69 protein-coding genes, 2 tRNA genes and 3 pseudogenes are annotated in these 81,759 nt (G+C 62.0%); 35 read left to right on the forward strand and 39 right to left on the reverse strand.

All coding sequences use genetic code 11. The features are described from left to right. Positions 1–259 precede the first annotated feature (259 nt). Positions 260–1,345, reverse strand: a complete 1,086-nt coding sequence (gene ychF, locus MHX52_RS06605; RefSeq protein WP_239317238.1) for a redox-regulated ATPase YchF — start codon at positions 1,343–1,345, stop codon at positions 260–262. Between the two features lie 321 nt (positions 1,346–1,666). On the opposite strand from ychF, the gene MHX52_RS06610 reads away from it, so the two are divergent. The 4 genes from MHX52_RS06610 (at position 1,667) to MHX52_RS06625 (ending at position 6,357) form a co-directional block, all read left to right on the forward strand. Continuing rightward, positions 1,667–3,331, forward strand: coding sequence for a sodium-dependent transporter (locus MHX52_RS06610; protein WP_070488222.1), 1,665 nt, complete (start codon positions 1,667–1,669; stop codon positions 3,329–3,331). After that, positions 3,328–3,507, forward strand: a complete 180-nt coding sequence (metS, locus tag MHX52_RS06615; protein WP_035005767.1) for a methionine/alanine import NSS transporter subunit MetS — start codon at positions 3,328–3,330, stop codon at positions 3,505–3,507. The genes MHX52_RS06610 and metS overlap by 4 nt, the downstream gene beginning before the upstream one ends. Positions 3,508–3,579: 72 nt before the next feature. Next, complete coding sequence (locus tag MHX52_RS06620; protein ID WP_239317241.1) at positions 3,580–5,397, forward strand: AI-2E family transporter; 1,818 nt, start codon at positions 3,580–3,582, stop codon at positions 5,395–5,397. Between the two features lie 27 nt (positions 5,398–5,424). Beyond that, on the forward strand, positions 5,425–6,357 hold the full coding sequence (locus MHX52_RS06625; RefSeq protein ID WP_239317244.1) for a DUF6542 domain-containing protein: 933 nt from the start codon (positions 5,425–5,427) through the stop codon (positions 6,355–6,357). 47 nt (positions 6,358–6,404) lie between these two features. On the opposite strand, the gene MHX52_RS06630 is transcribed toward MHX52_RS06625, so the two are convergent. Further along, positions 6,405–7,391, reverse strand: a complete 987-nt coding sequence (locus MHX52_RS06630; protein WP_035005773.1) for a 4-hydroxy-3-methylbut-2-enyl diphosphate reductase — start codon at positions 7,389–7,391, stop codon at positions 6,405–6,407. 120 nt (positions 7,392–7,511) lie between these two features. On the opposite strand from MHX52_RS06630, the gene xseA reads away from it, so the two are divergent. Further along, positions 7,512–8,804 carry an exodeoxyribonuclease VII large subunit gene (gene xseA / locus MHX52_RS06635; RefSeq protein WP_239317246.1) on the forward strand — a complete coding sequence of 431 codons (1,293 nt, stop codon included), beginning with the start codon at positions 7,512–7,514 and terminating at the stop codon, positions 8,802–8,804. A 4-nt stretch (positions 8,805–8,808) separates the two neighbouring features. Further along, on the forward strand, positions 8,809–9,096 hold the full coding sequence (locus MHX52_RS06640; protein ID WP_239317248.1) for an exodeoxyribonuclease VII small subunit: 288 nt from the start codon (positions 8,809–8,811) through the stop codon (positions 9,094–9,096). Here the strand turns inward: MHX52_RS06640 and MHX52_RS06645 are convergent. Next, entirely contained in the window at positions 9,093–9,674 is a 582-nt protein-coding gene (locus MHX52_RS06645) for a DUF4245 domain-containing protein (protein ID WP_035005780.1), read from the reverse strand. The genes MHX52_RS06640 and MHX52_RS06645 overlap by 4 nt on opposite strands. Before the next feature lie 191 nt (positions 9,675–9,865). Here MHX52_RS06645 and glpX point away from each other — a divergent pair, with 191 nt between their 5' ends. Together glpX and MHX52_RS06655 are read left to right on the forward strand one after the other, a co-directional pair. Further along, positions 9,866–10,897 (forward strand): class II fructose-bisphosphatase, encoded by a 1,032-nt coding sequence (gene glpX, locus MHX52_RS06650; protein ID WP_034964419.1) that lies wholly within the window; start codon positions 9,866–9,868, stop codon positions 10,895–10,897. A 176-nt stretch (positions 10,898–11,073) separates the two neighbouring features. Beyond that, the gene (locus tag MHX52_RS06655) at positions 11,074–12,477 is read left to right on the forward strand and encodes a class II fumarate hydratase (protein WP_049049125.1); all 1,404 of its coding nucleotides are present in this window, start codon (positions 11,074–11,076) and stop codon (positions 12,475–12,477) included. 7 nt (positions 12,478–12,484) lie between these two features. On the opposite strand, the gene MHX52_RS06660 is transcribed toward MHX52_RS06655, so the two are convergent. Continuing rightward, on the reverse strand, positions 12,485–12,661 hold the full coding sequence (locus MHX52_RS06660) for a hypothetical protein (RefSeq protein ID WP_239317250.1): 177 nt from the start codon (positions 12,659–12,661) through the stop codon (positions 12,485–12,487). Between the two features lie 989 nt (positions 12,662–13,650). Here MHX52_RS06660 and MHX52_RS06665 point away from each other — a divergent pair. Both MHX52_RS06665 and MHX52_RS06670 read left to right on the forward strand, forming a co-directional pair. Continuing rightward, a complete protein-coding gene (locus MHX52_RS06665; protein ID WP_239317252.1) occupies positions 13,651–14,382 on the forward strand; it encodes a TetR/AcrR family transcriptional regulator in 732 nt (243 codons plus the stop codon). Beyond that, positions 14,379–15,968 carry an MDR family MFS transporter gene (locus MHX52_RS06670; protein WP_239317254.1) on the forward strand — a complete coding sequence of 530 codons (1,590 nt, stop codon included), beginning with the start codon at positions 14,379–14,381 and terminating at the stop codon, positions 15,966–15,968. The genes MHX52_RS06665 and MHX52_RS06670 overlap by 4 nt, the downstream gene beginning before the upstream one ends. Positions 15,969–16,063: 95 nt before the next feature. Here the strand turns inward: MHX52_RS06670 and MHX52_RS06675 are convergent, their stop codons facing one another. The 4 genes from MHX52_RS06675 to MHX52_RS06690 all read right to left on the reverse strand — a co-directional run bounded on the left by MHX52_RS06675 (position 16,064) and on the right by MHX52_RS06690 (position 20,016). Continuing rightward, entirely contained in the window at positions 16,064–16,801 is a 738-nt protein-coding gene (locus tag MHX52_RS06675) for a GNAT family N-acetyltransferase (RefSeq protein ID WP_239317256.1), read from the reverse strand. A 63-nt stretch (positions 16,802–16,864) separates the two neighbouring features. Further along, positions 16,865–18,256, reverse strand: a complete 1,392-nt coding sequence (locus tag MHX52_RS06680; protein ID WP_035005789.1) for a PhoH family protein — start codon at positions 18,254–18,256, stop codon at positions 16,865–16,867. 254 nt (positions 18,257–18,510) lie between these two features. Further along, entirely contained in the window at positions 18,511–19,176 is a 666-nt protein-coding gene (locus tag MHX52_RS06685) for an LGFP repeat-containing protein (RefSeq protein ID WP_239317258.1), read from the reverse strand. Between the two features lie 132 nt (positions 19,177–19,308). Beyond that, the gene (locus tag MHX52_RS06690; protein ID WP_239317260.1) at positions 19,309–20,016 is read right to left on the reverse strand and encodes a LysR substrate-binding domain-containing protein; all 708 of its coding nucleotides are present in this window, start codon (positions 20,014–20,016) and stop codon (positions 19,309–19,311) included. Between the two features lie 37 nt (positions 20,017–20,053). Here MHX52_RS06690 and MHX52_RS06695 point away from each other — a divergent pair, with 37 nt between their 5' ends. Together MHX52_RS06695 and MHX52_RS06700 are read left to right on the forward strand one after the other, a co-directional pair. Next, positions 20,054–20,422: a DUF5997 family protein gene (locus tag MHX52_RS06695; protein WP_035005793.1), complete on the forward strand. Its 369-nt coding sequence runs from the start codon at positions 20,054–20,056 to the stop codon at positions 20,420–20,422. 749 nt (positions 20,423–21,171) lie between these two features. Beyond that, positions 21,172–22,347 (forward strand): acyl-CoA dehydrogenase family protein, encoded by a 1,176-nt coding sequence (locus MHX52_RS06700; protein WP_035004419.1) that lies wholly within the window; start codon positions 21,172–21,174, stop codon positions 22,345–22,347. A gap of 9 nt (positions 22,348–22,356) precedes the next feature. On the opposite strand, the gene MHX52_RS06705 is transcribed toward MHX52_RS06700, so the two are convergent. The 3 genes from MHX52_RS06705 to glyA all read right to left on the reverse strand — a co-directional run bounded on the left by MHX52_RS06705 (position 22,357) and on the right by glyA (position 25,264). Continuing rightward, a complete protein-coding gene (locus tag MHX52_RS06705) occupies positions 22,357–23,157 on the reverse strand; it encodes an enoyl-CoA hydratase/isomerase family protein (RefSeq protein ID WP_239317263.1) in 801 nt (266 codons plus the stop codon). A gap of 121 nt (positions 23,158–23,278) precedes the next feature. Further along, a complete protein-coding gene (locus tag MHX52_RS06710) occupies positions 23,279–23,917 on the reverse strand; it encodes an isochorismatase family protein (RefSeq protein WP_035004420.1) in 639 nt (212 codons plus the stop codon). A 36-nt stretch (positions 23,918–23,953) separates the two neighbouring features. Continuing rightward, entirely contained in the window at positions 23,954–25,264 is a 1,311-nt protein-coding gene (gene glyA / locus MHX52_RS06715; RefSeq protein WP_070487887.1) for a serine hydroxymethyltransferase, read from the reverse strand. 177 nt (positions 25,265–25,441) lie between these two features. Between glyA and coaA the strand changes: the two genes are divergently transcribed. Continuing rightward, a complete protein-coding gene (gene coaA / locus MHX52_RS06720) occupies positions 25,442–26,368 on the forward strand; it encodes a type I pantothenate kinase (RefSeq protein WP_035004421.1) in 927 nt (308 codons plus the stop codon). Positions 26,369–26,425: 57 nt separating this feature from the next. On the opposite strand, the gene MHX52_RS06725 is transcribed toward coaA, so the two are convergent. The 3 genes from MHX52_RS06725 to mca form a co-directional block, all read right to left on the reverse strand. Beyond that, entirely contained in the window at positions 26,426–27,196 is a 771-nt protein-coding gene (locus MHX52_RS06725; protein ID WP_239317265.1) for an isoprenyl transferase, read from the reverse strand. 10 nt (positions 27,197–27,206) lie between these two features. Beyond that, positions 27,207–27,626, reverse strand: a complete 420-nt coding sequence (locus MHX52_RS06730) for a hypothetical protein (protein ID WP_239317267.1) — start codon at positions 27,624–27,626, stop codon at positions 27,207–27,209. Between the two features lie 135 nt (positions 27,627–27,761). Then, complete coding sequence (mca, locus tag MHX52_RS06735; RefSeq protein ID WP_239317269.1) at positions 27,762–28,670, reverse strand: mycothiol conjugate amidase Mca; 909 nt, start codon at positions 28,668–28,670, stop codon at positions 27,762–27,764. A gap of 109 nt (positions 28,671–28,779) precedes the next feature. On the opposite strand from mca, the gene MHX52_RS06740 reads away from it, so the two are divergent. Continuing rightward, positions 28,780–29,214: a DUF4307 domain-containing protein gene (locus MHX52_RS06740; protein WP_035004424.1), complete on the forward strand. Its 435-nt coding sequence runs from the start codon at positions 28,780–28,782 to the stop codon at positions 29,212–29,214. A gap of 147 nt (positions 29,215–29,361) precedes the next feature. Next, complete coding sequence (greA, locus tag MHX52_RS06745) at positions 29,362–29,883, forward strand: transcription elongation factor GreA (RefSeq protein ID WP_035004425.1); 522 nt, start codon at positions 29,362–29,364, stop codon at positions 29,881–29,883. Positions 29,884–30,897: 1,014 nt separating this feature from the next. Here the strand turns inward: greA and MHX52_RS06750 are convergent. Continuing rightward, entirely contained in the window at positions 30,898–31,803 is a 906-nt protein-coding gene (locus MHX52_RS06750; protein WP_034985794.1) for a Bax inhibitor-1/YccA family protein, read from the reverse strand. A 205-nt stretch (positions 31,804–32,008) separates the two neighbouring features. Here MHX52_RS06750 and MHX52_RS06755 point away from each other — a divergent pair, with 205 nt between their 5' ends. Beyond that, the gene (locus MHX52_RS06755) at positions 32,009–33,610 is read left to right on the forward strand and encodes a succinic semialdehyde dehydrogenase (RefSeq protein WP_239317271.1); all 1,602 of its coding nucleotides are present in this window, start codon (positions 32,009–32,011) and stop codon (positions 33,608–33,610) included. Between the two features lie 84 nt (positions 33,611–33,694). Here the strand turns inward: MHX52_RS06755 and MHX52_RS06760 are convergent, their stop codons facing one another. From MHX52_RS06760 to MHX52_RS06770, 3 genes are all read right to left on the reverse strand, one after another. Then, entirely contained in the window at positions 33,695–34,813 is a 1,119-nt protein-coding gene (locus MHX52_RS06760; RefSeq protein ID WP_239317273.1) for an NAD(P)-binding domain-containing protein, read from the reverse strand. 7 nt (positions 34,814–34,820) lie between these two features. Next, positions 34,821–35,519 (reverse strand): SDR family oxidoreductase, encoded by a 699-nt coding sequence (locus tag MHX52_RS06765; protein WP_239317275.1) that lies wholly within the window; start codon positions 35,517–35,519, stop codon positions 34,821–34,823. A 79-nt stretch (positions 35,520–35,598) separates the two neighbouring features. Continuing rightward, positions 35,599–37,245, reverse strand: a complete 1,647-nt coding sequence (locus MHX52_RS06770; RefSeq protein WP_239317277.1) for a bifunctional ADP-dependent NAD(P)H-hydrate dehydratase/NAD(P)H-hydrate epimerase — start codon at positions 37,243–37,245, stop codon at positions 35,599–35,601. Positions 37,246–37,445: 200 nt separating this feature from the next. Between MHX52_RS06770 and MHX52_RS06775 the strand changes: the two genes are divergently transcribed. Both MHX52_RS06775 and MHX52_RS06780 read left to right on the forward strand, forming a co-directional pair. Beyond that, positions 37,446–39,530 carry an acyltransferase family protein gene (locus MHX52_RS06775; RefSeq protein WP_239317279.1) on the forward strand — a complete coding sequence of 695 codons (2,085 nt, stop codon included), beginning with the start codon at positions 37,446–37,448 and terminating at the stop codon, positions 39,528–39,530. Between the two features lie 140 nt (positions 39,531–39,670). Next, positions 39,671–40,846, forward strand: a complete 1,176-nt coding sequence (locus MHX52_RS06780; protein ID WP_239317281.1) for a hypothetical protein — start codon at positions 39,671–39,673, stop codon at positions 40,844–40,846. A gap of 15 nt (positions 40,847–40,861) precedes the next feature. Here MHX52_RS06780 and MHX52_RS06785 read toward each other — a convergent pair whose 3' ends face one another. The 8 genes from MHX52_RS06785 to MHX52_RS06820 all read right to left on the reverse strand — a co-directional run bounded on the left by MHX52_RS06785 (position 40,862) and on the right by MHX52_RS06820 (position 47,875). Then, complete coding sequence (locus MHX52_RS06785; protein ID WP_239317282.1) at positions 40,862–42,025, reverse strand: acyl-CoA dehydrogenase family protein; 1,164 nt, start codon at positions 42,023–42,025, stop codon at positions 40,862–40,864. A 140-nt stretch (positions 42,026–42,165) separates the two neighbouring features. After that, positions 42,166–42,239: transfer RNA gene (locus MHX52_RS06790), tRNA-Leu, on the reverse strand. Beyond that, positions 42,230–43,225, reverse strand: a complete 996-nt coding sequence (locus tag MHX52_RS06795) for a Ppx/GppA phosphatase family protein (protein WP_080719497.1) — start codon at positions 43,223–43,225, stop codon at positions 42,230–42,232. The genes MHX52_RS06790 and MHX52_RS06795 overlap by 10 nt, the downstream gene beginning before the upstream one ends. A gap of 65 nt (positions 43,226–43,290) precedes the next feature. Continuing rightward, entirely contained in the window at positions 43,291–43,857 is a 567-nt protein-coding gene (locus MHX52_RS06800) for a DUF501 domain-containing protein (protein WP_034985809.1), read from the reverse strand. A gap of 47 nt (positions 43,858–43,904) precedes the next feature. Next, positions 43,905–44,642, reverse strand: a complete 738-nt coding sequence (locus tag MHX52_RS06805; protein WP_239317285.1) for a septum formation initiator family protein — start codon at positions 44,640–44,642, stop codon at positions 43,905–43,907. A gap of 117 nt (positions 44,643–44,759) precedes the next feature. Continuing rightward, positions 44,760–46,037 (reverse strand): phosphopyruvate hydratase, encoded by a 1,278-nt coding sequence (eno, locus tag MHX52_RS06810; RefSeq protein ID WP_011273912.1) that lies wholly within the window; start codon positions 46,035–46,037, stop codon positions 44,760–44,762. Between the two features lie 213 nt (positions 46,038–46,250). Next, positions 46,251–47,120, reverse strand: a complete 870-nt coding sequence (locus MHX52_RS06815; RefSeq protein WP_070487911.1) for a lytic transglycosylase domain-containing protein — start codon at positions 47,118–47,120, stop codon at positions 46,251–46,253. A 38-nt stretch (positions 47,121–47,158) separates the two neighbouring features. After that, positions 47,159–47,875: a metal-dependent transcriptional regulator gene (locus tag MHX52_RS06820; RefSeq protein WP_239317288.1), complete on the reverse strand. Its 717-nt coding sequence runs from the start codon at positions 47,873–47,875 to the stop codon at positions 47,159–47,161. A 123-nt stretch (positions 47,876–47,998) separates the two neighbouring features. On the opposite strand from MHX52_RS06820, the gene MHX52_RS06825 reads away from it, so the two are divergent. From MHX52_RS06825 to MHX52_RS06835, 3 genes are read left to right on the forward strand one after another with little or no spacing between them, the layout of a single operon-like run. Beyond that, on the forward strand, positions 47,999–48,913 hold the full coding sequence (locus tag MHX52_RS06825; RefSeq protein ID WP_011273915.1) for a metal ABC transporter solute-binding protein, Zn/Mn family: 915 nt from the start codon (positions 47,999–48,001) through the stop codon (positions 48,911–48,913). Further along, a complete protein-coding gene (locus tag MHX52_RS06830; RefSeq protein WP_005293372.1) occupies positions 48,914–49,723 on the forward strand; it encodes a metal ABC transporter ATP-binding protein in 810 nt (269 codons plus the stop codon). It begins immediately after the preceding gene. Then, on the forward strand, positions 49,720–50,577 hold the full coding sequence (locus MHX52_RS06835; RefSeq protein ID WP_005293374.1) for a metal ABC transporter permease: 858 nt from the start codon (positions 49,720–49,722) through the stop codon (positions 50,575–50,577). The genes MHX52_RS06830 and MHX52_RS06835 overlap by 4 nt, the downstream gene beginning before the upstream one ends. Here MHX52_RS06835 and MHX52_RS06840 read toward each other — a convergent pair. Together MHX52_RS06840 and mfd are read right to left on the reverse strand one after the other, a co-directional pair. Continuing rightward, positions 50,574–51,908: a MazG nucleotide pyrophosphohydrolase domain-containing protein gene (locus tag MHX52_RS06840; RefSeq protein WP_239317291.1), complete on the reverse strand. Its 1,335-nt coding sequence runs from the start codon at positions 51,906–51,908 to the stop codon at positions 50,574–50,576. The two genes, MHX52_RS06835 and MHX52_RS06840, sit on opposite strands and share 4 nt — an antisense overlap. Before the next feature lie 25 nt (positions 51,909–51,933). Next, positions 51,934–55,689 carry a transcription-repair coupling factor gene (gene mfd / locus MHX52_RS06845; protein WP_239317292.1) on the reverse strand — a complete coding sequence of 1,252 codons (3,756 nt, stop codon included), beginning with the start codon at positions 55,687–55,689 and terminating at the stop codon, positions 51,934–51,936. Between the two features lie 90 nt (positions 55,690–55,779). Between mfd and MHX52_RS06850 the strand changes: the two genes are divergently transcribed. From MHX52_RS06850 to MHX52_RS06915, 13 genes and pseudogenes are all read left to right on the forward strand, one after another. Continuing rightward, a tRNA-Gln gene (locus tag MHX52_RS06850) sits at positions 55,780–55,851 on the forward strand. Between the two features lie 29 nt (positions 55,852–55,880). After that, on the forward strand, positions 55,881–57,263 hold the full coding sequence (locus tag MHX52_RS06855; RefSeq protein WP_239317293.1) for an MFS transporter: 1,383 nt from the start codon (positions 55,881–55,883) through the stop codon (positions 57,261–57,263). An 88-nt stretch (positions 57,264–57,351) separates the two neighbouring features. Continuing rightward, positions 57,352–58,881 carry a bifunctional UDP-N-acetylglucosamine diphosphorylase/glucosamine-1-phosphate N-acetyltransferase GlmU gene (gene glmU, locus MHX52_RS06860; RefSeq protein WP_049049157.1) on the forward strand — a complete coding sequence of 510 codons (1,530 nt, stop codon included), beginning with the start codon at positions 57,352–57,354 and terminating at the stop codon, positions 58,879–58,881. A gap of 110 nt (positions 58,882–58,991) precedes the next feature. Further along, on the forward strand, positions 58,992–59,963 hold the full coding sequence (locus MHX52_RS06865) for a ribose-phosphate diphosphokinase (protein ID WP_005293382.1): 972 nt from the start codon (positions 58,992–58,994) through the stop codon (positions 59,961–59,963). 279 nt (positions 59,964–60,242) lie between these two features. Then, positions 60,243–60,887 (forward strand): 50S ribosomal protein L25/general stress protein Ctc, encoded by a 645-nt coding sequence (locus MHX52_RS06870; protein ID WP_049049158.1) that lies wholly within the window; start codon positions 60,243–60,245, stop codon positions 60,885–60,887. A gap of 162 nt (positions 60,888–61,049) precedes the next feature. Further along, positions 61,050–61,631 (forward strand): aminoacyl-tRNA hydrolase, encoded by a 582-nt coding sequence (pth, locus tag MHX52_RS06875; RefSeq protein WP_049049159.1) that lies wholly within the window; start codon positions 61,050–61,052, stop codon positions 61,629–61,631. Continuing rightward, complete coding sequence (gene pth, locus MHX52_RS06880; protein WP_239317294.1) at positions 61,631–62,365, forward strand: aminoacyl-tRNA hydrolase; 735 nt, start codon at positions 61,631–61,633, stop codon at positions 62,363–62,365. Before pth (MHX52_RS06875) ends, pth (MHX52_RS06880) begins: the two co-directional genes overlap by 1 nt. A gap of 228 nt (positions 62,366–62,593) precedes the next feature. Continuing rightward, positions 62,594–65,383, forward strand: coding sequence for an acyltransferase family protein (locus MHX52_RS06890; protein ID WP_370642227.1), 2,790 nt, complete (start codon positions 62,594–62,596; stop codon positions 65,381–65,383). A gap of 27 nt (positions 65,384–65,410) precedes the next feature. Continuing rightward, positions 65,411–67,057 (forward strand): peptide chain release factor 3, encoded by a 1,647-nt coding sequence (locus MHX52_RS06895; protein WP_049049164.1) that lies wholly within the window; start codon positions 65,411–65,413, stop codon positions 67,055–67,057. 83 nt (positions 67,058–67,140) lie between these two features. Further along, positions 67,141–69,568, forward strand: a pseudogene (locus MHX52_RS06900) (MMPL family transporter). Between the two features lie 26 nt (positions 69,569–69,594). Next, the gene (locus MHX52_RS06905; RefSeq protein WP_239317296.1) at positions 69,595–70,257 is read left to right on the forward strand and encodes a TetR/AcrR family transcriptional regulator; all 663 of its coding nucleotides are present in this window, start codon (positions 69,595–69,597) and stop codon (positions 70,255–70,257) included. 126 nt (positions 70,258–70,383) lie between these two features. Next, positions 70,384–71,106 carry a TetR/AcrR family transcriptional regulator gene (locus tag MHX52_RS06910; protein ID WP_239317298.1) on the forward strand — a complete coding sequence of 241 codons (723 nt, stop codon included), beginning with the start codon at positions 70,384–70,386 and terminating at the stop codon, positions 71,104–71,106. A 54-nt stretch (positions 71,107–71,160) separates the two neighbouring features. Beyond that, a complete protein-coding gene (locus MHX52_RS06915) occupies positions 71,161–71,907 on the forward strand; it encodes a nicotinamide riboside transporter PnuC (protein WP_239317300.1) in 747 nt (248 codons plus the stop codon). A gap of 3 nt (positions 71,908–71,910) precedes the next feature. Here the strand turns inward: MHX52_RS06915 and MHX52_RS06920 are convergent, their stop codons facing one another. Then, positions 71,911–72,990 (reverse strand): enoyl-CoA hydratase/isomerase family protein, encoded by a 1,080-nt coding sequence (locus tag MHX52_RS06920; RefSeq protein WP_239317302.1) that lies wholly within the window; start codon positions 72,988–72,990, stop codon positions 71,911–71,913. Positions 72,991–73,149: 159 nt separating this feature from the next. Beyond that, positions 73,150–74,025: pseudogene (ppk2, locus tag MHX52_RS06925) on the reverse strand (polyphosphate kinase 2); the annotation flags it as partial. 110 nt (positions 74,026–74,135) lie between these two features. On the opposite strand from ppk2, the gene MHX52_RS06930 reads away from it, so the two are divergent. Continuing rightward, on the forward strand, positions 74,136–75,419 hold the full coding sequence (locus tag MHX52_RS06930; RefSeq protein ID WP_239317304.1) for a glycosyltransferase 87 family protein: 1,284 nt from the start codon (positions 74,136–74,138) through the stop codon (positions 75,417–75,419). Positions 75,420–75,447: 28 nt separating this feature from the next. Here MHX52_RS06930 and MHX52_RS06935 read toward each other — a convergent pair whose 3' ends face one another. The 9 genes and pseudogenes from MHX52_RS06935 to MHX52_RS06970 all read right to left on the reverse strand — a co-directional run bounded on the left by MHX52_RS06935 (position 75,448) and on the right by MHX52_RS06970 (position 81,417). After that, on the reverse strand, positions 75,448–76,929 hold the full coding sequence (locus MHX52_RS06935; protein ID WP_239317307.1) for an L-serine ammonia-lyase: 1,482 nt from the start codon (positions 76,927–76,929) through the stop codon (positions 75,448–75,450). A gap of 43 nt (positions 76,930–76,972) precedes the next feature. Next, positions 76,973–77,302, reverse strand: a complete 330-nt coding sequence (locus tag MHX52_RS06940; RefSeq protein WP_035004463.1) for a putative quinol monooxygenase — start codon at positions 77,300–77,302, stop codon at positions 76,973–76,975. Positions 77,303–77,557: 255 nt separating this feature from the next. Beyond that, entirely contained in the window at positions 77,558–77,920 is a 363-nt protein-coding gene (locus tag MHX52_RS06945; protein WP_155271089.1) for a hypothetical protein, read from the reverse strand. A 5-nt stretch (positions 77,921–77,925) separates the two neighbouring features. After that, the gene (locus tag MHX52_RS06950; RefSeq protein WP_239317309.1) at positions 77,926–78,333 is read right to left on the reverse strand and encodes a hypothetical protein; all 408 of its coding nucleotides are present in this window, start codon (positions 78,331–78,333) and stop codon (positions 77,926–77,928) included. After that, a complete protein-coding gene (locus MHX52_RS06955) occupies positions 78,330–78,692 on the reverse strand; it encodes a hypothetical protein (RefSeq protein WP_239317311.1) in 363 nt (120 codons plus the stop codon). The genes MHX52_RS06950 and MHX52_RS06955 overlap by 4 nt, the downstream gene beginning before the upstream one ends. Before the next feature lie 4 nt (positions 78,693–78,696). Continuing rightward, a complete protein-coding gene (locus MHX52_RS06960; protein WP_239317319.1) occupies positions 78,697–79,542 on the reverse strand; it encodes a glycoside hydrolase family 25 protein in 846 nt (281 codons plus the stop codon). Positions 79,543–79,701: 159 nt separating this feature from the next. After that, positions 79,702–80,043 (reverse strand): annotated as a pseudogene (locus MHX52_RS06965) (M23 family metallopeptidase); the annotation flags it as partial. 51 nt (positions 80,044–80,094) lie between these two features. Continuing rightward, positions 80,095–80,643, reverse strand: a complete 549-nt coding sequence (locus MHX52_RS10425; RefSeq protein WP_370642228.1) for an NUMOD4 motif-containing HNH endonuclease — start codon at positions 80,641–80,643, stop codon at positions 80,095–80,097. A gap of 159 nt (positions 80,644–80,802) precedes the next feature. Further along, a complete protein-coding gene (locus MHX52_RS06970) occupies positions 80,803–81,417 on the reverse strand; it encodes a hypothetical protein (RefSeq protein ID WP_239317313.1) in 615 nt (204 codons plus the stop codon). Positions 81,418–81,759 lie beyond the last annotated feature (342 nt).

Here is an 81,759-nt window from a genome sequence, read left to right on the forward strand (position 1 = left end):
ATGATCGCGTCGATTTCGCCGCGTTCAAAGGACGCCACCATGGCGTCGTAGTCGGGGCGAGCCACATTCTTCTTTGACGCGGAAATGGACTGATCGACGTAGTTATGTCCTATGTCCAACGCGCAAGCCACGCTGCTTTGCAATGGCTTCACAGTCCTGACGCTGCAGGTCGATGGTGCGGCCATCCACCTCAGCGTCTCGTGAGATACGACGGCAAATAGGAGCGCGTGTTGTCAAACGCTATTAATACGGCCCTTAGCTACACATTGAACTTAAATTCCACCACGTCGCCGTCGACCATCACGTAGTCCTTGCCTTCCTGGCGAACCTTGCCGTGGGCGCGGGCCTCCGCCATGGAACCGAGCTCGTCCAGGTCCTCAAAGGCCACGATCTCGGCCTTAATGAAGCCCTTCTCGAAGTCCGTGTGGATCACGCCGGCCGCCTGCGGAGCAGTGTCACCCTTGTGGATCGTCCACGCACGAGCCTCCTTCGGCCCAGCAGTCAGGTAAGTCTGCAGCCCCAGCGTTGCAAAGCCAGCCTTTGCCAGCGTCTGCAGCCCCGGCTCGGTCTGCCCGACGGATTCCAGCAGTTCAGCCGCCTCCTCGTCGTCCAGCTCCAGCAGGTCCGCCTCCGTCGCGGCGTCCAGGAACACGCAGTCCGCAGGAGCCACCAGCTCGCGCAGCTCCGCCTTCTTATCCTCGTCGGTCAGCACAGACTCATCGGAGTTGAACACGTACAGGAACGGCTTGGCCGTCAGGAAGTGCAGGTCGCGCACAGTTGCCAGGTCGATCTCCCCCTGCGCCGCGGCACTCGACAGCGTGCGGCTATCCTCCAGGATCTCCTGCGCCTTCTTAGCCCCCTCGACCTGCTCGGCCAGATCCTTGTTCTTGCGCGCTTCCTTTTCCAGGCGCGGCAGAGCCTTCTCCACCGTCTGCAGGTCGGCCAGGATCAGCTCCGTCTCAATGACGGAAATGTCGCTGGCGGGGTCCACTCGACCGTCAACGTGGATCACGTTGTCGTCGGAGAATGCACGCACCACCTGGCAGATCGCGTCCGCCTCGCGGATGTTCGCCAGGAAGGCATTACCCATACCCTCGCCGTCGGAAGCACCCTTCACGATGCCGGCGATGTCCACGAAGGAGACTGTCGCGGGCAGGATGCGCTCAGATTCAAAGATCTCCGCCAGGCGCGTCAGGCGCGGGTCCGGCAGCTCCACCAGCCCCACGTTGGGCTCAATGGTTGCGAACGGGTAGTTCGCAGCCAGAACATCGTTGCGGGTCAGGGCGTTAAACAGCGTGGACTTGCCCACGTTGGGCAGGCCAACAATTCCAAGAGTAAGAGTCACGTGCCCCATCCTATCGCCCGGCCGTCGCTGCCTCCAATGCGCCCTTTCTATTGCCTCTATTGCCATACTTATTGTTTCTTTTTGACGCCCACCGCTGCCCACCTATGGACGTCCCAGTTACCCCCAGACACCCCAAAGAAACTACCCCCATCTCTTCATCGGTTAGTCAATCTCGGAAAAGAATTGTGGAAACCCACTATCAGAACCTTTCAACGGTCATATAGTGAATGCACCTTAGAAAACCTTGAGGCTTTACCACCCATTAAGCCTCTTCTGTTAACTCTTCGCCTTGCGAGATGCCTGCTAGAAAGTTGCACCTCAATGACCACTTCATCTTCCTCGCCTGAAGCCAGTCCCCGTCAGAGACGAGAAACATTCAACACCCGCCTCGTGTTTATCATGGCCGCAATCGGCTCCGCGGTCGGCCTGGGTAACATTTGGCGCTTCCCCTACGTCGCCTACGAAAACGGCGGCGGCGCCTTCCTGATTCCCTACCTGGTTGCACTACTCACCGCGGGCATTCCACTACTGTGGTTCGACCTCGCCATGGGCCACCGCTTCCGCGGTTCCACTCCCCTGACATTCCGCCGTACCAGCAAGTACGCCGAGCCGATCGGTTGGCTGAAGGTGGGCGTGAACTTTTTCATTGCGGTCTACTACGCTGCCATCATCGCCTGGGCGGGCCTCTTCACCTGGAAGTCCATTGGCAAGACGTGGGGTGAAGACGCAGAGTCTTACTTCATGAGCGACTTCCTGAAGGTTGACGATTCCTCCGCCTGGACAGGCGACTTCGTCATCCCGATTCTGCTGGTCATGGCCGCAGTATGGGTGGTCTGTATCTTCACCCTTGCCCGCGGGATCAACGAGGGTATCGGCCGCGTCACCATGTTCTTCGTACCGGTGCTGATCGTCCTTTTCGTCGTTATGGTGGTCCGAGCCCTATTCCTCGAAGGTTCCGCCGACGGCCTGAACACGTTCTTCACCCCGGACTGGAGCGTCCTGTCCGATACCTCCGTATGGATCGCCGCTTACGGTCAGATTTTCTTCTCCCTGTCCATCGGCTTCGGCATCATGATTACCTATGCGTCTTACCTCAAGCCGCGCACGAACCTCACCGGCACCGGTATGGTGACGGCCTTCGCCAACTCCTCCTTCGAAGTTCTGGCCGGCATCGGCGTGTTCGCCACCCTGGGCTTCATGGCTGCACAGTCGGGCACCTCCGTCGAGGAATCTGTCTCCGGCGGCATCGGCCTGGCATTCATCGCCTTCCCGACCATCATCAATGAAATGCCAGCCGGGCCCCTGTTCGGCGTGCTGTTCTTCGGCTCCCTGTTCCTGGCTGGTATTACGTCGCTGATCTCCATCATGGAGGTCGTTATCTCCGCCGTGAAGGACAAGCTAAACCTGACCCGTGAGGTCGCCTCCATCACCATCGGTGGCGTCATGGCCGTCGTCTCCTGCCTGCTGTTCTCCACCACGTCTGGTCTGATCACCCTGGACATCATGGACAAGTTCACCAACAACCTGGGCATCGTGATCTGTGCCGTCGCCGCGGTTCTGAGCATTGGCTGGATCCAGGGGCGCCGTAACGAGATGGCGCAGCACCTCAACGCTGTTTCGGAGCTGCGCCTGGGTGTTGTGTGGCAGGCCTGCGTGTTCGCCATCACCCCTGCGGTGCTGCTGTACTTCCTGTTCGAGGAGATCCGTACTCTCCTCTCCGAAGGCTACGAGGGATACGCATCCGGGACGATCTTCGCTTACGGCTGGTTGGTGCTCATCATCATCGGCCTCGGCGCGGTGGTATGGAGCTTCGTGCCTTTCCGCGGCAACCTGTTCCTCGATGGTCTGCCGAGTTCGGACTACGGCGTGCCTCCAAAGGGTCGGCCGAGTGGCACTCCGAACCCGCTCGTCAATGGCGCTGCCACCGCCGCTACTTCTGCCACCGGCTCTAACAATGGCCCTAACAATGGAAAGGAACTGTCATGACCGGCCCCGCAATTCTCCTGATGGCCCTGTTCATTATCGTGATCTGGGGTGGGCTCGTTGCAGCGATTCTTATGCTCGCGAAAACGGATGACGCCACCACCGGCGAGCTGGGATCCGCACCCGGCACGGACAACGAGTCTCTACTCCAGGTGAACACATCCTCCGCGGCGCGTTAAGCCGCTGATAAACACGCCCCGGGGTGCGTCATAAACTCCCGTTTTGGACCTGCGTGAGGCAGAATAGGGAGAATGAACTCCCAGAACCCCCACGACAGGTCCTTTCCTCGTAAGGATGGCCGTGATTTTGCAGACTTTATCGCGGGTTCCCATCGAATGGATACGGAAAACATCCCAATACCGGGCGACGATAGAGACGAAGAGCGCCTCGGCCATGGCCAATTCGCTGACGAACCGCAGGCAGCCAAGCACCCAACCGTAAGCCCCGACTCCCCCGAGGCCGAGCTGGTCGAGGACAAGCGAGCAGAAACTGCCCCCACCGTGGAGGAAAAGGGGGACTCCTACGTCCAGGAGCGCAACACCGCCCGCGCCACGACAGGAACGGAAAAGCCGTTGACCAAAGATCACGAACCGGACGGGGAAACGGAAACCGACGACCGCCCTGGGCTTCGCTCGCACGCGGCAAAGGTTAAGAAGAAGGCTAAGAAGCCTGCTCAGAAGTCTCCCATCGATGAAGAGCTAAACCCTGAACTGCGCGACCGCGCGGAGGTCATCGGCACCACAGGTCGCTGGTTTGCGGGCTGGTGCTTGCGTTTCATCATCATCGCCGCAGCGCTGTATCTGGGATTCCAAGTGTTCGGCAAGCTCTGGGCCGGCATCTTGCCGGTCTGCCTGTCGGTGATCGTATGTACCGTGCTGTGGCCGGTCGTGCGTCTGCTCCGCAAGTTGAAAATCCCCAACAGCTTGGCTGTGCTGATTTCTATCCTGGGCTTCTTCGCCCTCATCATCGGCACCTTCGCCGCCATCGCACCTAGTGCCGTGGAACAGGGCAAAACGATCGTCAACCAGGCCAGCGACGGCATCGGCCGGATCCAGGACTGGCTGCAAGGACCTCCCGTGAACTTGCAGGAAAGCCAGTTCAACGATGGTGTCCAGCAGATCACCGATTGGCTACAGAACAAGTCCGGCGACATCGCAACAAGCATTGCCGCCTTCGGCACGGAGACCGCCTCCCTGCTGGTCACTCTCTTCGTGATGCTGGTGCTGACGTTCTTCTTCCTGAAGGACGGAGAGAACTTCCTGCCGATGCTGCGCCGCGTGACGGGCCGCCGCGTCGGCTGGCACCTGACCGAGGTCCTGACTCGCTGCTGGAACACCCTGGGCGGCTTCATCCGCACCCAGGCCATCGTGTCCGCCATCGACGCTATCTTCATCGGCCTGGGCCTCGTCCTGCTGAACGTGCCGCTGGCCGGCCCGCTGGCTATCCTGACGTTCTTCGGCGGCTTCATCCCCATGGTCGGTGCATTCGTCGCAGGTGCTCTGTCCGTGTTGATCGCGCTGGTGGCAGTCGACTTCAACACCGCCGTTATGGCACTGCTCCTGGTCATTGCCGTCCAGCAGCTAGAGGGCAACATCCTGCAGCCGGTGCTGCAGTCCCGCGCGATGAACGTTCACCCTGTCATCATCCTGCTCTCCGTCACCCTGGGCTCCACCCTCTTCGGCATCATCGGTGCCTTCCTGGCCGTGCCGTGCGCCGCTATGATCGCCGTGATCCTGCGTTACATGGGCGACCTGACGGACCTCGCCACGGGCGAGAAAACCTCCCAGGACATCGAATTTGCTACCACCGCCGGTTCCCTCACAGGCGAACAGTCGGAACGTGCCGCCCAACGCTGGCAGGAGCTGCGTAAGGCCATGATGCTGAACAGCTCCGATAAGACTGATTCCGCCGAGTCCTCCAAAGCCACGACCACCGCGGCGGTCAGCGACGCTCCTACGGAGACGGCAGCAGACGCAGACGAGGGGGCGTCATCCCTCAGCGACAAGAGAGCACAGATCCGCGGTAAGGTGCAGTCAATTTATAAGTCCCTCCGTGGCAATAACGAGTAGAGCAAGCCGAAGAAGTAGCATTACCCCGTGACCGAAAGCAGCCGACACAGAAGCAATAGCCGCACCGCACACCGAGGCGTACGCAGCCGCGGCCTGGCTGAGGTGACGCACGATGATTCACCGGCGCACTGGTTCCCCGTCTGGGCGCCTGCACTGGTGATGCTGGCCATTGTTTTCACCGGCCTTGTGCTCGCCAATGGTGATAGAACGATCCCGACTCTTTTCTTCGGTCTTTTCGCCGTCGGCATGATTGCCTCTACCATCTTCGTCGAGCCACGCGGACTGTTCATTACCGTGGCTTCGTTCCCGCTGTTCTACCTGTTCGGGTCTCTGCTGATTGGCTGGTTCAGTTCCGGTAGGGCGACGATTGCCAGCCGGAAGACGAAGGTCATCACCTCTATTTACCCCGCCATCGAGCACTACCTGTGGCTGCTGATCCCCTTCCTCGTCGCGCTGGGCATCGCGATTTTCCGCTGGTGGAACTTCCGCGAGTCCCTCACCCGCAAGGCCGCGAAGCTGGAGATGCAGCGCCGTCGTCGCAGCGAATCCGACCGCAGCAACATTGAGACCTACGGTCGCGCACAGGAGCGTTCGCATGCTCGGAGCCACGCGCGCAGAAGTACTCGTTCTTCTGATGACGCCCCCAGCTACGAACCGCGGAAGCGTTCAGAGCGGACGACACAGCGTATTACCCGCATCTCGCGGGGCGGGGATTCGGTTCCTGCCCCCTATCAGGAGCGCGCCGCCAGAAGCTTGGATAGGGATTCCGACAGGAGTTTCGATAGGGACGAGGAGTTCCTGCGGTTCGAAGAACGCTCCGGCAGCGATGACGTCCGTTCTAGCGCCAAGCGGGTAACCCGCAGCTCTGAAGAATTGCGCGAGAACGCTCAGCGCCGCCGGGTCCCCTTCCCGGAGCGGCGCATGTCCCCCAAGCGCTACCTCGATGACGAGCGCGACTAAACAGACGGGGGCTAGTTCTACCCCCCTTTGGCGATTTACATCGCGTTTTACTTCTGGGTGCGCGGCGGACGCAGCTCGCGTGGCAGGGAGAAGATCAGATCCTCCGTGGCGGTGGTGACTTCCTCCACTTCGCCATAGCCCTTCTCCGCCAGCAGCTCCAGCACACCGCGAACGAGGATCTCCGGCACCGATGCGCCTGAGGTCACGCCGACGTGCGTCACGCCATCCAGCCAAGCGGGATCGACCTGCTCCGCGTAGTCCACCAGGTGGGCATCCTGCGCGCCGTGCTGCAGGGCTACCTCTACCAGGCGCTTGGAGTTGGAGGAGTTCTGCGAACCGACCACGATCATGAGCTCCACCTTCGGCGCAATGGCCTTAACCGCTACCTGGCGGTTCTGGGTGGCGTAGCAGATGTCATCGGACGGCGGATCCTGGATGTGCGGGAACTTCTCGCGCAGCAGCTTCACGGTGGTCATGGTCTCGTCCACGCTCAGGGTGGTCTGGGAGAGCCACACCAGCTTCGTGCCCTCCGGGAAGTCCAGCGCATTCACGTCGTCCTCGCCGTCGACCAGGTGGACAACATCCGGGGCTTCACCCGCGGTGCCCTCGACCTCTTCGTGGCCGTGGTGGCCGATCAGGATGATCTGGTATCCCTGCTTAGCGAAGCGCGTGACCTCGTGGTGAACCTTGGTGACGAGCGGGCACGTGGCGTCAAAAGTCTTCAGCTCGAGCTGGCGGGCCTCCTCGTGCACCGCGGGCGATACACCGTGCGCCGAGAACACCACGTTGGAGCCGCGAGGGACCTCCGAGGTCTCGTCGACGAAGATCACGCCGCGATCCTCGAAAGTCTTCACAACGTGCTTGTTGTGCACGATCTCCTTGCGCACGTACAGCGGTGCACCGTGCTTTTCCAAAGCCTTCTCGACGGACTCGACGGCACGATCGACTCCGGCGCAGTAACCGCGCGGGGCAGCTAGATAAACCTTTTTAGTATCGGCAGTTGCCTCGGTAGTTGGGGTAGTCATGTGCCCCATCGTAATGGAAGTACCTGACAGTGCCCATCCCCTGCCCATCCCCTGCCCTTGCACTGCTCACCCACTGGTCATCCATTGGTCATCCGTTGGTGTCCGAGCCGTCATTTAGAATGCTTAACCATGAGCGTTCCAAACTCCCCTGAGGCCCCGTGGGCGGTCGGGCAGCTAAACGACCAGGTGAAGAACTGGATCCAAAGGCTGGGGTTCATCTGGGTCGAAGGCCAGGTCACGCAGGTAAACATGAAGAGCACCTGGCGGTTTTCCTACATCACCCTGCGCGATGTGAACCTGGAAGCTTCGGTCTCCCTGACCGTGGAAACGAGCGCGCTGAAGAACCTGGCCACTCCAGTAAAGGACGGCGACCGCATTGTCGTACACGGCAAGCCGTCGTTCTATTCCAAGCGCGGCAGCTTTTCCCTGTGGGTCACGGAAATCCGGCAGGTCGGTATCGGCCAGCTGCTCGCACAGATCGAACAGTTGAAGAAGGCCATGTTTGCCGAAGGCCTTTTCGACCCCCGCCTGAAGGCTCCCCTGCCCTTCCTGCCCACCACCGTGGGATTGATTACCGGCCGTGGTTCGGCGGCGGAGCGGGACGTGATGGAGGTGGCCAAACGCCGCTGGCCCGCAGTGCACTTTCGGGTGATTAACACCGCTGTCCAAGGCCCGAAGACGGTTCCGCAGGTCGTCGACGCTCTGCAAGAACTGGAGCGGGACCCGGCGGTCGACGTAATCATCGTCGCCCGTGGCGGCGGTTCGGTGGAAGACCTGCTGCCGTTCTCCGAAGAAGCGCTGGTGCGCGAGGTATCCCGACTGCGGACCCCGGTGGTTTCGGCCATCGGGCACGAGCCGGACAATCCCCTGCTGGACTACGTGGCCGACGTCCGCGCGGCCACTCCCACAGATGCGGCCAAGACGGTTGTCCCGGATGTGGTTCAGGAGCTGCGAATCATCAGCGAAGCACGCCAGCGCGGCGCCGGTGCCCTGCGCAACTGGGTGGCGCACGAACGCAAGGGGCTGGCTCAGATCCGCACCCGGCCCGTGATGGCGGACCCCAGCCTGCCGGTCACCCGCCAGAAAGACATCATCGCGGAGGCTCTGCAGCGCAAGGATCGCGCGCTCGGCGTGCATGTCCGCTCGCTGCGCTCCTCCATCGAGTCGCTGAAGGCGCAGGTCAATGCCCTGGGGCCGTCCCAGACCCTTGCGCGTGGCTATTCCATCGTGCAGGTCATTCCGCGCGACAAATCTGGAGCCCAGGTGGTCACCACGGTGGATCAAGTTAATCCCGGTTCGCAGCTGCGCATCCGTGTCCCCGACGGATCCATCACGGCCGCGGCGATGGGTGTGCAGGCGGCGCCTGGGGGCGTCATAAATAAGAACAGCAGCAAGACAGACAGCAGCACAGGAGAGGCATAAAACGATGGCGGACAACACCAATAACGGCACCAACAACACCAACAATGGCGAGCAGCAGAAGTTTCGCCCGCTCGACCAGCTGAGCTACGAGCAGGCACGCGATGAACTGGTGGAGGTCGTGAAGATCCTCGAGCTCGGGCAGATGAGCCTCGACGAGTCGCTGAACTACTGGGAACGCGGCGAGGAACTGGCCGCATACTGCGAGGACTACCTCAACGGCGCGTCCAAGCGCATCGAGCAGGCGCTACAGCAGCGCGAGGCACGCAACGCCGAGGCGCAGAACGAGGGCTAGCGTGCGTCGGTGACGTCAATTGGCTGCGTCGCAGCGATCTTCTCCGCGGCAGTGCGAGTCTGCTCGTGGGAGGCCATCGCCTCAATAGCCAAGCGCACATCCCCCAGGTCAGCAACCCACAGCGGGCGAGCATCCTCGCCGGTGAAGACGTGCCACTCGACATCCCCCGTGGTCTCCGTGCCAGTCTCTTCCCGCACGGAATCATCAGGCTTGGAGGCGGCCTTAAAGTCGGCTCCGGTTTGAGTCAAGGAAATGTAGTTCTCCCCGTTAATAACCCAACCGACCAGGCTCGACGGTTCGCCGCCGACCATCACGCGGCGGGCGGAATTGGCCACCCAGCCTTCCGGCATCTCCGGGTTACGGATGGGGAAATCGAAAGTGCGGGCATCCATCTGCAGCACAGTATCCGCATCGACCTCCTGCACAGGACCCGATCGATCAGCCTCTCCAGGGTTAAAGGAGCACAGGCCCGTGAACCCGACCGTCAGGAACATGGCAACCAACAGCACCACCAGGGAAAGCACAATGTCCTTGGTGGATTGAAACGCACGGGGTTTTTGAATCTGCACGCCCGCCATTATCGCATTGCCTCCGCTGGCCTGGCCAAATCAACCCTAGGTTGGGATGGGCTTAACCCTGGGTTGGGCTGGACGGCGAAACTTAAGGCGCAGCATCAGACAGCGTCCGGGGTAAATGAGGCACAATGGAAGAAGAGTGGAAACAATTACCTATCAGCCACCAATCAGCAACAGAAAAGAGCTTGAAGATCATGTCTACTGAGCACATCCCTGCTGTCTCCCCCAACCCGGAGGCTCCGGACCGCAACCTGGCGATGGAGCTGGTCCGCGTGACGGAAGCCGCCGCCCTCGCCTCCGGCAAGTGGGTTGGCCGTGGACAGAAAGAATCCGGTGACGGCGCGGCCGTGGATGCGATGCGCCAGATGATCAACTCCGTGGAAATGGACGGCGTTGTCGTGATCGGCGAGGGCGAGAAGGACGAAGCCCCTATGCTGTTCAACGGCGAGCAGGTCGGCACCGGCAACGGCCCGGCAGTGGACATCGCCGTCGACCCGGTCGACGGCACCACCCTGATGGCCGAAGGCCGCCCGAACGCCATCTCCGTGATCGCCGCCGCCGAGCGCGGATCCATGTACGACCCGTCTGCTGTGTTCTACATGAAGAAGATCGCCGTTGGCCCGGAGGCCGTGGGCAAGGTGGACATCGACGCTCCAGTCGCTGACAACATCAACGCCGTGGCCAAGGCCAAGGGCACTGTCCCGGGCGACATCACCGTCGTCGTGCTGGACCGCCCACGCCACGAGGATCTGATCCGCGAGATCCGCGAGGCCGGCGCGAAGGTCCGCCTGATTGGCGACGGCGACGTTGCAGGTGCCGTGGCAACCGCCCAGGACACCGCCACCAACTCCGTGGACATCATGATGGGCATCGGCGGCACCCCGGAGGGCGTTATCGCCGCCGCTGCTATGAAGTGCATGGGCGGCGAGATCCAGGGCAAGCTGTGGCCGAAGGACGAGGCTGAACGCCAGAAGGCCCTGGACGCAGGCCACGACCTCGACCGTGTGCTGACCACCAACGACCTGGTGAACTCCGAGCACTGCTACTTCGTCGCCACCGGCGTGACCAACGGCGATATGGTGCGCGGTGTCTCCTACCACCAGAACTCCGCCACCACCCGTTCCCTGGTCATGCGCTCTCGCTCCGGCACGATCCGCTTCATCGAGTCGCAGCACCAGCTGGCGAAGCTGCAGTCCTACTCCGTGCTGGATTACACCCGTAACTAGCCCTTTTTATGACGCCCCCACGCCGCCGCCGCGCAGCAGGCCTTTTAGGTAGATTGGGCGGTGTCCGTGCGGGGCACGAAAGACTATCCGCTTTCCCACGGTTCCCGACTTTGAGCCCTTCGGTGGGTTCGGAGCGGGAGGCGTCAAAAAGCTAAGAAGATAAAGGTGATGAAAGAATGACCGAGCAAGAATTCCGCATTGAACACGACACGATGGGCGAGGTTAAGGTTCCCGCGAAGGCTCTGTGGCGTGCGCAGACGCAGCGTGCCGTGGAGAACTTCCCGATCTCCGACCGTCCGCTGGAGTCCGCACAGATCCGCGCGATGGGTCTGCTGAAGGCGGCCTGCGCGCAGGTAAACAAGGACCGTGGCCTGCTGACCGACGAGCAGGCGGATGCCATCATCTCCGCCGCCAAGGAAATCGGCGAGGGCAAGCACGACGCTGAGTTCCCGATCGACGTGTTCCAGACCGGCTCCGGTACCTCTTCCAATATGAACACCAACGAGGTCATCGCCTCCATCGCCAAGAACAACGGCGTGGAGATCCACCCGAACGACCACGTAAACATGGGCCAGTCCTCCAACGACACGTTCCCGACTGCTACCCACGTGGCCGCAACCCAGGCTGCCGTCAACGACCTGATCCCGGGCCTGAAGGTGCTGCAGGAGTCTCTGGCAAAGAAGGCCAAGGAGTGGGAGACGGTCGTGAAGTCCGGCCGCACCCACCTGATGGATGCCGTCCCGGTAACCCTGGGCCAGGAGTTCTCCGGCTACGCCCGCCAGATCGAGGCAGGCATCGAGCGCGTTGAGGCCACCCTGCCCCGCCTGGGTGAGCTGCCGATCGGCGGTACCGCAGTCGGCACCGGCCTGAACACCCCGGCTGACTTCGGCGCGAACGTTACCGCCGAGCTGGTGAAGCTGACCGGCGTGGAGCAGCTGCGTGAGGCAGAGAACCACTTCGAGGCGCAGGCTAACCGCGATGGCCTGGTTGAGTTCTCCGGTGCTATGCGCACCATCGCTGTCTCCCTGAACAAGATCGCCAACGACATCCGCTGGATGGGCTCCGGCCCGCTGACCGGCCTGGGCGAGATCCACCTGCCGGACCTGCAGCCGGGCTCCTCCATCATGCCGGGCAAGGTCAACCCGGTTCTGTGTGAGACTGCAACCCAGGTCGCTGCACAGGTCATCGGTAACGACGCTGCCGTTGCCTTCGGCGGTTCCCAGGGTGCGTTCGAGCTGAACGTGTACATCCCAATGATGGCCCGCAACGTGCTGGAGTCTGCGAAGCTGCTGGCCAACACCGCCCGCGTTTTCGCAGAGAAGCTGGTCGACGGCATCGAGCCGAACGAGGAGCGTATGCGCACTCTGGCTGAGTCCTCCCCGTCCATCGTCACCCCGCTGAACTCTGCTATTGGCTACGAGGCTGCGGCGAAGGTTGCTAAGACTGCTCTGAAGGAAGGCAAGACCATCCGTCAGACTGTTATCGACCTGGGCTTTGTCGACGGCGAGAAGCTGACCGAGGAGGAGCTGGATAAGCGTCTCGACGTCCTGGCTATGGCAAACACCGACCGCGACAAGTAGGCGAAAACTAAGTACTGACGCTGTTGCGGGGCCAGCCGGCTAGTTGGCTGGCCACACTTGCTTCTGCGGCGCTGGCTCGGGTGGCCACACTTGCCGGGTCATCCTGGCTGGCCGCACTTGCCGGGTCATCCTGGCTGGCCGCACTTGCCGGGTCATCCTGGCTGGCCGCACTTGCCGGGGTCATCCTGGCTGGCCTACAAGCTGGGCCGACACACCCGCTGTTGTTCTCCGAAGGCACTAGTAGTCATTAGTGCTACTAGTAGGCACTGGCCACCGTCTTTGGAGGAGCGACAGCGGGTTTTCCTATGTCTGACCGCGGCCAGCCCCGCCTGCACCTTTCCTGTCCCTCCGCCTTACTTCCATCCCGGCCTCTTCTGCCCCTTTTAGCTCCCTTTTAGCTGCCCTTTTAGCTCCCATAAGGCCAAAATGTCGTTAGAACGGGAATACGCACGGCGCCGCAGCCGACTCCGGAAAATCAAAACCCTCTGACCTGGGCTTTTACTTTACTGGAATTTGATCCCATTAACGGATTCCCGTTCTAGCGACATTCAGCCTCTCCAGCACCGACCAATACCCACTATCTGCCGTCACGTCGTCAACCAACCACTATCCTTCAGAAGCTATTGGTCACACCAACACCACACGTTTCATAGATGTCGGAAAAGTTGCAAAACGCCTCCCTTCCAAAATCAGCACCTTCCACAACACCCCCGTGACCTGCACTTTTACACTATTGGAAATCTACCCCAACAAGGTTGTGCAACTTTTCCGACATTTACCCAACCGGAGTGCAACTTTTCCGACAGTTACACCTCCGCAATGGAACTTTGTGACCACGCGAACAACCGCGTACCCACCCACACTCCCAGTCGCAGCACTCCACTCGCAACACCAGTCTCAGCACCTCCACCTGCAAAGCCAGTCGCAGCGCCTCCACCCACAGCGAAGACAGTTAACCACCGCACACCAGGCAAACCCGTATGAAGAATCACACAAACTTTGCACTAGATACAACTTTGCACTGGGTGTAACTTTGTTCGAGTGATGCATTCGAACCGCTCCGATCCCCCAGCTCCCCCAGAGTCCACGGAGCCCACGGAACCCACGGACCACACAACTCCCCCAGACCCCACGGAACCTCCAGCTCCCCCAGAGCCCACAGATCCCCCAACCATGGGACTGCGCGAGCGCAAACGCCTGGAGACCAGGTTAAGGATCGAGGACGAGGCCACTCGCCTCTTCCTCGATCGTTCCTTCGATGGAGTCACCCTGGAGGAAATCTGCGAAGCAGCGGACATCAGCCGCCGCACCTTCTTCAACTACTTCTCATCCAAGGAACACGTTGCGGTCGGCAAACAACCCCCGTTGCTCACCGAAGACGACTTCAACAAACTCGAAAGCTTCTCCCCGGCACGGGGCAGCCTGCCTCAATACCTCTACGCCATGCTGACCAAGAAGCGCATCGAGGAGGCCAAGAAGTCGGACAATGCCAACCTCGATCCGGAACTGGCGGAGTCGATAAGGTGGCGTCGTTCCCAAATAATAAAGAGATTCCCCAGCCTGGCACTTGCGAAGCTCGCCAGCTACGAAAAGCTACGCAGCGACCTCGCCGAAGCGGTGTGCAAGAACCTCGAAGGCCACCCGGGCAACCGCAGCACCGACATGGAGGCGATGGAGGAAGCGCACCTCATCGTCACCGCGGCAACAACGGTGCAATGGGCCGCAGCAACCTCAGCCACACGGCGCGGCAGAACCCTGAACAGCACAAAGGACTTTGACGTTGCTTTAACCGGGCTACGGCAAGTCTTCAGTGCCATCGAACCGGCCACCCTCAAGCCGTCAACAGTCTCAACCGCAGAAAACATCTCGCAGAAAGCACAAAAATCCAAGGAGAACCGCCCATGAAAGATACTCGCGAAGAAGCCGCAGCAGCCAAGGCGCGGCTCGACGCGGCGGAAAAGCAGCGCCAGGAAAACCACAACAACGTCCCCCTAGTCTTCGGCTGCCTGATGCTCGGCATGCTGATGTCTTCCCTGGGGCAGATGATCTTCTCCACCGCACTGCCCACCCTCGTCGGCGAGCTCGGCGGCGCCAACAAGATGAGCTGGGTCATCACCAGCTTCCTGCTGACCATGACCATCGGCATGCCCGTCTACGGCAAACTGGGTGACCAGATGGGTCGTAAGCCGCTGTACCTGGTGGCGGTAACCCTGTTCCTGGTCGGCTCCGTCCTGGGCGCGCTGGCGCAGAGCATGGACATGATGATCGTCGCCCGCGGAGTGCAGGGCCTCGGCGCCGGCGGCCTGATGATCGGCGCGCAGGCCATCATCGCCGACGTGGTTCCCGCCCGCGATCGAGGCCGCTACATGGGCATCATGGGCGCCGTCTTCGGTCTGAGCTCCGTGCTGGGGCCGCTGCTGGGTGGCTTCTTCACAGACGGCCCCGGCTGGCGTTGGGCGCTGTGGTTCAACGTGCCACTGGCTGTGATCACCATCCTGATGGTCTTCTTCAACCTCCAGCTGCCGAAGCGCGGCTCGGGCGCCCGCCTGGACGTCCCCGGCACGGTTCTGATGGCTGGGGCCACTAGCTCGCTGATTCTGCTACTCACCTGGGGTGGCCGCGATTATGCCTGGTCCAGCCCGGTCATCATCGGCTTGGGCATCGCAGCGGCCGTGTTGGCCACACTGTTCGTGCTGGTGGAACGCAAGGCGGAGGTCCCGCTGATCCCGATGGAGCTGTTCACCGTTCGCAACTTCGTGGTCACTACTGCGGCGGGCACGATCACGGGTGTGGTCATGTTTGGCGTGCTGGCTTACATGCCGACGTACATCCAGATGGTTCACGGCATGACCCCCACCAAGGCCGGCCTAATGATGATCCCGATGATGGCCGGCATGATCGTCACCGCCACCGCCTCCGGCCAGTACGTGTCCCGCACAGGCCGCTACAAGTGGTTCCCCGTCGCGGGTCTGCTCGTCGCCGCCACGGCGGTTGGTCTTATGGGGCTTTTTGACGCCCACGATTCCCTCGTGCACCTCGGTCTTGTCTTGGCCCTGATGGGTGTTGGCCTGGGGCTTTCGATGCAGATCCTGGTGCTGATCGTGCAGAACTCTTTCCCGATTTCGATGGTGGGCACTGCGACGGCTTCGAATAACTTCTTCCGCCAGATTGGCGGTACGGCTGGCTCAGCTATCATCGGCTCGCTGTTCACCCACCGCGTGGCGGATCTCATGGGCCAGCGGGTGCCCGGCGCGCTGCAGGAGCTGGGTCCGCAGGGGGCTGAGTTCGCCAAGGACTTCCAGGGCGGCGGCAGTGCGCGACTAACCCCGGAGATCGTCGATACGCTGCCTGGCCCGTTGCATGACGCGATCACTACCTCGTATAACGACGCCCTCGTCCCAGTTCTCGGGGCTATGGCGCCGGTGGCCGTGTTGGCTGCGCTGATTCTGGTCTTGGTACGTCAGGACACCCTGAAGGAGACCATCGAGTAGTCCCCGTTGGGATTCCATACAACGCAGAAAGGCGACCGCGCTAATGCGGTCGCCTTTTGATATGCCTGAGCTCGCTCGGGAGCGAATGTGCAAAGTTACTCGGACTTCTCTGCCGATCCCTCAGCGTTGCCATCGTCGGAGCGCTCCAGGTTTTCCTGGTAGTACTTCCAGGCCGGGCCACCCTCAAGGATCTTCTCCATCACCATGTTGTGGCGCCACGTGCCCTTCTTCGGCCCGTAGTTCATGTGGGACATGCAGTGGAATACGCCCACTTCCTCGAATCCTCGGGAGACGTGCAGCCGCACGGAGCCCTCGTTCTCCGGGAAAATGCTGGAGTGCATCGCCCAGTGGCCCTGCTCGGCGGCGTCCTTGAGCAGCCTATCGAGCAGGCTGCCGGCCACACCCTTGCCTGCGGCATCCTTGTGGACGTAGATCGAGTCCTCCAGCACTCCGTCGAACACGTCACGGTGGCTGGCGGATGTGGCGGTGATCCACCCCAGGATCTTCTCCCCCTCCTCGCCCAGCCCTGCGGCTGCGGCGGCTGCGGGATCCGTGTCAATGGCAACGAAAGAGAGCTCGGGCAGGCGGTGGCGCATAAAGTCTTCCCACGCTTCGGGCGCGTTTTCCTCAAAGGTCGCCTCGCCCGTATCCATACCGGTCTGCAGGATCTTCTGGACTTGCGGATAGTCCTTCTCCTCCATCAGGCGGATGGAGATTGCCTGCTTGGCACTGTTCTGGGCGTTGTTGCCAGCGTTGCTATCTGCAGCGCTCCCTGCAGTGTTCACAGAGTTCCCAGTATTCGCAGTGTTCCCTGCGGTGTTCGCGGAAGTCATGGAAGAAATTGTGCCCTAAGACCCATCATTTACGCCACCTGGCTGCCGGCAGCTGTGAGCGAACTATCCTTTTTCCAGCAGGTTCGTCACCAGTTCAGCGATCGCGGAGCGCTCGGATCGGGTCAGCGTGACGTGTGCGAACAGCGGATTGTTCTTCAGCTTCTCAATTACTGCCTGAATGCCGTCGTGGCGGCCCACGCGCAGGTTATCGCGCTGCGCAACGTCGTGGGTCAGAACGACGCGGGAGTTTCGCCCCAGGCGCGAGAGCACGGTCAGCAGGACGTTGCGCTCGAGCGACTGGGCTTCGTCCACAATGACGAAACTGTCGTTCAGGCTGCGGCCGCGGATGTGCGTCAGCGGGAGCACCTCCAGCAGCCCGCGGGCGTCGATCTCCTCCAGCACATTGTCGCTGACCACCCCTTCCAGGGTGTCGTACACAGCCTGCGCCCAGGGGTTCATCTTCTCCGTCTCGCTACCGGGTAGATAGCCCAAGTCCTGGCCACCGACGGCATACAGAGGGCGGAAAACGACGATGCGCTTGTGTTCACCGCGTTCCAGCACTGCCTCCAACCCGGCGCACAGTGCCAGAGCGGACTTGCCGGTACCGGCGGAGCCGCCGAGGCTTACGATGCCAACCTCGTTATCCAGCAGCAGGTCCAGCGCCACGCGCTGCTGGGCGCTGCGCCCCCGGATTCCAAAAGCTTCCAGGTCGGTGGGGACCTGGCGCACCATGCCGTCGCCCATCGAGCGTGCCAGAACGGACTGGCTACCCGCGGTCAGCTGCAGACCGCAGTGGATCGGCAGCTCGTCAACCTCGTCACCGTCTACCGTCAGGGCGCCGGAGATGTCGGCCTCCCCCACGTCGTACAGCTCGTCGATGATGCTGGAGGGCACCTCCGCGCGGGCCATGCCGTTGTATCCGGTGAGCACAACGTCCTGGGCGTGGTATTCGTCGGCGTCCAGACCAACGGCACCGGCCTTCACGCGCAGCGGCACGTCCTTCGTAACCAGTGTGACGTTGTGCCCCTCGGCCCGCAGGTTCAAAGCGCAAGCCAGGATGCGGTGGTCGTTTTGCTCTCCGCGCAGACCCGTAGGCAACACGGACTGGTCAACGTGGTTCAGCTCCACCTGGACGGTGCCGCCGTCTTCGTTGACGATGCTGGGCATGTCCAGCCGGCCGTGCTCCTGACGGAAGTCTTCGAGCATGCGCAGGGCCTGCCGGGCGAACCATCCGAGTTCCGGATGGTGGCGCTTGCCCTCTAGCTCACTGATGACGACAACGGGGAGGATGATGCGGTGTTCCGCAAACTTGATGAGTGCCCAGGGATCGGATAGCAACACCGAGGTGTCAAGGACATAGGTGCGTAGGCCGAGCTCTGCGTCGGAATGCGCGTTGAGAGCCTGTTCTGCCTGAAAGTTCTGATGTGCCTGATCGGTGGGCGCGGCGGAAGTCATGGAGGTGGTGCTCCTTGTAAGGGATTATGAGTCGATCAACCCGGACGTTCCACGCCGCAAAAGCTACGCTTTACATCCGGGAAACGGATGAGGTGGGTAGTTGTTACTTGCTTCGGACATCCTCGACGCTAGGCGCACCGCATGGAAATTACATTGTTGTCAGATGAACTCTGGGTAAACATAGAAAGCCCCAGGCTTCGGGGCATTTCCTGCCCCTCACCTGGGGTTATCAAGTTCTACTTGAAGGTTAGAGCTTAGCGCTTCTCGATGGTCTCGGTGTACTGACCGGACTCATCCTTTGCCCACGTGATGGTGCCGTTTTCGAAGGACTGGGTCCAGCCGTTAGCTGCGTCGCCCTTCTCCGGAGCGGTCGGCAGGCCCAGCTCATTGTCCAGACCGCCACCGTTGTTCCAGGTCTCGCCGATCTTGCCGATCAGCGGAACTGCACCGTGGTCCTTGGAGTTAGCGATCCAACCCTTCTCGAAGGTTGCCAGGGAGCCGTTCTCGCCCTCGGTGAACTCGGCCAACTTACCGAAGGAACCGGACTCGCCGCCCTCGTTATCCCAAGCGGTCTTGACGTCCTTCGGCAGCTCAACCTCTTCACCGCTAGCGGTCTGGACCTTCTCGGTCTCTCCCTCGGCATCGGCGCCCTCTGTGCCTTCAGCGTCAGCGTTCTCGGAGCCCTCAGCGTCAGCACCCTCAGAGCCCTCGGCCTCGGACTCGCCGCCCTCGCCTTCACCGGCCTTAGCGGTAGCGGAGTCGGCAGCCTCGCCTGCCTTCTCGGTGGCGGAGTTAGCTGCGTCGCCAGCCTTGTCCTTGGCGTCCTCTGCATCGTCAGAGCACGCAGCAACGCCGAATACCAGGGATGCGCCTGCAGCCAGTGCCACTGCGGAACGACGGAAACGCTTGTTGGAGTTCATTACTAATACCTTTCTGTCAGTTCTTTTTCCGCTCTCGCTTTTCGCAAAAGCGCTACCCCTCCAGTCGTAATAGCCCTCCAGCGAAGAATGCACGCCCTGTTTAGGATTTTTAATCCAATCGAAATCAATCCTTTATTTTCGCCGCGCGCCTTGGGAGGTCTTTTTCTTCCCTCTTTTCTTTGTTTTATCTGCACTTTTATTGACGCCACCACGTCCCTGTTTAGCCACCTGTCGCGAACTGCTCGCGGTGCGCCCTTTACATATTCCGACGAAGTCCTGGATGACGTCACTGTCAGATTCGGTGAGCCACATAAGGGCAACACGGGTGCGGGGGCACGTGGTGGCGTCAATCCCTAAAAGATCCCGATGCACCACCCCGCGCTGGTTAATAGCCCGCAGCAAGGGGCGCGGCGCGACGGCGATACCAACGTTTGCGGCAACAACCTGCAGGGCTTCGCGCAGAGCTGCCACATCATCCCAGCCGGTAGGCGGGGTGACGTACATGAGTTTCTCGTCGGCCAGCTCCCGGAAGTTGATGGAATCCACGACCTTGACGGGATGCTCCTTGGGGGCGGCAACGCCGATCTGCTCCTCGTAGAGGGCAACCTCGTGCATGTCGGCCGGGCGTTCGAACCCCTCCGCCGGGAGGCGAACCAATGCAACATCCGCCTGGCCTGCGCGAATATAGGGCAACGGATCGTCGGTGCCCGCGCTGGCGATCTTCCACCCGGGAACCCGCTCGTCGAAGCGCCGGAACCATTTGTCCGGCTGCACACCCGTGCTAAAGACAACTTTTAGGTGCTGGCGCGGCTTCGCGGCGCGGTTTTGCTGAGTGGGCATGGCACCAATAATAGAGCCGTTCATTAGAATGATGAACATGACTGACGCGAACCCGAGTTACAAGTCCGGCCCGCCCATGAAGCCCGCCACCGCCGCTAAGAAGCTGGCCATTTACCTTCCGGCTACGCCGCAGGAGTTTCAGGATTCCGCACTTACCCACGAGCAGTTTGTGGAGTTGCAGAAGAACCCGCCCGAGTGGCTGCAGACGCTGCGCCGGGAAGGCCCGCACCCCCGCCCCGAGGTGGCTCGCAAACTGGGCATTAGCATTACTTCACTAAAGAACAATGACATGGATAAGCCCCTCACTACTGCGGAGATTAAGGCGTTGCTTGAAAAGCAGCCGGAGTGGCTGCGGGAGGCTCGCCATAAGTTGGCTAGTGAGCGCGAGGAGACGGGGCGTCAATAGCTTCGGCTAAAGGCGACAACTACAGCTAACGGCGGCGCAAAAGAATAAGAAAAAGGCGAGGATAAGCCCGATATTTCGGACCTTTCCTCGCCTTTTCGCCTTCGGCCATTGACCTTCGGCCTTCGATGGTGACGAGCCATCAGAAGCTTTATCCGGTAAGCAACCTCCAGGTGACGAGACTGAAGGTTGCCGAGTAACCGGATGAACAACCACAGCACCTCGGAGGAGAAAGTGGCTACCGATGCTCATGCGCTTCGGGGAGAAGAGAGAAACCCTCATCGCATGAATACTGCGCCGACAACTGAACTTTCGACAGGTGCTGCAACATATTCCACAACTGCAGTGCGCCTCAGGTGACTAGCCTGCGACACATCCATGAGGTTAGCCAAGCCTCACCTGACTTGTCAATATTTAAACAACAAAAATGTTGAATAAATGGTTGACCTGGGCTTTTATTGAGCGGGGGTGACTAGATCTGCCCGCAGGGGTGAAGCAACAACCATGTGTGGCACATAACAGCGTGTTTTCGCCCAATATCGAGGGGTTTTCTTGTACTTTCGCCCCAAAGAAATGCTATTCTCATAAACAACGCAGAGATGCACGTCACAATAGCGATGTAACATCGAGCTGCAACACACAGAAATCTCTATAACCAACTTTGCTGCCACTGGCGCTACGCACGCTACTGGTATTCCAGTAGTTCAAGTTCGGCAGTTCAAGCAGCCAACGTCTTGGTTTGAAAGGAACCCATGAAGAACTTCCTGCCACGCAACATTTTCGAAGAAGAGCACAACATGTTCCGCGAGGCCTGCGCGGACTTCGTGAAGGCCGAGATCGCCCCGAACGTTGATCGCTGGCACGAGCAGGGCTACTGCGACCGCGAGATGTTCCAGAAGGCCGGCCAGCAGGGCCTGCTGGGCATGATGGCTCCGGAGGAGTTCGGCGGCGGCGGTATGGAGAACGACTACCGCTTCAACGCTGTGCTGACCGAGGAGCTGGCTAAGGCTGACTCCGGTTCCGTTATCGTGGGCATCCAGACCATCAACGACCTGGTCATCCCCTACCTGCAGCGCTTCGGCAACGACGAGCAGAAGGAGCGTTTCCTGAAGCCGCTGTGTGCCGGTGAGAAGATCGCCGCACTGGCAATGACCGAGCCGGGCGCAGGTGCCGACCTGGCTGGCATCCGCACCTTCGCTAAGAAGGACGAGAACGGCGACTACATCGTCAACGGCGCGAAGACCTTCATCTCCAACGGTGTCCAGGCAGACTTCACCCTGCTGGTCGTCGTCACCAACCCGGAGAAGGGCCGCGCAGGCGTTTCCATGCTGATCGTTGAGGACGGCATGGAGGGCTACACCAAGACCGGCCCGCTGAAGAAGGTCGGCCTGAAGTCCCAGGACACCGCTGAGCTGTCCTTCGAGGACACCCGCGTTCCGAAGGAGAACCTGCTGGGCGAAGAGGGCGCCGCATTCGGCTACCTGCGCACCAACCTGGCACAGGAGCGCCTGTCCATCGCCGTGGGCTCCATCGCTACCTCCCGCCGCGCATTCGACCTGGTTTACAAGCACTCTCAGGACCGCAAGACCTTCGGTCAGCGCCTGATCGACCACCAGGCATACCGCTGGGAGCTGGCCAAGATGGCCACCAACATCCAGGGCTCCCAGTCCTTCGTTGATGCCTGCATCATGGAGAAGGTCAACGGCACCCTGGACGAGGTCACCGGTGCAATGGCTAAGTACCAGACCACCGAGCTGCAGATCGAGGTTGTCAACGAGGCTCTGCAGCTGCACGGCGGCTACGGCTTCATGCTGGAGTACCCGATCTCCACCCACTACCTGGACTCCCGCGTCCAGCCGATCTACGGCGGCCCGAACGAGATCATGATCGAGATCATCTCTCGCCGCCTGGCCAAGGGCGATAGCTAGGGTCTAGCCTTACTCCCCCTTAAACTGCGGTGGTCGCTTTCCTAGGAAGGCGGCCACCGCTTCGCTATGGTCGGCGGTGTTAAACAGGCGCAGCTGTGCCTCTGCCTCCGCTGCGGCAGCCTCGCTGATCGCCGCAGTGTTCTTCACCAGTGCCTTCATCTCCTTGTACGCCGCGGTCGGGCCGGCGGCGAAGTTGTTCGCCAGCTCCTCCACCGTCGCCTCGAGCTCCGTCGGCTCCACGAGCTGTTCTACCAAGCCCAGCTCCGCGGCTTCCTCGGCGGGCACCTTGCGGTCCAAGAGCAGCAACTGCAAGGCCTTCGCACGGCCCACGCAGTCGACGAGGGTCTGCGACAGCCCGGAGTCCGCCGCCAGCCCCACGCCCGTGAAGGCGCCCTTGAAAGAGGCTGCCGTAGACATCACGCGGAAGTCGCAGGCCATGGCCAGTCCCCAGCCCGCGCCTGCCGCCGGCCCCTGCAGCGCGGCGATCGTAGGCACGCTGATCCCAGCGAGGAGCTCAGTCATCGGGTTGTACTCCTCCACCACCTTTTCCATCCCCGTGCGGTTGTGCGTATCCTGCAGCTGTTCCTTCAGATCCTGCCCAGAGCAGAACGCCTTGCCATTGGCACGCAGAACCACTGCGCGCACTGCGGAGCCGAGTTCTTCCGAATCCTTTTGCGCATTGCGGAATGCCTCGATCAGCGCGAGACGCAGCCCTTGGTCTAGGGAGTTGTATGCTTCTGCGCGGTTGATGGTGATGTAACGTACGCCGGCTTTGTCTTCGACCAGTACAAGATTAGTGTTTTCGCTCATACTGGATACGCTACGTGGAGCGGCTGCGTAAAGCTGTGCTTTGGGCAGATGCTGTCGTGGTTTCTTGTCTAGTGACGCCCCCTCGCCATCGCCCTCTTATGTACCCGCTAGCGCGGGATGGCTAGCGTGGTTGAGCAATAACCTCGGCGCCGGCAGCCTTGAGGGCGTCCAGAGCCTGGGTAGCGCCGTCCTCGCTCACCGCGGCGCAAAGATCCTCGATGACCGTCACGCCGAAGCCCGCCCGGAGCGCATCTTCGGCTGTAGCGCGCACGCAGAAGTCGGTGGCGATGCCCACGATCGTCACGTTTTCTACCTCGTGGGAGTTCAGCCACTGCTCAAGTGTCTGCTCCTCGCCCGCGAGATGACCTTCGAAGCCAGAATATGCGGCGGTGTATTCGCCCTTGTGGAACCAGGCGTCCACCAGCTCGGGGTTCAGCTCGGCACAGACCTGCGCGCCGTGCGTGTCGGCTACGCAGTGGACCGGCCAGGTGTCCTTGTAGTCCGGCTCCTCCCCCTCTGGCGCGAAGTGGCCTTCGGGCTTGATGTGCCAATCCTTTGTGCCGACGATAAGCGGGCGGGCGGCCACGGAAGAGCCGTCGCCTGTTCCAGCTTCCTGCCCCTCGGTGTGCACCAGGTCGCCCAGCCAGGCGTTGATCCCCCGCGCCACCTCTAGGCCCCGGTCGGTTCCCAGGGAACCATCGACGAAGTCGTTTTGAACGTCGACGACGATGATTGCATCCTTCACCTGCGTGCTGACCATAGTGCTAAACCCCAATCCTTATAGCCGCCGGGCTTCTTAGACCAGCTTCCAGTCTTCCAGGCCCTCGTACAGCGGGAAGTCCGCGGCAATCTTATCCACGCGGGCGCGCAGCGCAGCAATGTCCGCGTTGCCGGCCAGAGCAGTACCAATGATGTCCGCAACCTCGGTGAAAGCCTCGGTATCCAGGCCACGGGAAGCCAGGGCGGAAGTACCAATGCGCAGGCCGGAGGTAACCATCGGCGGGCGCGGGTCGAAAGGCACTGCGTTGCGGTTGACGGTGATGCCGACCTCGTGCAGCAGGTCTTCGCCCTGCTGGCCGTCCAGCTGAGAGTTGCGCAGATCCACCAGCACCAGGTGCACGTCAGTGCCGCCGGTGAGCACCTGCACGCCAGCGTCCTTCGTATCCTGAGCGTTCAGTCGCTCAGCCAGGATCTTCGCACCCTCGAGGGTGCGCTGCTGACGGTCGCGGAACTCGTCGGTCTGTGCGACCTTCATGGCGACAGCCTTGGCTGCGACGGCGTGCATCAGCGGGCCACCCTGCTGTCCCGGGAATACGGAAGAATTCAGCTTCTTGGCGTACTCCTGCTTAGCCAGAATCATGCCGGAACGGGGGCCACCCAGGGTCTTGTGCACGGTGGTGGAGACCACGTCGGCGTGCGGAACCGGGGACGGGTGCAGGTCCGCGGCAACCAGGCCAGCGAAGTGAGCCATGTCCACCCACAGCTTCGCCCCGACCTCATCGGCGATGGACTTGAAAGCTGCGAAGTCCTGGTGGCGCGGGTAGGCGGACCAGCCGGCGATCAGCACCTGTGGCTTCTCTGCAATGGCCTGCTCGCGGATCTTGTCCATATCCAGGCGGAAGGTCTCCGGATCCACCTCGTAAGCGGCGACCTCGTAGAGCTTGCCGGAGAAGTTCAGGTGCATGCCGTGGGTCAGGTGGCCACCGTGTGCCAGGGACAGACCCATGATCTTGTCGCCCGGGTTAGCCAGGGACATCAGGACTGCTGCGTTGGCCTGTGCACCAGCGTGCGGCTGCACGTTGGCGAACTCTGCACCGAAGACCTGCTTGGCGCGGTCGCGGGCCAGATCCTCGACGACGTCCACGTGCTCGCAACCACCGTAGTAACGACGGCCCGGGTAGCCCTCGGCGTACTTGTTGGTGAGCACCGAACCCTGTGCCTGCAGCACGGCGCGCGGCACGAAGTTCTCCGAGGCAATCATCTCCAGGGTGGTGCGCTGGCGGCGCAGCTCACCTGCGATGGCTTCTGCGACCTGAGGATCCAGCTCCGCCAAAGGAGTGTTGTGCTGTTGCGAGTTCTGAGTGGACGAATTCTGCGGAGAAGTCACGTCTACCAAGGCCTTCCATTGTGGATGAATCTAAGAAAGATAAAACCGGTTGCTTATCTGCCTCACCATCATAGCGAGTGCCCGTGACACCCCATACCCAACCCACAGCCATCCCATTGCGGTCCTCCGGCCGACCCAAAGCGATCCAATTTCACCTTGCCCCATTTTCGGGGCACAATGGGTGCTATGACTTCCCCCAGCCCTTACATTGAGCTGGACCGTACTCAGTGGCGCACCTTGAGAAAGTCGATGCCCCAGGTCCTCACCGAAGATGAACTGGAACAGCTCCGCGGTATCGGCGACGAAATCGACCTAGAAGAAGTCTCCGAGGTCTACCTGCCACTGTCTCGCCTGATCTTCCTGCGCGTCGAGGCGCACCGCAGGCTCAACGCCGCCACCGAAACGTTCCTCGGCGAGGCAATGCCGCCGATCCCTTACATCATCGGCGTCTGTGGCTCCGTCGCTGTCGGTAAGTCCACTACGGCCCGCGTGCTACAGGTACTACTACAGCGCTGGGAGACAAACCCACGGGTGGACCTCGTGACCACCGACGGCTTCCTGCTGCCCACCGCAGAACTCGAGCGCCGCAAGCTCATGCACCGCAAGGGCTTCCCGGAATCCTACGACCAGGCAGAACTGCTGAGCTTCATCACCAAGGTGAAGTCCGGCACGCAAAAGGTGCAGGCCCCGGTGTACTCCCACGAGGCCTACGACCGCATTCCGGACCAGACCATCACCGTCGACCGCCCGGACATCCTCATCGTCGAGGGGCTGAACGTTTTGCAGACTGGCCCCACCCTCATGGTCTCCGACCTCTTCGACTTCTCCGTTTACGTCGATGCCCGGCGCGAGGACATCGAGGATTGGTACATCGACCGCTTCCTGCGCCTGAAGAACACCGCGTTTAAGGATCCGAAGGCGCATTTCCACCACTTCGCCAACTTCAGCGATGAAGAGGCCACCGTGGTCGCCAGGGAGATCTGGCAGACCGTGAACCTGCCGAACCTCATGGAGAACATCCTGCCCACCCGCGTGCGCGCCTCTCTGGTTCTGCGGAAGGGCCCAGACCACCTGGTGCAAAAAGTGCGGATGCGGAAGATCTAGCCCCGCGCTCTATCGCGGGCAGTTATCGTCCGCGCCCTATCGCCGGCTATCCCCGGCTTAAAGCCCGAAGCGCCGGTGCCGCTGCGAGTAGTCGCGCAGCGCGCGCAGGAAATCCACGCGACGGAAAGCCGGCCAATAAGTATCGGTAAACCAGATCTCCGAGTACGCGGACTGCCACAGCAGGAAACCAGATAGGCGCTGCTCCCCCGACGTGCGAATCACCAGGTCTGGGTCCGGCTGACCCGAGGTGTACATGTGGTTCCCCAGCGCCTCGGCGGTGATTGCCTCCGCCATGTCCTCCGGCGCGGTCCCCTGATCTGCCAGCTCAGCCACGAGGGTCTGCACCGCATCCACGATCTCCTGGCGTCCGCCGTAGCCCACCGCCACATTCACGCGCACACCCGTGTGATCGTCCGTCTTGGCCTGGTTTTCCTCGAGGCGAATGCGCAGCTGTTCAGGCAGTAGCTCTAGGTGGCCGACGGTGCGCAGCTGGAACCCGGCGTCAGAATCCGCCAATTCCTCGGCAACATCACCAATTATGCTGCACAGCAACGACAGCTCCTCCGGAGAGCGCTTCAAATTTTCGGTGCTGAGCAGGTACACCGTGACGGTTTCGATCCCCAGCTCGTCGCACCATCCGCACATTTCCGCGATCTTCTTCGCCCCCACGCGGTGGCCGTGCGATACATCCGTAAACCCGTTCTCGCGCGCCCAGCGGCGGTTGCCGTCGGCCATGATGGCGACGTGCTTCGGCCGCGGCTTATCGCGCAGCGAGCGCGCCAGGCTGGCCTCGTACGCTGGGTATAGCAGCTGGGGGATGCGGTTCACGGTGTTGATCCTACTGATGCTGGTTCGGGGGTTCTTCGCCATCCTTATTGACGCCCTTAGCCCGCGCCCGTTCAGCGTCAATAGCAGCCGGGCCGGTCAGTGTGCCGGAGGAGGGCAAGAAACGCTCATCGGTCTGCGGCACCTCAGTGCGGGCAAACATGGAACGCTTGCTGGCAGTATCGTCGAAGCCCTCGGCCTTCATGGCTGCTTCCAGCTTCTCGGTGTCGAACAGGTCGATGCCACGCGCGTCGGCGAATGCTCGGCGGCGTTCCAGGCGGCGGATGCGCTTGTTCATGGCGAAGCCGATGAGCAGCACAACCAGCAGCAAGATGACGATCACGAACAGGCCGACTGGGGCGGCCTTACCGAACTCGGCGCCCTTCGGGCCGGTGCGCTCTGCCTGCGCAATGATCCAGGTGGCGGTGTTCATCGCTGGAAACTCCTTCTTGTTATCTGCCCATTAACTGTAGTTAGTCGCCCGCCTGTGGGGAAACCCTGCGCGGCGTGAATCAGCCCTGCTCTGCGCCAGTCAACCCTGCGCTGCGTGAATCAGCCCAGTACTGCACTAATCCGCTGATTCCAACCCGGCGAAAAGTTCCGACTCCGGCAGCTCGCTATGCACGCGCGACTGCGCGAGCTCGAACTCCTCGGTCGGCCACACCTGCTGCTGCAAGTCCATGTCCGCCAGGAAGAACGCCCCCTTCGGGTCAATCTGAGTGCGGTGGGCACGCAGCGCATCGTCGCGGCGCTCAAACCAGTCGGCTACATTCACGCGGGTGGTCACGCGAGAAAAGATATCCGGCAGCTGCTTCCACAGCTCCAAGTGCCGCAGGACGTGCTCCGGCAGCTGCGCGCCGCGCTCGTACATGGCGGTGGCCAGGTTCTCGAAACGCTCGCGGATGAACCCGTGGGTGTAGTACAGCTTCTTTACCTCCCAAGGTTCGCCCAGCTCCGGGTGGTAGTTCGGGTCGCCGGCAGCCTCCCAAGCACGGACGGAAACCGCATGCACCTTGATGTGATCCGGGTGTGGGTAACCGCCGTACTCGTCGTAGGTGATGAGGACGTGCGGACGGAACTCACGCACCACCCGCACAACGTTCTTCGTGACCTCTTCCGTGTCCTGCAGTGCAAAGCATCCCTCCGGCAGCGGCGGCTTCGGGTCGCCCTCCGGCAGGCCGGAATCCACATAACCCAACCACTCATGCTCCACCCCCAGGATGGAGGCCGCCTGAGCCATCTCCTCGCGGCGCACCTCGATCAGATCTCCGATGCCCTGGTCGGCCAGCTCCTGCATCTCTGGGTTCAGAATGTCCCCGCGCTCACCGCCGGTGCACGTCAGCACCTTCACCCGGTGCCCCTCATCAACATAGCGGGCCATCGTGGCTGCACCCTTGCTGGATTCGTCGTCCGGGTGCGCGTGAATCGCCAGCAGGCGATAACGCGGCGTATCTACGGAAGATGTCTTTTCACTCACGCCAATACAATCTACTACCCAGCCCTCCCCTACCCAATAGAGCCACCGGTCCGGGCAGGCCGGGGACGTGGGCGTCAATAATAAAAGGGTGGGCTAGACTAGAGACATCATGAACGCGGCGAAGAAGAGCATCCAAGAAGAGCGCTACGGCGAAACGCGCAACCAGAAATTCTCCGGGAAAATCGTTGTAGTAATCCTGGCCGTAATGCTGGCAGCGGCGCTGACTTATGCGGTCACGCAGTTCATGCGTAATTCGGAAGCGGATGTCACGGCGCAGGAATCCGGCGGCGAGATCGTCTCGGACGAGCGCATGACCATGAGCATCGACGTCACCCGCAAGGATCCCTCCAAGCCCGCGTACTGCATCGTCACCGCCCTGGACTACGACAAGAACGAAGTCGGGCGCCGCGAGTTTGTCGTGCCACGCGGCGGCGAAGAAGTAGAGCGCTTTCTGGTGGACATCCCCACCCGCGAACGCGGCTATGCAGCCACGGCCTACGGTTGCTCCGCCACGCTGCCGCCGCACCTCGACCCGCGCGACTAGGCCGGAAGGCTAAGCCGACCCGCGCGACTAGGCCGGGCAGCCCAGGTAGCCTGGCGCCCAGGTGCTACACTTTGCACGCCTACTTAATAATCTATTGACGCCCACGTGAGAGACCGCGTCAACCTTCAACGAAGATGGGAGAACCCAATGGCCGAGAACCAGACTCGCTGGCTGACCCAGGAATCTTACGACCGACTGAATGCAGAGCTGACGGCTCTGAAGGAGAACCGTCCGGTGCTGGCAGCCGAGATTAACGAGCGCCGCGAAGAGGGCGACCTCAAGGAGAACGGCGGCTACCACGCAGCCCGCGAGCAGCAGGGCCAGGAGGAGGCTCGCATCACCTACCTGGAGGAACTGCTGGATAACGCCACCATCGGTGAGGCTCCGCAGGAGTCCGGCGTGGCACTGGTTGGTTCCGTGATCCACGTTTACTACGACGGCGACGAGGACGATAAGGAGACCTTCCTGATCGGCACCCGTGGCCTGGAGTCTTCTAACCCGGACCTGGAGACCTACTCCACCGATGCTCCGCTGGGTGCGGCCATCGTCGGCGCCAAGGTCGGCGAAACCCGCGAGTACCAGACCCCTACTGGCGATACTGTATCTGTGACGATCGTGGCAGCTGAGCCTTACGACCCGGACCTGGACGTTCCGCGCGCGGAGCAGTAGTTTCTGCTGGTTGAGCTGGGCTTTAGCTGGGCTTTAGCTGGGCTAGTTTGCGGCTGGCTGGGCTTGCCCGGGCTAGTTTGCGGCTGGGCTTTTAGCTGGGGCTGGCTGAGCCGGTTGCATTTATGAAGGGCGCTGCGGGCGCCCTTCTTGTTTTCCTCTGCCTTGCGGGCCTCCCCCTGCAGGGTCCAATGCCACTCCGGCGCGCCCCACTACCTCCCGGGCTCAATGCTTGCCCCTACAGGATCCAATGCCACCCCGGCTGCACTTTTCCCACCCAGGCAGCGCCCTGTGCGCCCCCTCGGAGGGTTAAATGTCGGAAAAGTTGCAATTTGTTATTGGGAGACATTCTCACTTACCTAAACTTGCAGGTCAGAGCGTTTTGGTATTCACGCATCGATAGCAGGAATTTTAGTTTTGCAACTTTTCCGACATCTAGGCCTGAGAACTGCAATTTTTCCGACATTCTCCCGTCCCGCACTCCCCTTTTCTCTACCCCGCCATTCCCCTTAGCCCCTTCCTGAAAGAGGTTAAACCTCCAGATGTCGCCAGATCGAGAATACGCAGGGGGAAGTGTCGCTAGTTCGGGAATACGCAGGAGGGAACCCCGCCAAATCAGGGCAATACCGGGCTGGATGTCGCTAGAACGGGAATACATTCTTGATAACCATTCTCAACTATAAGAAAATGCAGGTCAGAGCGCTGCGCTTTTGTCAGGCTGATTGGTCGCGCCCGCGTATTCCCGATCTAGCGACATCTGTCCATGTCCACGCCCACGTATTCCCGATCTAGCGACACTTCCCCCTGCCGGCACCCACGTATTCCCGATCTAGCGACACTTCCCCCCTTAGCTGCGAAACCTCCCGCATACAGACAGCAAAATTCCCCGCCCTAGCGGCAATATCCCCCGCACAAGAGCAGCCAACTCCCCCTCTCCGCACACCGGCAGCAGAAAAAGGCTCCCGGTAAACCGGAAGCCCCTCAACTAACAGCGCCCCAGCGCTAGCTCCTAAAGCGCTAGTCCCTGAAGTAGGACAGGAGGCGCAGGATCTCGGTGTACAGCCAGACCAGGGTGACGGCCAGACCCAGTGCCACACCCCAGGCCATCTTGGACGGAGCGCCAGCGCGAACCAGACGATCCGCCTGGTCGAAGTCCAGCAGGAAGCTCATGGCCGCGATTCCGATGCAGACCAGGGAGAAGATGATGGCGATCGGGCCACCGTCGCGCAGGATGCCTGCGGATCCCGTAACCAGCGCAAACACCAGGTTGCCCAGCGCCAAAACCAGGATGCCGATCATGGCGCCCACCAGGAAGCGAGTGAACTTCGGAGTCACGCGGATAGCACCGGTCTTGTACACAAACAGCATGCCAATGAACACGCCAATGGTTCCCAGAACCGCCTGGGCGATGAGCATGCCGGCGTCAGTATCGCCAACCGCAGCGCCAGAAACCAGGAACGTAAAGCCACCAACAAACAGGCCCTCGAAGGCTGCGTAGGTCAGCGTGACCGGCGCGGAGTCGTACTTCTTGCCGAAGGCAGAAACCAGAACGGCGATCAGACCACCGATCATGCCGACGAAGGTCAGCCCCATCGCAATGCCGGGGTTGCTCAGGCCAATGATGAAGTTCACCACTGCCAGAGCAATGATCACGGCCAACGTGATGCCGGTCTTGGTAACAACGTCATCGACGGTCATCGGACGGTCGGCACTGCCAGCCTGGCCGTAGTTGGCTGCGTCCTGCATGCCGTAACCCATAGCGGCAGTCTGCACACCACCGTGAGCGGAGGTCGCGTAGGGGTTCATCCCCTGCTGACCATAACCGCCCTGCTGGCCGTAGCCACCCTGGTTGCCCTGTTGTGCGAACGGGTGCTGGCCCTGGTTCTTGGCCAGCGACCCCATGAACGGGTTCGAGCTCTTCATTCTTTAGTACTCCAAAGTTGTGCAGGTCATTTTCGGTGCCGGAGCCTAGCAATAAGCCACCGGCGCTTTCGCGTACATCCTACCAACGGCTAAGCCTGCTTAAAGGTTCCCGCAAGCAAAAGTTCGTGCTCTCGCGACTATTCATTTGCTTAGAAATGTTCTAGATCGAACACACTCCCCCGGCCTTTTAGGTAGTCTCCCAAACATGAAACGAACCAACTACAAGCGCCTATCCGTAGCCGCTCTGCCCGCCGACCTGGAAGTAGAGCTGCGCGAGCTCACCACCAACGCCCGCCTGCACAACCTCAACGACGATTACGACGGCAAGCGCCTGGAGATCGAGGCTCCCTTCCTCGGCGAGACGATCGGCTGGGTCGCCAGCGGTGACGCCGACGATGTCACCGAAGCCTTCCGCTTCGCCCGCCGCGCCCAGCAGTCCTGGGTGCATGTCCCCTTCGCCGAGCGCAAGCGCATCTTCCGCCGCTTCCACGACCTGGTTTTAAAGAACGCCGAGCTGCTCTGCGACATGGTGCAGCTGGAGACCGGCAAGAACCGCGCCAGCGCCTTCGACGAGGTCATGGACGTCGCCAACAATGCGCGCTACTACTCCAACAACGTGGAGAAGTTCATGAAGCCGCGCAAGCGCGCCTCGGCGATGTCGATCATGGCGAAGTCCATCGAGTACCGTCACCCGCTGGGCGCGGTCGGCCAGATCAGCCCGTGGAATTACCCGCTGTCCCTCGGCATTGGCGACGCGATCCCCGCGCTCCTCGCCGGAAACGCTGTGGTCGCTAAGCCCGACTCTGCTACGCCTTTTACCTCGCTTTTGGTCTTTAAGCTTCTTTTTGACGCCGGACTGCCGCGCGACCTGGTGCAGTTAGTTACCGGGTCCGGCCGCGTGGTTGGTAATACCATTGCGGATCAGTGCGACTTCTTGATGTTCACTGGCTCCACCGCAACGGGCAAGGTTTTGGGCGAGCAGGTTGGCCGTCGCCTGATCGGCTACTCCGCCGAGCTGGGCGGTAAGAACCCGCTGATCATCGCCAACGACGCGGACGTCAACTACGCAGCCCGCGGAGCTATCGATGCGTGCTTCTCTAACTCCGGTCAGCTGTGTGTTTCCATCGAGCGCATCTACGTCGAGCGTGCATCCTACGAGGATTTCGTGGGCGCGTTTTCCTCTCGCGTGCAATCCATGAGCCTAGGCAGCGGCTTCGAGTGGGAGACGCAGATGGGTTCGCTGGCTTCCGCCAGCCAGCTAGAGACCGTGGAGAAGTACGTGGAGGACGCCCGCGAGAAGGGCGCGAACATCCTGTGCGGTGGCAAGAAGCGCCCAGATCTGGGGCCGTACTTCTACGAGCCGACGGTCATGGTGGACGTTCCAGAGGATGCGCTGCTGCGCACCGAGGAGGTCTTCGGGCCGGTGGTGTACATCGAGCCGGTGGAGGATCTGTACGACGCGATCGAGCTGGCCAATGACACGGACTACGGCCTGAACGCTTCTGTGTTTGCCGCCGACGACACTGCCTGGAAGATCGGCCCGAAGATCGAGTCCGGTTCGGTGGCTCTGAACGATGGCTACACCTCCAGCTGGGCGGCCATCGATAACCCCATGGGCGGCATGAAGGAATCCGGTGTCTCCCACCGCCACGGCGCGGAGGGGCTGCAGAAGTACACGGCAACACAGAACGTCACCTCGCAGCGCTTCATGTACTTCCGCGGACCGGAGTCCCTCAGCCGGAAGAGCTTCTCCAAGGTCATGCTCACCCTGCTGAAGGCCGGCAAGACCTTCCGCATGCTGCCGTAACTGTGCTGAAGTAGCGCCGAAACTGCGCCGTAGTTTCACAGTAGGCCTTGCGGCAAAGCCCGCCACGCGATGCTCGCGCGACCGTCACCCTCGGGTGGCCGCCACTACCTCGGCGGCCACCCTTTTTGCATGCACTCCAACGCCAGTGATGGTGGCGGAGCCTGGACCCACCCAATCGCCATAGCCCACGAGGAAGAGGCCGGGGTGCTGGGGCGAGGGGGCGTCACCACGAAAAGAGAGCAACCCGCGAAAAGGGCCGAGGGCGGGGCGGAAGCCGGTGCACCAGATCAGGTGGTCGGTGGTGACTTCGTCGAGGGAGGAGAACATCGGGGTGGGGCGCAGGTGTCCGGAGTCTCGAGCGCGGCGGACCGCGGGAAGCATGACGATGTCCCCGAGGCTGGAATCGGCGCCGGGGTCTTCCTTACCTGCGGAAATGGCGAGGTAGCGTTCGCGGTTGCGGCGGAAGAGCTCCGCGCCATCGACGTCGTCCGGCATCCAGCGGGGCGGGTGGCGGACGAACCAGGTGACGTCGGCGACGTCGGCGCCGTCGGCCAGGTCGGCGGCGATCTGTGCTCCCGAGTTAGCCGCTCCCACGACGGCCACGGAGGAACCGGCGAACGGCTCCGGCCCCGGGTAGGTGGCGGTGTGCCACTGCTGGCCAGCAAACTTGCCGGGATAATAGGGAACGAAAGGCGCGGACCACGTGCCCGTGGCGGCGACGACGGTGCGGGCACGCCAGGTGTGGGAGCGCAGGGTGTGGGAGGAGCTAGTCGGGCGGGCAGCGCCGCTACCCGGGCGGGCGTGCAGATGAAACAGCCCGGTCGGCTCGTCGTACTCCACCCGGTCGATATGCACGGGACGGATGACGGGCAGATCGTAACGGCGCTCGTATTCGCGCAGGTAGTCGACCACATGGCCGGGCGGTGGATAGCCCTTAGACCCTTCGTAACTGGGCATCGGCATACCCGGAAGGTTGGAGAAGTTGGCGGCGGAGAACAACGTCATCGACGGCCACATGTGCCGCCAGGCCCCACCCGGTTCCGGCTGATCGTCGAACACCGCAAAGTCGGGAGCTTTGCGGCTCCGCCTTCCCTCCCGGCGCAGGTAGAAGGCCGTGGCCAGTGCGGACTGGCCGCCGCCGACAATGGCGCAGTCCAGGATGCGGTTTGGATCGCGGTTTAGGTCAGATTCTGGGCGTGCCATGTAATACTTAGCGCCCGTTGGCCGGGCGGATCGTCAGAGACTCGATCATCGCATCGTCCGTCGCATCAACGGCGAGGCGCACGGCCTTCGCCACCGACTCCGGGCGCAGGTACTGGGTTTCGTCATAATCCGCTTCGGCCACACCGCGGTGGGACTGGATCTGGCGCTGCATGTCGGAATCAACCTTGCCCGGGTGGATGGAGCTCACGCGGATCTTGTTGCGCTGCTCCTCCCGCAGCGCATCGGTGTAGGCGCGCAGGGCGAACTTCGTGGTGGCGTACGGCCCGAAGCCCACGCTGGAGCGGTAGCCCGCGCCGGAGTTGATCGTCACCACGGTTCCGTGCACCGCCTGCAGCGCGCCGAGCAGCTGCCGTGTAAGCTCCGCGACGGCAAACAGGTTGATGTCGAAGGCGTGTTTCCACTGTTCAGGAGTGGTTTCGGTGACCGGATCGTGCGCCACCACGCCCGCGGAGTGCACCAGCACGTCCAGGCTGTCCAGCCCCAGTTCTGCCACAGCTGCACCGATGCCTTCCGTATCGGCGAGATCCGCCACGAAGCCTTGCGCGCTTGGGAACTGGGAGGCAACGTCGTAGGCCTTCTCCGAGCTTCCGCCGATGATCAGGTGGTAGTCGTCCTGCAGTTCGCGGGCAATCGCCAGGCCGATGCCTCGCGTGCCGCCGGTGATCAGTGCGATCTTGCGATCCATTGTTGCTTTCCCTTCTATTGCTCTCGTGTTCTCTTGCTCTGTGCCCTTGCGCGTTCTCGCGTTATTCGTGGTCGGGCGCCTACCCCTGCACCACTGTGCCCAGCCACGCCGTCGCATGCGGGATGTGCTGCGCGATCTTCAGCGCCGAGGTCGGTGCCGGGCCGTACGGGGTAAGGGAGGATATATATGACGCCGCAGCGTGGATCGCTACGCCGATCGCAGCCGAATCGACCACGTAGTCTGCCTCGTGCGCCTCCAACTCGTACTGGCCGGCTTCTGTGTATCCGGTGTCCCGAGCCCGCTTGCCGGCATCGCGCGCCACCAGCGCGCCCAGAATTCCCGCTAATACGTCGCCGGATCCGGGAGTAGCGGCCCAGGACGATGCGGTATCGACAACCACAGTGCGCTGTGGGTTGGCGATGATGGTGAAGCGGCCCTTCAGCAAAACCGTGCAGTTCAGTTCACGTGCCAGCCGTTCTGTGGAGGTGATCCGGTCCGGCGATTCCGCCGGCAGTCCGGCCGCCTTAGCCAGCCGGTCAAACTCCCCGTCGTGCGGGGTGAGCAGCGTGGGAGCGTTGCGAGCACGCAGGATCTCTAGAACGTCAGGGTTCTTCGCCAGGACGGTGATCGCGTCGGCGTCCAGAACCAAGGGCTGCACCATGTCTAGTACGGCGAGCAGTTCGTCGCGGGCATCGCGATCCGTGCCGCGACCGGAGCCGACCATGCGCGCCTGCACCTGCCCGGCCCCGCGGACGACGGGGTGCACGACGACTTCCGGGGTGGTCGCCAGAACGTATTCGGGGTGTTCGCCGATGTAGCGCACCATCGAGCTGGTGGTGTTCACCGCCGCGAGCGTGGCCAGCACGCCTGCTCCCAGATAGTTCTTGCTACCCGCGCAGATGCCCACTACCCCGCCGGAGTATTTGTCGTCCACTGCGCCCGGTTCGGCGGGCAGTTCCCCAGGCAAGGGTTCCGGGCTGCCGAGCAGCTGTGCAGCCATGTCTTCCGGCGCTAGGCGTTCGACCGGCGTGTGCCACAAAGAGACAGTGCTTTCGAGCCTGGACAGCTCGGCGGAAAGCATAGAACCATCGTCCAGGCCGATGTCCTCGCACAGCACCGTCCCGCACTCGGCACTGAGGCCGTGCGCCCGGCGCAACCCACCGAAAGTGACGGTCACGTCGGCACTAACGTGCCTGCCCGGCGCCTTCCCGGTATCGGCGACCACACCGCTGGGAAGGTCGATGGCCAGCACGCGCGGCCGGCGCTTCCCGCCGGTGCGAACCCCCTGGGCCTCCCGCAGGAACTCATCGACCTCCACCGGGATCTCGTCACGTCCGCCGAGGCCGAACATCCCGTCGACGATCACGAGATAGCTGTCTGCTCGCTCCAGGCCGACGAAGCTGCCACCCGCCGCAGTGAAGGCCCGCGCGGCGCGCTCGTGCACGCGGTCGGCGCCTTCGAGCGGGAAGGCCTCGACCTTCCTTCCCTGCATCGCAAGAACCGCGCCGGCGTACAGCGCATCGCCGCCGTTGCCACCCGGGCCGACCAGCAGCAACACGGACCCCTCTGCAGCGCCCGCCGGCTCTTCTGCCTGGGCAAGCATCTTTTCCGCCACGACCGCCACTGCGTGCGCGGCGGACTGCATCAGCTCGTCCTCCCGCTGCTCGCGGGGGAACAAAGCGGCCTCTGCGGTGCGGATGTCCTGGGCTGTGTAGAGAGTGCGCATACTTCCCACGATAGGTGTGCAACGCACCTACCCTGCGCTCGAACCAGACCCCAAGCCCCGCCCGCGTGAGGGCGTCCTAAAAAAATCGTTTCCCAAAGGTTCCCCAAAGGGCTAGACTGCATAGTCTGAACTGACGCGCCGGCGGCGCCCATAAAACCTCATAAGCGCCTCACTTTTGGAAAAAGGTTCATTCGCTTCACATGCCTCGCCCAATAAACAAGAATCAGCGGTACGTATCCGGACTCGACGGGCTGCGGACGATCGCAGTTGCCGTGGTTGTGCTGTACCACCTGCACGTTCCCGGCTTCGTCGGGGGCCTTATGGGCGTGGGCGTGTTCTTCACGCTGTCGGGTTACCTCATCACCGCGAACCTCATGCGTTCGTGGGACAAGAAGGGCAACCTGACGCTCCGCACCTTCTGGCTGCGCAGGTTCCGGCGCCTTATGCCGGCGGTGATAGTCACGCTGCTTGCCACTCTGATTCTGACTGCGGCGCTTGCCCGCGACGAGCTCACCAATCGTTTCTGGGAAGCGCTTTCCGCCCTGTTCTACGTGAACAACTGGCACACCATCTTCCAGGAAAAGTCCTACTGGGATAACTTCGGCGGGCCGAGCCCGCTGAGCCACATGTGGTCGCTGTCCGTCGAAGAGCAGTTTTATCTGCTCTGGCCTCTGGTGCTGCTTGTGCTTCTGGTTGTTACCCGCTCGCGGGTTGGTGCACTGATTGGCTCTTTGCTGCTGACGGGCGCCTCCTTCGCCTGGATGTGGGTGCTGGCAACCCCGGGGATGGACAACACCCGCGCATACGAAGGCACCGATACCCGTGCCGGCGGCCTGCTGCTGGGTGCGTGCCTGGCGATTTGGCTATCCTCCCGCCGCCAAGCGGGTAAGTCCGTCGAACCTGCGAAAAGCACCGCGAACCTGTTTGGCCTTATCGGCCTGGCGGGCATCGTGGCGCTTGTTGTGCTGGTGGAGCAGGAATCGATGTTCCTGTACCACGGCGGGCTAATTCTGCTTTCCGTAGCTTCCGTGCTGGCGATCTTCTCCGTTCTGCACCCGCAGAGCCTGTGGAGCCGGGTGTTGGGCTTTGGCCCGATCCGCTGGCTCGGCGAGCGTTCCTATGGCATTTACCTGTGGCACATGCCGGTAATTGCCTTCATGCCGCAGTCATGGCTGGAGAACAACAAGCTGCTGGCCAGCATCATCACCATCGGCGTGAGCGTGGCTCTGGCCGCCATCAGCTGGACGCTGATCGAGGATCCGATCCGCAAGCACGGCGTGATCCCGCCGATCAAGGCATGGATGCGCAGCCGCAAGGCAGACCGCGAGGTCGGCGACAACCGCGACAGCTCTGGCACGCCTGTGGGCATTTTCCGCCAGCCGTTCCCCACCTACTTCACTTCCGGTGCCGCTGTGGTGCTGGCCGCGGTGGTCGCTATTGGTGCGACGCCCATTAGCATCAACCCCACGGCATCCCAGCAGGAAGCTGGCGCGGGCAAGGGCGGTGAGCCCGCAATGGAACTGGATCCTTCGCAGCGCCCGGGTGGCGCTGGGAAGGCTGCGGGGTCGCAGAACCCCAATGCTGAGGGGCCTGCCGAAGATGTCGACCAGGAACCGGATTCCAAGCTGATGAGCTGCAAGCGCGTGGTGCATGTCGGCGATTCCACGTCCATCGGCATGTTCGCCAACGACATGGTGAATGACCCCGAGAACACGGCCTTCGAGACGTATCTGAAGTACGGCGCAGAGGAAGTCATCGACAGTGTCTTCGGCGCGCGCAACACCACCGAGGGATGGCAGTCCGAGGACGGTTCACAGAGCTACCCGCCGGCCATCGACTCCGTGCAGGAGCTGCTGCCCACCGCCGCTGGCCCGGATACCTGCTGGGTTATCGCTACCGGTGTGAACGATGCGGCTAACTACGCGGCGGGCGCAAACCTGGCAGCCCCGGAGCGCATCAAGATCATGATGGACATTCTGGGCGACCAGAAGGTCATGTGGCCGACGGTCACCACCAACACCGACGAGGGCTACTACGCGAACTCCAACATGGAGGAGTTCAACCAGGCGCTGCGTGACGCGCAGAAGGATTACCCGAACCTGCGGATCTACGACTGGGCCGCCGAGGCGAAGCCCGAGTGGTTTGCCGAGGGCGATTTCGCCCACTACGGCCCCGAGGGCAACAGCCAGCGCGCCGAGCGCTTCCCCGCTGCCCTGGCCAAGGCCTACCCGAAGTCGAAGGGCGGCCAGCCCTCCGACGAGTTGGTGGTGATCTCCGGACTGTAGGAGCAAACCCCCCAAGAACGTAAACTCCCAAGAACGTGCGGAAACACACTAAGCTTCTGTACGTTCTTCTTTAATGCAATGCTTATGCAACGCTCGTGAGATTAGCGCCCATAAGCAGTCCAACGTGTAGGAGCCCAGGCGTGGAATCACCGGAAAACGGCAGCCGGAACCAGCGAGACCAGCGAAGCCAAAGAAACCAGTGGAACTCGCAGAGCTCAGGGCCATCGAATAACACTCGCAGCTCACGCGACTCGCGGAACGAGTGGAGTTCGCGGAACGAGTGGAAGACCGTGGTGCGCTCGGACGAGACCCCGGCCGCCGACACCGATGCGAAAACCGGCTCCACCACGCACCCCTCCACGGAGCCTTTCGAGCCGGTATCGCCGCCCCAACAGCCAGCTTTCAATCCCATTTCAGCCCCAGGTACCAGCCCCAGCGCAGGCCCCGCACCCGTGTTCGGCCCGGGCATGGCTCCCCCACCTGCGGCAGCGCAGGCCATGGCGCAGGTTCAGCCTCCGAAGAAAAGCTCGGCACTTCTGCCAGCAATCGTCACCTTCATCGTCTGCGTCCTGCTGCTGGCAGGTGGCCTGTTCGGATACAAAAAGCTCACCGAGCCCTCCGGTAACGAAGCTGACCCCGGCAAGCCCTCCGCAGCCTCAGGGGCGGCGCCTGACGCAGAGACTGGTGCAGGATCTGATGCGGAGCCAGCTGCGGATGACTCCGACGACGGGGGCGACTCCGATGGGGCTGACGAGTCCGGGGAGCAGTTCGACGCCGCCGACCTGGTCCCACGGATGGCCTCCATGACGGTGCCCGACTTCAGCGTGCTGGAAGATGCCGAACGCTCCGATGAAACGAATTTTCCAGCAGTCACTTTGAACGATGGCGTATACGGCGAACCCGGCTATGGCTTCAACATCAGACTCGGCAGCAACGATCCAAGCGGCGATCGTGACAAAATCTCCCCGATCTACGCTCAAGGCGACCTTAACGGTGACGGGGAGGACGAGATTGTTGTGCAAATGTACAGCAACCGGGGAGGAAACAGCTTCGTCAACCACTTCGTGGTGTACGACAAGAACCTCACCCCGATGGGCTACACCCAGGTGGATGACCTCGACGAGGATCTGCCGACGATGGGTCGGCGTGGCCAGACGGCCGACGAGGTAAAGATCGAGGATGGAAAGCTGTTCGTCGATTACCTTGGGTACGGCGATTCAGACCCGGCGTCCTCCCCCTCCCAGCGCACGCAGGTCTACCTGACCTGGAACGGCGGCACGGACTTTGAACTGGCCGAGCCGCCAACCTTCCTCTGACCCCTGGCGCAGTCTCTAGTCCTGCTTAAACTCGCGGGCGATCAGCAGCTTCATAATCTCGTTCGTGCCGCCGTAGATGCGCTGCACGCGAGCATCCGTGTACATGCGGGAGATCGGGTACTCGCGCATGAAGCCGTAGCCGCCGAACAGCTGCAGGCAGCGGTCCGCCACGGAGCTCTGCAGGTCGGAGGCCAGGTACTTCGCTGCCGAGGCCTGTGCGGGCGTCAGCTTGCCCTCAATGTGTAGCGCCGTGCAGTGGTCGGTCAGCGTCTTCGCCGCCAGCGTCTCGCTCGCGCACTCGGCTAGAACGAACTGGGTGTTCTGGAACCCTAGGATCGGACATCCAAACGCCTCGCGCTCATTGACGTAGCGGATGGTTTCGCGCACAGCACCCTCGCACGCGGATGAACCGGCGATAGCTAGGATCAAGCGCTCTTGCGGCAGCTGCTGCATCAACTGCACGAAGCCCATACCTTCCTTGCCGCCCAGCAAGTTGTCGGCGGGCACGCGCATGTCGGTGAAGAAGAGCTCGCGGGTATCCTGACCACGCTGGCCGATCTTGTCCAGCACGCGGCCACGCTCGAAGCCCTCGAGATCCTTGGTTTCGGCGACGATCAGGGACAGTCCCCTGCCGCCCGGCTGGTCGTTGGTGCGGGCGACGATCACCACAACGTCGCAGTGCGTGCCGTTAGTGATGAAGGTCTTCGAGCCGTTGATTACCCACTCGTCGCCATCCAGCTCCGCGCGGGTCTTGATGGCCTGCAGGTCGGAACCGGTGCCGGGCTCGGTCATGGCGATAGCGCCGACCAGCTCACCGCTAGCCATTCCCGGCAGCCAGCGCTTACGCTGCTCCTCCGTGCCGAGTTGGTAGATGTAGTGGGCGACGATCACGGAGTGCACACCGTTGTGCCAGGCGGAGTCGCCAGCCAGGGCGAGCTCCTGCTGGATCACGGCCTCGTGGGCAAAGGTGCCGCCACCTCCGCCGTACTCCTCGGGGATGGAGGCGCACAGCAGGCCAGCATCGCCAGCTTTGTTCCAGAACTCGCGCTCGACCTGGTGGTTTTCTTCCCACTTCAGCTCGTTGGGAGTCACCTCCCTGGCGATGAACTCGCGGGCGTGCAGGCGTAGGGCGTCAGTTTCCTCGGTTTCCCAAGGTGCGCGGTAGTTATCCAGAATCATGTCGATGGCTCCCTCAAAAGTGAATTGAAACGCCGGCATGTGATTTTGCCAGCGAAATACTTTCTCGGGAATAACGCTACAACAGTATGATCGTGAGCTGGCTCACTTTCGAGAAGAAGTTCTAAAAGAAAAACAAAAAGTCCCCCCAGTCGGACTCGAACCGACACTGAACGGATTTTAAGTCCGCTGCCTCTGCCAATTGGGCTATAGGGGGCGTGCCATGACCTCAGCCAGCATCCCGTCCAATATATCCTTCTCGCTGACCGTGATCTCACTAAGCCCCCAATCAAGGAACTGGCTCGTGAAGGCATCCACCACGATAGAACCGCCACCGATCACATCCGCGCGGCCCGGGTGCATAGGCCCGTACTCGCAGCGCTGGGGTGGCGTCAATCCCAAAAGATTACGCGCCGTGGCGCGGAAGTCCTCCAGCGACAGGGTGGCCATGTGGATAGCCCGCGAGTCGTACTCGGAAAGCCCCAGGGTAATGGCGGCGAGGGTAGTCATCGTGCCCGCCACACCCACGACCTGATCCACGTCGCGCAGATCCACGTTAGAACGCACCTGCTCCATCAGCTCCCCAACAAAGGCGCGAGCCTCGGCGACCTGCTGCTCCGCCGGTGGCTGGTCGTGTAGGAATCGCTCTGTCAGGCGCACGCAGCCCATGTCTGCCGAGAAAGCCTGCGTCTCGCGCCCCGGGCCGTGCACGACGAACTCAGTGGAGCCGCCACCCAGGTCGATGACGCACACGGTGCGGTCCTGTGCATCCGGCAGATCCGTGATGGCTCCGCGGAAGCTCAGCTCCGCCTCCTGCTCGCCGGAGATCACCTGCGCCACCGCCCCTTCGAGCACGCGACCCAGGTGCCGGCGGGTGATGTCGAAGAACTCCTCGCGGTTTGCCGCATCGCGGGTGGCGGAGGTCGCCCCCATCATTACGTCAACCACGCTGTACTCGACCATGCGGTCGGCGTAGATCTGCAGAGCCTTGTCCACGCGCTGCAGGGCCTCGTCGGCGAAGCGACCCGTGGCATCCACGCCCTGACCCAGGCGCACGATGATGTTATCCCTGTTGAGCTCGTTAATCTGCCCGTCCGGGGTGCGCTCGCTGATCAGTAGGCGGATGGAATTCGTGCCGCAGTCGATGGCGGCGAAGCGGGGAGTCTGGGACTCGTTCTGGGGCTGGTTCTGGGCGGTGCTCATGGTACCCAGGCTACCCCGCGACAGCCCTGGGGTTACGCTGCGGTCACTCTGCGGCAGCCTTGCGACTACTCCGCGATGCTCGCGGCATCCATGGACGTACCCAGCGAGGCCGACGTCGGCCAGCCCGCTGGCAGCGCCGTGCCCTTTAGCTTCGGATTGTTCTCGATGGCCAACGCGACGGCCTCGGTGCCCAGGCGCACCCGCTGTGGCCCCTCCGCCAGCGCATAGGCAATCAGCACGTGCAGGCACTTCACGCGGTCGGGCATGCCGCCGCCGGAGAAATCCGTGCCCAGATCCTCCATCTTGTTGCGCTCGGCCAGGTAGTGCTCGTGCGCGGCCTGGTAGTCGGCGGCCAGCTCTTCGTCTTCGGGCAGCCGCGCCTGCATCGTCTTCATCACGCCTGCAACCTCCAGGCGGGAAGCTTCGGCGGTCAGGCGCGGATCCGTCAGGTAGTACAGCGTGGGGAACGGAGTGCCATCCGGCAGCTTCGGCTGGGTTTTCACCACGGCGGGAACCCCATCCGGAGTGTAGTAGCTGACCTCGACCACACCGCGAAGCGGGCGACCGAGCTGCTGGCGCATTATCTCCAGGTCGTCTTCGGTTGGCGGGCCGGGCTGGCGTTGGTTGGTCATGGGATCCCTCAGTTCCTCTGTTGGAGTTGTCGCTCTAGTTTGGTGCTCTAGTTAGCTGGTGCGGGTGCTGGCGCCTGTTCTGGCGCTGCAGGTTGCCCCTCAGGCGCGGGCGCTGCGGGCTGTTCCTGCTCCGGATTCTCTTCCGGCACAGTCGGCAGCTTGTGGTCTTCGCTCGCCGGATCGTCTTCCTGCAATTCTTCCTCCGGCGTGGAGATCGAGTCCCACAGCTGGGCGTACCAGTCGCGGTTTCCTTCGCCTTCGCCCTTGGATTCTTCGTCCGTTTCGGTGCCGAGCTCGTCGGAGTGGATCTTCGGGGAGATGATGCGATATGCCGACTCCCCCGGCTCGATCAGCCCCAGCCGCGTGCGTGCCTGTTCCTTGATGAAATCCTCGTCGCTGTAGCGGTTAAGCTCGCTGGTGAGCTCCGCTTTCTCTTTCTCCTGCATCTCGATCTTCTGGTTCAGCTGCGCCAGCTCGGCGCGTTGCTCGAAGTAGTTACGCAGCGGGTTGGCGATGGAAACCGCCAGGAAAATCACCAGTACCAACGTCACAAGCCACGTTGTGGGGCTCATGTTCTTCGGCACCTCTACAAAGGAGCGCGCCATGCGTCTCGGCGCAGTTTGCGCGCGGGCTCGACGCCTCTCGCGCCGCTCGATCGACCGTGCCCGAGGCAGGCGGGCGGACTCGGGGCGGCTGTTTTCTGGCCCCTCTTTTTCGGACGCCACGTCTGCGCGTGGCTGATCCTCCGGCTCCTTGTCCGGTTCGCCCTTGGTCGATTTGCTCATGGTCTACAGAGTCTAGCGAAGCGAGGCTGAAATGCGAGTAGCCCACGGCCATCGGCTGGATGGCTGTGGGCTACCTGGGGCTACTGAGCCTTGCGCTCCTTGGGGAGCGCCTAACACTTACTTGGTGAAACGAGGGAAGGCGGAGCGGCCTGCGTAGACGGCTGCATCTCCCAGGATCTCCTCGATACGCAGCAGCTGGTTGTACTTGGCAACACGCTCGGAGCGAGCCGGAGCACCGGTCTTGATCTGGCCGCAGTTCAGGGCGACGGCCAGGTCGGCGATGGTGGTGTCCTCAGTCTCACCGGAGCGGTGGGACATCATGCTGCGGTAGCCGTTGCGGTGTGCCAGTTCGACAGCGTCGAAGGTCTCGGTCAGGGTACCGATCTGGTTTACCTTCACCAGCAGCGCGTTGGCTGCCTTCTCCTCGATGCCCTTGGCCAGGCGCTGCGGGTTGGTGACGAAGAAGTCATCGCCAACCAGCTGAACCTTGTCGCCGATCTTGGCGGTCAGGGCGGTGTAGCCCTCCCAGTCATCCTCCTGCAGCGGGTCCTCGATGGAGACGATCGGGTACTCCTCGATCAGATCCTCGTAGACCTTCGCCATCTCCTCAGCGGTGTGCTCGCCGCCCTCGAAGTGGTACTTGCCATCCTTAAAGAACTCGGAGGAGGCAACGTCCAGCGCCAGTGCGACGTCCTCGCCGACCTTAAAGCCGGCCTTTTCGATGGCCTCGACGATCAGGTCCAGGGCCGCCTTGGTGGAGTCGACGGACGGGGCGAAGCCGCCCTCGTCGCCCAGGCCGGTGGACAGCCCCTTGTCCTTAATGACCTTCTTCAGGGTGTGGTAAACCTCGGCACCAACGCGCAGTGCCTCAGAGAAAGTCTCTGCACCGATCGGCGCGATCATGAACTCCTGGACGTCCACGCCGGAGTCTGCGTGTGCGCCACCGTTGAGGATGTTCATCATCGGTACCGGCAGTACGTGGGCGTTCGGGCCACCGACGTAGCGGAACAGCGGCAGGTCGGCGGACTCTGCAGCGGCACGAGCAACAGCCATGGAAACGCCCAGGATAGCGTTGGCGCCCAGCTTGGACTTGTTCTCAGTACCGTCCAGGTCGCGCATCAGCTGGTCGATCAGACGCTGATCGTCTGCCTCCACACCCATTAGCTCTTCGTCGATGTCTTCAATAACGTTCTTGACGGCGTTGAGAACGCCCTTGCCCTGGTAGCGCTCGCCGCCATCGCGCAGCTCGTGCGCCTCGTGCACACCGGTGGAAGCGCCGGAGGGAACGGCTGCGCGACCGAAGGAGCCGTCGTCCAGAAGTACGTCTACCTCGACGGTCGGGTTACCGCGGGAATCGATGATTTCGCGTGCATCAATGTTGAGGATCAGGGCCATGTGTCTGCCTCCTTGGCATGTGGCATTGGGTGCCAAACTGTTGATTATCTGTTCTTGGGTTAACAGCTAACAAAGGTCTCTACCGCAGCGCTGGGTAGCCCACAGGTGGCACCGAGCACAGCGGTCTACTCCCATTGTGGCACCGCCAGAATTTTTTCGCCGTCACGCGGGCAAATCCTGGCTAAAACCACCCCTCCCTAAAGGGGGAATGGCCTACTGCGGCGACTGGCCGATCGCGTAGTTCGCCGCTGCGTCGCGTACCTGCATGACGTATTCGTTGGAGAGGTTGTAGCCCTTGATCGCGCTCTTCCAGCCGCTTTCGGTGCCGAGGTCGCGTCCCTCGTTGCACAGCAGCTTTGCCGCGGTGGCGGCAGCATCATAGACGCTTTGCGGATTCTTCTTGCCATCGCCGTCCGCGTCCACCCCGTAGATCTTCCAGGATTCGGGGATGAACTGCATCGGCCCCAGCGCTCGGTCGTACTCGCGGTCGCCGTCCAGGCGCCCGTCGTCGGTGTCCTCCACCTTGGCGAACTCGCGGCCGTTGAGCTGCGGGCCGATGATGTCAGGTTCGGCGATGCCGTCGTCGTTGAGTTTGGACGCCCCGAAGCGCTGGCCGTCATAAGTCCCGTGGCGGGTCTCTACGTAACCGAGCCCGGCCAGCGTATTCCAGGACAGATTGCAGTCGGGGGTTTCCTTCCGGGCGAAGCCTTCGGCCTTTCCGTAGGCCATGAGAGCCTGCAGAGGGATATGCAGTTCCTCGGACTTCGGTTTAGCCCAGTCCAGCGCCTGCTGGTATGCGCGGTCGCTGTCGTTCGGGTCGAAGTCCGGCGCCGGACTCGCAGCCTTCGGCGGGATATCCGTGGGCACCGGCAGGCGGTCGGATTCGGAGCCGCGGTCACTGGTGACGAACCCTGCCACCAGGTAACCGACCAGGGCGATGATACCCAGCAGTGCGATGACCACGACGAAGAATCCGCAACCACCCAGCAGCCCCCGGTTCGGGCGGCTTCCGACTGCGTCGTCATCCCACACAGAATCGTTTGGTTCGATCCTCTGCGGGCGGCGATAGTGGTTCGACGCCATGAATATCCTTCCTACTTCCTAAGCCTTCTTATGCCTTCTCATGCCTTCTTGGGCTTCTCAGTGCGATCGCTCTGCGAGTTCTTATCGGCTGCACTTACCAACACTGCGCTTAGGCTACTAGCCGGAAGTTGGACCCGTGTTTCCGACTCGGCGATGTGCAACTCCGCCATATCTGCAAACACACGCTCGCCGACGGTGATGTGAACCCCGGGGAGCACGCCATGCTCGGTGAGATAACGCACCAGGGCAGCATCCCTGTCGCTGATGCGATCCACGATAAGCTGCTCGCCCGTGTGGGCGTCCGAAAGAAGGAAAGCCGAGCTCGCAGGAATGTGTCCACCCTCGTCGGGAATAGGGTCACCGTGCGGGTCACGGGTGGGGTTATTTAGCAGGCTGGCGATGCGATCGACGAAGGTGTCGGAGACCGCATGCTCTAAAACCTCGGCCTCGTCGTGCACCTCATCCAGGCCGTAGCCCAAGTGGTTGCACAGAAAAGTCTCGATCAGGCGGTGGCGGCGAACCATGGTAAGGGCGATTCTGCGACCCGCTTCACTGAGCTCGATGTCCCCATAAGGGGCGTGGTCGACGAGCCCTTGGGTGGCGAGGCGCTTGATCGCCTCCGAGGCAGTAGAAGGTCGCTGGTCCATGTGGCTGGCTAAGACGGAGAGGGAAACCCCACCTCCGGACCACTCCTGCAGATCGAAGATCTTCTTCAGGTAATCCTGGGACCTCTCGGGAAGGTCTGTGACATGCATGTCGACCAGTGTACGGGGGTAATCGGGGTTTTAAGAACTCAAGGGTGTGGATTAAGCTGCACTATATTGTTCAATACATTGAACATTATGCCCCTCACTATCGGAAGTTTTATTACCTTGAAAATGAAGCCCAGTAAGAAGCTAGTGGCAACTCTGTGCACCACAATCCTCGCAGTTGCAGGCACCACCGCCTGCAATAGCGAGAACACACCCGATGAAAAAGCCGAGGTTCTAACGACTTTCACCATCTTGGAAGACATCACCTCCAACATCGCCGGCGATACCCTCACCGTGCGCTCACTGACCCAACCCGGCGCGGAGGTTCACGGCTACGACCCCACCCCCAGCGACATCGCCGCCGCGTCCGAAGCGGAGCTCATCATCAACAACGGACTGGGACTGGAACACTGGCTGGACAAGCTGACCGCAGACAGCTCCGCCCAGCGCACCACTGCCAGCGACGGCGTGAAGCCCATCAACATCAAGGGCACCGATCAGCCCAACCCACACGCCTGGATGAGCCCCACCCTCGCCAAAACCTATGTGGACAACATCGTCCAGGCCTTGAGCGACCTGCGTCCGGAAAACGCAAAGACCTACGAGGACAACGGCAAGAAGTACAAAGACAAGCTCGACGACGTGCAGACCGAGCTCCAGGACGGCCTGAAATCCCTGCCCCGCCACCAGCGGACACTGATGAGCTGTGAGGGTGCCTTCAGCTACCTCACCCACGATGCCGGCATGAAGGAGGGCTACATCTGGCCTGTCAACACCGAGGGCGAGATCACTCCCCAGCAAATCACCCAGGCAGCCGATTTCGTCAAGGACAATGACGTCCCCGCTGTTTTCTGCGAATCTACAGTGGAGCCCGGGCCGAAGGAACAGCTCATGCGAGATACCGGTGCCCGCGACGGCGGTACACTGTACGTCGACTCGCTCTCCGAAGCCGACGGTCCTGTACCGACCTACCTCGACCTTCTTTCTTACGACGCCCAAACCATCGTCAGCGGACTCACGGGCAAGAATCCGAAGGAATAAATGAACTCGCCACACTCTTCCCCCTCCCCCGCGCTGGTCGTCGACAATGTGCACGTGAGTTACGGCCACGTCGATGCTCTCACCGGCGTAAACCTGCAGCTCGGCTTCGGCCAGATCACCGCCTTGATCGGCATGAACGGCGCGGGCAAGTCCACCCTGTTCAAAGCCATCATGGGGCTGGTGCGCCCCACTTCCGGGAGCATAACGGTCAACGCCACCGGCTCACGCGGCACGGTGGCCTACGTCCCTCAACACGACCACGTGGACTGGAACTTCCCCATCAGCGTGCGCGACATTGTTGCCAGCGGACGGCGCCGCGCACGCTCCAAGGTAGGCCTGCTACCGCAGGGTTCGGCGCTATGGGGGCTGAAGAGTTGGCGTCAAGAGAAAAGAGAAAACAACCGCATCATCGACGCGGCATTGCGGCAGACCGGACTGACCGACCTGCAGAACCGCCCCGTCGGCGCGCTATCAGGTGGCCAGCGCAAGCGCGTTTTCGTAGCACGCGGCATCGCGCAGGAGGCGAAAATCATGCTGCTGGACGAACCCTTCGCAGGGGTGGATACGCAGTCACAATCGCAGATCACCGCACTGCTACACGAGCTCGCCGAGGCCGGGACAGCGCTACTGATCTCCACACACGATTTGGACCGGCTGCCGGAACTGTGCGACAACGTGGCTATGCTCAACCGGCGGATCGTGGCCGAAGGGGCGCTGGAAGAGGTTCTGACAGCAGAGAACCTCGCGCGCACCTTCAGCACCAACACGGCGGACGCACAGCTGGTCGCTAGTGAGGAGGCGCAGCGATGAGCACACTTTCGACTCTTTTCGACCCAATCCTGGTGCCCCTGAGCTACAGCTTCGTACAGCGGGCGGTGCTCGCCGCCAGCGTGATGGCCGTGGTCGCGGGACTACTGAGCTGCTGGCTGATCTTGGTGGGCTGGTCACTGCTAGGCGATGCGGTCTCCCACGCCGTGCTGCCCGGTGTGGTGCTGGCCTACATCACCGGAGCGCCCTTCGCCGTCGGTGCGATGCTGGCCGCACTCATCGCCGTCGGCCTGGTCGGCTCGGTAAAGGAAAGAACCACCCTGCGGGAGGACACCTCCATCGGCATTGTCTTCACCACCTTCTTCGCCCTCGGACTAGTGCTTCTTTCTGTGACGCCTAGCGGCACGCACTTACAGGAGATCCTGTTCGGCAACCTGCTGGGCATAACGCAGTCCGCGCTGTGGCAGATCCTGGCCATTGGAGGCATCGCGTTTGTGGTGTTGCTGGCGAATGCACGCACGTTTACTCTGTGGGCTTTTGACGCCGAACACTCCAGAACCATGGGCTTCAATACGAAGGCCATACGGTGGGCACTGTTGGCGTGCCTGGCGTGCGTGGTGGTGGCCAGCGCCCAGGCCGTTGGCGTGATCTTGGTGGTAGCAATGCTGATTACCCCCGGCGCAACCGCTTACCTGTGGACGCGCCGCTTCCGCCACATGCTGCTTATTGCCCCGTTGGTGGCGTGGGTCAGCTGCATCACGGGCATCCTGCTGAGCTTCAACGTAGACGTATCCACTGGCGGCACCATCGTGCTGGTACAGTCGGCCATCTTCGGGCTGACGTACCTCTTCGCCCCACGTGAAGGCCTGGTACGCAGTTTTCTAACGCGGCGCTAGTTGCCCTGCTGCTGGCTCCCTGGCTGCTGGGGGTTGGGATGCTGAGGCTTGTGCTGTTGGGACTGCAGCTTCTCGCGGAACGCCGCAACAGCATCGTGTAGGCGGCGCTCTGCCTCACCGGGGCTATCTAGCTCCAGGCCAACCATCGGGTAGCGGATGTCGGTCGGGATGTCTTTATCCGGGATTCCCTGCTCCCGCGCCTCAGCGATGACGGCCTCCGCTGCGGTCAGGGCGCTGGTGCCAGTCGAGCCGACAGCTGTGCCAACAGAGCCGGCGGGGACTGCCGGACCTGCCGTTTCAGCGAGCGCTTGGACGGCCGGGAACTGTTCCGCGTGCGGCTCCTGGCGGGGCTGTGCAGACTGAGCAGGCTGTGCAGGCTGTGCAGGCTCAGCCTGCTTCTCGGCCGCCTTCCGCTCAGCTTCCTTCTTGGCCTCGCTGTAGCGCAGGTAATCCTCGCCGAAACTACGGATTCGCTGGGCTTCCTCTTCCTTCTTGCCCTCCTCCCACAGGCGGTCCTGCTCCTGGCGCGGAACCTGGCGCTCGACCTCCTCAAACAGGTAGGGGGCGCGGGCGCGCAGCTTCGCCGAAAACGCCCCGGCCACGTGGCCAATGTCGAAGGCGCCACGGCGGTTGGCGATCTCCGCGTGGAAGAGCACCTGCAGAAACACGTCCGACAGTTCGGAGCACAGATCCTGCTCTATCCACTCCGGGCGCGCAGCAGCCTCACCCTCGCCCTCGGGCTTCCAGCTCTCCATCAGTTCGATGGTGCGAGCCAGCTCCTCTGTTTCCTCCCGCAGGAACTTCACCAGGCTGGTGTGGGTCATGGACTGCTCCCACTCCCCCTGGCGCAGAGCACGTGCCATCAGCGCCACCGCGTCCTCGATTTCATCCATCACGGAAGCCGGCACCTCGGTGCGCGTCGTGCGGCGCAGGCCGGCCACGGCCGCAGTGTGCTCGTCGGTCCCGACGATCTCGCCGTCCACCACGCCATCGCCCGAGTGGGTGATCTCGGCTGCGTTTTCCCCGTCGGTGGCGTCACTAACAGAAGAGCTACCGGCCTCCAGCTCGCGGGCGGGCTCCATGTGCACCTTGAGGCTCGGTGCGGTAATGAGCTCCTCACCAGCCTCGATGCGGGTAACGACAGCTTCGTTTTCCAGATCCGTCGTGACGATAATGTCGGACTCATCGACCGTGTGGCCGCCCAGATCCGCGATAACCCAGCGGACGCGGATGGGCACCTCCTCCGTGTAGCACACATCTCCACGGAGCAGATCGACGGCCTCCACGGGAATCATCGCGGGGAAACGGGGATCTAGTAATACGACTGACATGGCGGTTATTCTAGCGCGTCGGTGTTTAGGACGTGCCCTTATCCTTGCCTGCCCCCTTACTTGAGCCCTTGCCAGCCCCCTTGCCGGCGCCACCCGTCATGCTGCGAATCGGGATGCCGGCCAGCTGCGTCAACGCATCGGCGCACCACTGCACCAGCTCCGTATCGCGCAGCGGAACCGCGCGCATGCCCTGGCCGCGCTTCGGAGCCGGGATCAGCACAATCTTGGTGGTCGCGCGGTAGTTCGCCGCGGGGAACAGGCGCTTCAGGCGCACCTGGGTGGAATCCTGCAGCTCGATGGGGCTGAAACTGATCTTCGAGCCCGTGGCCACCACCTCCGTGACCTGCAGATCGCGGCACAGCAGGCGCAGGCGCGACAACACTGCGAGCATCTGAATCTGCTCCGGCGGCTCGCCGTAGCGGTCACGCAACTCCTCGAGGACCTTCTCGATCTGCTCCTCGTCCTGCACCTCGGCGAACTTGCGGTAGGCCTCCAGGCGCAGGCGCTCCGAAGCGATGTATTCGGCCGGGATGTGCGCATCCACCGGCAGGTCGATGCGGATCTCCTTCTTTTCCTCCTCCCGGCCGTCGACGGGCTTGCCGTCGGCCATCGCGCGGAACGCTTCCACGGCCTCGCCGACCAGGCGCACGTAGAGGTCGAAGCCCACGCCCGCGATGTGTCCGGATTGCTCGGCGCCCAGAACGTTGCCGGCACCGCGCATCTCCAGGTCCTTCATGGCCACCGCCATGCCCGCGCCCAGGTCGTTGTTCTGGGCGATGGTGGTCAGGCGGTCGTAGGAGGTCTCGGTCAGCACCTCCCCCTTCGGGTAGAGGAAGTAGGCGTAGCCGCGCTCACGGGAACGCCCCACGCGCCCGCGCAGCTGGTGCAGCTGGGAAAGGCCCATGTGGTGGGCATTTTCCACGATCAAGGTGTTGGCGTTGGCGATGTCCAGGCCAGTCTCCACGATGGTGGTACACACCAGCACGTCGAACTCGCGATCCCAGAAGCCCTTCACCGTGGTCTCCAGCTGTTCCTCGCTCATCTGGCCGTGTGCGACCACTACCCGGGCCTCCGGTACCAGGCGGCGAATGTCCGCAGCGGTCTGCTCGATGCTGCGAACCTTGTTGTGGACGTAGAACACCTGCCCGTCGCGCAACAGCTCGCGGCGGATGGCCGCGGCCACGTGCTTATCCTCCTGCGCACCCACATACGTCAGCACCGGGTGGCGATCCTCCGGCGGGGTGAGGATCGTCGACATCTCGCGGATGCCCGCCATCGACATCTCCAGCGTGCGGGGAATCGGGGTTGCGGACATCGTCAGCACGTCCACGTGGGTGCGCAGCGACTTGATGTGCTCCTTGTGCTCCACGCCGAAGCGCTGCTCCTCGTCCACGATGATCAGCCCCAGGTTCTTCCAGTGCACGCCCGTCTGCAGCAGGCGGTGGGTACCGATCACGATGTCCACCGTGCCGTCGGCCATGCCATTGATAACCTTCTTGGACTCCGCCGGGGTGGTAAAGCGGGACAGCTCCTTGATGGTGGTGGGAAAGTCCTGCATGCGCTCGCTGAACGTGTTGAAGTGCTGCTGCGCCAGCAGGGTGGTAGGCACCAGCACGGCCACCTGCTTGCCCGACTGCACGGCCTTGAATGCGGCGCGCACCGCCACCTCGGTTTTGCCGTAGCCCACGTCGCCGACGATCACGCGGTCCATCGGCACCGGCTTTTCCATGTCGGCCTTCACGGCCTCGATGGCGTTGTACTGGTCCTCGGTCTCTGTGAACGGGAAGGCATCTTCCATCTCCCGCTGCCAGGGCGTATCCGGGGCAAAGGCATAGCCCGGCGCGGCCTGGCGGCTGGCGTAGAGCTGCACCAATTCGCCCGCGATCTCGCGCACAGCACCGCGGGCCTTACGCTTGGTGTTCTTCCAATCCGCGCCGCCCATCTTCGACAGCGCGGGCTTCTCCCCGCCGACGTAGCGCGACAGCATATCCAGCTGATCCATCGGCACATAGAGTTGATCGCCCGGCCCACCCCGCTTGCTGGGAGCGTATTCCAGCACCAGGTATTCACGGCGGGAGGCGTCCGGCCCCTTGCCCACCGTGCGTTCCGTCATCTTCACGAACTTTCCGATGCCGTGGGAATCGTGCACCACCAGATCACCCGGCTCCAGCGCCAGCGGATCCACGCGGTTACGCTTCTTCGCGGGCTTGCGCTTACCCGTGGCCTTCGCGTCCACGCGGTTGCCGGTCAGATCCGTTTCCGTGAAGAACAGCAGGCTAGGGCGCTTGTCGTCCCCGGCGAAGGGGAACACCAGCCCCTCGTAGGCCACCGCGTGGTAGATGCTCACCTGGTGCGGCGCGGGCTCGTCGGCGGTGGTGTGCTTGGACTTCTTGATCCGCCCCAGGCCCCGGCTGCCGCTGAGGTCCACGCCGATCGCCTCGGCCGCAATGCCGGCTTCTTGGAAGCGCCGCAGCATGCGGGCCGCCACGGCCGGGGTTGGGGCCGCGAAGGCCACCCTTCCGCCGGATTCGACGCGCTTGCGGATGTCGCTCATCAGCGCACCGATGGCCTCCATCTCGCCGTGCGGTCGGGGCGCCGAGTCGTAGTTGAGTTCCAGAACATCGGAAGTGTCGGCGTCAAAATCGGCCATCCCGAGCGTAGACAACGTCCACCAGGGCCGCCCCAGCTTCTGCTGCACCTTCTGCACCGCGTCGATCGATAGGTAAGCCACGCCCTCCATCGGCGCCGAACCTCCCATCGCCGCAACATCCCAGCCGGCCTCGAGGAACTGCTGGCCGGTTTCGCGCAGGTCGTGAGCACGGCGTTCGACGGCTGCGGGCGCCATCACCAGCGTGTGCGTACCTTCCGGCATAAGCTCCGGCAGCGCCACTAGCTCGGCCGTGTGCAGCGCCGGGATCAGCGATTCCATCCCCTGCACCTGGATCTTCTGGCTGATCTTGTCGAGGATCTCGGCCAATTCCGCGTTGCCGGCGTGCTCTTGGGCAAGGTTTTTTGCTTTGGACGCCACCTCGTCCGTGACAACCAATTCCCGGCACGCATAGACCATCACCTGGTCCGGCTCCACCCCGGGGATGGTCCGCTGGTCGCCGACGCTAAAGGCGCGCACCTCCGTGATCTCGTCGCCCCAGAAGTCCACGCGGACGGGCATTTCCTCGGTCGCGGGGAAGATGTCCACAATGCCGCCGCGAATGGCGAAGTGGCCGCGCTTGCCGACCACGTCGACGTGCGTGTAGCCGAGTTCTTGCAGACGGTGGGTCAGGGAGTCGAAGTCGATCTCCGCGCCCACTTTCAGCTGCACCGGGGTGACCTCGCCCAGGTTGGACTGCACGGGCTGCACAGCTGCGCGGGTCGGAGCCACCACCACCTGCAGGTTCTCATCGCCCTTATGCAGGCGGCGCAGCACGCGCATGCGGGTGGACACCGTCTCCGCGGCCGGGGACAGCTTCTCGTGCGGCAGGGTCTCCCACGAAGGGAAAAGCTCCACCCTGTCGCCCAACATGTAGCGCAACACCGTGGTGAGGTCCTGGGCCTGGCGCCCCGTGGCCGTCACCACCAGCAGCGGGGTGCGCTGCGCCAGCGTGCCGACCGCGAAAGGCCACGCGCCCTCGGGAGCTTGCATGTGCAAGGAACGCTCCCCCAGGTGCGTCATCATTCCGCGCAGTTTCCCGTCCTGCGCAGCGGCTTTCAGCAGCCCCGCCAGGCTAGGCGCCGGGTTCGAAGAGCGGTTGGCGTTGGCTTTGGGCGTGGCGGTCTGACTCATGGCCAACAGTCTATCTCCCGCGCCACTCTGCGGTTTATGCGCCCGGTTGGGCATGCTGTAAAGTGTTCGCTGCACATTAATAAGTGCGCTTCTCCCATGGTGTAATTGGCAACACTACGGTTTTTGGTACCGTCATTCTAGGTTCGAGTCCTGGTGGGAGAGCTTTTTCATTTGGAAGGGTGGGGCGATACATGTCCGGCAAGTCCAACACAGAATCCAGCAAGTTCTGGCACACATTCACCACGAAATTCATCGGCACACCACCCAAGAGCGACCTGAAGCACGTCGAGGAAAACGCGGGTCGCTATTCCCTGGGCTTCGGCACACAGAACATCGGCGATCAGATCGTTTCCGCTAAGACGGTTCTGCCGTGGTTCCTGTCTGTCGTCGCCGCCCCGGCGTGGGTCATTCCGCTGCTGGTGCCGATCCGCGAGTCCGGCTCGATGCTGCCCCAGGCCCTGTTCCGCCCGTGGCTGCAGACGAAGACCTCGCGGCTGGGTTTCATGCTTGTCGGCACGCTCGGCCAGGCGCTGGCGTGCGCGATCATGGTCGCCGCCGCGCTTCTGACCGACGGGCTGCTGGCCGGGTTGATCATTCTGTTCGCCCTCGCCCTGCTGTCCACCTGCCGTTCTTTGGTTTCGCTGACCAGTAAAGATATCGCCGGGCGCACCGTGCCGAAGGGCTTCCGCGGGCGCCTGACCGGTTTTGCCACCACCCTGTCTGGTGCGGTGGCGATCCTGGTGGGTGTGGCCATTCAGGCCGCCCGCGGGGAGCTCACCCCTACCCTCTTCGCAGTGCTTTTCGCCATCGCCACCGCAGCCTGGCTGGCCAGCGCATGGCTGTTTAAGGGGATCCGTGAGGGCGTCACTAAACAAGAACAAAAAGGGCTACCGCAGGGCACGAACTACCTACGCGATGTGTTCGACGACATCGTGGACCTCGTACGCTCTGACCGTGACTTTAGGCGCTTCGTGCTGGTTCGCTCGCTGCTGCTGGCCTCTGCACTGTCGCCGACGTTCCTGGTGACGATGGCGAACCAGCAGAGCGTGACGGAGGAATCCTCGCTGGCCAGCGCCATCTTCACGGGCCTGGGAACGTTCGTGATCGCCTCCGGCGTGGCCTCGCTGCTCGCGGGCAGGATCTCCGGCTTACTGTCCGATGTGAGCTCCCGCAACACCCTGTCCGGCGCCGCGCTGTTGGCCACGATCGTCCTAATCGTCACTGTGGTGCTGAGTTATGTTTCTTCGCTTAGTGACGCCCATGCGTGGACCACCGCCCTGGTGTGGTGGCTGCCCATCGCGTTCTTCATCATCTCGCTTGCCCACCCCGCGATTAGGGTCGCCCGCTCTACCTACATCGTGGACATGGCAGAGGGCACGCAACGCACCCGCTATGTCTCGGTGGCGAACACCCTGATGGGCGTGTTGCTTCTGATTGTGGGTGCGCTGACCAGTGTGTTGGCACTGGTTTCCCCCGAGGTCGCACTGGCTGCGCTGGCGCTTTTCGGGCTACTCGGCGCCGCGCTGTCGAAGACCCTGCCGGAAGTCTCGGTGGGCAAAAACAAGATTTCCTAAACGCCCGCGGGCGCCCCTCCCCGATGCGGTAGCTAAGCGGCGCTATGCTGGTATTCGCTTTTAACCGGAAGTAAGGAATGCCAACAACGTGACTGATGCTGCTCAGAACCCCGAAGCTCAACCAAAGGCCCAAGACAAGCCTGTGGCAGTGATCGTACTGGCCGCAGGGGCGGGCACGCGGATGAAGTCCGCGACCCAAAAGACCCTGCACTCCATCGGCGGGCGCACCCTGCTTTCCCACAGCCTGCACGCTGCCGCTGGCATCGACCCCGCCCGCATCGTGGCTGTTATCGGCCACGGGCGCGAGCAGGTCGGCCCGGCGGTGGAAGAGGTAGCCGAGCAGCTGGGGCGCAGCATCGACACTGCGATCCAGGAGCAGCAGAACGGCACCGGCCACGCCGTGCAGTGCGCAATGGAGGAGCTGGAGGGCTTCGAGGGCACCGTAGTGGTCACCAACGCGGACGTGCCACTGCTGTCTCCGGAGACCCTGCAGGAACTTACTGCCACCCACGACGGCGCCAGCGTGACCGTGCTCTCCGTCAACCAGGACAACCCCACCGGCTACGGCCGCATCCTGCGCACCAACGACGGGATGGTCACCGCCATCGTGGAGGAAAAGGACGCGACGGAAAAGCAGAAGGCAATCACCGAGGTTAACTCCGGCGTGTTCGCCTTCGACGCGGCCATCCTGCGCGATGGCCTGGCGCAGTTGAACACGGATAACGCCCAGGGCGAGCTGTACTTGACGGACGTGCTGAGCATCGCCCGCCGGGCGGGTCACCCCGTTCGGGCCCACATTGCCGCCGACGCGGCGGAACTCGCGGGCGTCAACGACCGAGTACAGCTTGCCGCCGCCGGCGCTGAACTCAACCGCCGCACCGTGACCGCCGCGATGCGGGGCGGGGCCACCGTCGTGGACCCGGCGACGACCTGGATCGACGTGGACGTACAGGTCGGCCAGGACGTCACCATCCTGCCGGGAACGCAGCTGCTGGGCACCACCACCATCGGCGATAACGCGCAGATCGGGCCGGATACCACTCTGGAAAACGTCACGGTCGGCGAAGGCGCGCAGGTGGTGCGCACCCACGGGTTCGATTCCACCATCGGCCCGCGCGCCGAGGTAGGCCCCTTCACCTACATCCGCCCCGGCACGGTGCTGGGCGAAGATGGCAAGCTCGGCGGCTTCGTCGAGGCGAAGAAGGCGAACATCGGTCGCGGCTCGAAGGTCCCGCACCTGACCTACGTCGGCGATGCGACGATCGGCGAGTACTCCAACATCGGCGCCTCTAGCGTGTTCGTGAACTACGACGGTGTGAACAAGCACCACACCACCGTAGGTTCCCACGTGCGCACCGGTTCCGATTCGATGTTCATCGCCCCGGTCGTGGTGGGCGATGGTGCGTACTCCGGTGCCGGTACCGTCATCAAGGAAGACGTGCCACCGGGCGCCCTGGTGGTATCCGGCGGCAAGCAGCGCAACGTCGAGGGCTGGGTGGCTAAGAAGCGCCCCGGAACCCCGGCGGCGGAGGCCGGCGAGGCCGCAGCCAAGCGTGTGGCGGAAGGTGGTTCCCCGGCTTCCACACCGCAGGCAGACCAGCAGGCAGACCAGAAGTAGCGCACGCAAGCTACGCTGGTTTTTGTTGATATGTCTGGGCGCGCCCTAAAATAGGGAGCGCCTAGTAAAAGTGAATAGTCCAGCTCTTCGACCGGAAGGTTAAAGCACAAGTGTCCACCACCCACTGGATCGACAATCAAAAGAACCTGATGCTGTTTAGCGGCCGGGCTCATCCGGAATTGGGGGAGGCTGTTGCCCGCGAATTGGGCATCGAGGTCACTCCGACCACCGCCCGCGACTTCGCTAACGGCGAGATCTTCGTCCGCTTCGAAGAGTCCGTCCGCGGTTCCGATGCCTTCGTGCTGCAGTCCCACCCGCAGCCGCTGAATAACTGGCTGATGGAGCAGCTGATCATGATCGATGCACTAAAGCGTGGCTCCGCCAAGCGCATCACCGCGATCCTGCCCTTCTACCCCTACGCCCGCCAGGACAAGAAGCACCGCGGCCGCGAGCCGATCTCCGCCCGCCTGGTTGCCGACCTGCTGAAGACCGCCGGTGCGGACCGCATCGTCTCCGTGGATCTGCACACCGACCAGATCCAGGGCTTCTTCGACGGCCCGGTGGATCACATGCACGCCATGCCGATCCTGACCGACTACGTGAAGGCCAACTACAACCTGGACAACATCTGCGTGGTCTCCCCCGACGCTGGTCGCGTGAAGGTGGCCGAGAAGTGGGCCAACGTGCTGGGCGATGCCCCGCTGGCGTTCATCCACAAGACCCGCGACGTGGACGTGGCCAACAAGGTCACCGCCAACCGCGTGGTCGGTGACGTGAAGGGGCGCACCTGTGTGCTGCTGGACGACATGATCGATACCGGTGGAACCATCGCCGGCGCCGTCGGCGTGCTGCGCGAGGCTGGTGCGGGCGACGTGATCATCGCCACCACCCACGGCGTATTCAGCGGTCCGGCGCGCGAGCGTCTGAGCAGCTGTGGCGCCCGCGAGATCATCACCACCGATACCCTGCCGCAGTCCACCGAGGGCTGGGATAACCTGACGGTTCTGCCGATCGCCCCACTGGTGGCCAAGACCATTCACGAGATCTTCGAGAATGGCTCCGTGACCACGCTGTTTGAGTAGTTTTAATCCCCGGTTGGGGGTGTGCTAACATACTTTCGAATCTCGGCGAGGGCTGAATTCCTACATAGAATTTGGCCGTTATCGGCGCGAAAAGCACACTCCCCCTTCTTTTTGTGTGACGTAACCTTTCAAAGCGAGTCCGCTCGTGTGCGGGTGCGTGACCAATGAAACTGTGGGATGCATACACGCCGCGAGATATCGCGGCATTTTTTATGTCCGCGGTAGAAACGCAAGAGCGATTCAGAGCAATCTGAAACACAAAATTTGAAGGAGAAAATCATGGCTGACATTACCCGCCTGAAGGGCGAGCTGCGCACCGAGTTCGGCAAGGGCGCTTCCCGCCGCCTGCGTCGTGACTTCCGCGTTCCAGCTGTTGTCTACGGCAACAAGCTGGACCCGATGCACGTTCACGTGGACATCCTGGAGTTCCAGGCAATCCTGCGTAACGAGGGCGTGAACGCCGTTCTGGAGCTGGAGATCGAGGGCCAGGACCACCTGGTCATGATCAAGGCTGTGGACCAGAACGTGCTGACCCTGGACGTGGACCACGCTGACCTGCTGAACGTTAAGCGCGGCGAGAAGGTTGAGGTTGACGTTCCGGTTATCTTCACCGGTCAGCCTGCTCCGGGCGCCCTGGTCACCCAGGAGGCAGACGTCATCACCATCCTGGCCGACGTTCTGAACATTCCGGAAGAGATCACCGTCGACATCGAGGGCAAGGAAATCGGCGACCAGGTTCTGGCCGGCGACCTGCAGATGCCGGGCAACGCAACCCTGGTATCCGAGGAAGACACCCTGATCATCAACGTTGTGGAGCCGGAGGAAGAGGAACTGCCGGAGCCGGACGAAGAGGGCGAAGGCGCCGAGGGCGAGGCTGCCGAGGCAGCCGGGGACGAGGCTGCAGAGGGCGAGTCCGAGGAGTAATTCACTCCCCCTTCACACACTGGGCCACTCCGCGTGCACTTTTCACACCGGGTGGCCCTTTTTGTTGCTCTTTTTCATTGACGCCCACCCCACGGCCGCGGGGGCTGTCCGGGGTGGACAGTACAATAACCGTCAGTGAGCTAGAGAGAGGGCTGGGAGACGGTGGCGTCACCAAACAAGAAACAACACACCAACAGCGACACGTGGCTGATCGTCGGCCTGGGCAACCCCGGCGATAAATACGCCAATACCAGGCACAACGTTGGACGAATGGTGATCGGCGAACTGCTGGATCGACAGGTACCGGCAGCCAGCCTGAATGCCCACAAGAAGACGAACACGGACATCGCCGAGGTGACTATCGCGGGGCGCAAGGTGGTGCTGGCGCAGCCGCGGACCTACATGAATGTGTCGGGCGGGCCGGTGCAGCAGCTGGCGGCGTTTTTCAAGATCCCGGCGGGTAACATCATCGTCGCCTACGACGACCTCGAGGGCGATCCGGGGGCGGTGAAGCTGCGGCAGTCCGGTGGCGACAAGGGGCATAACGGGTTGAAGTCCATTACGAAGTCCCTGGGCACGAAGGACTACTGGCGCCTTTCGTGCGGCATTGGACGGCCGCCCGGGCGCATGGATCCGGCGGCCTATGTGTTGAAGCCCTTCCCCAAGTCGGAGGCGGCGGATGTGGCGATCATGTGCGCTGACGCAGCCGACGAGGTTGAACGCACCCTCGGTGTGGGAAACTAGTGACTGTGTCTTTCCTCCAATCTCTATTTTCCGTTTTCCGAAAGAACCCCGCACCGCAGGCGCATGTAGATAAAAGTGCTGGTGCTAGGCCAGCTAAGCCTGCGAAGCGTGCCAAGCTCACCGTCGAGCAGCTGCGAGAGTTCGCCCCTGAATGGATTGTGATCGGCCTGGGCAATCCCGGTGCCAAGTACGCGGAAACCCGGCACAATATCGGCTATTGGCCGATTGATCGTCTGATTGAGCGCTATGGGGCTCAGTGGCTACCGGTGGAGGGTCAGAAGGCTCACGCAGCGTTGATCACGGTGGAGGAAACTCCCGTGGTGCTGCTCCGCTCCACGACGTACATGAACAACTCCGGTGAGGCGGTGGAGCCGCTGGCTTCTGCTTTGAGCCTGCCGGCGGAGCGGGTCATTGTTTGCCACGATGAGCTGGATATCGCCACTGGCCAGGTGCGTATCAAGGATAAAGGTGGCGAGGGTGGCCACAATGGGCTGCGTTCAATGACTGCCGAGCTGGGCACCCAGCACTACGTGCGCGTCCGCATGGGCATCGGCCGCCCGCCTAAGGGCACGTCTGTGATTGATTTCGTTTTGAGCCCGTTCGAGGATGCAGACATCGACCTGGAGAGCGGGTGGATGGAGAACACGCTTCAAGATTCGGTGGACTCAGTGACGCTCATCGTGAACAATGGCACAGACATTGCGCGAAACGATATCCACACACGCAAGCACTAATAAATGCTGCGGTGCAGGTAGCGCGCAGTAACGAGAATACTCGCGGGTTTTCGAGCCTCCTAGCGTTAGTATTGATGAATCAATGCACTCGATATTGCCTTTGGGAGATGCAAAGTGAAGCAGGTTTTTGGACTACTGCGCGCTGTTCGTAACGCACGAACAGGTTCAGCGAAGTCGTCTCCCGACCAGCAGAAACGCCAGAAATCTGGTGCGGCTTCCGGGCCTTCTGTGCCTTCTAAGCCGTCTGCGAATTCCGAACCGTCAGCGGCCTCCAAACCGTCTGCGGCTTCCAAACCTTCCGAGGCGAAGAAGGCGGCTCCTGCGAAGGCGGAACCAAAGGAGGTAGCTCCGGCGAAGCCCGCGCAGCCGCCGATCAAGCTCTCCGCAGTCGGTGCCCCCAAGGCTCCCTCCGCTCCGAAGCCACCAAAGGCTTCCGCTTCTCAGAGGCAGGAGCCGCCGAAGGCAACCGCAGCCTCGCAGGATCCCAAGAAATCCACTACGACTGCGAAGGCCCCTAAAACAGACAAAAACAAGAAGCAGACAAGCACTAGCCCCAAGCAGGCTGCTACTGCCCGGCCAGCTGCGGCTGCTCCGGCCATCAAACTCGGTAGCGTAGGTGCGCCGCCTGCCCCGGGGGCTGCCCCTGGCACGACGCGAAAGACCCCGGCTGCCAAGGAGGCGGCCGCCGCGAAGCCTGCTCCCAAACAGGAGCCCAAACAGGAGCCCAAGCAAGCGGCGAAGTCACCCGCAGCGAAGCCTGCACCCAAGGAGGCCGCGAAGACGGCGCCCAAGCAGGTCGCCAAGCCCGCTCCCAAGCAGGCGCCTGCAGCAAAGGCCACGCCACCCGCGAAGCCGAAAGCGGAGCAAAAGCCGGTACCCGCGCCAGCTGCAAAGCAGGCGCCCAAGCCAGCCGCGAAGGCGGAGCCGAAGCCGGTGCCGCCAGCCGCGAAGACGGAGCCGAAGCCGGTACCGCCAGCGGCGGAAAAGTCGGCGTCACAACCAAAGAATCTGCCCGAACCAAAGCAGGTGGCAACGGCACAACCTGCGCCACAGCAGCACCCTGCACCACAGCAGAACAACGTTCCGGAAGCGCTGGCGATCCCGCCCGAGAACAAGACGGTTAAGAAGGATCGCCGTGCGCGCCTGCGCCAGGTGAAGGGACTAGATGGCCTGCGTGGCCTCGCCGTGCTCGCCGTGGTGATCTACCACTTCTTCGGCGATATTCTGCCCGGTGGCTACCTGGGCGTGGACCTGTTTTTCGTCCTATCGGGCTTCCTGATCACCTCGCTGCTGGTGCGCGAGTACCGGGTAAACAACACGATCAGCCTGAAAGACTTCTGGATCAGGCGTTTCCGCCGTATCCTCCCCGCCGCGCTGGTCACGCTGTTTATCGTCACCGCAATCGTCACCGCCATAGGTGGGGACATCGCCGTGGGCATCCGCGAGCAATTCCTGGGCACGCTGTTCTTCGTCAACAACTGGACGCAGATCGCCACCTCCCAGTCGTACTTTGCGGAAAACGAGGTCCAGGTTTTCGCCCACTACTGGTCGCTGGCGGTCGAAGAGCAGTTCTACATCATCTGGCCGCTGGTGACACTCGGAATTTTCGTGTTCACCCAGCGCCGGCTCCGCCGCAGTCCGCGCCGCGTCCCGATGCTGGTGACGGCGCTGCTGGCCGTGCTTTCCGCTGCGGCCATGGCGCTGCTTTTCACCCCCGGCGAGGATCCGACGCGCGTCTACTACGGTACGGATACGCACGCTTTCGGCCTGCTCATCGGCGCTTTCCTCTCGCTGGCTGTAACCTCCACGCGCAACGATCCACGAGTGGATTCCTGGCCGTCGGCAGGAAAGTTTGAGGCTCGCGTTGCCGGAGCCATCGGTGCCCTGGCGCTTGTCGGCTACGTCATCCAGCTGCTGTTTATGGGCGACGACCTGGCGGTGACCTACCAGGGCGGTCTGCTGCTGACCAGCGTGCTGGGCGTACTGATGATCTGGGGCGTGATCCGCGAAACCGGCCCGCTGACGTGGATCTTCCGCACCAATGTCATGCGCTGGCTCGGCCAACGCTCGTTCTCGTTGTACCTGTGGCACTGGCCGGTCATCATGATTCTGCGTGCTCTTTTTGACGCCGACGGTCACATGGACCACAAGTGGATTCTCGGGCTGGCAGCGGTGCCGATCGCTCTGCTGATCTCCGAGATTTCCTACCAGCACGTGGAAAACCCCTTCCGCCGCCGCGGCTACAAACAGACGTGGAAGGACTACTGGGCTTCCCGCCCGAGCTTCCACGAGATCAACGAGGGGTTCAAGAAGGTCGCGTGGCCTGTTGTGCCACTGCTCGTCGTAGCTTGCGTGGGCGGTGTGGTCTACGGCGTGGTGAACTCCAACGACAAGACCGAGCTGGAGCAGGAACTGGACCAACTGCAGCGCATGAACCAGGAGGCCAACAAGGGCAATGCCCCCGCCCCCGCTACTCCACCGCCGCCGAAGGAAGAGAAGGCCGCGGCCGTGCAGGGCAAGGACATCACCGCCGTGGGTGACTCCGTGATGCTGGCAGCCAGCGAAGCGCTGAACACCAACTACCCGGGCATCTACATCGATGCGGACGTTTCCCGCCACTACACCGCCGGTATGGACGTGCTGCGGCAGCTGAACGATTCCGGCAAGTTGCGCAAGAACATATTCCTCGGCTTCGGCACCAACGGCCCGGCCTTCCCGAACCAGTTGGAGGAGATGATCAACCTCATCGGCCCCGACCGCCAGATCTTCATGGCCATGCCTTACGGCGATCGTGAGTGGATGGCGCAGTCCCGCCAGGAAGTGCTGGACGCAGCAAAAACCCACGACAACGTTTACATCGCGGACTGGTGCGGCCATGCGCAGTCCCACCAGGATCTGTTGTTCGAGGATGGTGTGCACCCGATGCCCGAGGGCGCGCAGGAATACGCGAAATCCTTCGATGAGGCGCTGGCCCAGGCCGCGAACCACGAGAAGAAGACCACGACTACCTGCGCCTAATGCCCACCCGCTAGACTTGTGGGCATTATGAGTTCAACCGCATCCGAAGCCTCGCGCCGCCGCACATTCGCCGTCATCGCCCACCCGGATGCCGGTAAATCCACCCTCACCGAGGCGCTCGCGCTGCACGCCCACATGATCAAGGAGGCCGGCGCCGTACACGGCAAGGCCGGACGTAAGTCCACCGTCTCTGACTGGATGGACATGGAAAAAGACCGTGGCATTTCCATCGCCTCCTCCGCACTGCAGTTTGAGTACGCTCCGGAGGGCCACGACGGCGAACCCTTCATGATCAACCTGGTCGATACCCCGGGTCACGCGGACTTTTCGGAGGATACCTACCGAGTTCTTTCCGCCGTGGATGCCGCGGTGATGCTCATTGATGGCGCGAAGGGCCTGGAGCCGCAGACGCTGAAGCTGTTCCGTGTGTGCAAGGCCCGCGGCCTGCCGATCGTGACCGTCGTGAACAAGTGGGACCGTCCGGGCCGCAGCCCGCTGGAGCTGGTAGATGAGATCGTCAACGAGATCCAGCTGCAGCCCACTCCCCTGTTCTGGCCAGTCGGCGAGGCCGGCGACTTCCGCGGATTGGCGCGTATCAACGACGACGGAGAGGCCGAGGAGTACATCCACTTCCTCCGCACCGCCGGTGGTTCGACCATCGCTCCGGAGGAGCACTACACCCCGGAGCAGGCCGCAGAGCGGGAGGAAGACGTATGGGAAACCGCCGCCGAAGAGGTGGAGCTGTTGGCCGCCGACGGCGCGCTGCACGACCAGGAGCTGTTCCTGGAGTGCACCACTTCCCCGCTGATTTTCGCCTCCGCGATGCTGAATTTCGGCGTGCACCAGATTCTGGATACCCTCTGCGCTTTGGCGCCCGCCCCAGCGGGTCGCGATTCTGACCCGAAGGTGATCGAGGCCGCCGCGGGCGGAAACTCCGTCGCGGTGGAGGAGCACCGCGACCCCACCGACGATTTTTCGGGCGTGGTGTTCAAGGTGCAGGCAGGCATGGACCGCAACCACCGTGACTCCCTGGCCTTCATGCGCGTGGTCTCAGGTGTGTTCGAGCGCGGCATGCAGGTCACACATGCTCAGTCCGGCCGGTCTTTCTCCACGAAGTACGCGCTGACCGTCTTCGGCCGCACCCGTGCCACCGTGGAGGCCGCCTACCCCGGCGATATCGTGGGGCTGGTCAACGCGGGTTCACTCGCCCCGGGAGACACGATTTACGCCGGCAAGAAGGTGCAGTTCCCGCCCATGCCGCAATTCGCACCGGAGCACTTCCGCACACTGCGGGCCAAGTCGCTGGGCAAGTACAAGCAGTTCCGCAAGGCCCTCGAGCAGCTGGATTCCGAAGGCGTTGTACAGATTCTGCGCAACGACGCGCGTGGTGACGCGAACCCGGTCATGGCCGCCGTCGGCCCGATGCAGTTTGAGGTTATGCAGGCTCGAATGGACGTTGAGTACAACGTGGAGACCGTGGCCGACCCCGTCCCTTATTCTGTCGCTCGTCGTACTGACGCCGAGTCCGCGCCGGTGCTGGCCAAGCAGCGAGGCGTGGAGATCTTCACCCGCACAGACGGGGAGCTGATTGCCCTATTCGGCGACAAGTGGAAGCTAGCCTTCGTGGAGAAGGAACACCCGGAGCTGACGATGGAGACGTTGGTCGCCGACTAGGCGGAGTAGCTATTCGTCGCGACCCTATCGAAATATTTGCACAACTCTTGCAACATTGCACTACTTGTGCAAATATCTTGTGCATGGCTAAATTCCTGTATCGAGTAGGCCGCTCCGCCTACCTCCACAAGTGGCGCTTCCTCGCCGTCTGGCTGATCGTGCTGATCGGCGTGGGCACCGCCTCCGCACTGTTAACCAAACCAACCTCGCAGTCCTTCACCATCCCTGGTCTGGAATCCATTGAGACTCAGGAGAGGATCAAAGAGGAGTTCCCCCAATGGCGAAGATTCTGACCAGTTAGAGGCAGCCACGGGCAAGCTCGTGCTACAGGCCCCTGAAGGCCAAACCCTTGCCGAGGGCGAGGCTGCACAATCGACCGAAGACATCCTTCAGGCGCTGCAAGAGCTCGATTTCCTGAAGGACAAGGAAAAGCTCGTCTCCCCCGTGCTGGCCAGCGAAGGCATGCACCAGCAAATGGCTCCCATGAAGCAGAAGCAGGGAATGCCGAAGGAGCAGATCACCTCCGACATCGCTGCTCTAAGCCCGCTGAGCCCCGACAAGCGCACTGGCACCATCGAGGTTTCCTTCGATGCGGAAACTGCAGCAGACGTGCCCGCAGAGGATGTGCAGAAGTTCGAGGATGCAGTAAAGAACAACGAAGGCAACCTCAAGGTTGGATGGAGCGGTAACGCATTCCAGCAGCCGGAGATGAGCATGGCCTCCGAAGCCATCGGCCTGGCGGTCGCTGCCATCGTTCTGATCGTCACCTTTGGCAGCCTCGTGGCTGCAGGCCTGCCGCTGCTCTCCGCAGTGATTGGTGTGGGCACCGGCATCGGCATCGTCATGGCAGCCACCTCCGTCACGGACAGCATCAACTCCATGACCCCCACCCTGGCCTCCATGATCGGCCTGGCCGTGGGCATCGACTATGCGCTGTTTATCCTCTCCCGCTTCCGCAACGAGCTGGTCGCCCATGTGGATGGCCAGGATCTGGAACCGAAGGAACTACACCAGAAACTCAAGACGATTCCCGTCAAGGAACGCGCCCACCTGGCCGGCCTCGCAGTCGGCAAGGCCGGTTCCGCAGTTGTCTTCGCTGGCCTTACGGTCCTGATTGCACTGGCAGCACTGTCCATCATCAACATTCCGTTCCTCACCGCGATGGCCTTGGCCGCCGCCGGTACCGTTGCCATTGCCGTGATCGTCGCGATCACGCTTCTGCCCGCCATCATGGGCCTCATTGGCACGAAGGTCTTCGCAGGACGCGCGCCTTTCGTCAAGGCTCCGGACCCAGAGAACGAGAAGCCGACCATGGGGCTGAAGTGGGTGCGCATCATCCGCAAGAAGCCCGCCCTGTGGTTGGTAGGCTCTGCAGTGTTGTTGATTCTGCTGGCCATCCCCGCAATGAACCTGCGTCTGGCCATGCCCTCCGATGGTTCTATGGCCAAGGGCACCCCCAACCGCGTCGCCTACGAAATGACGGAGGAGGGCTTCGGAGCTGGCCGCAATGCCCCGATGGTCGCCCTCGTTGAATACCCCGACCTCAACGACAAGGAGAAGGCTGCCGCCACCCAGGAGGCCGTCGCGACCCTCCAGGGCACCGAAGGCGTGGAGAACGCCCAGGTAGTGCAGACCAACGGCGATCCGCGCAACCCAGCCGACCTGGGTACTGCGGCTCAGGTGATGATCACCCCGTCCTACGGCGCGACGGACGCCCGTGCCGCCGATGTCCTTGAGCAGATGCGCGCCGAGGAAGCCGGCTATACCGAAAAGACCGGCGCATCCTACGCCATCACCGGCGTCACCCCGATGTACGAGGACATTTCACAGCGCCTGTCGGACGTCCTCATCCCCTACATCGCCATCGTCCTCGTGTTGGCTTTCATCCTGCTGATGGTCGTCTTCCGTTCCATCTGGGTGCCACTGATCGCGGCACTGGGCTTCGGCCTGTCGGTGGCCGCCACGTTCGGCGTCACCGTCGCACTGTGGCAGGAGGGCTTCGGCGGCATCATCGACGACCCGCAGCCCATCATCTCCTTCCTGCCCATCATGCTGATCGGCATCGTCTTTGGCCTGGCCATGGACTACCAGGTCTTCCTGGTTACCCGCATGCGCGAGGGCTGGGCGCACGGCAAGACCGCCGGCAACGCCACCGCCAACGGTTTCAAGCACGGCGCGCGCGTGGTCACTGCAGCCGCGCTCATCATGATTTCGGTCTTCGCCGCCTTCATGATGGCCGACGAGCCGTTTATTAAGGTGATGGGCTTTGCCCTGGCTGCCGCCGTATTTTTTGACGCCTTCATCGTCCGCATGACCTTTATTCCAGCAACGATGTTCCTTCTCGGTGAGCACGCGTGGAAGTTCCCCAAGTGGCTAGCGAAGATCGTTCCCGCTGTCGACGTCGAGGGCGAGAGCCTGGTGGGATTGAACGCTGACGGTAGCCGCACTTCGGATACACTTACCGAATCAAGTGAAGCAGGTCCGCGAGACGCACAGGCAGCCGTAAAGTAAGTCGTCACTCGAGAAAGGTTGTGAAAGTGAACTTCGAAGGCGGAAAGAGCGTAGAGGCAGCAACGCCGAGCCTACGGGATCGCAAAAAGGCCGAAACCCGTGAGCGCATCGCCTGTGCCGCCGTTGACTTGCTAGTCAACGAGGGAGCGGAGAATGCTACCATCGCGAAGATCGCAGAAAGAGCTGATATTTCCCCGCGCACTTTTCACAACTATTTCCCTCATCGAGACGCTGCTTTACTATTCACGATTAATCAATTCGTTGAGGAAATGGTTGGCATGGTGGATACTGCACAACCTGGGCAACAATTGATATCGATTGGCGAGAATATCGCGGTGGACTTCTTTAACCGAACGACGGGCAGCCCGAACAGCATTCAAACCCTCTCCCGCCTTGCGGACCACTTACTCTCTATCCCCGCCCAAGCTCGTACAGAGCTTTTCACAGAGAACGATGGCCTTCCCCGCAACGCCGTGGAGTTCTTCTCTCCGCTCGTACAGGCTTTTCAGCAGTACAGCGAGCGCGAAGGTCGGACGCTCAACACCGCCCACGCGCTGTTGCTCATCAATTCGATCATGGTTGTACCCACAGTTTTCGTGGAACTCAACGAGAGTGGGGAATGTGCGACGGAAGAAGAGATTCGAGGCGCTTTCCAACTACTAGCGGGAGGGCTTTCGCAGCTCGGCTAGCTGAGATGAGAAACAGTTAAATACCCGACCTCCGTTTTGTTAATATCAGATTTGCTACGCTAGCCCGCATCGTACGATGTCCATCAAATCGGATCATCTGGGCATATTGAAAGGTTTCTCACTCACATGTCATCGAGTTCGACGATCCCCGAGCCCTCCGCTTCCCGGCGCGAACAGAAGAAGGCCGAAACAAAGCAGAATCTCATCGATGCAGCTATTGAGCTGTTCATGAGCTACGGCCCGGAGGAAGCGACGGTCCAGGCCATTACTAAGCGAGCGGGCGTATCCACACGCACATTCCACAACTACTTCGAGCGTCGCGACGATGTCTTCGCCTACTACCTGCATGAAGTCTTCGATCACTTCGCCCAACGCATCCGCGAGATTGCGGTGGACCATCCCACCGGCCGAATCGTGGACATCATGCGCGATGCAATGTGGATCTACTGCTTCCCGCCACACGGTGATCAAGGCGCCTCGGTCAGCCAGACGGGCTCGGCCGACTCTGCCGAGGTTTCCGAGCTAGTGGATCCCGTTACACCGGATATCCGCAAGTTCAAACCCCTGCTCATCATGCTGGAGAATCCGCAGGATAAGGGCAGCAGTGAGCACCTGGATGTGGACCTACCTACCCTCACAGAACCTGGAACCAAGGCGCTGTGCGATGTCGCCCCCGACCTCTCCCCTTTCAAGGCATTCCTGTTGCTGGATGTTTCCTTCAGCATCGCCATGCGCGCCGTAGAGGCAGCTGCGGACGAGCGGCTATCCGGTGGCCTCAGCCCCGAGGAGCTCTACAACCAGGCCTTCGACATGCTAGCCCGTGTCGACCGCATTGAGGACGAAAAGTAGTCGCCTCACCAAGAATCAAACCCGGTTTCCTTTGCCCAGACCCGATAAGGGAAGATGGGCACTGTGGAATCAGAGGGAATCTTTACAACGCTTCTCAACGCAACGCTGATCATCGGTGGCTACCCGATCCTCTGGCGCGAAATCATCGGCAATCTCTTCGGCCTAGCCTCCGCCGTCGGCGGGATGAAGCGCGTGGTGTGGGCCTGGCCCGTGGGAATCGTCGGCAATGTGCTGCTGTTCACGGTGTTCCTGGGTGGACTGTTCCACACCCCACAGGATCTGGACCTTTACGGCCAGGCAGGCCGCCAGGTGATGTTCCTCATCGTCTCGCTGTACGGCTGGTATCAATGGAGCCGCGCCCGCACTGCCGGCATGCGCGAGCCTGATAACACCGACCCCTCCCGCTCCATCGTCAGCGAGCCCGCCGCCGACAGCGCGGCAGTGCAGCCCAGCTGGGCCAGCACCAAGGAACGCCTCGGGATGCTCGCCTTTGCGGTGATCGGCACCGTAGTCTTCGCACTGATCTTCGACGCGCTAGGTTCGTGGGGACCGTGGGCAGACGCCTGGATCTTCACCGGCTCCATCCTGGCCACGTTCGGCATGGCCCGCGGCTGGACGGAGTTCTGGCTGATCTGGATCGGCGTGGATATTGTCGGAGTACCCCTGCTGCTCGCCGCGGGCTACTACCCCTCCGCGGCGCTATACGTGGTCTACGGCGCGTTCGTGCTGTGGGGATTCTTCGTGTGGTTGCGGGTGCAGCGCACGAAAAACACCGGCGCCGCAGGCGCCGCCAGCAGCTAGTACCTAGCCCAGCAGCGCCCGCCATTTCTCCACGTCCACGTCATCCGTGGAAGCCGGCTCGAACTGCGCGTTGTGATCCTTGTGCTCCAGCACTGCGCGCACTCCCTCGATGAAGTTCGGCCCCCGGCGCAGCTCGCCACCGACCTTGAATTCCATATCCAACGCCTCGCGCAGCGTTGCACCCTCCGCGCGGCGGAAAAGCTCCACCGTGGCCACAAGACTCTCCGGGTTGGCACCCTTCAGGGAATCGGTCACCTTGGTTATAAACTGCGCCAATTCGGCGTCCGAAACAGAACCCGCATCCCGCACGATCCGAGCTTCGATGTCTGCCCAAGTACCTTCGGCGAAGGTCCGCTCGATCCACTCCGCGTGCTGCTGCAGCGTAGACGTGGGCTCCTCCAGCTTCTGCGGGTCGAGAGCGTTAGACCGCAGTGCCTCTGGAAGATCGCCCGAATGCAGGTCGGATTCGAAAGCATGCACATCGGCCACCAGGTTCGTGGCCAGGCCGGTGTACAACATGTCCGCAGGGCTTAGGCGCCAACCCGTGGCGGCGATAAAGAGCCCCACTGCGGGCGAGCAATCCAGGTGCGTCAGCCGGTAAGACATACCCACGTCGGGCACAAACCCGATCGCAGCCTCCGGCATTGCCCCCAGGGTGCGCGGGGTGATCACGCGGTGCGAGCCATGCATGGAAATACCCATGCCGCCGCCCATCACGATGCCTTCCAGCAGCGCGATCACGGGCTTGTTTACCCGCGACAGCCGCTCATTGAGGTCGTATTCCTCCTCAAAGAAGGAGTCCCCGAAGCGGTACATGCGCTTCATGTCTCGCATCCGCACGTAGCGCACGTCCCCGCCTGCGCAGAAGGCCCGGTCGGAGGACGACTTGATCACGATGAACTGAATCCAATCATCGTCGGCCCATTTGTCGACCGCCTCGCGGATTAGGCGGATCATCTCCACGTTTAAGGAGTTCAGAGCCTTAGGGCGATTCAGCTCGATAACCCCGACGTGACCTGCAACGACGGTCGTTACTTCCGCATCCGGGTCGTACGTCGGGTGCTTCCTTCTCTTGTCTGCCATGTCACCATAATTACAGGAACGACAAGGAAGTGCAGCCTAATTTAAATCTAAGGTCTACTTAGATTTCTTGCCCTTCTTGGACTTCTTGCCCTTCTTCTTTTTGTCGCCCTTGTTCTTTTTGGACGCCGCAGCCTCCTTGTCCTTGGACTTCGAATCCTTCTTGGAGTTCTCCTCGGACTCAGCTTCCTTGGCCTGCTTGGCTTCCTCGGCCTGCTTCTTCAACAGGTCCTTCTCCAGCAGCTTCGCCACGTCGGGCACGTAGCGGAACTGGGTGCGCGGCGGGCGCTCGTAGGTGGACTCGGATGCCGGGCGCTCCGGAATCTTCGGCACGTTCTTCTCCACGTACTCCCACGGGATCGTGTTCAGCAGGTGGTTGATCACGTTGATGCGGGAGCGCTTCTTGTCCTCGGACTCCACGGTGTACCACGGGGCAGACGGGATGTCGGTGTGCACGAACATCTCATCCTTCGCGCGCGAGTAGTCCTCCCAGCGCGTGATGGACTGCAGGTCCATCGGGGACAGCTTCCACTGGCGCAGCGGGTCGGACTGGCGGGACTGGAAGCGGCGGATCTGCTCTTCGTCGGACACGGAGAACCAGTACTTGCGCAGGATGATGCCGTCCTCAACCAGCAGGCGCTCGAAGATCGGAGCCTGGTGCAGGAAGCGGCGGTATTCCTGGGTGGTGCAGAAGCCCATCACGCGCTCCACGCCGGCGCGGTTGTACCAAGAGCGGTCGAAGATGACGATCTCTCCGGCGGTGGGCAGCTTCTCGATGTAGCGCTGGAAGTACCACTGGCCCTTCTCGCGCGAGTTGGGGGCTGGCAGAGCCTCAATGCGGCAGACGCGCGGGCTGAGGTACTGGGTGATGCGCTTAATCGCGGACCCCTTGCCCGCCGCATCGCGCCCCTCCATCACGATGACGATGCGGGCTCCGGTTTCCACCACCCACTGCTGCATTTCGACGAGTTCCGCTTGGAGCCTTTTGAGCTCCTTTTCATAGGCCTGTTTGTCCAGCTTGGGAAGTCTATTGCTCATTGTTCCAAGTTTAGTTCTTCGCGGTCCGAACACCTAATATTTTCTTAGCTTTTAGGCGTTCCCGAGCCTGGGCGCGAGCGACCTCACAGATAGTGCAATAATTAGCCCTTATGCAGACAAAGGAAGTCGCTTCGGCGCGATTGGAAAACTTCAGACATCTCAAGATCAACCTCCCGGTTAAGATCGCGTTGAGTGTGCTGCTGGTGCTTTCTGTCCTACCGAAGATCTTCAACACTCGCGGCTTCCACTACAACCTGGACCTGGACGTCTACCGGGTGGGAGCCCAGCGCGTTCTGGACGGCCAGGAGCTCTACAGCGGCCACTTCCACATCATCGGCGATACGTATCTGCCGTTTACGTACCCGCCGATTTCGGCCCTCTTGTTCACTCCCCTGACGGTGATGCCCTATAACCTGGCCGCCGTTTTGCTGGTCTGCGCCACGGTGACTGTCACCTGGTGGGTGCTCGCCCACACCGTGTACGCGGCAGCGCGCCTGGATCGCCCCTCCGCAGGCTGGGTCGCGGTAATCCTCACCGCTGTGCTGATCCACTTAAGCCCCATCCACACCACCCTGGCCTATGGGCAGATCAACGTTTTGCTGATGGGTATGGTCTTCGTCGATGCGCTCGTCGTGCCTCGTCGCTACCGCGGCCTGCTCACGGGTGCTGCGGTTGCTATCAAATTGACGCCCGCAGTTTTCGGCCTGTGGTTCCTTCTGCGCAAGGACTGGGGTTCCATCCTGCGCATGGGCGTAGGCACGCTCGGCACTACAGCTTTGGCGTGGCTGATCCTGCCGCGGGATTCTCTAGAGTATTGGACGCACACGCTGCGCGAAACCGGGCGTATCGGCAACCACGAATACGCCCTGAACCAGAGCATCAACGGTCTGCTGTACCGCTTCGGCCTGCGTACGGATGATTCCTCCAGCTTGTTGTGGGTAGTCCTGGTGTGCGTTTCGCTGGCAGTCATCACCTTCGTCATGATCAAGCTGCTGGAGGCACAGGCGCCGGTCGTCGCGCTGTGCGTCAACTCGTTGTTTGCACTGCTGGCCAGCCCGATCTCCTGGAACCACCACTGGTCGTGGGCTCCGGTGCTGCTGGTGGCCCTGGCCTGCTACGCGATCGCGGACCCCACTTCCCCGCTGGCCACCCCGCGCTGGCTGTGGGTTGCCCTGGTTGCCTTGGGCTTTGCCGCCTTCGCCTTCGAACCCACCGCTTTCGTTCCCTTCCAGGAGCAGCGCGAGTTCGAGTGGAACGCCTGGCAGGCGCTCCTGGGTAACTCCTACCTGTGGTGGACAATCTTGGCCCTGTTAGTGATGACGGTTCGCCTCGCGCTTTACCGCGGCAAGACTTTCGACAAGACCCCAGACTCTGAGGCAAGCTCTGGGGCTTAAGGGGCTTTGGGACTTAAGTCCCCTGCCTTTAGCACTCCGGCACGTTGACGGAGACGTTCGTCGCTAACCCGCCGCCGGCCGTTTCCTTGTACTTCTCGGACATGTCCCTGCCGGTCTGCCGCATGGTCTCGATGACCTCGTCAAGGGTGACGTGATGGTCCCCGTCGCCGCGCATCGCCATCTTGGCGGCGTTGATGGCCTTGCCCGCACTGATGGCGTTTCTTTCGATGCACGGGATCTGCACCAATCCCCCAATGGGGTCACAGGTGAGCCCCAGCGAATGCTCCATCGCAATCTCCGCCGCGTTCGCCACCTGCCGCGGAGACCCTCCCAGCACCTCCGCCAGCCCGGCGGCGGCCATGGAGGCCGCAGAGCCGACCTCGCCCTGGCAGCCGACCTCCGCGCCGGAGATGCTGGCGCGCTCCTTGTACAACGAACCAACCGCGCCTGCGGCCAGCAGGAAGCGCCGGTTCACCTGGAAGGGGTCCTGCTTGCCGGCGGGCGTGAACTCGCGGGCGTAGAACATCACGGCGGGGATGATTCCCGCGGCGCCATTCGTCGGCGCGGTGACCACCCGCCCACCAGCTGCGTTCTCCTCGTTTACCGCCAAGGCGATCAGGTTTACCCAGTCCTCGGAGAACTCGGCAGTGCGGTGCGGGTCCTCCTCCATCAGCTGGTCGTACCAGCGCTTCGCGCGACGGCGAACCATCAAGGCTCCGGGCAGCACTCCGGCGAAGGTTACTCCGCGCTTGGCGCAATCCTGCATGGCCTGGGCGATGGCATCCAGGTTCGCATCGATCTGCTCGTCGGTGCGCAGCGACTGCTCGCAGCGCCGCTGCACCTCCCCCAGGCTGATGCCCGCGTGCTCCGCCAGGGAGATCAGCTTGTCACCGGACTCGAACAGCCACTGCCCGCTGAGCTCGTCCAGGGTGGGGACTTCCTCCTCGGTACGGATGAAGCCACCGCCGATGGAATAAAAAGTCTGCTTTAGCGGCTCGGACAGGCCACTGACCACGAAAGTCATAGCATTCGTGTGAATCGAGCGGCGCACGGTCGGCCGCAGCACAATGTCTTCGAAACCGCAGGTGACGGGCAGGTTCTTATCGCCCGCCAGATAAATGGTGCGAGTCTGGCGGATCTCATCCAGCCGGGTCTGCATGTAATCCGGATCGACCTGCGCCGGATCGGCGCCGTCCAGGCCCAGCAGGCAGGCTCCCAGCGTGCCGTGTCCGGCACCCGTAGCGGCTAGCGAGCCATACAGGACAACGCTGATGCTCAGCGGGTGTTCACCCTCATCGGGCAGGCTCACCACGTCGGCCAGCTTGTCGGAGCCCAGCGGGCGCAGCCCCTCCTCGGTTGCTGAGTCGGCGGCGCGGGGAGACGTGGCGTCATCCCCCAAAAAAGCCTTGACCCGGCGCGCGAAGGACAGTCCCGCGCGCATCGGCCCGACGGTGTGCGAAGAAGACGGGCCGACGCCGATCTGGAAGAGGTCGAAAACGCTGACAGTCATAGTGGTGCTAAGGGGGTGGGGTTAAGGGGGGCGAGACTACGGGCTAGTTATTCTCGACGCGGAACTCGGCCATGCGGTCCCACTCGGTCTTGCCTGGGATCTTCGTGTTGATGATCTCCGGGGTCTCCAACAGGTACTTCGGCATCTCGTCGCAGGCGCGCTTGAAGTGCTCGGACTCTACGTGGGCGACGTCGGCATCGTCCTGGAAAGCCTCGATCAGCAGGTACTCGTTTGCGTTCTCCGGGTCGCGGAACCAGTCGAAGAAGATGTTGCCTTCCTCGGCGCGGGTGGCCTCGGTAAACCAGGAGACCTCCTGCAGGAAGTTGTCGGCGAACTCGGGGCGGACCTTGTACTTAACGTTGATAAGGATCATTTTTTTGATGGTAGTTGGTGTTCTGGTGGTTCGCTATTTTCGCTGGTCGCGGGCATGACGTTAGTGTCATTGGTGACGATTGTGGCGGGGCTATCGGCTGCGGTGCGGGATTTTTGCGGGATTTGAAACGCAAAAAAGACCCCCACCACGGGGAGCTGATGCTCAACCAGTGGTGAGGGTCTATGGGGGATCGCTGCAGGGGGTGGAGGGCGCTTTCGTCGGCGGGGCGCGCCCTCTTGCAGCATAGTTAGTCTATCAAAGGTTTTTCAGATCGTCCCGGATCTCTTCGGGGATTTGCAGCCGGTGGTTGGGGTGGTCGCGCAGCCACCGGCGGATCGTCTCGAGTGCTGCACGATACCGGGCTTTCAGGTCGGCCAATTGTTGCTTGACGGTGCGCATGTCCGCTTGCAGCTCCTCAATCTGCTGCTGCTGCCCCTCCAACCGCTCATCCGCGTACGCTTTCGTCTCCGCGAGGAGCTTCGACCACTCCTCCGCGCGGGTGGTGACCTCCGCTGCCTTTTCTTGGGAGCGTGCGGAGATTCGCTGTCCGATGAGGGTGGATAGGCCGCCTACTAGTGCGACTGCGACTGTTCCCGCGACTGTGAGGATCGCACTCACGTCCATCACTCCCTCCCGGTTATGCGTACCTCAGTAGCTCTCCCTCGTCCGAACGCCCACAAAATAAGGGCGCAGATCAGGTAGTAGGATAGTGCGCTCACCCAAGCGCGGGGCAGTTGCTCGTCGAAAAACTGTCCAGCCATGAAGCTGGTGCCCCATGCTGCGTGAATGCCTACAACCAGCCCCACGCACGTTGGCATGAGCTTAGGGGACAGTGTCGCGATAAGGCAGACCAGCCCAATACCGATCCATACGACGCTCCACACGGACGGCTGGAAAATATCCTCTAGGTAGTGCGCTGCGCGTCTATCCTGGTCTACAACGCCGGGCATGTAGGACACGCCACGGGCGATGGTGGCGATGCCACAGATCAGTAGGCCAGCTGCGTCGGTTGCCCACCAGTTGCGGGTCATGAGTCCAGTCCCGGGTATGCGCCCTCGATCTCCGGCTCTACCTCTGGCGCTGCGTGGCGTGGCTCGTAGGCTGCCTGCTGCTGGTAGGTCTGCGCTGCTGCCGCGATAGTGGGGAGCGCCTGTAGCGCTGCCGCAAGGTCGAGACCGCCGAACCTGTCCTGATCCGGAGCCTTGGGCAGATTGTAGACCGCCGTGCCGCCCGTGATCGCCGCACCCGCGCCCGCGAGAGTGCCTAGCAAGGCTGCGATGTCCGTGTAACCCAGTGTGGTTGCCACGACCGCTGCGAGGCCTACTAGTGCGGAAATGACGTAGATGACGAGGCGTACCCACGCCATGGGGGTTAGTTTCTGCTGCTGCATGGTTTTACCTTCCTTCCGTGAGTCGGTCTAGCTGCTCCTGCATCTGTTCAAGCTTCTGCAGGATCAGGTAGGCGTGCGCGTCGGTGTTGTATAGCGCGTCGCGCGGCGTCATGGTCACGCGCGATCCCGGCACGCGGGACTTGTAGCGTCGGTTGATCTGGTCGAAATCGGTCATGGAGTCCTCCTTGTGTTGTGGTGTGGTTTTAGTGCCGTAGAACAGGGCACGCAATTCTTCCTTGGTGCCCCTAAAGGCGTTAATGTCTACGGAATAGCCTGCGACCTGCGCGTTACTGCCGAACTGCCACAGGCTCGGCTTCTGGTTGCCCAGCGGATAACCCCACTGTCGGTGGTTGTTGCCGGGGTAAATATCACGGGGCTTACCACTTGCATTGCGCCCGTATGCAGCCACCCAAAACTTGCCGAACTCGTGACTGTCCGGCTCCCCCGGGCGAATCCGCCCCTCCCAATAAGGCACATACGAATACGCGCCGATCACGCGCACACCGTGTCGCTCGAACTCGCGCTTACACGCCCTAATGTGATCCACATGCAGACCGGCGTTGGTTTCCACGTCAATCCACATAGGCCGCTTCTTCGACCCCATGACCTGCAATGATGCTTGCACCTGCTGGGCTACGCTCGTCCCCTCACTCGGGTTACGTAGGTAGTGGTAGGCCGCCGTAACCAACCCCGCGCCCTCCGCGTCGGCTAGGTGCGACTGGTAACACTTGTCCTTATAGGTGCCGTCGGTGGTGCGGATAATCGCAAAGTCGATCCCCTCGCTAGCCGCGCGTTTCAGACTCATGCCGTCCTGGTGAACACTCACGTCCACGCCGTACAAAGTGCCCACCGGGCTACCTCCCTTAGATTGTGGTTTAGGTTTAGATGCGGGCGCGGGTGGGGCGGCCTCCCCCGGCCACCGTGCACCCTTTAAAACCTGCTGCGGGTCAAGAATCGTCTTACCCAGAACACGGCGGTTAGCGGGAACCCACGAATACCTAAAAACCTCGATATGGGCATGAGGCACCACACCGCCGTTAGTTCTTGAATCGGGGTTAATACGCCCAATCCGCTGCCCCTCACGTACACGCTGCCCGGCCTGAACCTCCGGGATAACATGCCCATAAACGGACTCGTTACCCCCCACGCTCGCGGGGTGATCTACGCGAATCCACTGCCCAAACCCGCTCGCCGGGCCGGCCTGAATGACCGTGCCGTCTTTGATCGCATAAATGGGCTTACCGCCTGCGCTTCCGCCGTTACCGTAATCTACTCCCCAGTGATATTGGCCCCACCTCGGCCCCATCGGGCTTGTGACGTAGAACCCTTTAGGGACTGGCATTGTTACCATGTTGCCCTCCTTTTGGGCATAAATAAAGCACCCCGAAGGGTGCGGTCGACTCTATTGAATTGTGGTCTTCTTTCTTAGTGCCGCTTTACGTCGCCTATTGCGTTCTCTTTCACATTGCCTGCACCTGCGCGCCTTTCCTGTTGACCTGACCTCTACCCTCGTGTTTTCCGGCGTGAACTCGTGCCCGCGTTTGCAGTGGGTCTTGTTTGCCATCGGGTGAATGCCGTTTCTTACCCGGTCGAGATTATTGTCCCGGCGTGATGCCCAACGTAAGTTTTCTAGCCGGTTGTCCCCCGGATTATCATTCCAGTGGCACGCCTCCATGCCATCGGGGCACGACCCAACGAACGCCATAAGGACGAGCCGGTGAATTAGGTATGAGCGAGATTTTCCATCGAGTGAAAGACATACCGCAATATGCCCTGATTTATGAACGTCCTGCTTAAGTAGCTTCCCCCGATAGGTCTTCCAGCCATTAACCGGGTGCGGCAGAATTCTTGTTACACTCCGCACCTGCCCCATGTTTGAGGCTTCGTAGTGTCCTTCGTATCCGGGGATTGGTCGCCATTGTTCGGCTTGGGTAGACTTCACCCTAGCCACCTCCTACTCACTTAGGTTGTGGTTAGACCCTCGTTTGTGTTGGCGCACTTACGGGGGTCGCTTTGTTTTGTATTTTACCATGTTGCGCTGGCTTTTCTTAGCCATACTTTCTCCTGATATGACTAAACCCCGCCGAAAAGCGGGGGTTGTTAGATGTTGTTAGACCTTTTTCCAGCCCTGCGGGTAGTCACTTGGCGACCACACGTTGCTATCTATCGTGGACTCCCACGTCGCCCCGTTGAAAGTCACCTTGTCGCCCTTCTTGTAGGCGTCATGTGCGCCGGTGGGCTGTTTGTATGGGGCGACCTCCGGGGTGGCTGGTTCCGTTTCGTCGGCGGGGTTATCCTCCGTAGGCTCGCCCGGCTCCGCGTCTGTCTCCGGCTCGGTCTTGCCTTCCGTAACCTCCACCCAGTAACGCTCGTCAATCCCCGCGCCACCCGGCTCCCATACGTTTAGCTGCGTGCGCGTCTCGTCCAAAACGTCCCGCCACGTCCTGCCATCATTGGTGGCCAGGTCGCCGTAGTAGAAATGAGTTGCCGTGTCCAGTGGGTGCCACGCCTTCCACGGGCGCACCTTAGTATCCGCCTTCGCGGGCGGCTTCAGCTTCACGTCCTTCTCCGCCAGCCTCTCCGCCACCTCCGCGACGATCTCTTCCTTCGCCTCACGCGCGGCTTCCTCCACCGCGGGTAGTGCCGCGCGACGCTTACGTTCGTCAGCTAGAGCCTGCTGTAGCTCCAGTAGTTCATCTTCTGAATAGGTTGTTAGGTCAATCATTTTTCCTCCTTAAATTGAAAGCCAGCAGGATATATGCACGCCGCCACCCCTGCTAGCTCCCGGTGTGAAATCGCCCTTGCTGTTCCGTAGGTGCGACCCGCCCGTCCCCGGCCTACCCGTCACCCAGTTCGGCTCGTCGAGGACCGACGGTGACTGTTGCTCCTCCCATACATAACCCCAGGGAAACTTGATAGCCGGGGAGTTTTCGCCCCGCCAGGACGGCATACCGCCGCTCTTTCCAGACTTAAACTCTCGCCCATTCGCAACATGCTCGTTAGATAGGGACAGTGTTACCGGCGTGTTGTATCCGTGGTCGATCAGCCCGGTTTCGCCCGCTGTGCC

Source organism: Corynebacterium sp. ACRQJ, assembly GCF_022346045.1.
Taxonomy (GTDB): domain Bacteria; phylum Actinomycetota; class Actinomycetes; order Mycobacteriales; family Mycobacteriaceae; genus Corynebacterium; species Corynebacterium evansiae.

Excerpts from the sequence above, each read along its gene's own strand:
- MHX52_RS06610 (WP_070488222.1), top strand. The coding sequence starts at position 1,667 with ATGACCACTTCATCTTCCTCGCCTGAAGCCAGTCCCCGTCAGAGACGA.
- metS (WP_035005767.1), top strand. The coding sequence starts at position 3,328 with ATGACCGGCCCCGCAATTCTCCTGATGGCCCTGTTCATTATCGTGATC.
- MHX52_RS06620 (WP_239317241.1), top strand. The coding sequence starts at position 3,580 with ATGAACTCCCAGAACCCCCACGACAGGTCCTTTCCTCGTAAGGATGGC.
- MHX52_RS06630 (WP_035005773.1), bottom strand. The coding sequence starts at position 7,391 with ATGGGGCACATGACTACCCCAACTACCGAGGCAACTGCCGATACTAAA.
- xseA (WP_239317246.1), top strand. The coding sequence starts at position 7,512 with ATGAGCGTTCCAAACTCCCCTGAGGCCCCGTGGGCGGTCGGGCAGCTA.
- MHX52_RS06640 (WP_239317248.1), top strand. The coding sequence starts at position 8,809 with ATGGCGGACAACACCAATAACGGCACCAACAACACCAACAATGGCGAG.
- MHX52_RS06645 (WP_035005780.1), bottom strand. The coding sequence starts at position 9,674 with ATGGCGGGCGTGCAGATTCAAAAACCCCGTGCGTTTCAATCCACCAAG.
- glpX (WP_034964419.1), top strand. The coding sequence starts at position 9,866 with ATGTCTACTGAGCACATCCCTGCTGTCTCCCCCAACCCGGAGGCTCCG.
- MHX52_RS06655 (WP_049049125.1), top strand. The coding sequence starts at position 11,074 with ATGACCGAGCAAGAATTCCGCATTGAACACGACACGATGGGCGAGGTT.
- MHX52_RS06660 (WP_239317250.1), bottom strand. The coding sequence starts at position 12,661 with ATGACCCCGGCAAGTGCGGCCAGCCAGGATGACCCGGCAAGTGCGGCC.
- MHX52_RS06665 (WP_239317252.1), top strand. The coding sequence starts at position 13,651 with ATGGGACTGCGCGAGCGCAAACGCCTGGAGACCAGGTTAAGGATCGAG.
- MHX52_RS06670 (WP_239317254.1), top strand. The coding sequence starts at position 14,379 with ATGAAAGATACTCGCGAAGAAGCCGCAGCAGCCAAGGCGCGGCTCGAC.
- MHX52_RS06675 (WP_239317256.1), bottom strand. The coding sequence starts at position 16,801 with ATGACTTCCGCGAACACCGCAGGGAACACTGCGAATACTGGGAACTCT.
- MHX52_RS06680 (WP_035005789.1), bottom strand. The coding sequence starts at position 18,256 with ATGACTTCCGCCGCGCCCACCGATCAGGCACATCAGAACTTTCAGGCA.
- MHX52_RS06685 (WP_239317258.1), bottom strand. The coding sequence starts at position 19,176 with ATGAACTCCAACAAGCGTTTCCGTCGTTCCGCAGTGGCACTGGCTGCA.
- MHX52_RS06690 (WP_239317260.1), bottom strand. The coding sequence starts at position 20,016 with ATGCCCACTCAGCAAAACCGCGCCGCGAAGCCGCGCCAGCACCTAAAA.
- MHX52_RS06695 (WP_035005793.1), top strand. The coding sequence starts at position 20,054 with ATGACTGACGCGAACCCGAGTTACAAGTCCGGCCCGCCCATGAAGCCC.
- MHX52_RS06700 (WP_035004419.1), top strand. The coding sequence starts at position 21,172 with ATGAAGAACTTCCTGCCACGCAACATTTTCGAAGAAGAGCACAACATG.
- MHX52_RS06705 (WP_239317263.1), bottom strand. The coding sequence starts at position 23,157 with ATGAGCGAAAACACTAATCTTGTACTGGTCGAAGACAAAGCCGGCGTA.
- MHX52_RS06710 (WP_035004420.1), bottom strand. The coding sequence starts at position 23,917 with ATGGTCAGCACGCAGGTGAAGGATGCAATCATCGTCGTCGACGTTCAA.
- coaA (WP_035004421.1), top strand. The coding sequence starts at position 25,442 with ATGGGTGCTATGACTTCCCCCAGCCCTTACATTGAGCTGGACCGTACT.
- MHX52_RS06730 (WP_239317267.1), bottom strand. The coding sequence starts at position 27,626 with ATGAACACCGCCACCTGGATCATTGCGCAGGCAGAGCGCACCGGCCCG.
- MHX52_RS06740 (WP_035004424.1), top strand. The coding sequence starts at position 28,780 with ATGAACGCGGCGAAGAAGAGCATCCAAGAAGAGCGCTACGGCGAAACG.
- greA (WP_035004425.1), top strand. The coding sequence starts at position 29,362 with ATGGCCGAGAACCAGACTCGCTGGCTGACCCAGGAATCTTACGACCGA.
- MHX52_RS06750 (WP_034985794.1), bottom strand. The coding sequence starts at position 31,803 with ATGAAGAGCTCGAACCCGTTCATGGGGTCGCTGGCCAAGAACCAGGGC.
- MHX52_RS06755 (WP_239317271.1), top strand. The coding sequence starts at position 32,009 with ATGAAACGAACCAACTACAAGCGCCTATCCGTAGCCGCTCTGCCCGCC.
- MHX52_RS06760 (WP_239317273.1), bottom strand. The coding sequence starts at position 34,813 with ATGGCACGCCCAGAATCTGACCTAAACCGCGATCCAAACCGCATCCTG.
- MHX52_RS06765 (WP_239317275.1), bottom strand. The coding sequence starts at position 35,519 with ATGGATCGCAAGATCGCACTGATCACCGGCGGCACGCGAGGCATCGGC.
- MHX52_RS06770 (WP_239317277.1), bottom strand. The coding sequence starts at position 37,245 with ATGCGCACTCTCTACACAGCCCAGGACATCCGCACCGCAGAGGCCGCT.
- MHX52_RS06775 (WP_239317279.1), top strand. The coding sequence starts at position 37,446 with ATGCCTCGCCCAATAAACAAGAATCAGCGGTACGTATCCGGACTCGAC.
- MHX52_RS06785 (WP_239317282.1), bottom strand. The coding sequence starts at position 42,025 with ATGATTCTGGATAACTACCGCGCACCTTGGGAAACCGAGGAAACTGAC.
- MHX52_RS06795 (WP_080719497.1), bottom strand. The coding sequence starts at position 43,225 with ATGAGCACCGCCCAGAACCAGCCCCAGAACGAGTCCCAGACTCCCCGC.
- MHX52_RS06800 (WP_034985809.1), bottom strand. The coding sequence starts at position 43,857 with ATGACCAACCAACGCCAGCCCGGCCCGCCAACCGAAGACGACCTGGAG.
- MHX52_RS06805 (WP_239317285.1), bottom strand. The coding sequence starts at position 44,642 with ATGAGCAAATCGACCAAGGGCGAACCGGACAAGGAGCCGGAGGATCAG.
- eno (WP_011273912.1), bottom strand. The coding sequence starts at position 46,037 with ATGGCCCTGATCCTCAACATTGATGCACGCGAAATCATCGATTCCCGC.
- MHX52_RS06815 (WP_070487911.1), bottom strand. The coding sequence starts at position 47,120 with ATGGCGTCGAACCACTATCGCCGCCCGCAGAGGATCGAACCAAACGAT.
- MHX52_RS06820 (WP_239317288.1), bottom strand. The coding sequence starts at position 47,875 with ATGCATGTCACAGACCTTCCCGAGAGGTCCCAGGATTACCTGAAGAAG.
- MHX52_RS06825 (WP_011273915.1), top strand. The coding sequence starts at position 47,999 with ATGAAGCCCAGTAAGAAGCTAGTGGCAACTCTGTGCACCACAATCCTC.
- MHX52_RS06830 (WP_005293372.1), top strand. The coding sequence starts at position 48,914 with ATGAACTCGCCACACTCTTCCCCCTCCCCCGCGCTGGTCGTCGACAAT.
- MHX52_RS06835 (WP_005293374.1), top strand. The coding sequence starts at position 49,720 with ATGAGCACACTTTCGACTCTTTTCGACCCAATCCTGGTGCCCCTGAGC.
- MHX52_RS06840 (WP_239317291.1), bottom strand. The coding sequence starts at position 51,908 with ATGTCAGTCGTATTACTAGATCCCCGTTTCCCCGCGATGATTCCCGTG.
- mfd (WP_239317292.1), bottom strand. The coding sequence starts at position 55,689 with ATGAGTCAGACCGCCACGCCCAAAGCCAACGCCAACCGCTCTTCGAAC.
- MHX52_RS06855 (WP_239317293.1), top strand. The coding sequence starts at position 55,881 with ATGTCCGGCAAGTCCAACACAGAATCCAGCAAGTTCTGGCACACATTC.
- MHX52_RS06870 (WP_049049158.1), top strand. The coding sequence starts at position 60,243 with ATGGCTGACATTACCCGCCTGAAGGGCGAGCTGCGCACCGAGTTCGGC.
- MHX52_RS06895 (WP_049049164.1), top strand. The coding sequence starts at position 65,411 with ATGAGTTCAACCGCATCCGAAGCCTCGCGCCGCCGCACATTCGCCGTC.
- MHX52_RS06910 (WP_239317298.1), top strand. The coding sequence starts at position 70,384 with ATGTCATCGAGTTCGACGATCCCCGAGCCCTCCGCTTCCCGGCGCGAA.
- MHX52_RS06915 (WP_239317300.1), top strand. The coding sequence starts at position 71,161 with ATGGGCACTGTGGAATCAGAGGGAATCTTTACAACGCTTCTCAACGCA.
- MHX52_RS06920 (WP_239317302.1), bottom strand. The coding sequence starts at position 72,990 with ATGGCAGACAAGAGAAGGAAGCACCCGACGTACGACCCGGATGCGGAA.
- MHX52_RS06930 (WP_239317304.1), top strand. The coding sequence starts at position 74,136 with ATGCAGACAAAGGAAGTCGCTTCGGCGCGATTGGAAAACTTCAGACAT.
- MHX52_RS06935 (WP_239317307.1), bottom strand. The coding sequence starts at position 76,929 with ATGACTGTCAGCGTTTTCGACCTCTTCCAGATCGGCGTCGGCCCGTCT.
- MHX52_RS06940 (WP_035004463.1), bottom strand. The coding sequence starts at position 77,302 with ATGATCCTTATCAACGTTAAGTACAAGGTCCGCCCCGAGTTCGCCGAC.
- MHX52_RS06950 (WP_239317309.1), bottom strand. The coding sequence starts at position 78,333 with ATGACCCGCAACTGGTGGGCAACCGACGCAGCTGGCCTACTGATCTGT.
- MHX52_RS06955 (WP_239317311.1), bottom strand. The coding sequence starts at position 78,692 with ATGCAGCAGCAGAAACTAACCCCCATGGCGTGGGTACGCCTCGTCATC.
- MHX52_RS06970 (WP_239317313.1), bottom strand. The coding sequence starts at position 81,417 with ATGATTGACCTAACAACCTATTCAGAAGATGAACTACTGGAGCTACAG.